Annotated in this window: 104 protein-coding genes, 1 tRNA gene and 2 pseudogenes (2 of these 107 only partly in view); 55 read left to right on the top strand and 52 right to left on the bottom strand. The window is 60.0% G+C overall.

Features of this window, described 5'->3' with window-relative positions:
• A protein-coding gene (locus tag AACU78_RS24980) for an MGMT family protein (protein WP_106578326.1) crosses the window boundary here: on the bottom strand, positions 1–138 show its start. 225 nt of this gene lie to the left of the window's left edge; 138 of the gene's 363 nt are visible here — the first part of the coding sequence; it begins with the start codon at positions 136–138; its stop codon lies off the left edge, out of view.
• A 133-nt stretch (positions 139–271) separates the two neighbouring features.
• Here AACU78_RS24980 and AACU78_RS24985 point away from each other — a divergent pair, with 133 nt between their 5' ends.
• From AACU78_RS24985 to groL, 5 genes are all read left to right on the top strand, one after another.
• Positions 272–1279, top strand: a complete 1008-nt coding sequence (locus AACU78_RS24985) for a DUF481 domain-containing protein (protein WP_106578327.1) — start codon at positions 272–274, stop codon at positions 1277–1279.
• 93 nt (positions 1280–1372) lie between these two features.
• Positions 1373–2104, top strand: coding sequence for a HugZ family pyridoxamine 5'-phosphate oxidase (locus AACU78_RS24990; RefSeq protein WP_106578328.1), 732 nt, complete (start codon positions 1373–1375; stop codon positions 2102–2104).
• A gap of 66 nt (positions 2105–2170) precedes the next feature.
• The gene (locus tag AACU78_RS24995) at positions 2171–2647 is read left to right on the top strand and encodes an FxsA family protein (RefSeq protein WP_016971150.1); all 477 of its coding nucleotides are present in this window, start codon (positions 2171–2173) and stop codon (positions 2645–2647) included.
• A 247-nt stretch (positions 2648–2894) separates the two neighbouring features.
• Positions 2895–3191: a co-chaperone GroES gene (locus tag AACU78_RS25000; RefSeq protein ID WP_017846112.1), complete on the top strand. Its 297-nt coding sequence runs from the start codon at positions 2895–2897 to the stop codon at positions 3189–3191.
• A 50-nt stretch (positions 3192–3241) separates the two neighbouring features.
• Entirely contained in the window at positions 3242–4888 is a 1647-nt protein-coding gene (gene groL, locus AACU78_RS25005) for a chaperonin GroEL (protein ID WP_106578329.1), read from the top strand.
• An 88-nt stretch (positions 4889–4976) separates the two neighbouring features.
• Here the strand turns inward: groL and AACU78_RS25010 are convergent, their stop codons facing one another.
• Entirely contained in the window at positions 4977–6926 is a 1950-nt protein-coding gene (locus AACU78_RS25010; RefSeq protein ID WP_106578330.1) for an LTA synthase family protein, read from the bottom strand.
• Positions 6927–7127: 201 nt separating this feature from the next.
• Between AACU78_RS25010 and colR the strand changes: the two genes are divergently transcribed.
• The 5 genes from colR (at position 7128) to AACU78_RS25035 (ending at position 10898) form a co-directional block, all read left to right on the top strand.
• Entirely contained in the window at positions 7128–7811 is a 684-nt protein-coding gene (gene colR / locus AACU78_RS25015) for a two-component system response regulator ColR (RefSeq protein ID WP_003175870.1), read from the top strand.
• The gene (locus AACU78_RS25020; protein WP_106578331.1) at positions 7801–9081 is read left to right on the top strand and encodes a sensor histidine kinase; all 1281 of its coding nucleotides are present in this window, start codon (positions 7801–7803) and stop codon (positions 9079–9081) included. Before colR ends, AACU78_RS25020 begins: the two co-directional genes overlap by 11 nt.
• Positions 9082–9269: 188 nt before the next feature.
• A complete protein-coding gene (locus AACU78_RS25025; RefSeq protein WP_106578332.1) occupies positions 9270–9950 on the top strand; it encodes a class I SAM-dependent methyltransferase in 681 nt (226 codons plus the stop codon).
• A 4-nt stretch (positions 9951–9954) separates the two neighbouring features.
• Positions 9955–10674: a lipopolysaccharide kinase InaA family protein gene (locus AACU78_RS25030; RefSeq protein ID WP_106578333.1), complete on the top strand. Its 720-nt coding sequence runs from the start codon at positions 9955–9957 to the stop codon at positions 10672–10674.
• Positions 10671–10898, top strand: coding sequence for a hypothetical protein (locus tag AACU78_RS25035; protein ID WP_106578334.1), 228 nt, complete (start codon positions 10671–10673; stop codon positions 10896–10898). The genes AACU78_RS25030 and AACU78_RS25035 overlap by 4 nt, the downstream gene beginning before the upstream one ends.
• 120 nt (positions 10899–11018) lie before the next feature.
• Here AACU78_RS25035 and AACU78_RS25040 read toward each other — a convergent pair whose 3' ends face one another.
• Genes AACU78_RS25040 through AACU78_RS25050 form a run of 3 tightly spaced genes read right to left on the bottom strand, consistent with a single transcriptional unit; the run spans position 11019 to position 14657 of the window.
• Complete coding sequence (locus AACU78_RS25040; protein ID WP_106578335.1) at positions 11019–12119, bottom strand: DUF1513 domain-containing protein; 1101 nt, start codon at positions 12117–12119, stop codon at positions 11019–11021.
• A gap of 2 nt (positions 12120–12121) precedes the next feature.
• Positions 12122–13186, bottom strand: a complete 1065-nt coding sequence (locus AACU78_RS25045) for an imelysin family protein (RefSeq protein WP_106578336.1) — start codon at positions 13184–13186, stop codon at positions 12122–12124.
• Positions 13187–13217: 31 nt separating this feature from the next.
• Positions 13218–14657 carry a di-heme oxidoreductase family protein gene (locus AACU78_RS25050; protein ID WP_106578337.1) on the bottom strand — a complete coding sequence of 480 codons (1440 nt, stop codon included), beginning with the start codon at positions 14655–14657 and terminating at the stop codon, positions 13218–13220.
• 139 nt (positions 14658–14796) lie between these two features.
• On the opposite strand from AACU78_RS25050, the gene AACU78_RS25055 reads away from it, so the two are divergent.
• Positions 14797–15360 carry an NAD(P)H nitroreductase gene (locus tag AACU78_RS25055; RefSeq protein WP_106578338.1) on the top strand — a complete coding sequence of 188 codons (564 nt, stop codon included), beginning with the start codon at positions 14797–14799 and terminating at the stop codon, positions 15358–15360.
• 136 nt (positions 15361–15496) lie between these two features.
• On the opposite strand, the gene AACU78_RS30155 is transcribed toward AACU78_RS25055, so the two are convergent.
• From AACU78_RS30155 to gap, 8 genes and pseudogenes are all read right to left on the bottom strand, one after another.
• Positions 15497–16252, bottom strand: coding sequence for a methyl-accepting chemotaxis protein (locus tag AACU78_RS30155; RefSeq protein WP_370004810.1), 756 nt, complete (start codon positions 16250–16252; stop codon positions 15497–15499).
• Positions 16253–16354: 102 nt separating this feature from the next.
• A pseudogene (locus tag AACU78_RS30160) lies at positions 16355–17689 on the bottom strand (PDC sensor domain-containing protein); the annotation flags it as partial.
• Between the two features lie 73 nt (positions 17690–17762).
• The gene (locus AACU78_RS25065; RefSeq protein ID WP_106578340.1) at positions 17763–18176 is read right to left on the bottom strand and encodes a YbaN family protein; all 414 of its coding nucleotides are present in this window, start codon (positions 18174–18176) and stop codon (positions 17763–17765) included.
• A 153-nt stretch (positions 18177–18329) separates the two neighbouring features.
• Positions 18330–18938 (bottom strand): biliverdin-producing heme oxygenase, encoded by a 609-nt coding sequence (locus tag AACU78_RS25070; RefSeq protein ID WP_106578341.1) that lies wholly within the window; start codon positions 18936–18938, stop codon positions 18330–18332.
• Between the two features lie 151 nt (positions 18939–19089).
• Positions 19090–21654 (bottom strand): TonB-dependent receptor, encoded by a 2565-nt coding sequence (locus AACU78_RS25075; RefSeq protein WP_106578342.1) that lies wholly within the window; start codon positions 21652–21654, stop codon positions 19090–19092.
• 115 nt (positions 21655–21769) lie between these two features.
• Positions 21770–22738 (bottom strand): FecR family protein, encoded by a 969-nt coding sequence (locus tag AACU78_RS25080; RefSeq protein ID WP_106578343.1) that lies wholly within the window; start codon positions 22736–22738, stop codon positions 21770–21772.
• A 74-nt stretch (positions 22739–22812) separates the two neighbouring features.
• On the bottom strand, positions 22813–23331 hold the full coding sequence (locus AACU78_RS25085; protein ID WP_106578344.1) for an RNA polymerase sigma factor: 519 nt from the start codon (positions 23329–23331) through the stop codon (positions 22813–22815).
• A 230-nt stretch (positions 23332–23561) separates the two neighbouring features.
• The gene (gap, locus tag AACU78_RS25090; protein WP_106578345.1) at positions 23562–24563 is read right to left on the bottom strand and encodes a type I glyceraldehyde-3-phosphate dehydrogenase; all 1002 of its coding nucleotides are present in this window, start codon (positions 24561–24563) and stop codon (positions 23562–23564) included.
• A gap of 221 nt (positions 24564–24784) precedes the next feature.
• On the opposite strand from gap, the gene edd reads away from it, so the two are divergent.
• From edd to AACU78_RS25110, 4 genes are all read left to right on the top strand, one after another.
• Complete coding sequence (edd, locus tag AACU78_RS25095) at positions 24785–26611, top strand: phosphogluconate dehydratase (RefSeq protein ID WP_106578346.1); 1827 nt, start codon at positions 24785–24787, stop codon at positions 26609–26611.
• Entirely contained in the window at positions 26608–27564 is a 957-nt protein-coding gene (locus tag AACU78_RS25100) for a glucokinase (RefSeq protein WP_106578347.1), read from the top strand. Before edd ends, AACU78_RS25100 begins: the two co-directional genes overlap by 4 nt.
• A 153-nt stretch (positions 27565–27717) precedes the next feature.
• Positions 27718–28452, top strand: a complete 735-nt coding sequence (locus tag AACU78_RS25105; protein ID WP_106578348.1) for a response regulator — start codon at positions 27718–27720, stop codon at positions 28450–28452.
• Positions 28453–28483: 31 nt separating this feature from the next.
• Complete coding sequence (locus AACU78_RS25110; RefSeq protein ID WP_371924153.1) at positions 28484–29911, top strand: ATP-binding protein; 1428 nt, start codon at positions 28484–28486, stop codon at positions 29909–29911.
• A gap of 125 nt (positions 29912–30036) precedes the next feature.
• Here AACU78_RS25110 and AACU78_RS25115 read toward each other — a convergent pair whose 3' ends face one another.
• Positions 30037–30966: an AraC family transcriptional regulator gene (locus tag AACU78_RS25115; RefSeq protein ID WP_106578351.1), complete on the bottom strand. Its 930-nt coding sequence runs from the start codon at positions 30964–30966 to the stop codon at positions 30037–30039.
• A 327-nt stretch (positions 30967–31293) separates the two neighbouring features.
• On the opposite strand from AACU78_RS25115, the gene AACU78_RS25120 reads away from it, so the two are divergent.
• Together AACU78_RS25120 and AACU78_RS25125 are read left to right on the top strand one after the other, a co-directional pair.
• A complete protein-coding gene (locus AACU78_RS25120) occupies positions 31294–31635 on the top strand; it encodes an antibiotic biosynthesis monooxygenase family protein (RefSeq protein WP_106578352.1) in 342 nt (113 codons plus the stop codon).
• A gap of 44 nt (positions 31636–31679) precedes the next feature.
• A complete protein-coding gene (locus tag AACU78_RS25125; RefSeq protein WP_106578353.1) occupies positions 31680–31928 on the top strand; it encodes a hypothetical protein in 249 nt (82 codons plus the stop codon).
• Positions 31929–32052: 124 nt separating this feature from the next.
• On the opposite strand, the gene AACU78_RS25130 is transcribed toward AACU78_RS25125, so the two are convergent.
• Positions 32053–32685, bottom strand: coding sequence for a flavin reductase family protein (locus AACU78_RS25130; protein ID WP_106578354.1), 633 nt, complete (start codon positions 32683–32685; stop codon positions 32053–32055).
• 195 nt (positions 32686–32880) lie between these two features.
• Between AACU78_RS25130 and AACU78_RS25135 the strand changes: the two genes are divergently transcribed.
• On the top strand, positions 32881–33636 hold the full coding sequence (locus AACU78_RS25135) for a COG4705 family protein (protein ID WP_106578355.1): 756 nt from the start codon (positions 32881–32883) through the stop codon (positions 33634–33636).
• Positions 33637–33758: 122 nt separating this feature from the next.
• On the opposite strand, the gene AACU78_RS25140 is transcribed toward AACU78_RS25135, so the two are convergent.
• The 4 genes from AACU78_RS25140 to AACU78_RS25155 form a co-directional block, all read right to left on the bottom strand.
• A complete protein-coding gene (locus AACU78_RS25140; protein ID WP_106578356.1) occupies positions 33759–35078 on the bottom strand; it encodes an MFS transporter in 1320 nt (439 codons plus the stop codon).
• A 286-nt stretch (positions 35079–35364) separates the two neighbouring features.
• The gene (locus AACU78_RS25145; RefSeq protein WP_106578357.1) at positions 35365–36690 is read right to left on the bottom strand and encodes a sigma-54-dependent transcriptional regulator; all 1326 of its coding nucleotides are present in this window, start codon (positions 36688–36690) and stop codon (positions 35365–35367) included.
• The gene (locus tag AACU78_RS25150; protein ID WP_106578358.1) at positions 36684–38450 is read right to left on the bottom strand and encodes an ATP-binding protein; all 1767 of its coding nucleotides are present in this window, start codon (positions 38448–38450) and stop codon (positions 36684–36686) included. The genes AACU78_RS25145 and AACU78_RS25150 overlap by 7 nt, the downstream gene beginning before the upstream one ends.
• 250 nt (positions 38451–38700) lie before the next feature.
• Positions 38701–40224: a fumarate hydratase gene (locus AACU78_RS25155; protein ID WP_005790979.1), complete on the bottom strand. Its 1524-nt coding sequence runs from the start codon at positions 40222–40224 to the stop codon at positions 38701–38703.
• A gap of 218 nt (positions 40225–40442) precedes the next feature.
• Here AACU78_RS25155 and AACU78_RS25160 point away from each other — a divergent pair, with 218 nt between their 5' ends.
• Together AACU78_RS25160 and AACU78_RS25165 are read left to right on the top strand one after the other, a co-directional pair.
• The gene (locus AACU78_RS25160; protein ID WP_106578359.1) at positions 40443–41375 is read left to right on the top strand and encodes an iron-sulfur-binding ferredoxin reductase; all 933 of its coding nucleotides are present in this window, start codon (positions 40443–40445) and stop codon (positions 41373–41375) included.
• Positions 41376–41405: 30 nt separating this feature from the next.
• Entirely contained in the window at positions 41406–42155 is a 750-nt protein-coding gene (locus tag AACU78_RS25165) for an enoyl-CoA hydratase-related protein (protein ID WP_106578360.1), read from the top strand.
• A gap of 195 nt (positions 42156–42350) precedes the next feature.
• Here the strand turns inward: AACU78_RS25165 and pyk are convergent, their stop codons facing one another.
• Positions 42351–43802 carry a pyruvate kinase gene (gene pyk / locus AACU78_RS25170; RefSeq protein WP_106578361.1) on the bottom strand — a complete coding sequence of 484 codons (1452 nt, stop codon included), beginning with the start codon at positions 43800–43802 and terminating at the stop codon, positions 42351–42353.
• A gap of 175 nt (positions 43803–43977) precedes the next feature.
• On the opposite strand from pyk, the gene AACU78_RS25175 reads away from it, so the two are divergent.
• Together AACU78_RS25175 and AACU78_RS25180 are read left to right on the top strand one after the other, a co-directional pair.
• Positions 43978–44352 (top strand): tetratricopeptide repeat protein, encoded by a 375-nt coding sequence (locus AACU78_RS25175; RefSeq protein WP_106578362.1) that lies wholly within the window; start codon positions 43978–43980, stop codon positions 44350–44352.
• A gap of 223 nt (positions 44353–44575) precedes the next feature.
• Positions 44576–44935, top strand: coding sequence for a PilZ domain-containing protein (locus AACU78_RS25180; protein WP_106578363.1), 360 nt, complete (start codon positions 44576–44578; stop codon positions 44933–44935).
• A gap of 69 nt (positions 44936–45004) precedes the next feature.
• On the opposite strand, the gene AACU78_RS25185 is transcribed toward AACU78_RS25180, so the two are convergent.
• The 6 genes from AACU78_RS25185 to AACU78_RS25210 are packed head-to-tail and all read right to left on the bottom strand — an operon-like array spanning position 45005 to position 51672.
• On the bottom strand, positions 45005–46336 hold the full coding sequence (locus tag AACU78_RS25185) for a DUF58 domain-containing protein (protein ID WP_106578364.1): 1332 nt from the start codon (positions 46334–46336) through the stop codon (positions 45005–45007).
• A gap of 7 nt (positions 46337–46343) precedes the next feature.
• The gene (locus AACU78_RS25190; RefSeq protein ID WP_106578365.1) at positions 46344–47339 is read right to left on the bottom strand and encodes an AAA family ATPase; all 996 of its coding nucleotides are present in this window, start codon (positions 47337–47339) and stop codon (positions 46344–46346) included.
• Positions 47336–48493 (bottom strand): DUF4350 domain-containing protein, encoded by a 1158-nt coding sequence (locus AACU78_RS25195; protein WP_106578366.1) that lies wholly within the window; start codon positions 48491–48493, stop codon positions 47336–47338. The genes AACU78_RS25190 and AACU78_RS25195 overlap by 4 nt, the downstream gene beginning before the upstream one ends.
• Positions 48490–50016: a DUF4129 domain-containing protein gene (locus AACU78_RS25200; protein WP_106578367.1), complete on the bottom strand. Its 1527-nt coding sequence runs from the start codon at positions 50014–50016 to the stop codon at positions 48490–48492. The genes AACU78_RS25195 and AACU78_RS25200 overlap by 4 nt, the downstream gene beginning before the upstream one ends.
• Positions 50003–50983, bottom strand: a complete 981-nt coding sequence (locus tag AACU78_RS25205) for a stage II sporulation protein M (protein ID WP_106578368.1) — start codon at positions 50981–50983, stop codon at positions 50003–50005. Before AACU78_RS25205 ends, AACU78_RS25200 begins: the two co-directional genes overlap by 14 nt.
• The gene (locus tag AACU78_RS25210) at positions 50980–51672 is read right to left on the bottom strand and encodes an RDD family protein (protein WP_106578369.1); all 693 of its coding nucleotides are present in this window, start codon (positions 51670–51672) and stop codon (positions 50980–50982) included. Before AACU78_RS25210 ends, AACU78_RS25205 begins: the two co-directional genes overlap by 4 nt.
• Before the next feature lie 167 nt (positions 51673–51839).
• Here AACU78_RS25210 and sbcB point away from each other — a divergent pair, with 167 nt between their 5' ends.
• The gene (gene sbcB, locus AACU78_RS25215; RefSeq protein ID WP_106578370.1) at positions 51840–53267 is read left to right on the top strand and encodes an exodeoxyribonuclease I; all 1428 of its coding nucleotides are present in this window, start codon (positions 51840–51842) and stop codon (positions 53265–53267) included.
• A gap of 89 nt (positions 53268–53356) precedes the next feature.
• Here the strand turns inward: sbcB and mvaT are convergent, their stop codons facing one another.
• Entirely contained in the window at positions 53357–53731 is a 375-nt protein-coding gene (gene mvaT, locus AACU78_RS25220) for a histone-like nucleoid-structuring protein MvaT (RefSeq protein WP_005790963.1), read from the bottom strand.
• Between the two features lie 349 nt (positions 53732–54080).
• On the opposite strand from mvaT, the gene purU reads away from it, so the two are divergent.
• Positions 54081–54929 (top strand): formyltetrahydrofolate deformylase, encoded by an 849-nt coding sequence (purU, locus tag AACU78_RS25225; protein ID WP_015885632.1) that lies wholly within the window; start codon positions 54081–54083, stop codon positions 54927–54929.
• A 78-nt stretch (positions 54930–55007) separates the two neighbouring features.
• Complete coding sequence (locus tag AACU78_RS25230; RefSeq protein ID WP_177410098.1) at positions 55008–55178, top strand: hypothetical protein; 171 nt, start codon at positions 55008–55010, stop codon at positions 55176–55178.
• Between the two features lie 35 nt (positions 55179–55213).
• Here AACU78_RS25230 and AACU78_RS30165 read toward each other — a convergent pair whose 3' ends face one another.
• Together AACU78_RS30165 and AACU78_RS30170 are read right to left on the bottom strand one after the other, a co-directional pair.
• Positions 55214–55978, bottom strand: coding sequence for a methyl-accepting chemotaxis protein (locus AACU78_RS30165; protein ID WP_370004806.1), 765 nt, complete (start codon positions 55976–55978; stop codon positions 55214–55216).
• Between the two features lie 93 nt (positions 55979–56071).
• A pseudogene (locus AACU78_RS30170) lies at positions 56072–57106 on the bottom strand (HAMP domain-containing protein); the annotation flags it as partial.
• 204 nt (positions 57107–57310) lie between these two features.
• On the opposite strand from AACU78_RS30170, the gene AACU78_RS25240 reads away from it, so the two are divergent.
• The gene (locus AACU78_RS25240; protein ID WP_106578373.1) at positions 57311–58789 is read left to right on the top strand and encodes a helicase HerA-like domain-containing protein; all 1479 of its coding nucleotides are present in this window, start codon (positions 57311–57313) and stop codon (positions 58787–58789) included.
• Here the strand turns inward: AACU78_RS25240 and AACU78_RS25245 are convergent, their stop codons facing one another.
• Positions 58790–59248: a DUF721 domain-containing protein gene (locus AACU78_RS25245; protein ID WP_106578374.1), complete on the bottom strand. Its 459-nt coding sequence runs from the start codon at positions 59246–59248 to the stop codon at positions 58790–58792. It abuts the gene before it with no gap.
• A 307-nt stretch (positions 59249–59555) separates the two neighbouring features.
• Here AACU78_RS25245 and secA point away from each other — a divergent pair, with 307 nt between their 5' ends.
• The 3 genes from secA to AACU78_RS25260 all read left to right on the top strand — a co-directional run bounded on the left by secA (position 59556) and on the right by AACU78_RS25260 (position 64598).
• The gene (gene secA / locus AACU78_RS25250; protein WP_106578375.1) at positions 59556–62291 is read left to right on the top strand and encodes a preprotein translocase subunit SecA; all 2736 of its coding nucleotides are present in this window, start codon (positions 59556–59558) and stop codon (positions 62289–62291) included.
• Between the two features lie 124 nt (positions 62292–62415).
• Complete coding sequence (gene argJ, locus AACU78_RS25255; protein WP_106578376.1) at positions 62416–63633, top strand: bifunctional glutamate N-acetyltransferase/amino-acid acetyltransferase ArgJ; 1218 nt, start codon at positions 62416–62418, stop codon at positions 63631–63633.
• Between the two features lie 20 nt (positions 63634–63653).
• Entirely contained in the window at positions 63654–64598 is a 945-nt protein-coding gene (locus AACU78_RS25260; RefSeq protein WP_106578377.1) for a Nudix family hydrolase, read from the top strand.
• 127 nt (positions 64599–64725) lie between these two features.
• Here the strand turns inward: AACU78_RS25260 and AACU78_RS25265 are convergent, their stop codons facing one another.
• Genes AACU78_RS25265 through AACU78_RS25275 form a run of 3 tightly spaced genes read right to left on the bottom strand, consistent with a single transcriptional unit; the run spans position 64726 to position 68307 of the window.
• Complete coding sequence (locus tag AACU78_RS25265) at positions 64726–65304, bottom strand: cob(I)yrinic acid a,c-diamide adenosyltransferase (RefSeq protein ID WP_106578378.1); 579 nt, start codon at positions 65302–65304, stop codon at positions 64726–64728.
• 2 nt (positions 65305–65306) lie between these two features.
• Positions 65307–67343 carry a sensor histidine kinase gene (locus AACU78_RS25270; protein ID WP_106578379.1) on the bottom strand — a complete coding sequence of 679 codons (2037 nt, stop codon included), beginning with the start codon at positions 67341–67343 and terminating at the stop codon, positions 65307–65309.
• A 46-nt stretch (positions 67344–67389) separates the two neighbouring features.
• Positions 67390–68307, bottom strand: a complete 918-nt coding sequence (locus tag AACU78_RS25275; protein WP_106578380.1) for a putative 2-dehydropantoate 2-reductase — start codon at positions 68305–68307, stop codon at positions 67390–67392.
• 123 nt (positions 68308–68430) lie between these two features.
• Between AACU78_RS25275 and AACU78_RS25280 the strand changes: the two genes are divergently transcribed.
• Positions 68431–68916, top strand: coding sequence for a YajQ family cyclic di-GMP-binding protein (locus AACU78_RS25280; RefSeq protein WP_003193880.1), 486 nt, complete (start codon positions 68431–68433; stop codon positions 68914–68916).
• Between the two features lie 136 nt (positions 68917–69052).
• Entirely contained in the window at positions 69053–69895 is an 843-nt protein-coding gene (locus AACU78_RS25285; protein WP_106578381.1) for a mechanosensitive ion channel family protein, read from the top strand.
• Between the two features lie 189 nt (positions 69896–70084).
• On the opposite strand, the gene AACU78_RS25290 is transcribed toward AACU78_RS25285, so the two are convergent.
• Positions 70085–71356, bottom strand: coding sequence for an OprD family porin (locus AACU78_RS25290; RefSeq protein ID WP_106578382.1), 1272 nt, complete (start codon positions 71354–71356; stop codon positions 70085–70087).
• A 742-nt stretch (positions 71357–72098) separates the two neighbouring features.
• On the opposite strand from AACU78_RS25290, the gene AACU78_RS25295 reads away from it, so the two are divergent.
• Positions 72099–72524: an HIT domain-containing protein gene (locus AACU78_RS25295; protein ID WP_106578383.1), complete on the top strand. Its 426-nt coding sequence runs from the start codon at positions 72099–72101 to the stop codon at positions 72522–72524.
• A 3-nt stretch (positions 72525–72527) separates the two neighbouring features.
• Positions 72528–72734, top strand: coding sequence for a SlyX family protein (locus AACU78_RS25300; protein ID WP_017847119.1), 207 nt, complete (start codon positions 72528–72530; stop codon positions 72732–72734).
• 66 nt (positions 72735–72800) lie between these two features.
• Here the strand turns inward: AACU78_RS25300 and AACU78_RS25305 are convergent, their stop codons facing one another.
• Positions 72801–73403: a cold-shock protein gene (locus AACU78_RS25305; protein WP_106578384.1), complete on the bottom strand. Its 603-nt coding sequence runs from the start codon at positions 73401–73403 to the stop codon at positions 72801–72803.
• Between the two features lie 455 nt (positions 73404–73858).
• On the opposite strand from AACU78_RS25305, the gene AACU78_RS25310 reads away from it, so the two are divergent.
• The 18 genes from AACU78_RS25310 (at position 73859) to AACU78_RS25395 (ending at position 87624) form a co-directional block, all read left to right on the top strand.
• A complete protein-coding gene (locus AACU78_RS25310; protein WP_003193874.1) occupies positions 73859–74332 on the top strand; it encodes a Dps family protein in 474 nt (157 codons plus the stop codon).
• A 193-nt stretch (positions 74333–74525) separates the two neighbouring features.
• Positions 74526–74867: a ribbon-helix-helix domain-containing protein gene (locus AACU78_RS25315; RefSeq protein ID WP_106578385.1), complete on the top strand. Its 342-nt coding sequence runs from the start codon at positions 74526–74528 to the stop codon at positions 74865–74867.
• A 168-nt stretch (positions 74868–75035) separates the two neighbouring features.
• On the top strand, positions 75036–75257 hold the full coding sequence (locus tag AACU78_RS25320; RefSeq protein WP_017139808.1) for an FmdB family zinc ribbon protein: 222 nt from the start codon (positions 75036–75038) through the stop codon (positions 75255–75257).
• Positions 75258–75364: 107 nt separating this feature from the next.
• Positions 75365–77140, top strand: coding sequence for an aspartate--tRNA ligase (gene aspS / locus AACU78_RS25325; RefSeq protein ID WP_056858570.1), 1776 nt, complete (start codon positions 75365–75367; stop codon positions 77138–77140).
• A 150-nt stretch (positions 77141–77290) separates the two neighbouring features.
• Positions 77291–78037, top strand: coding sequence for a YebC/PmpR family DNA-binding transcriptional regulator (locus tag AACU78_RS25330; RefSeq protein ID WP_106578386.1), 747 nt, complete (start codon positions 77291–77293; stop codon positions 78035–78037).
• Between the two features lie 158 nt (positions 78038–78195).
• A complete protein-coding gene (gene ruvC, locus AACU78_RS25335) occupies positions 78196–78720 on the top strand; it encodes a crossover junction endodeoxyribonuclease RuvC (RefSeq protein ID WP_016975450.1) in 525 nt (174 codons plus the stop codon).
• A gap of 67 nt (positions 78721–78787) precedes the next feature.
• The gene (gene ruvA, locus AACU78_RS25340) at positions 78788–79399 is read left to right on the top strand and encodes a Holliday junction branch migration protein RuvA (protein WP_025854761.1); all 612 of its coding nucleotides are present in this window, start codon (positions 78788–78790) and stop codon (positions 79397–79399) included.
• Entirely contained in the window at positions 79400–80458 is a 1059-nt protein-coding gene (ruvB, locus tag AACU78_RS25345) for a Holliday junction branch migration DNA helicase RuvB (RefSeq protein WP_003193867.1), read from the top strand.
• Positions 80459–80598: 140 nt separating this feature from the next.
• Positions 80599–81054, top strand: a complete 456-nt coding sequence (gene ybgC / locus AACU78_RS25350; protein ID WP_071484353.1) for a tol-pal system-associated acyl-CoA thioesterase — start codon at positions 80599–80601, stop codon at positions 81052–81054.
• 1 nt (position 81055) lies between these two features.
• Positions 81056–81751, top strand: coding sequence for a protein TolQ (gene tolQ, locus AACU78_RS25355; protein ID WP_003209819.1), 696 nt, complete (start codon positions 81056–81058; stop codon positions 81749–81751).
• Positions 81752–81774: 23 nt separating this feature from the next.
• Positions 81775–82227 carry a protein TolR gene (gene tolR, locus AACU78_RS25360; RefSeq protein WP_161630238.1) on the top strand — a complete coding sequence of 151 codons (453 nt, stop codon included), beginning with the start codon at positions 81775–81777 and terminating at the stop codon, positions 82225–82227.
• Complete coding sequence (gene tolA, locus AACU78_RS25365) at positions 82227–83300, top strand: cell envelope integrity protein TolA (protein ID WP_106578387.1); 1074 nt, start codon at positions 82227–82229, stop codon at positions 83298–83300. The genes tolR and tolA overlap by 1 nt, the downstream gene beginning before the upstream one ends.
• 17 nt (positions 83301–83317) lie before the next feature.
• On the top strand, positions 83318–84598 hold the full coding sequence (gene tolB / locus AACU78_RS25370) for a Tol-Pal system beta propeller repeat protein TolB (RefSeq protein WP_043205819.1): 1281 nt from the start codon (positions 83318–83320) through the stop codon (positions 84596–84598).
• A 55-nt stretch (positions 84599–84653) separates the two neighbouring features.
• Positions 84654–85154, top strand: a complete 501-nt coding sequence (gene pal, locus AACU78_RS25375) for a peptidoglycan-associated lipoprotein Pal (RefSeq protein WP_003209827.1) — start codon at positions 84654–84656, stop codon at positions 85152–85154.
• Between the two features lie 6 nt (positions 85155–85160).
• Positions 85161–85994 (top strand): tol-pal system protein YbgF, encoded by an 834-nt coding sequence (gene ybgF, locus AACU78_RS25380; protein ID WP_106578388.1) that lies wholly within the window; start codon positions 85161–85163, stop codon positions 85992–85994.
• A 164-nt stretch (positions 85995–86158) separates the two neighbouring features.
• On the top strand, positions 86159–86806 hold the full coding sequence (queE, locus tag AACU78_RS25385) for a 7-carboxy-7-deazaguanine synthase QueE (protein WP_106578389.1): 648 nt from the start codon (positions 86159–86161) through the stop codon (positions 86804–86806).
• A gap of 1 nt (position 86807) precedes the next feature.
• Entirely contained in the window at positions 86808–87485 is a 678-nt protein-coding gene (gene queC / locus AACU78_RS25390) for a 7-cyano-7-deazaguanine synthase QueC (protein WP_177410099.1), read from the top strand.
• Between the two features lie 63 nt (positions 87486–87548).
• Positions 87549–87624, top strand: a tRNA-Lys gene (locus tag AACU78_RS25395).
• A gap of 209 nt (positions 87625–87833) precedes the next feature.
• Here the strand turns inward: AACU78_RS25395 and pstB are convergent.
• From pstB to AACU78_RS25420, 5 genes are all read right to left on the bottom strand, one after another.
• Positions 87834–88613, bottom strand: coding sequence for a phosphate ABC transporter ATP-binding protein PstB (gene pstB, locus AACU78_RS25400; RefSeq protein ID WP_106578391.1), 780 nt, complete (start codon positions 88611–88613; stop codon positions 87834–87836).
• Positions 88613–89485: a phosphate ABC transporter permease PstA gene (pstA, locus tag AACU78_RS25405; RefSeq protein WP_106578392.1), complete on the bottom strand. Its 873-nt coding sequence runs from the start codon at positions 89483–89485 to the stop codon at positions 88613–88615. The genes pstB and pstA overlap by 1 nt, the downstream gene beginning before the upstream one ends.
• Complete coding sequence (gene pstC / locus AACU78_RS25410; RefSeq protein ID WP_106578393.1) at positions 89482–90477, bottom strand: phosphate ABC transporter permease subunit PstC; 996 nt, start codon at positions 90475–90477, stop codon at positions 89482–89484. The genes pstA and pstC overlap by 4 nt, the downstream gene beginning before the upstream one ends.
• Positions 90478–90532: 55 nt before the next feature.
• On the bottom strand, positions 90533–91549 hold the full coding sequence (pstS, locus tag AACU78_RS25415; RefSeq protein ID WP_106578394.1) for a phosphate ABC transporter substrate-binding protein PstS: 1017 nt from the start codon (positions 91547–91549) through the stop codon (positions 90533–90535).
• A gap of 286 nt (positions 91550–91835) precedes the next feature.
• Positions 91836–93833 carry a hybrid sensor histidine kinase/response regulator gene (locus AACU78_RS25420; RefSeq protein WP_234452525.1) on the bottom strand — a complete coding sequence of 666 codons (1998 nt, stop codon included), beginning with the start codon at positions 93831–93833 and terminating at the stop codon, positions 91836–91838.
• Between the two features lie 413 nt (positions 93834–94246).
• Here AACU78_RS25420 and AACU78_RS25425 point away from each other — a divergent pair, with 413 nt between their 5' ends.
• The 3 genes from AACU78_RS25425 (at position 94247) to nadA (ending at position 98533) form a co-directional block, all read left to right on the top strand.
• Positions 94247–95533, top strand: a complete 1287-nt coding sequence (locus AACU78_RS25425) for an OmpP1/FadL family transporter (RefSeq protein ID WP_106578395.1) — start codon at positions 94247–94249, stop codon at positions 95531–95533.
• 129 nt (positions 95534–95662) lie between these two features.
• A complete protein-coding gene (locus AACU78_RS25430) occupies positions 95663–97240 on the top strand; it encodes a lactate dehydrogenase (RefSeq protein WP_256586978.1) in 1578 nt (525 codons plus the stop codon).
• A 234-nt stretch (positions 97241–97474) separates the two neighbouring features.
• The gene (nadA, locus tag AACU78_RS25435) at positions 97475–98533 is read left to right on the top strand and encodes a quinolinate synthase NadA (RefSeq protein WP_106578396.1); all 1059 of its coding nucleotides are present in this window, start codon (positions 97475–97477) and stop codon (positions 98531–98533) included.
• Between the two features lie 130 nt (positions 98534–98663).
• Here the strand turns inward: nadA and AACU78_RS25440 are convergent, their stop codons facing one another.
• From AACU78_RS25440 to arcD (AACU78_RS25495), 12 genes are all read right to left on the bottom strand, one after another.
• Positions 98664–99152, bottom strand: coding sequence for an RDD family protein (locus tag AACU78_RS25440; protein WP_106578397.1), 489 nt, complete (start codon positions 99150–99152; stop codon positions 98664–98666).
• A gap of 94 nt (positions 99153–99246) precedes the next feature.
• A complete protein-coding gene (locus tag AACU78_RS25445) occupies positions 99247–99459 on the bottom strand; it encodes a cold-shock protein (protein ID WP_014339904.1) in 213 nt (70 codons plus the stop codon).
• A 390-nt stretch (positions 99460–99849) separates the two neighbouring features.
• Entirely contained in the window at positions 99850–100974 is a 1125-nt protein-coding gene (gene gcvT, locus AACU78_RS25450; RefSeq protein ID WP_106578398.1) for a glycine cleavage system aminomethyltransferase GcvT, read from the bottom strand.
• Between the two features lie 39 nt (positions 100975–101013).
• Positions 101014–102390: an L-serine ammonia-lyase gene (locus AACU78_RS25455; RefSeq protein WP_106578399.1), complete on the bottom strand. Its 1377-nt coding sequence runs from the start codon at positions 102388–102390 to the stop codon at positions 101014–101016.
• Positions 102391–102554: 164 nt separating this feature from the next.
• Positions 102555–105395 (bottom strand): aminomethyl-transferring glycine dehydrogenase, encoded by a 2841-nt coding sequence (gene gcvP, locus AACU78_RS25460; RefSeq protein WP_106578400.1) that lies wholly within the window; start codon positions 105393–105395, stop codon positions 102555–102557.
• A gap of 10 nt (positions 105396–105405) precedes the next feature.
• The gene (gene gcvH, locus AACU78_RS25465; protein WP_106578401.1) at positions 105406–105789 is read right to left on the bottom strand and encodes a glycine cleavage system protein GcvH; all 384 of its coding nucleotides are present in this window, start codon (positions 105787–105789) and stop codon (positions 105406–105408) included.
• Between the two features lie 403 nt (positions 105790–106192).
• A complete protein-coding gene (locus AACU78_RS25470) occupies positions 106193–107701 on the bottom strand; it encodes a sigma-54-dependent transcriptional regulator (RefSeq protein ID WP_106578402.1) in 1509 nt (502 codons plus the stop codon).
• 184 nt (positions 107702–107885) lie between these two features.
• Positions 107886–108248: a DUF5064 family protein gene (locus AACU78_RS25475; protein ID WP_106578403.1), complete on the bottom strand. Its 363-nt coding sequence runs from the start codon at positions 108246–108248 to the stop codon at positions 107886–107888.
• 18 nt (positions 108249–108266) lie between these two features.
• Positions 108267–109196, bottom strand: coding sequence for a carbamate kinase (gene arcC, locus AACU78_RS25480; protein WP_106578404.1), 930 nt, complete (start codon positions 109194–109196; stop codon positions 108267–108269).
• Positions 109197–109258: 62 nt separating this feature from the next.
• Positions 109259–110269, bottom strand: a complete 1011-nt coding sequence (locus AACU78_RS25485; RefSeq protein WP_071484378.1) for an ornithine carbamoyltransferase — start codon at positions 110267–110269, stop codon at positions 109259–109261.
• Positions 110270–110338: 69 nt separating this feature from the next.
• Positions 110339–111595, bottom strand: coding sequence for an arginine deiminase (arcA, locus tag AACU78_RS25490; RefSeq protein ID WP_106578405.1), 1257 nt, complete (start codon positions 111593–111595; stop codon positions 110339–110341).
• Between the two features lie 24 nt (positions 111596–111619).
• Positions 111620–113047 (bottom strand): arginine-ornithine antiporter, encoded by a 1428-nt coding sequence (gene arcD, locus AACU78_RS25495; RefSeq protein WP_106578406.1) that lies wholly within the window; start codon positions 113045–113047, stop codon positions 111620–111622.
• Between the two features lie 445 nt (positions 113048–113492).
• Between arcD (AACU78_RS25495) and arcD (AACU78_RS25500) the strand changes: the two genes are divergently transcribed.
• Positions 113493–114397, top strand: the 5' portion of a protein-coding gene (gene arcD, locus AACU78_RS25500; protein ID WP_106578407.1) for an arginine-ornithine antiporter. The gene runs 523 nt beyond the window's last position; the window shows 905 of its 1428 coding nt (coding positions 1–905); its start codon is at positions 113493–113495; the stop codon falls past the right edge of the window.

Genomic DNA, 114397 nt, shown 5'->3' on the forward strand with positions numbered 1-114397 from the left:
CAGCCCGGCCAGCTGCGCCAATTCGCCGTAACTCACCACGCAGCCTTCGGGCACCTGCGCCAACGTCAGGTACAACGCCGTACGGCGCATTTCTGCCGGGCTTTGGGGGGGATCGGCGGGTTCAATCACTGTGGGCATCGTCAGGGTCTTTGTAAGAAACGTCTGTAATCATGGTGTTGAGAATTGAACTCAATATAAATACTTGAGTCAGTCCTAGCTATCTAACACGATAACGCCCCTTTTTCGCCAACCCTGAGCCCCGAATACGCTTATGTTGTCCAGAACCTTGCTGTGCCTCGCTGTTATCAGCGCCTCCACGCCCCTGCTCGCCGACACCGTGTGGTTAAAGAACGGTGACCGCCTGACCGGCAAGATCAAAGTCTTCGACGGTGGCAAGTTGCTGATTCAGACCAGCTACGCAGGGGCCATCCCGGTGGATTGGAAGCAGGTGAAAACCCTGGAAAGTGACCAGGAGTTGCTGGTCAAGCAGGACGCGTACAGCGGTGAGAAGGCCAAATCCCTGAAAGCTGCGGATGACGGCAAGGTGGTGCTGGCCAATGGCGAGGCGCCCAAAACCGTGGAACTGGCCAGCATCCAGCAAATCCTCAAGCCCAAACCGGTCATCGAAGACCTGGTGTGGAAGGGCAACGTCGACCTGGCGCTGGACTACAAGCGCGCCGACAAAGACACCAATGATTACGACGTGGACTTCAAGACCACGGCCCGTCACGGCCAGTGGCGCCATACCGCGCAGGGCGAATACAACCGCGAGTTCCAGGACGACGTCACCACCACCGACAACTGGGCGCTGGAATATGACCTGGACCGTTTCATCACCGAGCATTGGTTCTGGCAAGGCCGCCTGACCTACAAGCGCGACAAGGTGGAAGACTTGTCCCGCCAGCGCACGGTCGGTACCGGCCCTGGCTACCAGTTCTGGGACGATGAGCTGGGCGCGTTCTCCCTCGGTTCGCTGGTGAACCGCACCGATTACGAATATGCCGACGGCGGCAAATCCAATTTCTACTCGCTGGCCATGAAGTGGAACTACAACCGCTACTTGGTGGGCAAGACTGTGGAGTTCTTCACCAACGGCGAAGTGGGCAAGCCGCTCGCCGGGCCGTCCGATTACTCCCTCGATGCGGAAATGGGCCTGCGTTACAAGGTCACCGAATGGGCGTCCCTCAACCTCAAGGCTGAACGCGACATCATCAGTGGCGAATCGCAAAGCAGCTTGAGCAAGACCCGTTACACCGCAGGGTTCGGCGTGGCCTGGTAAGTGCACTCTGGCAACCTGCGCGGATATTGATTACCTTGTGTTGAGATCCATTCCCATATGCTGTGGGCGGCGGAATACCCGAGGAGTCATACGTTGAGCGCGCACGTTGCCAAGAACGCCCGAGAGCTGTTGCTCAAGGAATACCGTGGGGCTCTCTCCACATTGTCCAAAGCCATGCCCGGGTTTCCCTTCGGCTCGGTCGTGCCGTATTGCCTCGACGAGCAGGGCCGCCCGCTGATCCTGATCAGCCGTATCGCCCAGCACACCCATAACCTGCAGAAAGACCCCAAGTGTTCGCTGCTGGTGGGTGAGCGCGAGGCCGATGACGTGCAGGCGGTGGGGCGCCTGACCTACCTGGCTGAAGCCGAGAAACTCGAAGATGCCACTGCCATTGAAGCGGCTGCCGAGCGTTATTACCGTTACTTCCCCGATTCGGCCAACTACCACAAGGCCCACGATTTCGACTTCTGGGTACTCAAGCCGGTGCGGCACCGCTATATAGGCGGGTTTGGCGCGATTCACTGGGTCGACCACCTGACACTGGCCAACCCATTTGCAGGCAAGGCCGAGCGCAGCATGGTCGAGCACATGAACGCCGACCACACCAAGGCCATCGCCCATTACGTCGCATTGACCGGCTTGCCGACCTTTGAACCTGCGCAATTGGCCGGCATCGACAGCGAAGGCATGCACCTGCGCATTGGCCAGTCGCTGCATTGGTTGCCGTTCGCGACGCCTTGCAACACTCCGACACAAGTACGCGAAGCCCTGGTTTCATTGGCCCACGCTGAGGTTTGGCCGAAAAAAGAGCCTGCCAACGCTTGAATTCACGAAATGGCGACGTCATCTAAGGTGGACTGGCAAGGCATTCTTGCGTTGAGGAACCATTTGATGCGCCCTTTTTTATTGCTCTTTCTGCTGTTCCCGGTGCTGGAGCTGTTCGTATTCGTTCAAGTCAGCAGTGCGATCGGGTTTTTCCCGGCCCTGTTATTGATCATTCTCGGCTCGATGCTCGGCGTTCTGGTGCTGCGCGTCGCCGGCTTGGCCACAGCGTTGCGTGCGCGTGAAAGCCTGAACCGCGGCGAGCTGCCCGCGCAAACCATGCTGGAAGGCCTGATGATGGCCCTGGCCGGTGGCCTGTTGATCCTGCCGGGTTTCATCAGCGACGTGGTCGGCCTGGTCATGCTGCTGCCGGTCACTCGCAAGCTGCTGGCCGGCAAGATGCGTCAGCGCGCCGAAGAAGCGGCGATTCGCCAGCGTGCGTTCGCCGATGACCTGCAACCCCGTGGTGGCCCGGCTCCGCGCCAGCCGTTGGGACGCGAGGGCGATGTGATCGAAGGCGAATTCGAACACCGCGACAGCAAATAACCGTTTTATTGGCACGGCACCTTCGGGTGCCGTGTTGCTTTTGTGCGTCGGCAAACATAAAAAATTTCCGCCGCGGCCCCTTGTAATAAGCTTATGCGCCCTTATGTAACGGTCACCGCAAGGTTTCTGGTGGCGACACCAGACAGACTTCCGCGTCTTGCTTGGCGAGGCGCGACCGGCACAGTCGGAATACAACCCGCCGGTAACGATACCGGCCGATGAAAAACACAATTAGGAGAGATCGACAATGAGCAAGCTTCGTCCTCTGCACGACCGCGTCGTTATCCGTCGCAGCGAAGAAGAAAAGAAAACCGCTGGCGGTATCGTTCTGCCAGGTTCGGCTGCTGAAAAAGCCAACCACGGTGTGATCGTCGCTGCAGGCCCAGGCAAGACTCTGGAAAACGGTGAAGTGCGTGCGCTGGCCGTTAAAGTCGGTGACAAGGTTGTTTTCGGCCCTTACTCCGGCAGCAACACTGTGAAAGTTGACGGCGAAGATCTGCTGGTAATGGCTGAGAACGAAATTCTCGCTGTACTGGAAGGCTGATTTTCCCGCTCATTTTTCCGTTACTCCAAAGAATTTAAGGAATATCGATCATGGCTGCTAAAGAAGTTAAATTCGGCGATTCCGCCCGTAAAAAAATGCTCACCGGTGTCAACGTCCTGGCTGACGCAGTAAAAGCGACCCTGGGCCCTAAAGGCCGTAACGTGATCATCGAGAAGAGCTTCGGCGCTCCGACCATCACCAAGGACGGCGTTTCTGTAGCAAAAGAAATCGAACTGGAAGACCGTTTCGAGAACATGGGCGCGCAGCTGGTCAAAGACGTTGCCTCCCGTGCCAACGATGACGCAGGCGACGGCACCACCACCGCTACCGTTCTGGCTCAAGCTATCGTCAACGAAGGCTACAAAGCCGTTGCTGCCGGCATGAACCCGATGGACCTCAAGCGCGGCATCGACAAGGCGACCATCGCTGTTGTTGCTGAGCTGAAAAACCTGTCCAAGCCATGCGCTGACACCAAGGCTATCGCTCAGGTCGGTACCATCTCCGCCAACTCCGACAGCTCCATCGGCGACATCATTGCCGAAGCCATGGAAAAAGTCGGTAAAGAAGGCGTGATCACCGTTGAAGAAGGCACTGGCCTGGAAAACGAACTGTCGGTTGTAGAAGGCATGCAGTTCGACCGTGGCTACCTGTCCCCGTACTTCGTCAACAAGCCAGAAACCATGGTTGCCGAGCTGGACAGCCCGCTGATCCTGCTGGTCGACAAAAAGATCTCCAACATCCGCGAAATGCTGCCAGTGCTGGAAGCCGTTGCCAAAGCCGGCCGCCCACTGCTGATCGTTTCCGAAGACGTTGAAGGCGAAGCCCTGGCGACGCTGGTTGTGAACAACATGCGTGGCATCGTTAAAGTCGCAGCCGTCAAGGCTCCAGGCTTCGGCGACCGTCGCAAGGCCATGCTGCAGGACATCGCTGTGCTGACTGGCGGTACCGTTATCTCCGAAGAGATCGGCCTGAGCCTGGAAAGCGCCACCCTGGAAAACCTGGGCAGCGCCAAGCGTGTGACCATCTCCAAGGAAAACACCATCATCGTTGACGGTGCTGGCGTAGACCAGGACATCCAGGCTCGCATCACTCAGATCCGTGCCCAGGTTGCCGAAACTTCCTCGGACTACGACCGTGAAAAACTGCAAGAGCGTCTGGCCAAGCTGTCCGGCGGCGTTGCAGTGATCAAGGTTGGCGCTGGTTCCGAAGTTGAAATGAAAGAGAAGAAAGCCCGCGTTGAAGACGCCCTGCACGCAACCCGTGCAGCCGTTGAAGAAGGCGTGGTACCTGGCGGTGGCGTTGCGCTGATCCGTGCTCTGGAAGCGCTGGTTGACCTCAAAGGCGACAACGCAGACCAGAACGTGGGTATCGCTGTACTGCGTCGTGCCGTTGAAGCTCCACTGCGTCAGATCGCTGCCAACTCCGGCGACGAGCCGAGCGTTGTGGTCAACGAAGTCAAGAACGGCAAAGGTAACTACGGTTACAACGCTGCAACTGGCGTCTACGGCGACATGATCGAAATGGGCATCCTGGACCCTACCAAGGTGACCCGTTCGGCATTGCAGGCAGCGGCCTCCATCGGCGGTCTGATCCTGACCACCGAAGCTGCAATCGCTGATGCACCGAAGAAAGAAGGCTCGGCTGGCGGCGGTATGCCAGACATGGGCGGCATGGGTGGCATGGGCGGCATGATGTAAGCCAGCCTTACCCGGCACCTGAAAAACCCCGCCTGCAGTGATGCAGGCGGGGTTTTTTTATGCGCGGTATTTGCCGCAGGCACGCGGGTCAGCGCGTGCTCACCTGTGGGATGACTTCCTTGGGTGCCTTCCAGCTCAGCAATTGTTGCTTGAAGCCGTAGCTCGCGCCTTGGTAGTAGGTGATTGCGCGCTGGATCAACGGGTCGTCACTGCCTACACGCAACTCCTGGCTCTCACCCAGCGCCTGATCATGGCGACGCAGGGCCTGGCGCGGGCTGAGGATCGCCAGGTCATTGCCGTCAAACAGCCCAAGGTGCTGGTAGTTGCCGATGACGACGCGTGGCGGCAGCGGATTGTCCTGCAACAGGTTGCGGCCGAAGAAGGTCGACTCGTAGCTCAGGTTGATCAGGCCCAGCAAGGTGGGCGCCAGGTCGATCTGGCTGGCCAGTTGCGCTGTTTCACGCGCTTCAATGAGCTTGGGTGCATGGATGAACAGCGGGATCTGGTAGTTGGCGACAGGCAAGTCCTCTTTGCCTGCGCTGCCGGCGGTGTGGTCGGCGACAAACACAAAGATCGTGTTATCGAACCAGGGTTTCTGGCGTGCCGCATTGAGGAACTCGCCGATGGCGTGGTCGGTGTATTTCACCGCGCCGTCACGGCCATTGCCGGACTTGATATCAATGCGCCCTTCCGGATAGGTGTAGGGGCGATGATTGGAGGTGGTCATCAGTTGCAGCAAGAAGGGTTGCTGTTTGGCGTAATCGGCGTCGGCCAGCTTCAGGGTTTGCCGGTAGAGGTCTTCGTCGGCCATGCCCCACGCGTTTTTGAACGAGATTTCTGATTCGGCCACGCTGCTCTGGTCCACCACCCGGTAACCGTTGCCGCTGAAAAACGCGTTCATATTGTCGAAATAACCGCGCCCGCCGTAGACAAATACGCTGTCGTAGCCGATGGCACCGAGGTGCTGGCCGAGGCTGGCGAAACCGCTTTCACGCCCGATACGTTTGACAATCGATCGGCCTGGCGTGGGGGGAATCGCCAGCGTGATCGCTTCCAGGCCACGGTCCGTACGGGTGCCGGTGGCATAAAAGTTACTGAAGTACAGGCTTTGTTTGCGCAAGGCATCCAGATTGGGCGTGAGGTTGCGCCCATCGCCGTTGCTGCCCATGTACTTGGCACTGAAGCTTTCGATGGTCACCAGCACAATATTGGGTTTGCGCAACGTGCCGGGGTTGGTGATTGCCCGGCGTATGTCCAGCGGGTCAGTGCCGACGAAGCGCGCATTGGGCTCACTGAGCTCGGCTCGCAATTGCCTGGCAACGACGTCGTCAGGCAGGCTTTTGTAGAACTGCGTGTAATCGAGCTCGTTGTTTCGGAACGCGGCGAAAAACTGATACGGGCCATTACTGGCCAATTCATTGTTGTAAGCGTTACCGCCTTGGGCGCGTGGGCTGTCCTGGCTGATCAATTGCAGGCTGAGCCCGGCGACGATCAATAAGCCCAGCGCATTCAGCAGCCGGCCACGCATGGGCGGCAGAGGCGCGCGCATCGCCGCATTGAAGGGCTTGCGCAGGGCCAGGCTCAACACAATCGCCAACATCGCCAGCAAGCTGAGCAGCTTGCCGATCGGGTACGACTCCAACAGGTTGTTCAGTACTTCATTGGAGTACACCAGGTAATCGACGGCGATAAAGTTGAAACGCACGCCAAACTCATCCCAGAACAGCCACTCCGCAACCGAGGTGAACAGCATCGCGAACAGGCTGACCGTCAGCACGGCCTGCAGGAACCAGCGATGGCCGCGGCGACGCCACAGCGCGGGCGGGCACAGCAGCAAGTACAGCCCCAGCGGCAGGGCGGCGTAGGTGAGAAAGCCCAGGTCGTAGAGCAAGCCGACGCCAAACACCGGCAGCAGGTTGCCACCCACTTCGTCCAGGTGCGTGAAGAGCAGCACACTGCGCGTGAGCAGGAAAATAACCAGCCACGTGCCGGTTACGAGCAGCAGAAAGCGCATAGGCGCTGTTTTGAGAAACCCCATGTCTATGTTCCTTATATCGATGGGCGGTGATCTTCGGCCTGACACTGTAGTCAGTTTGTGAAGCTATAGTGAAAAACTTGTTGGTTTATCTTATTGGTTGAAAACCTTTATCGACAAGGCTCTGAGGTCTATCCCTGAGCCACACTTGGCCTTAAGCTGCGCGAGCCAACACGGCCGTTACCGCGTACGGAGACACTGCCCATGCGAATTTTATTGGTTGAAGACAACCGCGATATTCTGGCCAACCTTGCCGATTACCTGGGGCTAAAGGGCTACACCGTGGACTGTGCGCAGGACGGTTTGTCGGGCCTGCACCTGGCCGCTACCGAGCATTACGACCTGATCGTGCTCGACATCATGCTGCCTGGCATCGATGGCTACACCTTGTGCAAACGCCTGCGTGAAGACGCGCGCCGCGACACGCCGGTGATCATGCTCACCGCCCGTGACCAGTTGGATGACCGGCTGCAGGGCTTCAAGTCCGGCGCCGATGATTACTTGCTCAAGCCGTTCGCGCTGTCGGAGTTGGCCGCCCGCATTGAGGCCGTGCTGCGCCGTGCCCAGGGTGGCGGCCGCCGCGCCCTGCAAGTCGGCGACTTGAGCTACGACCTCGATACCCTGGAAGTCACCCGCGAAGGGCGCCTGCTCAAACTCAACCCTGTGGGCCTGAAGTTGCTTGCGGTGTTGATGCAAAAAAGCCCGCATGTGCTGCGTCGCGAAATTCTCGAGGAGGCCTTGTGGGGCGATGACTGCCCCGACAGCGACAGCCTGCGAAGCCACGTCCACCAATTGCGCCAAGTGATCGATAAACCCTTCGCCAAGCCGCTGTTGCAAACCGTGCACGGTGTGGGTTATCGCCTGGCCGAGGGTCGTGATGGAGTTTAAGCAAAGCCTTGCCCAGCGGATCATCATCGCCTTTGCCTTGATGAGTGCGTTGGTGGCGGGGGCGTTCGCCATGGGCATCGTTGCGACTGTGCACCTGGTAGAAGAAAAACTGATTTCGGCAGGCTTGGGCGGCGACTTGCAACGGCTGTTGTTGATGGACAGCGTTGAGGACTGGAGCCACCGACCAGAGCCCGACCAACTGTTCTATTTCAGTGGCGGGCGTGGGGATTTCGAGCTGCCCAAGGATTTGCGGCACCTGGAACCCGGCTTTCATGAGGTGTTCCGCGAGGCGCTGTCTTACCACGCCATGGTCGAAGTGGTGGATGGCCGTCGGTATGTCCTGCTGCAGGACCAAAGCGACTTCGAGGAACGCGAGCGGGTTCTATTTGCCGTGGTGCTGGTGGGCTTCGTGCTCAGCCTGGCGCTGGCGGTGTTCCTCGGTTGGGTGCTGGCGCGCAAAGTGATGGCGCCGGTGGTGCGGCTCGCTCGGCAGGTGCGTCATCGCGACCAGTTGCTGGGCCTGGCGCCACCGCTGGCACCCGATTATGCGGCGGATGAAGTCGGCGAACTGGCCGTGGCCTTCGATGCCACACTGGGGCGTCTGCGACAGGCGTTATCACGCGAGCAATTGTTCACCAGTGACGTCAGCCATGAATTGCGCACGCCTTTGATGGTGCTGGCCAGTTCCTGCGAACTGCTGCTGGAAAATCCGGCGATCGATCAGCGCGGCCGCAATCAGGTTGAGCGCATCGCGCGTGCCTGTGAAGAAATGCGTGAGCTGGTGCAGACCTTCCTGATGCTGGCCCGTGCCGAACACGATGAAGCGGCCATGTCGCCGCAGGTAACGCTGCCGCAGGTGGCGGACGATTTGCTCGGCATCTGGCGCGAGCCGATCGAGCGCAAGGGCCTGGCGTTGATCTACCAGCCAGGCAACCCTTCGGACGCGCGCTACAACACCACTTTTCTCCACGCCGTTATGGGCAACCTGTTGCGCAATGCCCTGCATTACACCGAGCAGGGCTTCATCCGCCTGACCCTCGAACCCAATGGTTTTGTGGTGGAGGACACCGGTGTAGGGATTCCCGAAGACAAGCGTGAGGCGATGTTCGAGCCGTTCGTGCGTGGCAGCGAAAAGCGCGGCGAAGGGCTTGGCCTGGGATTATCGCTGGTGCAGCGTATTTGTGAGAACCAGGGCTGGACGGTCAGTCTCAGCACGATGGAACCCAACGGCTGTCGTTTCCACGTGCAGTTGAGTCAGGTCAATCCCTGACACTCACCCTTGCCGTTATCCTGCCAGACATCACCGTAAATCGGCGAAGATGGCCCCATGCTATTGCTTGTGTCTGTAAAGTCTTGAAATGTATGAGATTGGACAGGACAAGTTTTTCACAACGGGTTGACCTGTTGATCACAGTTCGCTGCATAAGGTTGTAGGCATCAGCTACTGGAGATCCGTTGATGTCTACCCCGATCAAGCTCGATTTTTCTGAAAAGTACGACGATCAGCACGCGCAAAATTATTTGCTCAAGCATCAGGACAATCTGGCTCGCCGGTTGTCCCACAAACGCGACGAGCAATTGGCGCGGGGTGCGCTGGCCATGGCCGGCGAACCTGGCCTGGTGTTGGACCTGCCGTGCGGCGCCGGGCGCTTCTGGCCGCTGTTGGCTGAGAAACCCAACCGTGTGATTATCGGGGCCGATAATTCAGCGTCGATGCTCAAGGTCGCGACCGTTGCTCAGCCAGCGGACGTGGTGAAACGGGTACGACCTTTGCAGACTTCTGCCTTTGATATCGATTTGCCGGATAACTCGGTCGACAGTATTTTCTGCATGCGCTTGATGCACCACATTGGTGATCCGGCGCACAGGATGACAATACTGCGAGAATTTCAGCGGGTTACCCGCGACAGCGTGATTATTTCGCTGTGGGTGGATGGCAATTTCAAGGCCTGGAAACGCAAACGCGCCGAAGTGAAGCGTCGCAACAGAGGTGAGCAGGAAGGTTACCAAAACCGGTTTGTGTTACCGGCTGCTACTGTCGAGGCAGAGTTTGAGCAGGCCGGTTTCCGTGTTCAGGAATCCCTGGACTTCATACCGCTCTACGCCATGTGGCGAGTATATGTATTGCGTAAGAGGTAACAGGATGGCAGTTGAGTGCGTAGTAGGCAGTCATGTAGCTCCCGAGGAACGATTCGATTTTTTCTGGCGCCTGCAGGGCGAGTGGGTTGAAGAACCCAATCGCCGACGTGGCGGTGAAAGTGGTGTGCAACGCGTGATGAGCCCCAACGGCCGCTTGCTTTACAGCAAACGCCAGACCGGCCACATCTACCGCAGCTGGCTTCACCCGTTTGGGCGCCCCACCGTACTGCGTGAGCGTGATGCCCTCAGGGGTTTGCGTTCATTGAACGTACGCGTGCCGGAGCTGGTGTTCTGCGAGGCACGTCGCGACCCTGAGCATCAATGGAAAGCGTTGTTGGTGACGGCGTCCCTCGACGGTTTCGACGAAATCGAAAACTGGTACGCCGCCGGTGGTCGTGAGCAATACGGTGAGGCGGTGCATGAGCGTCTGCTCGAGGAATTGGCGGGCACCCTGGCACGTATGCACAAGGGCCGCTGGCAGCATGGCTGCCTGTACATCAAGCACGTGTTCGTACGCGTAACCGGAGAAGGCGACTCGGCCAAAGTAGAAGTGGCGTTGCTGGATTTTGAAAAATGCCGGCAGCGTTTGACCGCTTATCGGGCGGCGTCCCATGACATGCTGCAACTGCGGCGCCATTCGTCGTGGAACGATACCGACTGGAAAAAACTCAGCTACTTTTACGAGACGGCGTTTGGCAGCGCTATCAAGGGTTTAACCAGATGAAGCTAGAAATGGCACGAGGTTTGTTCCTGGTCGGCGCGTTGGGCATTTCAGCCCTGGCGCTGGCTGCCTGGGAGCTGCCTCGGACACAAGTGCTCAGTGCGGTGCAAGGGGGCGGGCAGTGTCCGTTACCGCGCATCGCCAAGGCGAGTGTGGCGGTCAAGCCTGATCATGAGTTGTTGTTGTTCATGTTCGGGATGTCTCAGGGCATGAGGCCGCAGAGCTGAATAAAGCGTTGAATAGATTCAAACCCCCGAAAAGGGCCTTGCGATGCGAGGCCTTTTCTTTGCCTGTTGATTTGGGCCGCAGCACCTGTCCGTCACCGCAGTCACGCACAGGTGTCGATTTCAAATCACATGCAGATGGTTATCCCAAAATCCTGACGGCAGCTCCAACGGTTTAGCCACCAACTGCTTCTGGCGACAGTCGTAGAAGCGGCAGCGCCCCTGGCCTGAAGTCACCACAAACCCGTCCGCTACCGCACCCACGCCGGCACAGTCGGGCAAAGGCCCATCCAGACGCAGCTCGCCGCTGTCCATGTTCCAGATAAAAAAGCGATTGCCGCGCGGCGCCGTCAGCGCCACCAGGCGTAATTCACTGTGCACGGCGACGCTGGCGGTGTAATGCCCCATCGCCTGCAGCTGCTCATCCGCCACCGGGAACGCCACAAACGGCTGCCCCGGTCGCTTGATCGCCAGCAACTCGGACCGCTCCTGAGACGGCCCCATGAACTGCTGCCCCGTGACAATAGTGCCGTCGTCGGCAATCCCCATATGACGCACGCTGTTCATCTGCTGGCCCAGGGTTTCCTTGCTGATCAACCGGCCATCGCGGTGCATCAATACCAGGCTCGGCTCCATCGCATTGAGGTTCATCTCAACCCGGCTTTCCGCCTCGGTACGGATCCCGCCGTTGGCCACCACCAGGGTTTCCCCGTCGGGCATCCACGACACTTGGTGCGGCCCGATACCGTGGGTCGACATCTCGCCGCTGTGCACCAGCCGTTCGCCCTCGAACTTATACACACCCAGCAACCCACGGCCCGGGTCGGACGTGTCGTTCTCGGTGGCATACAACCAGTCGCCGCTCTTGTGAATCACCGCATGCCCATAGAAATGGCGATTGGCATTCGACGTGATAGTCTGCAGCAACGCGCCATCACGCAGGTTGATCAGGTAACTCTCAGTGCCCGGGCGACGGGCGACAAACAGCGCAATTGGCAGCGTCGGGTGGTTGATGATGTCGTGGCAGCGCTGACCGACCTGGGTGGCAAACACCTGCTTGCCGTCCAGGTGATAGCCCACGGCGTAGTGCTTGCCATCGGCATCATCACGCGCCGAGAGCAGCAACGGGCTTTTTAAGCCCTTCTGCTTGAACAGCGTCCAACCGCCCAACGTGAGTGCGCTGAGCAGCACACTGCCCACCGCCAAAGCCTGTCGCCTGAGCATCATCAGTCACCGTCGTTGGCGTTAAAGCCCAGTTGAATGCCCAGCGCTTTGGCCAACTCGCCTTCGTGCAGGCGGTGGACCACGTTGAGGCTGTCGTAAATGTCGTTGAGTTGCTGGCGGCCGGCGTCGTCGGCCAACAGTTCGTTGAGCGTGCGCTGATTGCTGGCGAACAGCTTCAAAGACGCGGCATAGGCGGCGTCGATCTTGTCGGCCAACGGCTTCTGCTCCGACGGCAACAAGCCACGCAGGCCTTTGTTGTCGACGCCGGTCCACACGGTCTGGGCCGCAGCCAGGCTGGCTTCCAGGCTTTGCAGGGACGACTGGCTGCGCCATGCATCGGCCTGGAACGGTTGCGGGATGCCCTTGGTCTGGCGACCCATCGGCGTGCCGAGTTTTTTCTTCAGCGTGTCCAGCGCAGTGACTTGCACGCGCAGCAGATCAGCGATGGCTTCGTGGGAATCGGCGTAGCGCTGGTTGGGAAACTTGGTCATCTGCGCGAGCATGCCGTCGGTGCTGTTCCAGCTCGCCAGGATCTCTTCAGCCAAGGCTTTCTGACGCTCGCCGATGGCGACCAGCAGCGGGCAGTAGCGGGCTTTCTGGGCCTCGTCGGCGACGTCGGTCTTGGCGTCGTAGAGGATGTATTCGTAGGCCGACAGGCCTTGTACCACCACGCTGGACTTGGCCAGGGCCGCGCCATCGATCTGCGGCTGGGCGGTGACCAGTTGTTCGACTTGGCGGCCGACCAGGTTTTTCTTGTCCGGCCAGAACTGCACTTGCCACGAACGGTTGCCCTCGGCCAGCGGGCCGATCAGCAGCGGTTGCAGCTCGGCCCAGGCTTTTTGCGCGTGGAGGAAGTCGGCGCGGGCGGTCTCCAGGCTTTCTTTGCCCTGGCAGTAGGCGAGGGCGCTGACGGCCAGTTGGCGGTCGGCTTCAACCCAACGGCTGTAGGTCGGCAGGATCACTTGCTTGGCGATAGCCGCCGAGGTCACCGCTTGTGGGTCTTGCGGCGAGCAGGCGCCGAGGGCGAGGGCGGCCAGGCTGGTGAACAACAACTTGGGACGAAACATGTCGAGCTCCCTTCTGTAAGTGCGGCAAAGCTTATAAAGAATTCAGGAACGCCAGCAACGCGGCACGCTGCTCGGCATTAAAGGACAGCACATGCTGCTGCGCCGCTTGTGCTTCACCGCCATGCCACAGCACGGCTTCGAGCAGATTGCGGGCGCGGCCATCATGTAAAAACTGGGTGTGGCCACTGACGGTCTGCGTCAGGCCAATGCCCCACAACGGCGGGGTGCGCCAGTCGCGGCCACCGGCCTTGAATTCGCTGCGGTTGTCGGCCAGGCCTGCGCCCATGTCGTGCAACAGCAGGTCGCTGTAGGGGCGAATCACCTGGTTGGCCAGTTCGGGTTCGGCGGCGCCTGCGGCCGTGGTGAACGTGGGTTTGTGGCAGCCCTGGCATCCGGCCTGGTAGAACAGGTTCTTCCCGGCCAGTACCTGCGGCGTGTTGACGCCACGGCGCACCGGCACGGCGAGGTTGCGGGTGTAGAACAGCACCAGGCGCAGGATGTTATCGCTGACTTCCGGCTCGCCATCGGCGCCATTGCCGTTGGGGGCCTGTTTGCAGGCGACTTGGGCGTCGGTGCAGTCATCAAAGGGTCTCAGGGACGTGGTGAGGCCCATATCACCAGAAAACGCGTGAACATTTTGTTGATTGAGGTTGGGTTGCCCGGCTTTCCAGCCAAAGCGCCCGAGCACGGTTTTTTGCCGGGCGTCATCCCACACCCAATTGGCGCGGCCGACGAGGGCTTCTTTGTCGGCCGTTCTCGGGTCGGTGTTGCGCAACACATCGGCGTCGCTGATGGCTTCGAGCAAGCCCAGGCCGATCATGGGCGGGGCGATGCGCGCCGAGAAAAGTGTATCCGGATGCATTGGGCCGTAGCCGAGCTGGGTGATGTGCAGGTCGGGCTTGCGCAGCTCGACCACGGTGCCGTCCTTGAACGTCACGTTGACCGGTGTGTAATCCACGCGCACTTTGCCTTCCGGGGCAACGCCCGGCACGGCCATGTCCTGCAATTGCCCGCCGTAGACCGGCTCGGGCACTACGCCGAGCTGCTCGATGAGTTTGGCGTAGGGCGCAGGCGCTGTCATCGGCACGGGAATCGACAGGCGCACCAGCATCGACACCGCATTGGGCGCGTCGGGCAGCGGTGGGTGACCCCGGCCGTCCTTGATGTGGCAGTTCTGGCAGGCGTTGGTGTTGAACAGCGGGCCCAAGCCGTCGCGCGCGGTGGTGGTGGACGGCGCGATCACCCACGGGCTGCGGAAAAAGCTGTTGCCGACGCTGAAGTCCAGGCGGCGCGTCGGCGCCAGGTTGGCCGAGGGCAGGGAAAAGGCGTTCTGGTCGCGCTTGTTCACCGTCGTCGCGCCGCCGGCTCGCGCTTCACCAGGCTCGGCCTTGGTGAAACGTGGGGCGTCATCGCAGGCTGTCAGGCTCAAGGCCATCAACGCTGCGGACAGGCGAAAAAGCGAACCGAACATCAAGTTTCCTGAAGCGATGGCCAAAATTAGGCCGCAAAGTCTAACAGGGCGGGGCTCAATGAATAAGAGCAATTATCGTTTGGTCGAATCCGATTCATTCCCGCTAGAATGGCCGCACATTTTTCTCTGGAGGTGGCCAATGCAGGCTCTCGACGCTTTGCTCAACCGTGTTTCCGTGCCGCGTTTGCTGGAACCGGCACCGACCCAGGAGCAGCGCGATGTGCTGTTCGCCGCCGCCATGCGTGCACCGGACCACGGCCAGTTGCGCCCATGGCGTTTTCTCACCGTCGAAGGCGCGGCCCGCGAGCAGATGGGCACGCTGCTGGCCGAAGCGGCGCGCCTGCAAGACGCCGACGCCCCGCAAGCCGCCATCGACAAGGCCCAGAATGGCCCGCTACGCGCGCCGTTGGTGGTGGTGGTGATTGCCCGCCTGCAAGAACACTTCAAGGTGCCAAAGTCCGAGCAACTGCTGGCGGCTGCGTGTGCGGCCCACGGTATTCTGCTGGCAGCTTATGCACAGGGGATCGGCGCGGTGTGGCGCACGGGCGAGCTGTCCTACTCGGCGCACGTGGCCAAAGGCCTGGGGCTGACGGCGGATGAGGAAGTGATTGGCTTCCTTTATCTGGGCACGCCGCAGAACCCGCCGCGCACTGCGCAGAAAGAAGATGTGGCGGCGTTTGTTCAGGCGTGGCCTGGCCTGTAGGCCAACGGTGATCTAAATGTGGGAGCGGGCTTGCTCGCGAATGCGGTGTGACAGTCACTGGATGTATTGACTGATCCATCGCATTCGCGAGCAAGCCCGCTCCCACATTTGCTCTTCATTGGCTTTAGATTCGGTGTTACACCTTGAACTGATCCATCAGCTTCATCTGCTGGCTGGCCAAGGCATTCAGCTGGCTGCTGATGGCCGCCGACTCGGTGGCCTGGCCGGTGAGGGTTTCAGTCACGGTACGAATTGCCGAGACATTGCGATTGACCTCTTCGGCCACGGCGCTCTGCTGCTCGGCGGCGCTGGCGATTTGCAGGTTCATGTCGCTGATGACTGTGACCGCGTCGCTGATCTTGCCCAGCGCTTGCACGGCCTGATGGATCTGCCCGGCATTGCTTTGGGCCTGGTGCTGGCTGGAATGCATGGTGGCCACTACGCCACGGGTGCCGCTCTGGATGCGCTCGATCACCAGGCGAATTTCTTCCACCGAATCCTGTGTGCGTTTGGCCAGGTTGCGCACTTCGTCGGCCACCACCGCAAACCCACGTCCGCTTTCCCCGGCGCGTGCCGCTTCGATGGCGGCGTTGAGGGCCAGCAGATTGGTCTGCTCGGCAATGCTGCGGATCACTTCCAGCACCGAACCGATCTGCTCGCTGTTCACCGCCAAGGCCTCGACCTCGCTCACGGCCTTGCTGACTTCTTCGGCGAGGGTGGTGATGTCGCGGGTGCTCTGCTCAATGATCGACATGCCCTCGCGCGCCGACTGGTCCGCCCCGCGTGCCGCGCTGGCAGCGTTGGACGCGCTGTTGGCCACGTCGTGGGCGGTGGCGCTCATTTCATTGGACGCCGTGGCAACCTGGTCGATTTCGCGGAACTGCACCTGCATGCCTTCGCTGGTCTGGCGCGCGATGGCTGATGACTGATCAGCCGTGCCGCGCGCTTCGGTGATGCTTTGTTTGATCTGCGCGATGGTCGGTTGCAGCTTGTCGAGAAAGCGGTTGAACCAGTTCGCCAGTTCGCCCAGTTCGTCTTTCTTGGCGTAAGTCAGACGCTGGGTAAGATCGCCTTCGCCACTGGCGATGTTCTTGAGCATCGCGGCCACGGTGTTGATCGGGCGGGTTACGCCGGTGGCGGTCAGCCAGATCAGCACCAGGCCCAGCAATGCGGCGGCGGCGCCGACCAGCAAGGCCTTGAGCGTGCCGGCTTGCTGGGCGTTGTCGAGGACGCCTTGCAGTTTCAGGGTGTCCGCCAGCATCACGTTCTTGGGCAGTTTGATCACGATGCCCCAGGACTTGGCGTCGGCAATCGGCTTGACCGGGTACACGGCGCGGATCGTATCGTCTTGCTCGCGGAGAGTGCGCGTGTCGTTGGCCAGCAATTGCACAATCTCTTTGCCCTCGGCGCCCAGGGTGTCGATCAGGTTTTTGCCGACCCGCGCCGGCTCGCCGCTGTAGGCCGCGATCAAGCCGGTGCTGGAGAGAATTTCCAGGTGCGCGGCGCCGTCGAAGAGTTCTTTTTGTGCTGCGTCGGTCACCGCCTGCAGGGTGTTGAGGGCCAGGTCCACGCCAACCACGCCGATGACCTTGCCGTCGACGATCAACGGCAGCGAGAGGGTGGTCATCAGCACCTGCTTGCCGGCCACGTCGTCGGAGTACGGGTCAAGCAGGCAAACAGTGCGCGTGTCCCGTGGGCAGGTGTACCAAATGTTGTAGGGCGTGCCGCTGAGATTCGGGGTGGTCTTGGTCAGATCGTCCTCGACCATCACCGTGTTCAGGCCTTCACCGGCGGCGCGGCTCCAGTAGCTGGAAAAGCGACCTTTTTCATTCGAGACGCGGGCCTTGTCGTCGACAAACTCGCTGTCCTTGCCATCCAGGCCATTGGGTTCGAACGACAGCCAGATTCCCAGCACCTTGGTGTTGCGCTCAAAGGCGGTCTTGAGGCTCTGGTTGAGTTCTTCACGCAGTGCACCCGCTTCCAGCCCGCGCTTGGCGGCGGTGGTGCGCAGGCCCTTGATCTGGTCGGCCAGTGCGGTGACCACCACCAGGCTTTCTCCAAAGGTTTTCTGCAGCTGTACCGCCTGTTCGCCGGCCTTGGCTTGCAACAGGTTCTGCACACTCTGGGTGAGCATTCGCGAGCTTGAATCGCTGACCAGTCGGTTGTTCTGATCGGCCTCGTAAAGGTTGACGCCGACCACCAGTGCAATCACCCCCAACAGGCAGAGGCCGGACAGCAGCACGATTTTCAAGCGGATAGAGAGGGTGTCGAACATAGGTTCACTCGCGATTGGACTTGTTGACCTGCAAGCAGGGCGAGCCAAGTCCATTCGGCGCTATGTCCGAAACATCGGCGTAACGAGTTGTTTCATGAGAGAAAGACGATGAGCGGTAGGAAAAAGACTACACGCCGCGCCCTACGGGCGCTGCAAGCCGTTCCGGGCGTGACCAGATCCACAGGTTGCCCAGGCTCATGCCGGCGATCGCCAGGTAGATCGGCCAGCCATGATCGAGCATCACCAGCATCAAACCGGCGCACAGCAGCATGCTGACAGTGGCGCTGACTTTGGCACGGCGGGCGATGATCTTGCCGTTGCGCCAATTGAACAGGATCGGCCCGAACAGCCGGTGGTTTTCCAGCCAGGCACTCAGGCGCGGCGAGCTTTTGGTCGCGGCCCAGGCGGCGAGCAGGATGAATTCGGTGGTGGGCAAACCCGGTATGACAATCGCCACCAACCCAATGCCCAGGCTGACGTAGGCCAGCAGGCCGAAGAGGATCTGCGCGATTTTTGAGGTGGATTGGGTTTTGCCGGTCATAGGTTGGGTGATCACAAAAAATCAGTTTGAAATGAGATACAACTGTTGGAGCGGGCTTGCTCGCGAAGGCGGTGGTTCAGTCATGTATATGTCGACTGACACACCGCTTTCGCGAGCAAGCCCGCTCCCACATGTTTAATCGCATTCCAGCAGTCAGGCCAATTCAGGGGCGCTAGCGTACGCCTGTTCCAGCAGCACGGTGAAGCGTACAAACGCGTCGATCGCACCTTTTTCTACCGCCGCTTCTTCTTCAGCGCTGAATGCCAGGCCGTCGAGGGTGCGGGTAAAGCGCTTCCAGCCCTCGGCGCGACCACCGGCCGGCTCGCCGAGGTGACGGGCTCCGAAGGTTTCGCTCAGGCCCAGGCCCACGGCGCGTTTGATCAGGAACGCGGCGCCCAGCTTGGAGCCTTCGGAGACGAACAGCCAGCCCAGGGCTTCGGCCTTGCTTGGGTTCTTAACAGCGCCGGCGACCGGTGCAGGCACTTCGGTGTCCAGGTCGCCGAGGTCCAGCTTGGCGGCTTCGGCGCGGCAGCGTTCAGCCAGGTCAGGGACGATCTTGATCAGCTCAGGGTCGTTGTACAGGGCCACCAGTTCCGATTGGAACAGGTACTGCGCGACCACGAAGCGGGCGAAGTTGGCTTGGGTTTCGAATGGGGCGTGGGCTTTGACCAGCGCATCGAGTTTGGTGTGGGGCTCGTTGGTGATCTGGTTCAGGCGCTGGGAGCGCAGGCTTGGGCGTTCTGCGGTAGGGGAAGCGGTCATCGAAAAAAGTCCTTGAGAAGAGTAGCGCCTGGGTGCCCTAAAGAGAGCTGTTATCAACTAGACGAACAAGAAGACGCGGCACAGTAAAAAATCCTCACCTCGCCGGTGAAATTCCGGCGAGGTAAGGAAACGGCATTTGGGTGTGGTGCTGTCAGATGTCCCAGATCAGGTTGATCGCGAAGTTGCGGCCGGGCTGGGTCAGGCGGTCGAGGTTGGCGGGCGCTGTCACGCCGGCTTCGCCGACGCCGTCGTAGCTGCGCACGTCATCCCAGTTCCAGTACTTCTTGTCGGTGAGGTTGTAGAGGCCGCCGTTGATGGTCACATCGTGGGTGACTTTGTAGTAACCGGTCAGGTCGACGATGCCGAAGCCTGGCGTTTTGAACGGGGCACTGGTGCTGCCATCCGGTGCGTGGAAGGTGGTGCTGTCGACGCGGTTCTGTTTCTTCACCAGCGTCCAGCTGACCAGCGCGCCGTATTGCTCTTGCTCGTAGCCCAGGCCGAACAGGCCTTTAAGCGGGTTGACGCTGTTGAGCGGCTCGCCGTTGTCGTCGTTGCGGCCGTAGGTGTAACCGACCGAGCCCTGGGTGTAGAGGCCTTGCGGTGCGCCGAACGCGTCGAGGTTCAGGCGGCCCTTGGCTTCAACCCCTTTGATGGTGGCGTGCTTGATGTTGTTGGCTTCAAAGGTTTGGATATCGCCGCCGGCGACCGAGGCGTCTTCGTCGATAAAGTCACGGTACTTGTTGTAGAACACCGCGATGTCGAAAGAGCCCTCGTCGAAATGACCGCGAATCCCGGTTTCGATGCCCTTGCTGGTTTCCGGCTTGAGGTTTGGGTTTGGCTCGACGGTGTAGCCCAGGTTGAGGTTTTCAAAGCGACCATAGAGCGCCTTGGCCGATGGCGTGCGGAAACCCTCGGCGTATTGACCGAACCAGGTGTATTGATCGGTCAGCGCATAGGTCAGGCCGAACTTGGGCGTTACACGGTGCCAGGTTTTTTCTTTGTCGCTGACCGGGTAGGTGCCGGTCGGGTTTACGGTGTTGAGGAATTCCTGGGTCAGCTTGGGTTTGAGCTGGGTGTAGTCATAGCGCACTGCCGGCAGGAAGGTCCATTTGTCCCAGGTGATCTGGTCCTGGGCGAACAGCGAGTAGGTGTTGATGGTCGGGTCCGGGAAGTCGCTGGATTTTTTTACGCTGTCGCTGGCTTGCGGGCTGGGGGCGCCGATGGCCGTGCAACCCGAGCCGACGGCGAGGCAGGAGGCCGAGCCTTCGCGCGAGCCGGTGACTTTCTGCTGTTTGAGTGTGGTGCCATAGGTCACTTGGTGATCGATTTCACCGATGTTGAAAGCCTTGTCCAGTTGGGCGTCGAAGACCCACTGTTTTTCTTCGTATAGCGTGTCACGGGTGCGTAGTACGCGACGACCCGCCTGGTAGATTTCGGCGGTGGTCTGGTCGGTCTTGGCGATCTGGTAGTTCAGGCTGGTCTTGATGCGATCGGCAATCGGCGACTCCAGGGCAACGGTGTTTTCCAGGCCGAAGCGCTCGCGAGTGATGGTGTCGTTGCCCGAGCGGGCACGGTACAAATTCATTCCTCGACCACCGATGAATGGGCCGCCCACGGCGTTTTTCAGGTTAACGTCGCGGTCATCCTTGAACTTCTCGTAGGTCAGGCCCAGTCGGTTGTCATCGCCATAGTTCCAGCCCAATTTGGCCAGGATATTGGTGGTGCGCGCGTCTTCCGGGTTGGCGCCAGTGCGGGCCAGGCCGGTGGCGTTGTTGCCGTCGTAGGATTCCATTTCATGGCCATTGCGCTGGCTCAAGTGCAGCAAACCGTCGAAGTCCTGCACGCGGCCGGCAACGGTGCCGGAGGTCAGCCAGCTGTCGTCGGCGGAGCTGTAGCCGGTTTTCAGACGGGCGCCGACGTCCTGGCCGGGCTTGATGATGTCGTCCGGGTCGAGGGTGAAGTAGCTCACCGCGCCGCCGATGGCGCTGCTGCCGTACAAGGCCGAGGCCGGGCCACGCAGGATTTCCACGCGCTTGACGATTTCCGGGTCGACGTAGTTGCGGCGCGTCTTGGCGTAGGGGCCGTTGAAGAAGTTGTCCGGCACTTCGACGCCGTCGACTTGAGTGAGGATGCGGTCGCCGTCGATGCCGCGAATGTTGTAGCCCGCGTTGCTGGCGCGGGTGCCTGCGCCACCGACTGACACGTTGGGCTCGTAGCGCACCAGTTCACGGATGGTGTTGACGTTCTGGCGGTCCAGTTCCTGGCGATCATGCACAGTGACCGTGCTGGGCACGCTGGTGACGTCCTGTTCGTTGCGCGTGGCGCTGATGGTCACCTGTTGCAGGTTGAGCACGCTGCCGGCCGTGCGTTTTTCCAGCACGATGTTGTTGGTGCCCAGTTTGCGATAGCTCAGGTTGGTCCCCACCAACAACCGGTCCAGGGCTTTTTCGGGTGACAGCGGGCCGCGTGCGCCAGGGGACGACACACCTTGGCCCAGCTCTGCCGGCAGGCCGACTTGCCAGCCGGTCACGGCGGTAAACGCGTTCAGCGCCGAGACCAACGGCTGCTGCTCGATGCTGAAATTGTAGTTGCCGTGGCTGCGGGCGACCGGCTCGGCGGCAGTGGCGGCCATGACTGGCGCGCTGGCCATCAGAAGGGCAGCGGTCAGCAACGACAGGACGGGCGAAGAAGACCGGCGGTTGAAACGAGAGGACATCGAGAGCGCTCCGGAGTACGAATCTTATAGTTGCGAACCGAATCAAATAGGAATCAGTTGCATTGGCTATAACGAGACGTACCGCCGGCTAACATCGAGTAAAAATAATTCTCATTTAGTTCAGAATGACCAGCGCCGGGTATTCCGAGAGCGTGGCCGAGGTGATGTGCGCCAGCGAGCGCACCACGTCCAGCGGCTGGTCGAGGCGGTAATTGCCGGTGACAGCTTTGCTGGCGAGCTTGTCGTTGGTGTTGACGATCCAGCCCGGGTAATAGCGGCGCAGCTCTGCCAGCACGTCGCTCATCGGGCAGTTTTCAAACACCAGCCGACCCTGGACCCAGGCCAGGTCCTTGCTCACATCCAGCTTGGCGGGCTGGCCAAAGCCTTTGGGGCCGATACGGATACTTTCACCGGCGCGCAGGCGCACGCGGGCGTCGTCGAAGGTGTTGCTCAGGTCGACGTCACCGCGCTGCACCTGCACTTGCGCTTCGCCATTGAGGTAGCGCACGGCGAAGTCGGTGTCGCGCACGCTGGCGCGCACCGGCCCGGCGTCAATCTCCAGGGGCAGGCCACGGTTGGGCGCAACTTCGAAAAACGCCTCGCCTTGGTACAGGCGCGCGATGCGCTGGTGGTCTTTGATGCGGCTTGAAAACGCCGAGTTGGTGTTCAGCAGTACTTTGGAACCGTCGTCCAACTGCACGCGCTGGCGTTCACCGACCACGGTGAGGTGGTCGGCTTGCAGGCGCACGGGCAGGTTGCTGAAGCTGAACAGGCCGATCAACAGCACGGCGGCGGTGGCCAAGGGTTTCCAATGCGGTTTTACCCGGCGCCAGGCGCTCGGTTTGCGCGGCGCTGCCAGGGCCACGGCGGCGCTGTGTACCGGCGCGCCGCCCCAGGCGGTCCGGGCTTTGTTGAACGCGTGTGCGTGTGCCGGGTCACTGGCCAGCCAGGCCTCGAACTGCGCTTGCTGCCCGGGTTGCGGGCACTGCAAGACGATCAGCCAGTCAAGGGCCTGGTCCATAGCAGTGTCTTGCAACACCTCATGAGCCAGCTCATGGGGGCGCAGTTTATTCGGGTCTGTCACGGTGTTCCTCGGGTCTTCGCCACGTTCTATTCATCTTTCCTACAGACTGGATCGCCACATCTGTCGGCTGAAGCTTAAGGCTGATCCAGCCGTTCAGCCACTCCTACACAGATGGCCATGATCAATTTCAGTTCCTTTTGCACGGTGCTCAAGGACACTTGCAACTGATCGGCAATCTCTTGGTAGCTGCAACCGTGCAGGCGGCTGAGGATGAATATCTGCTGTTGCCGAGCGCTCAGCTGGCCGAGGCTGACACTCAGGTGTTCGAGCAATTGCTCGGCCTGGGTCGCGTCTTCGGGCGTGCTGATGGGCGCCGCGACGCTTTGCAGCACGTCCAGCGGGACGTCTTCCTGCAGCGTACGGGCTTGAATGCGGCGCGAACGCAGGTGGTCCAGCGCCAGGTTGCGTGCAGTCTGGTAGACGAAGGGTTCGAGGTGATCGATCGGCCGCTCGCTGAGGGCCCGGGTGACGCGCAGGTAGGTTTCCTGCAACAGGTCCTCGGCGGTGCTGTGGTTGTTCACCATCCGCTGCAAGGTGCGAAGCAGAATCACCCGTTGAGTGATAAAGACTTGGTTGAAGCGGGATTGGCTCACAGTGCTACCAGATCGATTTGCAGTTAATGATAATGCTTATCATCAACGGAAATGGCAAGTGGCTATTGCTGTGGGCCTACCACGGGCTGGTTAGTGCACAAAACTCATGTGGGAGCGGGCTTGCTCGCGAATGCGCAGTGTCAGTCAATGGATCGGGTGACTGATTCACCGCGTTCGCGAGCAAGCCCGCTCCCACACAAGCCCGCTCACACAGAGCGCTTCGTGCCTGCTTACTCGGCGTTGCAGAGCGCCAGGCAGTTATCCAGCATCCGGTTGGAGAAACCCCACTCGTTGTCGTACCAGGCCAGCACTTTGAGCAATTTACCGCTGACCTTGGTGTGATTGGCATCGAAGATCGACGACAGCGGGTTATGGTTGAAGTCACTGGAAACCAGCGGCAGGGAGTTGTAGCCGAGGATTTTCGAGTGCTGGCTGGCTTCTTTGAGCAGCGCGTTGACTTGCTCGGCGGTGGCTTCTTTCTTCAGCTCCACGGTGAGGTCGACCAGCGACACGTTGATCACCGGTACCCGCACCGCCATGCCGGTCAGCTTGCCCGCCAGTTCCGGCAACACCAGGCCCACCGCTTCAGCAGCGCCGGTCTTGCTTGGGATCATGTTCTGGGTAGCCGAGCGCGCGCGGTACGGGTCGGTGTGGTAGACGTCGGTCAGGTTCTGGTCGTTGGTGTAGGCGTGAATGGTGGTCATCAAGCCGTTTTCGATGCCCAGCTCGCGGTGCAGCACCTGAGCCACAGGCGCCAGGCAGTTGGTGGTGCAGGAAGCGTTGGAGATGATCTGGTGGGATTGGCGCAAGATGTCATGGTTCACCCCGTACACCACCGTGGCGTCTGCGCCTTTGGCGGGAGCCGAGATGATTACCTTGCGCGCGCCGGCGGTAATATGAGCGGCCGCCTTGTCACGGTCGGTGAACAGACCGGTGCATTCGAACACCACATCGATCTTGTGCGCCGCCCACGGCAACTCGGCGGGGTTGCGAATGGCACTGACGGCAATCCGGTCACCATTGACGGTCAGGCTTTCCTGATCGTGGGCAACCTCTGCTTCGAAAGTACCGTGTACGGTGTCGTATTTGAGCAGGTGGGCATTGATCGAACTATCGCCCAAATCATTGATGGCGACGATCTGCAAATCCTGGCGGTAGCCTTGGGTATACAGTGCGCGCAGGACATTACGGCCGATACGGCCAAAACCATTGATTGCGATACGAAGAGTCATTGGAAAGTGCCTGTCGTCGATTTGTTGTAAGAATTACAAGATTATTCGCATAAAAATAGAAAACAAGCCTTTTTAGTGGCAATATTTTGTTCAATCTACAACGAGTGACCTGAATCAACTGGTCCGATGATACAAACGACACCCTGCCATCCCATGAGCTGCGGGCGTTTGATCAGCATAGGAACGAGGGTCGCCACATCCGTTAGCCTGGAGTTCTACACATGCATCCCCGCGTTATTGAGGTCACCGAACGGCTTATCGCCCGCAGTCGTGCAACCCGCGAGGCTTACCTTGCGCTCATTCGCGGCGCCGCCAGCGACGGCCCGATGCGCGGTAAGCTGCAATGCGCCAACTTCGCCCACGGCGTGGCGGGCTGCGGCACTGAAGATAAAAATAGCCTGCGCATGATGAACGCCGCCAACGTGGCAATTGTTTCCTCATATAACGACATGCTCTCGGCGCACCAGCCGTACGAACATTTCCCTGAACAGATCAAAAAAGCCCTGCGCGAAGTCGGCTCGGTCGGCCAGTTCGCCGGCGGCACGCCTGCCATGTGCGACGGCGTAACCCAAGGCGAACCCGGCATGGAGCTGAGCCTGCTCAGCCGTGAAGTCATTGCCATGTCCACGGCGGTAGCGCTGTCCCACAACATGTTCGACGCCGCGCTGATGCTGGGCATCTGCGACAAGATCGTCCCCGGCCTGATGATGGGCGCGCTGCGCTACGGCCACCTGCCGATGATCTTTGTGCCGGGCGGCCCGATGCCCTCGGGCATCTCCAACAAGCAGAAGGCCGACGTGCGCCAGCGCTACGCCGAAGGCAAGGCCACCCGCGAAGAGCTGCTGGAATCGGAGATGAAGTCCTACCACAGCCCCGGCACCTGCACCTTCTACGGCACCGCCAACACCAACCAGCTGCTGATGGAAGTGATGGGCCTGCACTTGCCGGGCGCCTCGTTCGTCAACCCGTACACGCCGCTGCGTGATGCGCTGACCCGCGAAGCCGCGCACCAGGTCACGCGCCTGACCAAGGCCAGTGGCGACTTCACGCCGATCGGCGAGATCGTCGACGAAAAATCCATCGTCAACTCCATCGTCGCGCTCAACGCCACCGGCGGTTCCACCAACCACACCCTGCACATGCCGGCCATCGCCATGTCGGCGGGCATCATCCTCACCTGGCAGGACATGGCCGACCTCTCCGAGGTGGTGCCGACCCTGTCCCACGTGTATCCAAACGGCAAGGCCGACATCAACCACTTCCAGGCGGCGGGCGGCATGTCGTTCCTGATCCGCGAACTGCTCGAAGCCGGCCTGCTCCACGAAGACGTCAACACCGTGGCCGGCAAGGGCCTGAGCCGCTACACCCAGGAGCCGTTCCTGGTCGACGGCGAGCTGATCTGGCGCGACGGCCCGATCGAGAGCCTCGACGAAACCATCCTGCGCCCCGTGGCCCGTGCGTTCTCGCCCGAAGGCGGCTTGCGCGTGATGGAAGGCAACCTCGGCCGTGGCGTGATGAAAGTCTCTGCCGTTGCCCCGGAGCACCAGATCGTCGAAGCGCCGGCCGTGGTGTTCCAGGATCAACAGGACCTGGCCGACGCCTTCAAGGCCGGTGAGTTGGAAAAAGACTTTGTCGCGGTGATGCGCTTCCAGGGCCCGCGGTCCAACGGCATGCCGGAATTGCACAAAATGACGCCGTTCCTGGGTGTATTGCAGGACCGTGGCTTCAAAGTGGCGTTGGTGACAGACGGGCGTATGTCCGGCGCGTCGGGTAAGATCCCTGCCGCGATTCACGTCAACCCCGAAGCTCAAAGCGGCGGGCCACTGGCGCGGGTCAAAGATGGCGATATCATTCGCGTGGATGGCGTGAAAGGCACCTTGGAGCTTAAGGTGGACGCCGAAGAATTCGCAGCGCGTACGCCTGCCACGGGCCTGTTGGGCAACAACGTGGGGGCGGGGCGTGAGCTGTTTGCATTTATGCGCTTGGCCGCAAGCTCCGCAGAGCAGGGCGCCAGCGCCTTTACCTCTGCCTTGGAGACGCTTAAGTGAAGCTTGCGCTGGTCGGTGACATCGGTGGTACCAACGCCCGTTTTGCGTTGTGGCGGGATCAGGAGCTGCACTCGATCCGCGTGCATGCCACCGCGGACCACCACAGCCCTGAGGAGGCCATCAAGGTCTACCTCAAGGAAGAAGGCCTGGAAATCGGGGACATCGGCGCGGTATGCCTGTCGGTCGCCGGGCCAGTGAGTGGCGATGAATTTAAATTCACCAACAATCACTGGCGCCTGAGCAAAACTGCATTCTGTAAAACCTTGCAGGTGGATGAGCTGCTGTTGGTCAATGACTTCACGGCCATGGCCCTGGGCATGACTCGCCTCAAGCCCGACGAATTTCGCGTGGTCTGCGAAGGCACGCCGGAACCGCTGCGCCCGGCGGTGGTGATCGGGCCGGGTACCGGCCTTGGCGTCGGCACCTTGCTGGACCTGGGCGAAGGCCGATATGCGGCGCTGCCGGGGGAGGGCGGCCACGTCGACCTGCCGCTGAGCAGCCCGCGTGAAACCCAGCTGTGGCAGCACATCTACACCGAGATCGGGCACGTCAGTGCCGAAACCGCCTTGAGCGGCGGCGGCCTGCCACGGGTGTACCGCGCGATTTGCGCGGTCGACGGGCACACGCCAGTGCTGGACACGCCCGAAGCCATTACGGCAGCCGGCCTGGCAGGAGACCCGGTGGCGATCGAAGTGTTGAACCAGTTCAGCATCTGGCTGGGCCGCGTGGCCGGCAACAACGTGCTGACCACCGGTGGACGCGGTGGCGTGTATATCGTGGGCGGGGTTATTCCACGCTTTGCCGACTTCTTTATCAACAGCGGTTTTGCCAAGAGCTTCAGCGACAAAGGCTGCATGAGCGATTATTTCAAAGGCATTCCGGTGTGGTTGGTGACCGCGCCGTATTCCGGGTTGACCGGGGCGGGTGTGGCACTTGAGCAGGCTTTTGCGTAGGCAGTGATGGCCTCTTCGCGAGCAAGCCCGCTCCCACATTAAACTCATTCCAACTGGATGAATGCGGTTGAATGTGGGAGCGGGCTTGCTCGCGAAGGGGGCCTTGAAAGCAACACATGACTCAGGTTTGGCCATAACAACAAGGAGGACCCCGTGAGCGCAATCAGTAAATCGATTCTCCTCGTCGACGACGACCAGGAAATCCGCGAATTGCTGCAGACCTACCTCAGCCGCGCCGGCTTCCAGGTGCGTGGCGTGCCGGATGGTGCAGGGTTTCGCCAGGCGATGAACGAGGCGCCGTGCGATCTGGTCATCCTCGATGTGATGCTGCCCGACGAAGACGGTTTCAGCCTTTGCCGCTGGATTCGCCAGCACCCGCGCCAGGCGCAGGTGCCGATCATCATGCTCACTGCCAGTTCCGATGAAACCGACCGCGTGATTGGTCTGGAGCTGGGCGCCGACGACTACATCGGCAAGCCTTTCAGCCCGCGCGAGCTGCAAGCGCGCATCAAAGCCTTGCTGCGCCGCGCCCAGTTCGGCCAGGAACGCAGCAGCGGCGGCGATGTGTGGGTGTTTGATGAATGGCGACTGGACATGATCAGCCATCGCCTGTTTCACGTGGACGGCGAAGAGGTGATTCTTTCCGGCGCCGACTTTGCCCTGCTCAAACTGTTTCTCGATCACCCGCAACAAATTCTCGACCGCGACACCATCGGCAACGCCACCCGTGGCCGCGACCTGATGCCGCTGGACCGTATCGTCGACATGGCCGTGAGCCGCTTGCGCCAACGCCTGCGCGATACCGAAAAACCCCCACGGCTGATCCGCACCGTGCGCGGCAGCGGTTATCAACTGGCAGCCAGCGTGGTTGCCGGCAATGCCCACTGAGCATTTAAGCGAACGCCGCCGCCGTTTCCCGGTGCCGCGCTCGCTGCTGGGGCGGATGTTGCTGCTGACCTTGCTCGCAGTGCTGTTCGCCCAGGCGTTGTCCAGCGTGATCTGGGTCTCGCAATTGCGCGCCACTCAGCTTGAAGGCCTGGTCACCAGCGCCCGCAGCCTGGCGCACTCGATGACGGCCAGCGTGAGTTATTTCCGCTCGTTGCCGGTGGCCTATCGCCCGCTGGTGCTGGACCAGTTGCGCAGCATGGGCGGCACACGCTTTGTGGTGACCCTCAACGACCGACCTTTGGATATGCAGATATTGCCGCAGACCCCGCGCAAACAGGCGGTGCTGCAAGCGGTAGACGAAGTCTTGCGCCAGACCCTGGGCGGCGACGTGCACATCTCGGTGGAGTTCGTCAGTGCCGAAGACCTGCGTATTTTCAACGCTGGCCTGAAGCTCGATGAACTGCCGCGGTCCTGGGCGCATTACGCGTTGACCCTGGAGCCGGTGAATCCGCCGGTGCTGGTCACGCAGATCCAGCTGGCGCCGGGCGAATGGCTGTACATCGCTTCGTTGTTGCCCGAGCCCTACACCAGCCTTGAAGAACAGGGGCTGCCGTCGCAGCAGGTGTGGTTTATCGTGCTCACCAGCGGTTTTCTATTGTTGTTTATCGGCCTGTTGGTGCACTGGCAAAGCCGACCGCTCAAGCGTCTGGCGCGGGCGGCGCGTGATATGTCCCTGGGCGCGGATGTCGAACCGGTGGCCGAAGGCGGCGGCAGCGAAGTGGTGGAAGTGGGCCGTGCGTTCAACGCCATGCGCGAACGCATCAGCCGTTACCTGACCGAGCGCAGCCAATTGTTCAGCGCGATTTCCCACGATTTGCGCACGCCGATCACCCGCTTGCGCCTGCGCGTGGAGCTGCTCGAAGACGAAAACCTGCAAGCCAAGTTCGGTCGCGACCTGGATGAATTGGAGTTGCTGGTGAAGGGCGCGCTGCAATGCGTGAAGGACACTGACATCCACGAAAACATCGAGCCGGTCGACCTCAATCACGTCCTCGATTGCCTGGTGGAGCCGTACCTGGCGCCCAACGGCAATGGCCGCATCACCCAGGATGGCCGCGCCCTGGCGCCGTATGCAGGCAAGCCGCTGGCGCTCAAGCGCTGCATCGGTAACCTGATCGACAACGCCTTGAAGTACGGGCAGAACGCGCATTTGCACATCGAAGACGATGGCGCGGAATTTGTCCTGCACGTTGATGACGAAGGCCCTGGCGTGCCGGAGCAGCGGCTGGAGCAAGTGTTTGAACCGCACTTTCGGTTGGCCGGGCAGCAGCAGGGCTATGGATTGGGGTTGGGCATCGCGCGCAACATTGCCCATAGCCATGGCGGTGAAGTGAGTTTGCAGAACCTGCGCGAAGGTGGTTTGCGAGTCACCTTACAGCTCCCGCGAACCCTGGACTAAAGCACACAGAGGATCAAATGTGGGAGCGGGCTTGCTCGCGAACGCAGAGTGTCAGTCACCGAAAATCTTGACTGATCCACCGCTTTCGCGAGCAAGCCCGCTCCCACATTTTGAACGCCTTTGGGTCAGATGCTCTGGCGCAACCGGGCCAAATCTCTCAGCGGCGGCGCCCCAAACAACCGGCTGTATTCCCGGCTAAATTGTGACGGGCTTTCATACCCCACCCGATACCCCGCCGCCGAAGCTTCCAGCCCTTCGGCAATCATCAAACGCCGCGCTTCCTGCAGGCGCAACTGCTTCTGGTATTGCAGCGGGCTCATCGCGGTGATCGCCTTGAAGCGGTGGTGCAACGTCGAGACGCTGAGGTTCACTTCCCGGGCCAGGTCATCAATACGCAGCGGCTGTTCGTAGTTGCCGTTCAGCCACTTGATGGCCTGGCTCACACGATGGCTCTGACTGTTGGCCACGGCGATTTCATACAGCCGGTAACCCTGCGGCCCACGCAGCAAACGGTAAAGAATTTCGCGGTTGATCAACGGCGCCAGCATCGCGATGTCTTTGGGCGTATCCAGCAGGCGCGCCAGGCGCAGCACGGCGTCGAGCAATTGGGTGTCGATGCGGTCGACGTACATGCCGCGCGAAGTCGGACGCGACGGCACGCCCATTGGCCCGGCCTCGGCGATCAGCGCCGTGAGTTGCGCCGGGTCGATATTGATGCGCACCGACAGGTTGGGATCTTCCGGCGTGGCATCGATGATCCGTCCGGCCACCGGCATTGCCACGGAGAACACCAGATAGTTGAGCGGGTCGTAGGCGAAGATCTCGTCAGCCAGGCGTACTTCCTTGCTGCCGCTGGCGAGGATGCACAGCGCAGGTTCCACCAGCACCGGCATGAAGTCGCGCGGCGTGTTGTGGCGGTTGAGGAACAACGAGGTGATCGCCGTGCCGTAGGAGCCATCTTCCCAGGTATGCCGGTGCACGATGCTGGCGAGTTCGGCGCGCTGTTTTTCCGTCTCGGCATCGAGGGGAGTGGACTTATGTTCCGACGACGACATGACGTGTCCTCTACGAGCTTTTTGATGGGATCAGCTTAGCGGCGGCCTTTGAGAAAGTGTTACGTCGATCCTGCACAATCCTTGCCTGATCCTGCGACAAGTCGCGAATCAGGCAAGTGCAGTGCCTGTCATCTGCCTGAAACACTGAACATGGCCATGGAATAAACCCGCGGGGCCAAACGTCTTATCTACGCTTCTGGCAGGATTGTGCAATAAGCCGGCAGGAATTGACTAACCGCGCCCGCACCCGCGCCGTTATCTTTGATCCTGTGGCAGCACGCCCTCACAGTGCTTGCCGAGCATCACTTCTCAACGGGAGAGTCGAACATGTCCACCCCCATTCCCGCGAGCCATATGGCCTTTATCCGTGCCCGTAACGGGTGCAGCACCGAACTCGGTGCACGCTTGAGCAGTTTGATTGAACCGGGCCGTCAGGCTCAGGGTTGCCTGCAATTCTCGTTGCAGCATTCCCAAGTGGATCCCGATGTGTGGCTGATCTGCGGCTTCTGGAGCAGCGAGCAGGCGATGAGCGCCTACTTCAATTCGCCCGCCTTGATGATCTTTACCGAGCTATTGAACGACATGGTGGTGCGCAGCATGGACTTCCAGACCTTTACCGATGCATCCGCTGCGCATGCCTACGGCGAGTACCTGCAACTGGCCGGTTGAGAAGGTTAGAATGGCCGACTTTCCCATTGGCCAGGACCTGCAACATGGCACGTAAAGAGTTTGCCCACCACGAAGCCGTTTCCGCCTTGGTGCGTGAAGAAGAGGGTGGCTACAGCGCTGCCATTGCCGTCAAGGCACTGGATGGCATGGGCGCCCCCAGGTTTCACAAGATCCTTGAAGGACACACGTTCAAGACCGCTGACGACGCCGACGATGCGGCTGCCGCGCAATTGCAGCGGTTGGTCGACGTGGACGAAGAAGGGCAATTGACCTGGTCACCTGCCGCTGACTAAGCAACCCCACCGATGCAAAGGTGGGAGTGGGCTTGCTCGCGAATGCACCGTGTCAGTCACTGAAACATTGACTGATCCACCGCCTTCGCGAGCAAGCCTGCTCCCACATTTTTTTGCCTTTCGCTCAGCGCTGAGTGGCGCCTGGGCGATACATCTTGAACAACGCCTGCGGCCCTATCTGGAAGTAATCCGCCGGGCCCCCACCGCGCAAGATCGGCTCGGCGGCGGCCGTGTCGTAGATCCCATCCTTGAGCAGCCACTTGGCAATGTGCACCGCGACCACCTCGCCAAGCACCAGCCAGCTCGGCACCAACTCTTTGTCGGCGCGCTGCAGCTGAATAATCTGCGTCACCTTGCATTCGAACGACACCGGACTTTCGCCCACGCGCGGCACGCCGACGATTTTCGAGGCGACCGGCGTCAGGCCGGACAGCTCGAACTCGTTGACCTCTGGCGATACCGCCGCGCAACTCTGGTTCATCTGTTCGGCCAACGGGCGAGTGGCCAGGTTCCACACGAATTCGCCGGTCTGTTCGATGTTGTTCAGGCTGTCTTTGCGCCCGACGCTGGAAAACCCAATGACCGGCGGAATGTAATTGAACGCATTGAAGAAGCTGTAGGGCGCGAGATTCAGGCGGCCCTCGCGGTCGTGGGAGGAAATCCAGCCAATCGGCCGTGGCCCGACGATGGCATTGAATGGGTCATGAGGCAGGCCGTGGCCATTGGCGGGTTCGTAGAAATGGATATCGTCAGACATGGGCCGGGGTTCCTGCTGCGGGGGGGCTGTGAGGTAGCCATAGTGCAATCCATGACGGCGAATTTCCATTGGCCGGATGGAATTTTCATTGATTGCCCACCTATTTTTCACAGCGTGCCGTTCAGTCTGCGCGCCAGGTCGACACTCCCCATGATTCGGCCCCCTGCATGACTGAGCTTCGGAGCCCTGCGCACAATGAACAAACTTCCTCAGATAACCCTGGCGTTCTGGGTCATGAAAATCTGCGCAACCACCCTGGGCGAAACCGCCGGGGATTTGTTGTCGATGACCCTGAATGTCGGCTACGCCATCAGTTCGATGATCTTGATCAGCGTATTTCTCGTCACCCTGATGACGCAGCTCTGGTCGAAAACCTACAACCCGGTGTTGTACTGGATCGTGATTCTGTCCACGAGTACCGCCGGCACCACGATGTCGGATTTCATGGACCGCACCTTGGGCCTCGGGTACGCCACCGGCTCGATGATCCTGATCGTGATCCTGATGATCATCTTCGCGTTGTGGCACCTCAGCGGCGATTCGCTGAACGTGAACAAGGTCCAGACCTTTCGAGGCGAGCTGTTTTACTGGATGGCGATCCTGTTCTCCAACACCTTGGGCACCGCGTTGGGCGACTTCCTGGCGGACGACTCCGGGTTGGGTTTTGCCGGTGGCGCCTTGCTGATCGGCTCGGCCATTGCGGTGGTGGTAGCACTTAAATACTTCACCCAGATCTCTTCGGTGCTGTTGTTCTGGGTGGCGTTTGTGCTGACTCGGCCGTTTGGCGCGACCCTGGGCGACTTCCTCACCAAGCCCCATGAAAAGGGCGGGCTGGATTTCGGCACCATGGGTTCATCGGCGGTGTTGGCGGCGGTGCTGGTGGTGATGATTGCCGGGGCGTCGTATGCGCAGCGCCGGTATGGGCGCCGGCAGCCCGTAGAGCTGACCTGACGCTGTTTATGAAACGCTGAAGAACAATATGTGGGAGCGGGCTTGCTCGCGAATGCGCCGTGTCAGTCGATGTTGCTCTGACTGATCCACCGCGTTCGCGAGCAGGCCCGCTCCCACACTGTTCAGTCCGTGGTAATGCGCGAATGCTTGCGGGTGTCTTTCATGGTCACGTAGACCACCAGCGACACTGCAATACAGGCCGTCACATACCAGTAGTAACCGGTTTCCATGCCAATGCTCTTGAACCACAGCGCGATGTATTCAGCCGTACCGCCGAAGATCGACACGGTCAGCGCATACGGCAGGCCCACGCCCAAGGCACGAATTTCCGTAGGGAACAGCTCGGCCTTCACCACCGCGTTGATCGAGGTATAGCCGCTGACGATGATCAGTGCCGCCATGATCAGGAAAAACGCGCCCCACCAGGTCTGGATGGTGTGCAGGGTGGTGAGGATCGGCACGGTAAACAAGGTGCCGAGGATGCCGAAGGCGATCAGGATCGGCCGGCGGCCAACCTTGTCCGACAGCCCGCCGACAATGGGTTGCAGGCACATGAACAGAAACAGCGTGGCCGCCGAAATGGTAGTGGAGTCGGAAATGCTCATGCCCACCGTGTTCACCAGGTATTTCTGCATGTAGGTGGTGTAGGTGTAGAACGCCAGGGTGCCGCCCATGGTCAGGCCGACCACGGTCATCAGTTCCTTGGGGTGGCGCATCAAGGTGCGCATGGCGCTTTCCTTGGCCTTTGCCTTTTTGGTGAACGACTCGGTTTCTTCCATGCCACGACGCAGGTACAGCGCGACCACTGCGCACAGGGCGCCGATGGCGAACGGGATGCGCCAGCCCCAGTCGTACAGTTGTTCGGTGGTGAGCACCTGTTGCAGCACAATCAATACTGCCAGCGCGATGAGTTGGCCGGAAATCAGCGTCACGTATTGGAAGCTGGAGAAGAAACCGCGACGTTCCTTGGTCGCCATTTCACTCAAGTAAGTGGCCGAGGTACCGTACTCGCCACCCACCGACAGACCTTGCAGCAGGCGGGCGAACACCAGCAGGATCGGTGCGCCGACGCCGATGGTTTCATAACCCGGGCTCAGGGCGATGATCAGTGAGCCAAAGCACATCAATAGTACCGAAGCCATCAAGGCCGCTTTGCGACCGGCACGGTCGGCGTACAGCCCCATCAGCCAGCCACCAATCGGGCGCATCAGGAAGCCCACGGCGAAGATCGCGGCGGTGTTCAGCAGTTGGGCGGTCGTGTCGCCTTTCGGAAAGAAGGCTTTGGCGAAGTACAGCGAGAAGGCGGCGTAGACGTACCAGTCGTACCACTCGACCATGTTGCCGACCGAGCCGCTGAAAATCGATTTGATCCGGCTGGAAGTACTGCGTTCTTTTGCCGGCGCAGCCGCCGACCCCAGAGGCAGGGAGTTGGAGTTATCCATTGAAGGATCCTTCATCTAGTTGTTTTTATGGAGCGTGCTTGAGCACTGCCTGGCTGGGGCTATAGCAGGAGCTGTGCCAGGTGGGTGAAGGCCCGGAATAGAAGGGTTACAAGATTTTATTGAGCGGAAATTTGCTGATGATTTTCAGGTGATGAGCGGAAATCCGCTTATGGCTGCTGTCCTTATCGGGGGCAAGCCCCCTCCCACATTTTGATTTGTGAACACGCTCAAGTGTGGGAGGGGGCTTGCCCCCGATAGCGGCCTGCCGGTCAACACAACGATTGGCCTAGAGAAACATCTCCCGCACCAACCCATGCCGCTGCATCTTTTCATTGAAGGTGCGACGCGGCAGCTGCAGCTCCGCCAATACTGCCTTGATATCGCCCTTGTGCCGCACCAGCGCTGCTTTCAGGCAATGCGCTTCGAAGGCTTCCTGTTGCGCCGCCAGGGATTGCCCGGCCTCGATACCTTCCGGCTCCGGTTCACCCAGGCCCAGCACTTGGCGCTCGGCGACGTTGGCCAGTTCACGCACATTACCCGGCCAATCATGGCTGAGCAGGCGCCCCAGTTGCGCGCCGCTCAAGGGTTCGGCGCTGCGGCCCAAGCGCTCGGCGGCGCTGTGGGCAAAGTGGTCGAACAGTAGCGGAATGTCTTCACGGCGCTCGCGCAGAGGTGGCAGGCGCAGCTGTGCGACGTTCAGTCGGTAGGCCAAATCTTCGCGAAAACGCCCTGCGCGCGCCTCTTCCAGCAGGTCCGGCTTGGTGGCGGCAATGATGCGCAAGTCCACGTGAATGCTTTGGTTGGAGCCCAGTCGCTCAAGCTTTTGTTCCTGCAATACGCGCAGCAACTTCACCTGTTGGGCCAGCGGCATGCTTTCGATTTCATCCAGGAACAGCGTGCCGCCATGGGCATATTCCAGCTTGCCGATACGCTTGCCTTGGGCGCCGGTGAACGCGCCACTTTCGTGGCCGAACAATTCGGCCTCAAACAGCTGCTCGGGGATGGCGGCGCAGTTGAGCGCTACAAACGGTTTTTTTGCACGCGGGCCAAAATCGTGCAAGCAGCGCGCGACCAGCTCTTTACCGCTGCCGGTCTCGCCACGGATCAACACATTGACCGGCAGGTTCGCCAGGTCGAGCACCTGGCGTCGCAGGTTCTGCAAGCCTCGGGACACGCCCAGCAGGCTCGATTCGAGCTGCGCGCGGTGATCGGCCTGTTGATGCAGACGTCGGTTCTCCAGGATCAGTCCGCGTTTGTCCAGGGCGCGGCGCAGGCTGTTGAGCAAGGCGTCGGGGCTGAAGGGCTTTTCCAGAAAGTCATAGGCACCGTCGCGCATCGCTTCCACCGCCATCGGCACATCGCCGTGGCCGGTGAGCAGAATCACCGGCAAATCGGCATCCCGGCGTTGCACTTCGGCCAGCAGTTCCAGGCCGCTGAGCCCGGGCATGCGCACATCGCTCAGGATCACCCCGGCAAAGTCCCTGGGCAGGTGCGCCAGGCATTCCTCGGCGCGGCTGAACAACTGCACATCAAACCCTGACAGGCTCAACCATTGTTCGACGGCCGTGCGAATGCTGGCTTCGTCATCGACCACAATCACGGCGTTCAACATAGGTCGGGCGTCTCCAGCGCAATCGGTAAGGTCAAAGTGAAAACCGCGCCGTCGCCACGGTTGCCGGCGAGCAGGCGCCCGCCCAGTTCATGCACGATAGCGTAGGACACCGCCAGCCCGAGGCCGAGGCCGTCTCCTACGGGTTTGGTGGTAAAGAACGGGTCGAACACGCTGTTCAAGTGTTCTTCTGCAATGCCGCCGCCGCTGTCGCTGACGGTCAGTCGCCACAACTGCTGGTCGGCGTGCAGGCGGATCTCCAGGCGTTTGCGTGGCGTGTCGGCCATCGCATCCAAGGCGTTGCGCAGCAGGTTGATCAACACCTGTTCCAGGCGGATGGCATCACCGCGCACCCACGCGGGTCGGGTCAGGTCCAGCACCACGCCGATGGCTTCGTCGCGCAGGCGCGCGTCGAGCAAGTGCAGGGATTGGTCGACGACGGTGGCCAGGTCGAGCTTTTCGCGCAAGCCGCTGGGGCTTTTGCGCGCGAAGGTCTTGAGGTGGCCGGTGAGTGCGGCCATGCGCGTGAGCATGTCGTCCAGCGGTGTGAGCGCCTGGTAGGCATCGTCCACGCGGCCGTGGTCCAGCAGCAGGCGCAGGGTCGCCAACTGCATGCGTTGGGCGGTCAGCGGCTGGTTGATTTCATGGGCGAGTGCGGCGGACATCTGGCCCAGTGCCGCCAGTTTGGCCGATTGCACCAAGCCATCCTGGGCCGTGCGCAGCGCCTGGGTGCGCTCCTCCACAAGCTGTTCCAACTCTTCGCGGCTGCGCTGGCGCAGGCGGGCCAGGCGCCAGCGCTGGGTCAGGAACAGCACCAGAAACACCAGCGCCAGCCACGAGCCTGCAGCGGCGAGGCCGGCGTTGCGCTGATCCTCAAAGGCGAACTGCGGTGTGCGCAGCAGGTGCAGGGTCCAGCCTTCGGCCTTCAGTGGCAGGGATTCCCAGATGTAGTTGGCATTGCCGTCAGGGCCATTGACGCGCATCAAGTGGCTGTTTTCGTCGAAGCGCTGCAGCGTCTGGGTTTGCAGCGGCTGCAATTGCTTTTTATCGTATTGGCGCGTGGCCTTGAGTTCGGCAAGGTCGCTGGCCGACAGCGGCCGCAGGTTGCGGTAACGCCAGCCCGGCTGGTTGGCGATAAACACGATGCCGCGCGCGTCGCTGACCAGCAGCAGGTCATTGCCCTGGGCCCACTCACGTTCAAGTTCGGGGAATTCGAGCTTCACGACCATGGCGCCGAGAAACTGCTCATGTTCATCGACCACCGCGCTGGAGAGGAAGTAACCCGGAATGCCGGTGGTGACTCCGACCGCATAAAAACGCCCGGTGCCTTGGCTCAAGGTCTGGCTGAAGTAGGGGCGAAACGCGTAGTTGTGGCCGACATAACTGCTCGGCAAGTTCCAGTTACTGGCGGCCACGGCCAAGCCGTTGCGATCCATCAGTTCCAGGGTTGAGGACTGTGCTGCGCCGTTGATGCGCTCCAGTTTGCGGTTGAGCAGGTCCTGGGTGGTGGCGTCGAGCGGGCCTTTCAAGGCGCTGATCATTTCCGAATCCAGCGCCAGTACGGCGGGCAGGGCGCGGTAGCGTTCGATCAGGGTGTGCAGGGAATTGCCATAGAGCGTGAGCTGTTGATGGGCGCGGGCGGCGTCATCCACCAAGGCTTGGCGTTCGGCATGGCGAGTGGCCAAGGCAGCGGCCAGCACCGCACCGGCGATGATCAACAGGGAATAGAAGGTCAGGCGCAGGGGGCGTGGGATCGCGATCATACGGTGATGAACAGGCACGGTAAGGGGTGAGCACCATAGCATGGGCTGCTTGGATCTTGTGGCATGCAGGCTTGTGTGGGAGCTGGCTTGCCTGCGATGGCATCACCTCGGGGTCACTGAAAAACCGATGTGCCTGCATCGCAGGCAAGCCAGCTCCCACATGATCGTGTTTGTCATTGCAACATTGCCAGTCATAAAAAAGGCGACTGGGCCATGGGCCGCAGTCGCCTTTATCCGTGCAGTGAAGCGCTTACTGCACTTCTACCGCCAGGCTTTCACTGATCTTTTTCTGCCAGATGGCAGGACCGGTGATGTGGACGGATTCACCCTTGCTGTCCACCGCAACGGTGACCGGCATGTCCTTCACGTCGAACTCGTAGATCGCTTCCATCCCCAGTTCGGCGAACGCGACTACGCGCGACTTCTTGATGGCTTGCGCCACCAGGTACGCCGCACCGCCCACAGCCATCAAGTACACGGCTTTGTGGTCCTTGATCGCTTCGATGGCGGTTGGGCCGCGCTCGGATTTGCCGATCATGCCCAGCAGGCCGGTCTGCTCGAGGATCTGACGGGTGAACTTGTCCATCCGCGTGGCGGTGGTCGGGCCAGCCGGGCCAACCACTTCTTCGCGCACCGGATCAACCGGGCCGACGTAGTAGATGAAGCGACCCTTGAGGTCTACCGGCAGGGTTTCGCCCTTGTTCAGCATCTCGACCATGCGCTTGTGCGCCGCGTCGCGACCGGTGAGCATCTTGCCGTTGAGCAATACGGTTTCACCCGGCTTCCAGCTTTGCACTTCTTCCGGGGTCAGCGTGTCGAGGTTGACACGGCGGGCCGATGGGCCGGCTTCCCAGACGATTTCCGGGTAGGCGTCCAGCGATGGCGCTTCCAGCGACGCCGGGCCCGAACCGTCGAGCACGAAGTGCGCGTGACGGGTGGCGGCGCAGTTGGGGATCATGCACACCGGCAGCGAGGCGGCGTGGGTCGGGTAGTCCATGATTTTCACGTCGAGCACGGTGGTCAGGCCACCCAGGCCCTGGGCGCCGATGCCCAGTTGGTTGACCTTCTCGAACAGCTCCAGGCGCATCTCTTCGATACGGTTCTGCGGGCCGCGCTTTTTCAGCTCGTGGATGTCGATGGACTCCATCAACACTTCCTTGGCCATTACCGCAGCTTTCTCGGCGGTGCCGCCGATGCCGATGCCCAGCATGCCCGGTGGGCACCAGCCGGCGCCCATGGTCGGAACGGTCTTGAGCACCCAGTCGACGATCGAGTCGGACGGGTTGAGCATGGCCATTTTCGACTTGTTCTCGGAGCCACCGCCTTTGGCGGCCACGTCCACTTCCACGGTGTTACCCGGGACGATGGAGTAGTGGATCACGGCCGGGGTGTTGTCCTTGGTGTTTTTACGCGCACCTGCCGGGTCGGCGAGGATCGAAGCACGCAGGACGTTTTCCGGCAGGTTGTAGGCGCGACGCACGCCCTCGTTGATCATGTCGTCCAGGCCCATGGTGGCGCCATCCCAACGTACGTCCATGCCCACGCGCACGAACACGGTAACGATACCGGTGTCCTGGCAGATCGGGCGATGGCCGGTGGCGCACATGCGCGAGTTGATCAGGATCTGCGCGATGGAGTCACGGGCTGCCGGCGATTCTTCGCGCAGGTAGGCTTCGTGCATCGCCTGGATGAAGTCAACGGGGTGGTAGTAGGAAATGAATTGCAGGGCGTCGGCAACGCTCTGAATCAGGTCGTCTTGCTTGATCACGGTCATGAGTCGCGCTCCTCTATAAGACGGGAACATTCAATAAAGGTGGCTCAGTTGGGTGCATCGGTCGGCTGAGTCCACCTTTCCAAGGCACGCCGTAGGTGCAGGCGCGACGCTAAAAAGGCGCGGCAGTATAACCCGGCGCGGTGGCCGATACACCCGACTATGGTCAAACTCTGTCGGGCATGATTCCCTGTACGCAGCCCTTCTGATTGAGACCTTATATGCCTGAACTGCACGTCGGCGAACGCCACTGGTCGGTAGCCACCGGCAGCAACTTGCTGGATGCCCTGAATCTGGCGGGTGTGGCCGTGCCTTACAGTTGCCGGGCGGGCAGTTGCCATGCGTGCCTGGTGCGCTGCCAGGGTGAGGTCGAGGACAAACAACCCGATGCCTTGAGCCCGGCGCAACGTCAGGACGGGTGGCGCCTGGCGTGCCAATGCCAGGTTGTCGGGGACGTGCAAGTTGAAACGTTCGACCCGCTGCGTGACGGTTTGCCCGCCCGGGTGGTGGGCGTCGACTGGTTGAGTGCGAGTGTGCTGCGCCTGCGCTTGCAACCGGAACGTGGCCTGCGTTATCGCGCCGGGCAGCATCTGGTGGTGTGGGCCGGACAGGTGGCGCGGCCCTATTCCCTGGCGAGCTTGCCCCAGGAGGATCCGTTCCTGGAGTTTCACCTCGATTGCCGTCAGCCCGGTGAATTCATAAACATCGCCCGCCAGTTGCAACTGGGAGACGACCTGCGCCTGGGCGAGTTGAGAGGCGGGGCGCTGCAATACGACCCTGACTGGCATTCGCGGCCGCTATGGCTGCTGGCCGCCGGCACGGGGCTTGGGCCGTTATGGGGCGTGCTGCGCGAGGCGTTGCGCCAGGATCATCACGGCGCCATCCGTGTGATTCACCTGGCTCATGATGCCGACGCGCATTACCTGGCCGAGCCCCTGGCGCAGTTGGCTTTGCAGCATCCAAACGTCACCGTGGAGCTGTGGACTGCGGCTGAGTTGACCCAGGCATTGGCGCAACTGCGGCTTGTTTCGCGGCAAACTCTGGCCTTACTCTGCGGGCATCCTGTCAGCGTCGAGGCGTTTTCCAAGCGCTTGTTCCTGGCCGGTCTGCCGCGCAATCAACTGCTGGCCGATGTGTTTTTGCCCCGTGGTTGAGCGCTGACTTCTACAGCCGCGAGATCCACCATGACCGACGCCATCCTGCTGCAACGCGAACGCGGGCTGCTGACCTTGCAGCTCAACCGCCCGGACAAGAAAAACGCCCTGACCCGCGCCATGTACACGCAATTGGCCCACGCGTTGGAGCAGGCCGATGCGGACCCAGACATCCGTGCCGTGCTGATTCAGGGCAGCCGTGAGTGTTTTACCGCCGGTAATGACATCGGCGATTTCCTCGAACAGCCGCCCAGCGACCTCGACAGCCCGCCGTTTCACTTTATGAAAAGCCTGCTCAATTGCCGCAAACCAGTGATTGCCGCTGTGGCCGGCGCGGCGGTGGGCATTGGTACGACTCTGTTGCTGCATTGCGACCTGGTGTACATCAGCCGCGATGCGCGCTTGCGCATGCCGTTCGTCAACCTTGGGTTGTGTCCGGAGTTTGGCTCAAGCCTGATCCTGCCGCGATTGCTCGGGCATGCCAAGGCGGCTGAGCTGTTGCTGCTGGGCGAGGGATTCACCGGTGAGCAGGCGGCAGCGTGGGGCATTGCCACGCAGGCGTTGAGCAGCGGTGAAGCGGCGCTGGCCAAAGCGCGGGAAGTGGCTGAACGCTTTGAGACGCTGGCGCCGGGTGCGGTGCAGGTCAGCAAACACTTGATGAAAAGTGTGGATCGCGAGCAGTTGCGTCACGTGATTGAAGAGGAGGGGGCGTTGTTTACGCAGCGATTGAAATCGCCGGAGGCGATTGCGGCGTTGTCGGCTTTTGTCACCAGGCGGTGAATTGGCGTCAAGTGGTCGGACGTCTTCGCGAGCAAGCCCGCTCCCACATCGAGCGTGTTTCTTCAGGGTGTGTGCGGTCAAATGTGGGAGCGGGCTTGCTCGCGAAGAGGCCAGTGACGCCAACACCATCACCAGCCTGAAATGCAAAAAGCCCCGCCATTCACATGGCGGGGCTTTTGTTTTTCAGCCTGTCACTCAGACCATTGGATCGCCAACGTGCAGGATCTTCATGCCGTTGGTGCCACCGATGGTGTGGTAGCTGTCGCCCTTGGTCAGGATGACCCAGTCGCCTTTCTCCACAACGCCGCGCTTGATCAACTCGTCGATGGCAGCCTGGCTGACTTCATGCGGCGGCAACGAGGCCGGGTCGAACGGCACGGTGTACACGCCACGGAACATGGCCGCGCGAGCCTGGGTTTCGCGGTGCGGGGAGAACGCGTAGATCGGCACCGAGGAACGGATGCGCGACATGATCAACGGCGTGTAGCCACTTTCGGTCAAGGCGATGATCGCTTTAACGCCCGGGAAGTGGTTGGCGGTGTACATGGCTGCCAGGGCAATGCTCTGGTCGCAGCTTTCGAACACTTTGCCGATGCGGTGGCTGGAGGTCTTGCTGGTCGGGTGCTTTTCGGCGCCGACGCAGATCCGCGCCATGGCCTGTACGGCTTCCAGCGGGTACGGGCCGGCAGCACTTTCAGCCGAGAGCATCACGGCGTCGGTGTAGTCGAGCACGGCGTTGGCTACGTCGGACACTTCGGCGCGGGTTGGCATCGGGTTCTGGATCATCGACTCCATCATCTGGGTCGCCACGATCACCGCTTTGTTATGGCGGCGTGCGTGCAGGATGATCTTTTTCTGGATACCGATCAGCTCGGCGTCACCGATTTCCACGCCCAGGTCGCCACGCGCAACCATCACAGCGTCGGAAGCCTTGATCAGGCCGTCGAGGGTTTCGTCATCGGCAACGGCTTCGGCGCGTTCGATCTTCGCTACCAGCCAGGCAGTACCGCCGGCTTCGTCGCGCAGTTTACGCGCGTATTCCATGTCGGCAGCGTCGCGCGGGAAGGACACGGCGAGGTAGTCCACTTCCATTTCGGCGGCGAGCTTGATGTCGGCCTTGTCTTTTTCAGTCAGGGCCGGCGCCGTCAGGCCACCGCCGCGACGGTTGATGCCTTTGTGGTCGGACAGCGGGCCACCGATGATCACGGTGCAGTGCAGTTCGGTCGGGGTCGCGGTGTCGACGCGCATGACCACGCGGCCATCGTCCAGCAGCAGCTCGTCACCGACGCCGCAGTCCTTGACCAGATCCGGGTAGTCGATACCCACGACTTGCTGGTTGCCTTCGGTCAGCGGATGGCTGGTGGAGAAGGTGAACTTGTCACCGATCTTCAGCTCGATACGCTTGTTGGCGAATTTGGCGATACGAATTTTCGGGCCTTGCAGGTCACCCAGCAGCGCCACGAAGCGGCCGTGCTTGGCGGCCAGGTCACGCACCAGCTTGGCGCGAGCCTTGTGCTCGTCCGGGGTGCCGTGGGAGAAGTTCAGACGGGCAACGTCCAAACCAGCCAGAATCAGCTGTTCGAGGACTTCCGGCGAGTTACTGGCCGGGCCAAGGGTGGCGACGATTTTGGTACGACGGACGGACATGCACAGACTCCTGAGTTCAAGCGCTGGAGAAGGCTACTATGCTCTTTCGTTGTAGTCATTGTTCGTTTGCACTACTTATCGACGATTGGCTTGTTTTTGCAGCGGTTGAATAGACGAACATCCTTGAAGATTTTCGACGAGGGGTCGATACACTGCTCAAGACAGGAGAACCCCCATGCGAATTTTGCTCGTTGCTGCCCTGGCCGTCAGTGTTGTCGGCTGTACCCGCTGGTCGATGGACCACCATTTGAACAACGCTTACCGTGCCTATGGGGTGGGTGATTGCGAGCGCGTCACGCTGGAATTGTCCCAGGTTGACCGCGAGAGCCGCACCCGTCGCTACGTGCAACCGGAGGTCTCGATGTTGCGCGGCCAATGCCTGGAGCGACAGAAATTGTTCGTGGATGCAGTCCAGACCTATCAATTCATCATCAGCCAGTACCCGACAAGTGAATACGCCTACCGTGCGCGAGCCAGGCTCGACACGCTGCAGCAGTTGGGGCATTACCCCGGCGCCAGTGCTGCACAGACGCGGCCGGCGTCTTTGTAATGATATTTGTCATTCTATAGCTGGCCCGTCGCCAGTCTTGAGCTATCCTTTGGGTGTTCGTTTGTACAAGTTTCTATTCGAACGAATGCGAGGCCCGGATTCGGCAGTTGTTTAGTGACCATAGCGACGTCTGTTGGCACACCGAGATCCAGGGAGAGCGAGCCATTGGCTCGTTCCGAATCACTGGACCGGCCAGGGCATGGCCATTGGATGGCGATCTCACATGTTTACCCACCGACGGATCGAGCGGCACCAGTTACATTGCTTCCTGCAGGTATTCAACCGAGTTACCGATAAACCTATCGGTTTTCTGGGCAACGTTTCTGAAAGTGGGCTGATGTTGATCAGCCAGTTGCCCATGATGGTCGATGTGGATTTCGAGTTGCGTCTGAAAATTCCTGGCCCGACCGGCGAGTGCCAGGCAATCGACCTGACCGCGACCTGCCTGTGGAGCCATGAAGACATCAACCCGCAGCATTACGACTCGGGGTTCAGCGTGATTGAAGCGGGCGAAGAGTACAGCCAGTTGATCAGCGCCTTGTTGAATTACTTCAGCTTCGATCCGCTTCAGGCATCCGCTTAGGCATTGAATGTGTTGACCCGGGTTGGGATGGTTATCCGGCCTTGGCAACGTGTCTGTGTCAGCGCGCTTTCAGAACACTCCGGCTTTTTTCCAACCCAGATAACGCGTCACGAGCGCGGCTCCCAACCCTGATGGGGGGGTGTCCAGTACGGATAACCCATGGGCGCTCAACCGGTCATGGAGTTCGTTGCGTGTATTGAGGTAGTCGACCGTCCCGCAGTAAGCCAATGCTTCGGGCAGGGTTTGCACGGGGGCCTGGCGCAAATCATCGAGTACTTCCTCCCTCAGACTGGCCACCAGTACCCGATGTTGTCGGCTGATACGCTTGACCGCTGTCAGCAATGCTTCATCGTCCTCATCGCGCAGATTGGTGACCACGATCACCAGCGCCCGGCGTTTTTGCCGAGCCAGCAGTTGGCTGGCCGCAGCTTGATAGTCGGCCGTCCGGCGGGTGGTATCCAGGTCGTATACCGCATTGAGCAGCAGGTTCAGTTGGCCGCTGCCCTTGACCGGCGCCAGGTAACGCGGCTGGTCACTGGCAAAGGTGCTCAGCCCCACGGCATCGCCCTGACGCAGCGCAACATAACTGAGCAACAGGCAAGCGTTGAGTGCATGGTCGAAATGTGACAACTCGCCGTCCTGACTGCGCATGCGTCGACCGCAATCGAGCATGAACACAATCTGCTGGTCGCGCTCATCCTGGTATTCACGGGCGATGGGTGTGCGTTGTCGTGCGGTAGCCTTCCAATCGATCTGGCGCAGGCTGTCGCCCTCGCGAAATTCGCGCAGTTGGTGAAACTCCAGGCCCAAGCCCCTTCGCTGGCGTTGGCGTACGCCGAGTTGGCTGAGCCAGTTATCCACACCGAGCAACTGTGCGCCGTATAAATGGGCGAAATCCGGGTAGACGCGAGTGGCATCGCTGACCTCGGCAAATTGCCGTGCCGACCATAGCCCAATGGGGCTGGGCAGGTGAATTCCACAGCGGCTGAAGGTGAAGTGTCCACGGCGCAGAGGCCGCAGTCGGTAGCCCAGTTCGCTGCGTTCACCGGGGCGCAGTTCGATGCTTTGGGGCAGGTTTTCCATGCTCAAGCCGTCAGGAACATGATCGAACACCTTCACTGTGATTGGTCGCGAGTAATCGTGCGCCAGGGTCAGGCGCACTTCACCCCAGCGTCCGAGTGCCAGGCTGCCCGGCATTTGCCGCTGTATTTGCACACCGGGGCGCCGCCGCAGGCGCACGGCATCCAGCAGCGCCAGCAGCAACAGCGCCAGTAACAAGCCCCAGGCTATCGAGTGCAGCGTGTCGGGCACCTTGAATTGCAGTGCCGCTGCGGCGCCGAGCAGGATGTTCAGGCCCAGCAACACACTCAGCCAGCTCAGCAACAGGCGGGTCGGCTTCATGGGCGAGTCACTGCCGGGGCGCCGGGATCTGGTCCAGCAGTTGCTTGAGCACTTGGTCTACCTCCAGCCCGTCGATGTCCAGTTCCGGCGCAATGCGCACCCGATGACGCAATACCGCCAGCGCGCACCCCTTGATATCGTCAGGGGTGACGAATTCACCGCCACGCAACAACGCGCGTGCCCGGGCTCCGCGAACCAGGGCGATGGAGGCCCGAGGGCCGGCGCCGATGGCCAGCCCAGGCCACGTGCGGGTGGCTCGCGCCAGGCGCACGGCGTAGTCGAGGACTTGCTCATCCAGCGCCAGTTCGCTCGCGACCTGCTGTAGGTTCAACACATCATGGGCCTGCAGCACCGTACGTAGCGGGTGCACATCGAGCATGTCTGCCCGGGACGAGCGAGTGACTTCGCGCACCATCTCCAGTTCTTGCTGAGCATCGGGGTAATCCATGCGCACCTTGAGCATGAAACGGTCGAGTTCGGCTTCGGGCAGGGGGTAAGTACCTTCCTGTTCAATAGGGTTCTGGGTCGCCAGTACCATGAAGGGCTGACCGATAGGCAGCGCCTCGCCTTCGAGAGTGACTTGGCGCTCCTGCATGGCTTCAAGCAAGGCGGCTTGAGTCTTGGCCGGAGCGCGGTTGATTTCATCGGCCAGCAGCAAGTGAGTGAACAGCGGGCCCTTGCGCAGTTTGAACTGCTCGGTATGCAGGTCATACACAGCGTGGCCGGTGACATCGCTGGGCATCAGGTCCGGTGTGAACTGGATTCGCGCGAAATCGCCACCAAAGCAACGCGCCAGGGCACGCACCAGCAACGTCTTGCCCAGGCCGGGGACGCCTTCGAGCAGTACATGACCGCCAGCGATCAGCGCGGTAAGTACGTCGTCGATCACCTGATGCTGGCCAATCACCGCCTTGCGCAATTCAACGCGCAGGGCCTGTGCCTGCTGGCTGGCGTGTTGAAGGCTTCCGGCGGTAGGGGCAGTGGCTGCTGGGAGTTCGCTCATAGGGCATTCCTGAGAGTTTGCAGGCATGCCACCTGACGGCTGAAATCGGCGCTGGTGAGCCGCTTTGCCGGGAGTGGGCCAAGGGCCTGACTGATGATGTGGGAGGGTTGGCGCGTCAGGCGTTCAAGTACCTGCCACTGTTCAGCGGTGTCGAGGTGTTCAAAGCCAGGGTGACGTCGGCGGGCAGCGTGCTGGATGTCGCGCTGCAGGGCGTGCAAGAGAGTGCCCTGGCCGGTGCGACGCAGCAGGAAATCGGCGCTGGCCTTCAAGTGTTCCTGCAACTGCCGACGTGCCCTGGGCGCAGGCGCCTGGATCGGGCCCTGGCGCATGCCGGTCCGCCAGAGTGCCAGAGCAATAAACGCCAGGAGTGCCACCAAGGCTTGGGGGAAATAGCGCATCAACAGGGTCAACAGACTGTCTACATCGCTGTTGAACAACAAGGTCACGCCAGTGCCTTGGTTGAGGTACCACAGCAGCCAGGCGTTATCGTGTTGGCCGATGCCCGGGGTTTTCCACAGCTCGCTGTCGGTTACCACGGTGACGGTGCCATGCCCGAGATTGCGTTGCATGAGATGGCTGGATTTGGCGCTGTTGGCTGAAAACTGTGCCAGGTGTTTGGGATCGGTGAGGTTGAAGTCGGTATCGAAACTGAAGTACGCCGGGGCGGTTTCATTGTCGACATAGAGTTTGGTCAGATCCGGCGTTTTCTTTTTGCGCGCCGAGGCTGGCTCATCGAAGGTTTCGCTCAAGGTCTGGTGGATGTCCAACCGATCAAGCAGCAGGTCGCCGCTTTTACCTGTCTCTTCATCCCACAGCGCTTCGGCGACCACCAGCAAATGGCCACCGGACTTTGCCCAATCGAGCAGTTCATCCACCTGGCGTGGTGTCATGTTGCCGCGATCACCCAACAGCAGAAGGCTGTTGCCTTTCGGCTGGAGGTTAGCGAGGCGTTCGAGGCTCTTGGCATGCTCGACGCTCAGACCTTGCTGGCGCAGAAAGTACTCGGCCGCCAGATAGGGATTTTCCCGTGCTTGGGGCGATGGGCCGCGATCAACCACTTCGTCATAAGGGATCGCTTTGTGCCAGGCATAAAATGCACCAGCCCCCAGCAGGCACGCCAGCAGTAGACCTGCACACAATAATGGGCGGTTCATTGCGCGGCGTCCGAATTGAACAACGCGCGCCATTCGCTGCAGAGCTTTTGCTGGGCGGCGAGCGGAGGCAGTCGATGGCCGTAGGCCAGGTTTTGCCAGTGGCGTGTCAGCTCATTACTGAACACCAGCAGCTGCGGTTGTTGTAATTGGTGAACACGCTCCAAGACCTGGCCTTCGGTGTCGGCGGTTTTCAGTGCAATGTTGTAGTCGTGCAACAGGTGGCTGAGCAGGCCTCGGTACAAAAGGCTGAGGGCTTGCCGTGGTTGTGTGGGCCATAATTGTTCGGCAGCACTGGCGATGTCTTCGGGCAAGGTTTCTATGCCCAACTCCAGGCCGAATAACTGCGTCGGAGCGGGTTTGGTGACCCTGGATTGACTGATTGCGCGCCGACTGACAAAAGCGTGCAAACCGTCGCGGTAGTGCCAGCCGAGCAATGCGAGGCCTCCAATCAACAGGCTCCACAGGAGTATTTCCAATCCCTGGCCTACGTGTTTGAAAGTGTTGCTGTTGAGGTGATCGAGCAGTGCCTGTAACCATCCGGGTAATTTGCCGTCACCGTGCGCGGTGCCTTTGGCCGCAGGCTGGTCTTCGCCAAAGCGATAGCGGGTGACGGTTTCCGGGTTTTTGAACGGGGGGAGGGCCAGCAGAGTCTTGATGGATTGACTCGCAGCCGGGGTGCTCAGTTGCGATTGGCTACTGGACTCATCCGCCATGACCTGTGGACTGGCCTGCAGCATCAGCCCGACCGCCAACAGCAGTAGCGTTGCCACGCTGCCCAGGCGCTGGCGTAAACGCCGGAATACCAGTTCCAGGTCCCAGGCTTCCAGTACGGTACGGCGGTTGAGGTACAGGCTGAAACCGCAGGCGACGTAGATAGGCTCCCAGAACACCAATATCAACGCATAGAACGCGTTGCCCAGATGCCCCAGCCATAGCCATTGCGAACTGGTGGCGAGCGCCAACCGTTGCCAGTCCCAATCGCGTTCAACCTGCTCAGGAATGAAGAGATAGAACAGCGCCATGCAGCCAAGCCACAGGCCGATTTCCAGGTGCATGCCAATGATTGTCAGCCAGCGCGCGGCCCCTGCGTTGCGTTGTAACAGCACGCCGAGGCGGTGTTGGCGCGCCTGGCCACCCAGGCCTTCGAGTTGGCTCACTGGCAGCACGAAACTGCGGCTCAGGCTGAGACGCCGCCAGGTCAGGCTGACCAGCAACTGGCTTTTTAACAGTCGCGGCCAATGGCGCACGGCTTGTTTGACGCTGGGTGTTTCACCAAACAGTGCCTTGGAGAGGATGTACAACGGCAACCGATCGAACGCCGGCTTGAGCCACCAGAACAGCAAAACAGCTGCTAGGGGAGACTCCCATAACAACACGGTGAGCAAGGCAAATACTGGCAAGCTCACCAGCGCCCAACTGCTCATCAACAGCCAGCGATGCTCCCTGGCCATCAACACACCAAGGTCCATGGCTTCCCAGGCAGTACGGGGGCGAATTGCCACGCTGGCGTCACTCAGGCGCATGGTGAACCCGCCCGGCGAGAATCAAGTAAGCGGCCACCAGTAGCCAAAGCGCGGCGCCCACGAGGTATTTGATCCAAGGCGTGATAGTTGTGGTGGAAGACCAATAGGCCTCAATCAACGCAGCGATCAGCAGGAACACCATCACCCCGCAGAGCATCTGCACGCTTTTGCGCGCCGCCAAACGCAAGGATTCGCTGCGAGCGAGCGACCCCGGAGCGATCAGTGACCACCCCAGTTGCAAACCCGCTGCGCCGGCCAGGGCGATAGCGGTCAGTTCGAATGCACCGTGGCCGATGACAAACGACCAGAAGGTCTGGCCATAGCCAATTTCGGTCAGATGGCCGCAGATTGCGCCGATGATCAAGCCGTTGAAGATCAGAAAGAACACGCTACCCAGGCCAAACAGCAACCCGGCTGCAAAGGTCTGGAAGGCGATGCCGATGTTGTGCATCACGTAGTAGCCGAACATCATCCAGTTTTCGCTGGAGGCTCGCTCGGCGGCGCGCCCAAGGCGGCTGGCATCGGGGTCGTACATGCTTTGCATGTCGGCGACCTGCTGGGCGCTGACGATGCTGTAGATCAGGTCGGGAAACAGGTAAACCAGCAGGGCTATTCCCAGCAGGCTGCCGAAAAACAACAGGCTGGCGATTAACACGAAGCGCCATTGCTCACGTACCAGGCGTGGGAAGTCGGCCAGGACGAAACTCAGGACCTTTGCTCCCAATTGACTGCGATGGCGATAGAGCTGCTGGTGGCCGCGCAGGGCCAATTGCTGCAGCGGATCTACCAGATAACTGCTGTAGCCACGCTCCTGTGCCAGCGCGAGGTGCTGGCACAGGCGTCGATAGTGATGGGGGAAGTCCGCCACGTCGCGGGCCTTGGCCTTGCCTTGCTCCAACTGTGTGAGTTGCGCTGCAAAGGCTTGCCATTGGGGCTGGTGACGGCTTTCGAACAGGCTCTGCTTCATGTCGGCCCCAACAAACCACGGGCCACACCATTGAGTTGCTCTACGGCGCGTGCAGGAGACACTTGCAGAGGAACCGCGAGGATGGACGCAAGTTCATGCACCCGTTCGGCAGAGAGGTCGCCCTGGCGTTCGGCGAAGGCGAGAATGGCGCGCTGTTCGCTCAGGTCAAGGGCGAAGGGCAGGCGCAACGCAGCCGCTTGAGGTATCCGGGGGCGGGCCAGTGATTGTTCGCGGTAGATCACCAGGGTACCGGCGGCGAGGTCGCCGAGCCGTTTGAAATGAGGATGTTGCAGGCAACTGATGGCACCGAGGAAGTAGCCGAAGGGCAGCATGTCGACAAAGCGCAGCAGGTTGCGGATCAACGAGGCGGACCAGCCGACAGGCGTGCCATCGTCCTGTACGACCCGCAGGCCCATGACCTGCTTGCCTGGAGAGCAGCCTTGATTGAGCACTTCGAACAAGACCATGTACCACCAGCTGACCAGAAACAGCAGCAGTGCACCCAGGCCAATACCAATATTGCCCAACAGGGCCAGGGGCACGAGCAGGATGCCCATGACCAAGCCACGCAAGCCCAGGTCGAAAGCAAAGGCCAGTACCCGCGGCAGCAGGCCTGCCGGGCGCAAGGGCAGATCTATCCCTTCAGGGGTCTCGATCTGGTAGCGGGTATCCAAAGGGTTTTTCGGCATTGCGATCCCTGGCAGTGCGAAGCGGCTAAGAGACACGGATGCTAGCAGTGTCGACGGTGGAAGCAACCATTCAAGGTTTTGCTGGATATTTGTACAGCCAAGGTATCGCTGGCCCCGGGCGGCCAACAGCGCCTAGACTTTGCCGGTCTTCAGCACAGGAATAGCCCGTGACCTCCATTTTTTGGTACGACTATGAAACCACCGGCATCAACCCGCGCAGCGATCGCCCGCTTCAGGTTGCCGGTATTCGTACCGACCTCGAACTCAACGAGATCGGCCCGCCGGTCAACCTTTATTGCCAGCTCAGCGACGATATCCTGCCTCATCCGGCCGCCTGCGCGATCACCGGCATCACCCCTGACGTCCTGGCGGAAAAAGGCCTGGCCGAAGCCGACTTCATGACCCGAGTGCATGCCGAACTGGCCGCACCGGGCACCTGCGGCGCCGGTTACAACACTTTGCGTTTTGACGATGAAATGACGCGCTACAGTTTGTATCGCAACTTTTTCGACCCTTACGCCCGTGAATGGCAGGGCGGCAACAGTCGCTGGGATTTGATCGATGTGGTGCGCACGGCCTACGCACTTCGCCCGGAAGGGATTGTCTGGCCAGAGCAGGATGGGCGCGTCACCCTCAAGCTTGAGCGTTTGACCGCAGCCAACGGAATCGATCATGGCCAGGCCCACGACGCCTTGTCGGACGTGCGAGCCACGATCGCCCTGGCGCGCCTGGTCCGCGAGAAACAGCCCAAGTTGTATGAGTGGCTGTTTCAATTGCGCAGCAAGCAGCGGGTGATGGATCAGGTACGCCTGTTGCAACCGATGGTACATATATCCGGACGCTTTTCCGCCGAGCGTCACTATTTGGGCGTGGTGCTGCCGCTGGCCTGGCACCCGCGCAATCGCAATGCATTAATCGTCTGTGACCTTGGGCTGGACCCGCAGGGGTTGCTGGATCTGGACGCCGATACCTTGCGCCAGCGCCTCTACACGCGCCGTGGCGACCTGGCGGAAGGCGAACTGCCCGTGCCGCTCAAGTTAGTGCATATCAACCGCTGCCCGGTCGTTGCCCCGTTGAATGTGCTGCGGGCGCAGGATCGCGAGCGACTTCAATTGGATATGGACACGTACCAGGCACGTGCGCTGCGACTAACTGACGCACACGAAGTTTGGCGCGATAAGTTGGCGGCTATTTATGCCGAGGAAGATTTTGCGCCGAGTGCGGATCCCGAGCAGCAGCTCTATGACGGTTTTATTGGTGATCGCGATCGTCGTTTATGTGAACAAGTCCGGGCTGCCGAGCCTTTACATCTGGCGCATCAGCAGTGGCCATTTGATGATCATCGTTTGCCGGAATTATTATTCCGCTACCGCGCGCGTAACTTTCCTGACACCTTGAACAACGAGGAGCAACAGCGCTGGAAACTTTTCTGTCAGCAACGGTTGTCGAGTTCGGAGTGGGGCGCGCCGACTACCCTGTTGGCATTTAAGCAGGCGCGCGAGGAGTTGGCCGTTAGTGCTACATCGTTTCAGTGTCAGGTGCTGGATCAATGGCAGGAGTATGCCGACTCTTTAGCCGCCCGGCTGAATCTGTAGTCAGGCATTGGAGAATATTCTGACAATAAAAAACGCCAGCAAGCTGGCGTTTTTATTTTGTTGCTTATCAGGCGAAAGCCCGACCAGGCTTAGCCCAGCAGGGTAGCCCAGCCTTCAACCACGTCGCCGCCCCACTTGGCTTTCCACTCTTTCAGCGTCTTGTGGTTGCCACCTTTGGTTTCAATCACTTCACCGTTGTGTGGGTTCTTGTATTGCTTGACCTTGCGAGCACGCTTGGTGCCGGTAGTTTTCACAGCACCGCGGGGTGCCTTAACTTTCGACTCTGGATCCAGCAGCGCGATGATGTCACGCAGGGATTTGGAGTATTCACCCATCAGGGTGCGCAGTTTGCCTTCGAATTCCAGCTCGGTTTGCAGCTTGTCGTCTTGGGACAGGTTCTTCAAACGGGCTTGCAGCTCTTTGATAGCTTCTTCGGTGGCACGGTATTCGTTGATCAGAGACATGTGGACTACCTTATGTAGAGCGCTGATTGGCAGGAGAGTGGCCTAATAATAGTCAGGCACTAACCCCAAGTAAACATTTAAGGATGCATTTATGTGAATTACGTTGAATGTTTGTAGCCCTGCTACGCAATCGAGTTAATTAGTAGGTGGTAGACGTAAAGATAATCTCGTTTATTTTCCGACAATTGCCCGTGCATCACGTTGTACACGCATATAGCGTTGGTAAAACCTTACGCTATTAAGGGCTGTAGGCAGAGGTTGGGGGCAGAATAAGCCGTAAGGAATACTGCAGTTTTTCTGCGCAATCGCTAGAATAGCCGCCTTTGCGAAGTTCTGGAGTTTCCCCCTAATGCGCACTTTTCGGCTGGTGATTGCTTGCCCGGACCGGGTTGGCATCGTTGCCAAAGTCAGTAACTTTCTGGCCTCCCACAACGGCTGGATCACCGAGGCGAGCCATCACTCGGACAATCTCAGCGGTTGGTTTTTCATGCGTCACGAAATTCGTGCCGACACGCTGCCCTTTGGTCTTGAGGCTTTTCGTGAGGCGTTTGCGCCGATCGCCGAAGAGTTTTCGATGACCTGGCATATCACCGACACCGAGCAGAAAAAACGTGTCGTGCTGATGGCCAGCCGCGAGTCCCATTGCCTGGCCGACCTGCTGCACCGCTGGCACAGCGATGAGCTGGACTGCGAGATCGCTTGCGTAATCTCCAACCATGACGACCTGCGCAGCATGGTCGAATGGCATGGCATCCCGTATTACCACGTGCCGGTCAACCCGCAGGACAAGGAGCCGGCCTTTGCCGAAGTCTCCCGCCTGGTTAAGCAGCACGAAGCGGATGTGGTGGTGCTGGCGCGCTACATGCAGATTCTGCCGCCGGAACTGTGCCGCGAATATGCTGGCAAGGTCATCAACATTCACCACAGCTTCCTGCCGTCGTTTGTGGGTGCCAAACCGTACCATCAGGCCTCCCTGCGTGGCGTGAAGCTGATTGGCGCAACGTGCCACTACGTCACCGAGGAGCTGGACGCCGGCCCGATCATCGAGCAGGACGTGGTGCGCGTCAGCCACAGCGACAGCATTGAAGACATGGTGCGTTTCGGCCGTGACGTCGAGAAGATGGTGCTGGCCCGTGGCCTGCGTTATCACTTGGAAGATCGCGTGCTCGTGCATGGCAACAAGACTGTAGTGTTCTGATACAGGTCTTGAAGAAGCACAGGCCTGGGCGTTAAATCGTCCCAGGCCTTTTTTTTTCCTGCTGTTGGGGATTGATCAATGAGCGATCCACTGGACAAAGCCACTTCCCAAGCCCCGGCGACGCTGGGGGAGGGGTGTTTAAGTCGATATGACCCGGATGACCTGGACGCTGAGGACGGCACCGAGTTTCCCGGTGCCGCTGAGTTGTGGGAGCGCGAACAGGCCAAATCCGAGCGCTCGGACAAATAACGGCCCGCCGCTCTGAAAAGCGGCGGGCACGGGGCTCAGATGCGGAAACTGCCCACCAACTGTTTCAAGCGTGCGGCCTGTTGTTCCAGGTCGGTGCAGGCGCGCAGGGTGGATTGCAGGTTTTCCACGCCTTCCTGGTTGAGGGTATTGATCTCGGTAATGTCCATGTTGATCGACTCCACCACCGAGGTTTGCTCCTCGGTAGCGGTGGCCACTGACTGGTTCATGCCGTCGATCTCACCAATGCGCTGGGTCACGCTGTTCAAGCGCTCGCCGGCCAGGTTGGCGATTTCCACGCTGTCCTGGCTGTGGCGCTGGCTTTCACTCATGGTGCTGACCGAGTCGCGCGCACCGACTTGCAGCTCCTCAATCATCTTCTGCACTTGCTGCGCCGACTCTTGAGTGCGATGCGCCAGGTTGCGCACCTCATCGGCCACGACCGCAAACCCGCGCCCGGCTTCCCCGGCACGCGCCGCTTCGATGGCGGCGTTCAGTGCCAGCAGGTTGGTTTGCTGGGAGATGCTGGTGATCACCTCCAGAATTTGCCCGATGTTCACAGTCTTGCTGTTCAGCGCTTCTATATTGCTGCTGGACGCACTGATCATCGCTGACAGTTGGGTCATTGCCTTGATATTGCGATCTACCACCTGCTGGCCGTCTTCGGCCAAGTGCCGCGCATCGCTGGCCTGGCTGGAGGCTTGTGCGGCGTTGCGCGCGATTTCCTGGGCGGCGGCGCCCAGTTCGTTGATGGCGGCGGCGACGCTGTTGGTGCGGTTGGCCTGCTCGTCGGAGTTGACCATCGAGGAATTGGAGGCACTGACCACGCGCAACGCCACTTCGTTGACCTGTTCGGTGGCCGAGGACACCTCGCGGATCGAGGTATGAATCCGCTCCACGAAGCGGTTGAAGGCATTGCCCAGCGTGCCGAACTCATCGTTGTTCTGGATGGTCAGGCGGCGGGTCAAGTCGCCCTCGCCATCGGCGATGTCCTGCATTGCGCGGGTCATTACGTGCAGCGGTTGCAGCAGCACGCGGATGAGCATGCCCAGCAGCGCAATGATGATCACCACAGCGATGATCGTGGCGATGACCGCCGAATTGCGGAACTCGCTGAGCATGGCGAACGACTTGTCTTTATCCACCGAAATGCCCAGGTACCAGTTCACCGAGGGCAAGCCCTTGATCGGTGTAAAGGTCACGATGTTGTCTTTACCGTTGGCTTGAACTTCACTGAAGTCAGCACTGATCTTGGGCGTGTGATTGGGGTACACGTCGGCCAGGGTCTTCATCACCAGGTTTTTGTCCGGGTGCACGAGCACTTTGCCATCGGCACTGACCAGGAAGGCATAACCCATGCCGCCGAAGTTCAGCGCGCCAATGTTATCCACCAGCGTTTGCAGGCTCAGGTCGCCGCCTACCACGCCGATGCTCTGGCCAGTTGTGGTGGTGCTGGGGGTGGCGACCGAAATAATCAATTTCCCGGTGGCGGCGTCAATGTAGGGTTCAGTCAGGGTTGAGCCATTGCTGGACTGGGCGCCCTTGTACCAGGGGCGAACCCTAGGGTCGAAGCCATCGGGCATCTTGGTGTCGGGGCGGATGGTGAAGGCGCCTTTGCTGTCGCCCACGTAGGTGGCCATGAACGAGGACGTCAGGGCTTTCTGTTCCAGCAGGCCGGCGACGGCGGCGGGTTCAGGGTTGATGGCAATGTTCTGTGCTGCGTTTTCCACCAGCGCTATGCGCCCGGTGAGCCAGGTCTGAATATTGCTGGCGGTGACGTCGCCCATTTCATGCAGGTAATTATTGAGGTCGTCGCGAATCGCGTTGCGTTGCAGGTAGTCGTTGTAGAGGGTAAACAATGCGAAGGCGGCGATGACGATAAGAGCGGCTGCAAGCAGGATTTTGTGGCTGAAGCGCAGGTTTTTATTCATGGCTTGAAGGGTCCGCTAAGGTCTTGATATCCGAAGCGCGTCCTCATGGGATGCGCAAAATGGCAGCGTCAAAAAAGGTGTGGTACTTCTGGTGATAGCTCTGTAAGTCCCTTTAGGAGCCATCCGATCTGTTTTTAGACTTTGTGGGTCTTACAATTATCTGTATCGACCTGGCGGCACTAAAGATTAACCAAAGGTGACGAAATGCCTGACTCCTCGCAACTCCTTATTGGCGCCGGTCCGGACGGCCAACCTGTCGCCCAGGCCATGCGCCTGGCCAACCGTCACGGCCTGATTGCTGGCGCCACGGGCACCGGCAAGACCGTCACCCTGCAGCGCCTGGCAGAAGCGTTCAGTGATGCGGGTGTGGCCGTGTTCGCCGCTGATATCAAAGGCGATCTGTGTGGTCTGGGGGCTGCCGCGAACCCTCAAGGAAAAGTGGCTGAGCGCATCGCCGGCATGCCCTTCCTTAATTACACGGCGAAGGCTTATCCGGTAACGCTGTGGGATATCCACGGGCAGTCGGGTCATCCACTTCGCACGACCATCAGCGAAATGGGACCTCTATTGCTCGGCAGCCTGTTGGAACTCACCGACAGCCAGCAGTCGGCACTCTATGCCACCTTCAAAGTGGCGGACCGCGAAGGCCTGCTGCTGCTCGACCTCAAAGACCTCAAGGCATTGCTCAACCATCTGCGCTATCACCCGCAACTGCTGGGTGACGATGCCGCGTTGATGACCACCGGCTCCAGCCAGGCGCTGTTGCGGCGCTTGGCGGTGCTTGAACAACAGGGCGCAGAAGCCTTGTTTGGTGAGCCGGCCCTGCAGCTTGAAGATATTTTGCAGCCGGCCAGCGACGGCCGCGGGCGTATCCATTTGCTCGACGCCAGCCGGCTGGTGCACGAGGCGCCCAAGGTGTACGCGACTTTCCTGCTGTGGCTGCTGGCCGAACTGTTCGAGCAGTTGCCGGAGCGCGGGGATGCCGACAAACCGTTGCTCGCGCTGTTTTTCGATGAGGCGCATTTATTGTTTGCCGACACGCCCAAGGCTTTGCAGGATCGACTGGAGCAAGTGGTGCGTCTGATCCGCTCCAAAGGTGTCGGCGTGTACTTTGTCACTCAATCCCCCGGTGATTTGCCTGACACGGTCTTGGCGCAACTCGGTCTGCGTATTCAGCACGGCTTGCGGGCGTTCACCACAAAAGAGCAGAAATCCCTGCGCGCGGTGGCGGATGGCTTTCGGGCCAATCCGGCGTTCGACACCTTGTCGGTGCTCACAGAGCTGGGCACCGGTGAGGCACTGGTGGGCACCTTGCAGGAAAAGGGCACGCCGCAAGTGGTCCAACGCGTGCTGGTCGCGCCGCCGCAATCGCGCATCGGGCCGCTCAGCGAAGCCGAACGCGCCGCGCTGATTGCCAGCTCGCCGTTGCTGGGGCGGTATGACAAGCCGATTGACCGGGAGTCGGCCTATGAAGTGTTGATGGCGCGCAAGGAACTCGGGCCGACTGAGGCAGCCACGCCTGCTGCCGAAGAACCAAGCTTTACCGACAAGGCCGGAGCATTTTTGGGCACCACGGCCGGCAAGGCACTCAAATCAGCCATGCAACAGGCCGCCAATCAGATGGGCCGGCAGTTGGTGCGGGGTTTGTTGGGCTCGTTGCTGGGCGGCAGCAAGCGTAAGTAGCTATTCAGATTTGGGCTTGGCGTGCGCGGCCAATCGTTCCAGTGCCGCGCGCAAGCCCGGATCGCTGATCCCGTCGGCCGTCGCCTGAATGGTTTCGGCCGCATTCACCGAAAGGTTGATGGTGTGCCCCACCGCGCCTTGCTGCACGGTAGGCGGCTGCACCTTGAACTGGATACGGGTCAAACTGGCAAATTCGTCAAAGGCCATCAATTGTCGCTGCAGGCGTTTTTGCTGATAGCGCAAACGGGTCGCCCAATGACCGTCGGTGACAATTAACAGCAAATTTCCTTCGCGCCAGGACGCCACATGGCAATGTTCACGTGCGGCAGGTTGTAGCTGGCTTTCTACCAGGCGTTGCAAATGGCCCAAGCGTTGCGCATGGCCGAAGATGGCTTTCAACGGCTTGGCTTCGCGGAGCAACACGCTGGGCGCGCGGGCTGTAAGAGGGCGAAATGCCATGTTTAGACACCTTAAGTAACAGAGCCGCCATCTTAGCAGAAAGCGCCTGTGTGCCCCCCAGCCAATGCGTCACCCAGCGCTTTGCTCGTAAAATCAATAGGTAACTTCTGCGCCTGATGGGTTGAAGTTCCAGCAAAAGCCCTTATTTTAAACAGGCCCTCTCACAGCGCCATGCCAGCATCGGGGAATAACGCCACTTTCCTCACCCACGATTCCGGGTAGAATGCGCGTTCGCATGCGGCCGTGAGGGCTGCTCGGGCCACTCACGGTGCGCCCTCCATCCCTATGTGTGGAAGAACCTGCCGATATGTTTGCGCCTTTGTTAAAGAAACTTTTTGGAAGCAAGAATGAGCGCGAAGTTAAACGCATGCTCAAGACGGTGCAGCTGGTCAATGCCTTCGAAGAGCAGATGGTTGCCCTTTCGGACGAGCAATTGCGCGCCAAGACCCAAGAGTTCAAGGCCCGCATAGCCAAAGGTGAAACCCTCGACAAGCTGCTTCCCGAAGCCTTTGCGGTCGCCCGTGAAGCCGGTAAGCGTGTCATGGGCATGCGCCACTTCGACGTGCAGTTGATCGGCGGCATGACCTTGCATGAAGGCATGATTGCCGAAATGCGCACCGGTGAAGGCAAGACCCTGGTGGCAACCCTGGGTGTTTACCTCAACGCACTGTCCGGCAAGGGCGTGCACGTTGTGACGGTGAACGACTACCTGGCTCGCCGGGACGCCAACTGGATGCGCCCGCTGTATGAATTCCTCGGCCTGACCGTCGGCGTGGTAACGCCGTTCCAGCCGCCGGAAGAGAAACGCGCCGCTTACGCTGCCGACATTACGTACGGCACCAACAACGAATTCGGTTTCGACTACCTGCGCGACAACATGGCGTTCAGCATGGAAGAAAAATTCCAGCGCGAACTCAACTTTGCCGTGATCGACGAAGTCGACTCCATCCTCATCGACGAAGCCCGTACCCCGCTGATCATCTCCGGCCAGGCCGAAGACAGCTCGCGCCTGTACACCGAGATCAACAAGTTGATCCCGCGTCTGGAGCAGCACATCGAAGAAGTGGAAGGCGTGGTGACCAAAGAAGGTCACTTCTCCATCGATGAGAAGACCCGTCAGGTCGAGCTCAACGAAGCCGGTCACCAGTTTGTCGAAGAGATGCTGACCCAGATCGGCGAACTGGCCGAGGGCGAAAGCCTGTACTCGGCCCACAACCTGGGCCTGTTGACCCACGTGTATGCCGGCCTGCGCGCCCACAAGCTGTTCCATCGCAACGTCGAATACATCGTCCAGGACGGCCAGGTCGTGCTGGTTGACGAACACACCGGCCGTACCATGCCGGGTCGTCGTCTGTCCGAAGGCCTGCACCAGGCCATCGAAGCCAAGGAAGGGCTCAACATCCAGGCTGAAAGCCAGACGTTGGCGTCTACCACTTTCCAGAACTACTTCCGTCTGTACAACAAGCTGTCCGGCATGACCGGTACGGCCGACACCGAAGCGTTCGAGTTCCACCAGATCTACAACCTGGCCGTGATGGTGATTCCACCGAACAAGCCGCTGGCGCGTAAAGACTACAACGACCTGGTGTTCCTGACGGCCGAAGAGAAATACGCGGCAATCATCAACGACATCAAGGACGGCATGGCCCAGGGCCGTCCGATCCTGGTGGGTACTGCCACCATCGAGACTTCCGAGCACGTGTCCAACCTGCTCAACAAGGAAGGCATCGAGCACAAGGTTCTCAACGCCAAGTTCCACGAAAAAGAAGCCGAAATCATCGCTCAGGCCGGTCGCCCAGGCGCACTGACCATTGCCACCAACATGGCCGGTCGTGGTACCGACATCCTGTTGGGTGGTAACTGGGAAGTGGAAGTCGCGGCGCTGGAAAACCCGAGCCCTGAGCAGATCGCTCAGATCAAGGCCGACTGGCAAAAACGTCACCAGGCCGTGCTGGAATCCGGCGGCCTGCAGGTGATCGCCTCCGAGCGTCACGAATCGCGCCGTATCGACAACCAGCTGCGTGGTCGTGCCGGTCGTCAGGGTGACGCCGGTTCGAGCCGTTTCTACCTGTCGCTGGAAGACAGCCTGATGCGCATCTTCGCCTCGGATCGGGTGAAGAACTTCATGAAGGCCCTGGGCATGCAGTCCGGTGAAGCGATCGAGCACCGCATGGTGACCAACGCCATCGAGAAGGCCCAGCGCAAGGTAGAAGGCCGTAACTTCGACATTCGCAAGCAACTGCTCGAGTTCGATGACGTCAACAACGAACAGCGTAAAGTGATTTATCACATGCGTAACACGTTGCTGGCCGCCGACAACATTGGCGAGACCATTGCCGATTTCCGTCAGGACGTGCTCAACGCCACCGTCAGCGCGCATATCCCGCCACAGTCCCTGCCTGAGCAGTGGGATGTTGCCGGTCTGGAAGCGGCGTTGAAAAGCGACTTCGGTGTCGACTTGCCGGTTCAGCAGTGGCTGGACGAAGACGACCACCTGTATGAAGAAACCCTGCGCGAGAAGCTGATGACCGAGCTGCTGGCCGCGTACAACGAGAAAGAAGAGCAAGCGAGCGCCGAAGCGCTGCGCACCTTCGAGAAACAAATCGTACTGCGTGTGCTGGACGACCTGTGGAAAGACCACCTGTCGACCATGGACCACTTGCGTCACGGTATCCACTTGCGTGGTTATGCCCAGAAGAACCCGAAGCAAGAGTACAAGCGCGAGTCGTTCACGCTGTTCTCCGAGCTGCTGGATTCGATCAAGCGCGATTCGATTCGCGTGCTGTCCCACGTTCAGGTGCGTCGCGAAGACCCGATCGAGGAAGAAGCTCGCCTGCGCCAGGAAGCCGAAGCATTGGCTGCGCGCATGCAGTTCCAGCACGACGAAGCACCGGGTCTGGAAGCGCCTGAGGTGTTGGGCGAAGAGGTCGATGTGGCCTTGGCGCAAACCCCGGTTCGCAATGATCAGAAGCTGGGCCGTAACGAACTGTGCTGGTGTGGTTCGGGCAAGAAGTTCAAACACTGCCACGGCGAAATCAACTAAGATTTTTGCCTGACGCTGCAACACCCCGCGCCGCGACCGGCATCAGCCGTCGCGGCGTTTTGCCATTAATTCCCACCGTCGATAGCGACGGCACAGACATCACCTATTTTTAAGGAGCGCATTCATGGCTGTTGGTCTTGGTCCTTTGCCCACATTGCACCCGGTTGCCGGTTTTGAACTCGGTATCGCTTCGGCCGGCATCAAGCGCCCCGGGCGCAAGGATGTGGTGGTGATGCGCTGTGCCGAAGGTTCGACCGTCGCCGGTGTGTTCACCCTTAATGCCTTCTGCGCCGCGCCGGTAATCCTGGCCAAACAACGCGTGGCCGGTTCGATTCGCTACCTGCTGACCAACACCGGTAACGCCAACGCCGGTACAGGCGAGCCTGGCCTGGTCGCCGCCGCCCGCACCTGCGCCAAGCTGGCCCAGTTGACTGGCGTGGACGCCAGCCAAGTGCTGCCTTACTCCACCGGCGTAATCGGTGAGCCATTGCCGGTAGAAAAAATCGAAGGCGCCCTGCAAGCCGCGCTGGATGACTTGTCTGTGGATAACTGGGCTGCCGCTGCCACAGGCATCATGACCACCGACACACTGCCAAAAGGCGCGAGCCGTCAGTTCGTGCACGACGGCGTGACCATCACCGTGACCGGCATCAGCAAAGGCGCGGGCATGATCCGCCCGAACATGGCCACCATGCTCGGCTACATCGCCACCGACGCCAAAGTCTCTCGCGACGTGCTGCAACGCTTGATGCTGGACGGTGCCAACAAGTCGTTCAACCGCATCACCATCGATGGCGATACCTCGACCAACGACTGCTGCATGTTGATCGCCACCGGCCAGGCCAACCTGCCGGAAATCACCTCCACTGAAGGCCCGCTGTTCGCCGCGTTGAAGCAGGCGGTGTTCGAGGTGTGCATGGACGTGGCCCAGGCCATCGTGCGTGACGGCGAAGGCGCGACCAAGTTCGTGACCGTTGAAGTCAACGGCGGCGGCAACCACCAGGAATGCCTGGATGTTGGCTACACCGTGGCGCATTCGCCGCTGATCAAGACTGCCTTGTTTGCCTCTGACCCGAACTGGGGCCGCATCCTCGCCGCCGTTGGCCGTGCCGGCGTGCCTGACCTGGACGTGAGCAAGATCGACGTGTTCCTTGGCGAGGTGTGCATTGCCAGCCGTGGCGCCCGCGCCGAAACCTACACCGAAGCCCAGGGCTCGGCAGTGATGCAGCAGGAAGAAATCACCATCCGCATCGAACTGGGTCGCGGTGAGTGCAGCGAAACGATCTGGACCACTGACCTGTCCCACGAGTACGTGAAGATCAATGCGGAATACCGCACCTGACAGCCAAGAGGATAAGCGCGGTGAAACGAGTGCATGTAGCAGCAGCGGTGATCCGCGGTGTCGATGGCAGGATCCTGCTGGCGCGCCGTGCCGATACTCAGCATCAAGGCGGCCTCTGGGAATTTCCCGGTGGCAAGGTGGAGGCCGATGAGTCGGTTTCTGCCGCCTTGTCCCGCGAATTGCAGGAAGAACTGGGCATCCAGGTCACCACGGCACGCCCGCTGATCAAGGTGCAGCATGACTACCCGGACAAGCAGGTGTTGCTGGATGTCTGGGAAGTCTCGGCCTTTACCGGCGAGCCCCATGGTGCCGAAGGGCAGCCGTTGGAATGGGTGGCCCCGCGAGACTTGATCAACTATGCGTTCCCCGCAGCGAATGCCCCGATCGTGGCGGCGGCGCGGCTGCCGGCTGAGTACCTGATTACCCCGGGCGAGCTGGAAACCCCGACGTTGCTGCGCGGTATTCAGAAGGCGATTGCCGGGGGCATCAAGCTGGTTCAGCTGCGTGCGCCCAATGGTTACGACCCTAAGTACCGTGACCTGGCGGTGGACGCCGTTGGCCTGTGTGCCGGCAAGGCGCAATTGATGCTCAAGGGCCCGTTTGAGTGGTTGGGAGATTTCCCGGCGGCCGGCTGGCACATGACGTCGGCGCAGTTGCGTAAATACGCGAGCAAGGGACGCCCGCTGCCGAAGGATCGCTGGTTGGCGGCTTCCTGCCATAACGCTGAAGAACTGGCGCTGGCGCAAATGATGGACGTGGATTTTGTCACGCTGTCACCGGTGCAGCCGACACAGACGCATCCGGATGCTCAGCCATTGGGTTGGGAGCAGGCGGCCGAGTTGATCCGTGGGTTCAGCAAGCCGGTGTTTTTGCTCGGCGGCGTAGGGCCGGCTGAGCGGGAACAGGCTTGGGCCGCTGGGGCTCAGGGTGTGGCAGGTATTCGGGCGTTTTGGCCGCAGGTTTGATGTTTTTCTGACGGGCCTGTTCGCGGGCAAGCCCGCTCCCACAGTCGACCGGGTTCCAGCGTTGGAAAGCAGTCAAATGTGGGAGCGGGCTTGCTCGCGAAGGGGGCCAGATCAGTCACCCCAAAACTCAGTGTGGCTTAGCCGCCGCCTGCCACAACACCTCCGCAACTCCCTGGCGCTTGGCAATCACCCGTGCCGCCACAAACAACAAGTCCGACAACCGATTGATGTACGCCAACCCCACGCCTTCCAATGGTTCAATCGCATTCAACTGCTGACACCGCCGCTCCGCACTGCGCGCCAGGCTGCGGCACACGTGAGCTTGGGCGATCAGCGCTGAACCACCGGGCAAGATGAAGTTTTCCAGTGGCCCGACTTCCTCGTTCCAGCGATCAATCGCCGCTTCCAGCCGATCAACTTCGGCCGCATTCAATGCCTTGTACACCGGCATCGCCAGCTCACCGCCCAAATCGAACAACCGATGCTGGCAAGGGGTAAGCACCTCAATCACATCGTCCAGTTGCGGATGCTTGCCGCTCTGCTCTTCAAGGCTGGCCAGCAGTAAACCCAACTGGCTGTTGAGCGTGTCCACCTCGCCGATGGCTTCCACGCGCGGGTGGTCCTTGGGCACGCGGCGGCCGTCGCCCAGGCCGGTCTCGCCTGTGTCGCCGGTACGGGTGTAGATCTTCGACAGGCGAAAGCCCATGGTTATTGCTCCAGTTGAGTCAGGTCAAAGGTTGGCATTTGGCTGCCGGCCAACGGCAGGCGCAGGGTGAAGCAGGTACCTTGGCCGAGGGTGGAATGCACTTCCATCTGGCCCTTGTGGTTATTGGTGATGATGAAATACGACACCGACAGCCCCAGCCCGGTGCCTTGGCCGATTTCCTTGGTGGTGAAGAACGGCTCGAAAGTGCGTTTGCGCACGTTTTCGCTCATGCCGATGCCATTGTCTTCCACCTGGATCTCCGCCCAGGGCGGGTTGAGGCGGGTACGCAAAATAATGCGCCCGGGCTCGCGGTCGTCTTCACGCAGGTGAATGGCCTGGGCGGCGTTTTTCAACAGGTTGAGCAGTACCTGTTCCAGTTCGTTGGCGGTGCCGGGCACCGGGCCTAGCTGCGGGTCGAACTGGCGGATGATTGCCTGACCCTTGAAGTCGAAGCCGATCGTCAGGTCGAAGTCATTACCGGCAATTTCCACTGCCTGGTCGATCAGCGCCGGCAAATCGCAAGGCGCCATTTGGCGATTGCTGCGGCGGCTGAAGCTGAGCATATGCGTGACGATCTTCGCCGCGCGTGCGCCGGCTTGCTGGATGCCATCGAGCAATTGCGGGACTTCGCGGCCCTGCAGGTAGCGGTTGACCACCTCCAGTTCGATGCCCGCCTGTTCCGCGTGTTCCAGGTTTTTCGGCAGGTCGGGAGACAGGCGGCGGCGGATGTTCTGCACGTTGTGCAGGATTGCCCCGAGCGGGTTGTTGATTTCGTGGGCCATGCCCGCGGCCAGGCCGCCGACGGAGAGCATTTTTTCCGACTGCACCATCATTTCTTCCAACGACAAGCGCTGGGTGATGTCGTCGATACGGATCACCACCCCGCGCCCGGCGCCGCCCATCAAGGGGTAGAAGGTCAGGGCGTAATGCTTGGCCTCGTCATCCTTTATCCAGGTGACGCGCTCAATGCGTTCAACCGTGTGTTGCTCAACCGTGGCCTTGATTTGCGGCAGGTAGGGCTTGAGTGGCTGGAACGCGAGGAAGATCGGCTGGTTCAGCGCTTCGTCCAGGCGCGTGCCGGAAAGCGCAGTGGCTTCCTGATTCCACTGGGTGACGTAGAGTTGTTCGTCCAGGGCGATCAGCGCAGAAGGCATCGAGTCGATAATGCTGTTGAGGTAATTCTGGAAGCCCGTAAGTTTTTTCTCGATCTTGCTGCGAACCTGCACCTCGAGTTCCAGCTTGCGGTTGGTATGACGCGTCTCTTCGGCCAGGCCCTGGGCTTGGGCGTAGGCGGCCTGGGAGTCGTCCCGCGCTCGCTTGAGCTGATGCTCGCGGGCTTCGATACGCGACAGCATGGTGTTGAACGCTTCGGCCAGGCTGCCGATTTCATCATGGTTGCCGCGCCCGGCACGCAGGGCGTAGTTTTCTTCGCGGGTCACCTGGCGCGACAGTTCTTCGAGTTCGTGAATCGGGCGGGTGATCAAGCGTTTGATCTGCCGGGCGATGACCAGCCAGAGCAATACGCTGAAAATCAGGATGCCGAGGCTGGCTGTCAGCGTGCCGGTATAAAACGCCACGGGTAGCTCGCTGCTGGCGACCAACAGTAAATGCCCCGGAGGCTGGCCGGCGCGGGGCAGGGTGATGACCTGGTTGCTGCGAAATTCGGTGACGCGCCAGGCCTCGATATGCCGGTAGTTGTCCGGCAGGTGCAGGCGGTTGCCATGTTGCATTTGGGCCAGGCGGGTGCCTTCGCCGTCATACAACGCGGCGGCGCGTAGTGGCGAGTAACTGGTCAACTCGCTGAGCAGGGCGTCGGCCTTGGCCGGGGATTCGAGGGCTTCGGCGGCCAGGGCGGGGTTGGACACCAGGCGACCGATGGCCTGCAACGCCTGCGGGGCCATGCTTTCCTGGGAGATCCAGTAGGCGGCGCTGATAAACGTCAGGTTGGCCACCAACAATACGGTGGTCAACAACACCAGCAGGGCGGCCAGCAGTTTCTGCCCTACCGGTAGATTTTCAAGACGCTGGCGCAATGGCATCAGGGTTTTCCCAGGTGATAGACAGGTAGGCAGGGTAGCGCGTGCCTCAGTCGGTGGCTAATCCGCGTGCGCGTAAGTGGTCGATCAGCCGCGCTTGCACCTGTTGCAGATGCGGCAGGACCAACTGATGGCGGGCCGCCGCCTGGCAAGCGTAGCCCAGCAGGTAGCTGATTTCGGTGCGCCGGGCGTTGGCCACGTCTTGATACATGGAGGAGTAGTTGGCCGCCGTCGCGTGGATGACCCGCTCTACTTCGCTGTGTAACGCCTCGGCGGCGGCCGGTTGACCGCAGCATTCGAGCAACTCGGTCAATTCGGCGCACAAGGTCGCCACTTCGCATTGGTGGTCGTGCAGGCCGCCGTTGCGGCACTGGTAGAGCACGGTCAACGGGTTGATCGCGCAATTGAGCGCCAGCTTGCGCCACAGGCGGGTGAGAATATCGGTGCTCCATTCGTGGGGAATGCCGGCGGCGTGCAGGTCGTCCAGCCACAGCGGTGGCGTCGGGTGGCCCGCGTCCCCCAGCCAGGTGTAGCCATGGCCGGCAAAGACCACGCGCCAATCGCCGTCGCGGAATGCGCCCTCGGTGCTGGAGGCGAAGATGCAGCGGGCCTGCGGCAGCTGCGCGGCCACGCCATCCTGGCTGCCCAGGCCGTTTTGCAACAGGATCAGTTCGGCGTCCGGTACCAGCCGGTGTTGCAGCTGTGCGATGGCGGTTTCGGCGTCGTAGGCTTTGCACGCCACCAGCAGACGATGAATGGGTTCTTGGCTGTGGGGCGTTTCGCCGATCACTGGGTAGGTGTGTGCTACGCCATGCTCTACCAGCGTCAGGCCTTTTGCCTGCCGGTAGCTGGATAGGCGGGCCTCATCCCGCAGGATCAGCCGCACGGGTACGCCCGCGCGCGACAGGCGTGTGGCCCACAGTGTGCCCAGGCTGCCGGCGCCGAGAATGTGCCAGGTAGTCGACATGAGTTTTTGCTCCATAGGGTCGCTCACAGTGAACAGCGCGAAAGAACCGCTATAATGCCTCGGCATTTTAGCTTGGGCGCGCTCCATCTCTACTGAGCCCGCCCCTTATATTGGAGAAATGACATGCCTTCGTTCGACGTGGTATCCGAACTGGACAAACACGAAGTCACCAACGCCGTCGAGAACGCCGTCAAGGAATTGGACCGCCGCTATGACTTGAAAGGCAAGGGCAGCTTCGAGTTCAAGGAAAAGGAACTGACCGTCAACCTGACCGCTGAAGCCGATTTCCAGCTGGAAGCGATGATCGAGATTCTCAAGCTGGCGCTGGTCAAGCGCAAGATCGACGTGCAGTGCCTTGAAGTCAAGGACGCCTACGCCTCCGGCAAGCTGATGAAGCAGGAAGCCGTGCTCAAGGAAGGCATCGACAAAGAGCTGGCGAAGAAGATCGTCGCCCACATCAAGGATGCCAAGCTGAAAGTCCAGGCCGCCATCCAGGGTGAACAGGTTCGCGTGACCGGCAAGAAGCGTGACGATCTGCAAGAGGCAATCGCTGCCCTGCGCGCCAAGACTTTCGACATGCCGCTGCAGTTCAATAACTTCCGCGACTGATGGCACTTTGCGGAACCTGCGGGTGTTTTTGACGTCCCACGCCCCAGAGTCTGTGCCTACACTTGAGCCCCACGGGGCTCATTTGCGTTTTATGGCAGTCAATCAAGCCGCACATCCGCGCAACAGGAGAAGATAGATGGATTTGAACGCTGAAGTGGATCACCTGATCAAGACCTCGCAGTCCTGGATCCCGATGATTATGGAATACGGCAGCCGGGTGTTGCTGGCAGTGATAACCCTGGCCATCGGCTGGTGGCTGATCAACGTATTTACCCACCGCGTAGGGCGCTTGCTGGCCATTCGCAATGCGGACCTGGCGCTGCAGCACTTCATCACCAGCCTTGCCAACATCGCATTGAAAGTGATGCTGATTGTGAGCGTGGCTTCGATGATCGGCGTGGCAACCACCTCGTTCGTCGCTGCCATCGGTGCGGCTACCCTGGCCATCGGCCTGGCGTTGCAAGGCAGCCTGGCCAACTTCGCCGGCGGCGTGCTGATTCTGCTGTTCCGCCCGTTTCGCATCGGCGACTGGATCGAGGCTCAAGGCACGTCCGGGACGGTCGACAGTATTCAGATCTTCCACACCGTGCTGCGTACCGGCGACAACAAAACCGTGATTGTGCCTAACGGCATCCTGTCCAACGGCATCATCACCAACACCAACCGCCAGCCTACCCGCAAGGTAGTGTTCGACGTGGGTGTCGACTACGAAGCCGACTTGCAGAAAGCCCGTGAAGTGCTGCTGGAACTGGCGAAAGACCCGCGCGTGCTGACAGACCCAGCAGCGGTGGCGGTGGTGTCGACGTTGGGCGACAGTTCGATCACGGTGTCTTTGCGTTGCTGGACCAAGACTTCCGATTACTGGGACGTGGTGTTCATGCTTAATGAACTGTCGCGTGATCGCTTGAAAGGCGCGGGCATTGATATTCCGTTTCCACAGCGCGTTATCCGCGTGATGCAGGAACCGGCTGCGAAATAACTAAGCGCAGTGTATCGAACTTGGCCGAATGGTCAGGTTCGATGCGCGCCGTTAACCTCGTTAGTTAGCTTGCTAGTTATTTTTTCAGCGAAATAAAACTGCAATAAAAAAGCCGCTCCCTTGCAAACAGGGGAGCGGCTTTTTATTTAAGGCCGAGGCCTTAAGCCATCGTTGTAATCAAACTGGCAATTACAAGATGTTCAACGGGTATTGCGCGATCAGACGCAGTTCGTCGATAGACGCCGAACCGTAGTACACGCCATCAGACGAACGATAGGTCGCTTGACGCACGCGCAGGCTCAGGTCTTTTGCTGGACCGCTCTGAATCACGTACTTGGCTTCGATGTCACGTTCCCACTCTTTGCCGTTGGAGGTCTCTGCGGTATTAGCGCCGGTACCTTTGACGTAACGAGTCATGAAGCTCAAGCCTGGCACGCCGAAGGTGGCCATGTTCAGGTCATAACGAGCCTGGAACGATTTTTCGTCTTCTGCGTTGAAGTCGGAACGGGCGATGGAGTTGGCCAGGAAAATCGTGCCGCCGCCGTCTACGCCGTAGCCGTAGTCACCGTCACCGCTGACTTTCTGGTAGGCCAGGGTGAACGTGTGAGCCTGGATGGTGTACGCGCCTTGCAAGCTGTAGGCACGGTTGTCCAGTTTGGTGGTGCCGTCTTTTTCTGCGCGTTGCAGGCCGGCGCCGTCGCTCTTGGTGCTGTAGATGTTGAAGTCAACGGCCAGGGACTGTTCGTTGCTCAGCGCGTGAGTCCAGTTCAGGTTGGCGTAGGTTTTCTTCCAGTAGTCTTCAGTCTTCGCGTAGTAGAGGCTGGCGCTGACTTCTGGAGTCAGGGCGTAGACACCGCCGATGAAGTCGGTTTTGGTCAGGCCCAGGCTGTCACGGTAAGTCTGTGCTTGTGCCACGCTCGAGGTGAAGTGACCACCTTCAAGTTTCAGGCCCTTGATCTCGTTGCTGGTGATCGAGATACCTTGCGGCAGCTCTGGCAGCAAGCGGCTGTCATCGGAGGCGAATACCGGCGCGGTGGTGTACTGGTCGCCGACTTTGAGCACGGTGTCGGAGATGCGGAACTTAACAGCGCCGCCGCCTTTGGAGTAGTCGTCTTGCGCGCGGCCGTCTGCACCGGTAGGGAACAGGCCAGTGCCCGAACGACCCTTGCCGCTGTCGAGTTTCACGCCCAGCAGGCCGATGACATCAACACCGACGCCGATGGTGCCTTGGGTATAGCCCGACTGGAACAGGCCGTTGAAGCCCAGGCCGGTTTCGTCTACACGGCTTTTGCCGGTGTCGTTGTTACGGAAGTCGCGGCTGAAGTTCAGCAAACGAGTGTTGATGCTGAAAGTACTGTCTTCAACAAAGCCCTTGGAATCGTCCTGGGCGGACGCCATTGCGAACTGCGAGGTGCCTGCTGAAACAGCCAGGGCGATCATGCTCCACTTCATCACGCGCATCGTGATTTGCTCCTTTGGTTTTAGGAAGAGTACTGCCGTCCCACCTGTATTTTTATCTGGGCGGCTCTTTCTTTTTTGTGTCGGCGCAAAGTTATATCACGCGGACCCTATTGACGATACTTACCCATCTATCCTTTCAGCTTCTTTACGAGGCTGTCGTAAATTGCTATTTCCATGTCGCAAATTCACAGCCCGATTGTCACCAGGCTGACAACTTAAGTGCTGTTTTCAGACCGCTTTCGAAGTTTGAAATCTTCCGTGATACGCACTGAATCGCTTGTGTTTTTATCGCGAAACACCTGCTTCCAAACGGGTGTCGTTGCCGACGATAGTGGGGTGAATGCAACAAGCGTGCACAAAGCGGTAACCGAATGTCATTTTTTCGTGAAAAACGTTACGGGAGTGTAAAAACCGCATAAGCACGGGCTTTTTACGCCGTTTGGTTTGGGCTTGACGTCCAGGTGTTACACCTGTGAAGGGGTACCTAAATCCTGTGCCAGAGAAAAACGTTACCGGTTGACCCCCATGAGTGGGTAATCGGCGGATCCCTTTGAAGCACAGGTGGGTCATTTTGGTGCATCCCGTCGAGGCCCGATTTAGCGTAGCTCAAATATTCGCCTGCCTCTAAAGGGTGCAAGTTTTTTATCCGCATGCATCCAGGCTTTCCGCATTCGCCGTGAAGCGTTGCGCATTCAAAGGTATGCTGGGCACCTGAAATTGACCTGCCAAACGGAGTGCCCGCGTGTTCGCCTTAGACCAACGCCTGCAACAAGACACACTGGCTATTGGGGACTTCCCGCTCTGCCGCCTGCTGCTGTCCAATGACTCGAATTACCCATGGTTCATCCTGGTGCCGCGCATTGACGGTATCAGTGAAGTGTTTCAGCTGGATGTCGCCGATCAGCACACCTTGTGGCAGGAAACCACGGCCCTGGCGGCGTTGTTGAACGAAGGGTTGGCAGCCGACAAGATGAACATTGGTGCGCTGGGTAACGTTGTCAGCCAGTTGCACGTGCATGTGATCGTGCGCAAGCGTGATGACGCCGCCTGGCCTGCACCGGTGTGGGGCAAACATCCGGCCCGACCGTACACCGAGGAGCAAGTAACGGCGATACGCACCCGACTGCGCGCTTTATTGCCTGCCGGCTTCATCTTTAGCCAGGACTGAATTATGGATCTGCAAGACCGCGTCACCGACCTGGAAAGCCGCCTGGCCTTTCAGGACGACACCATCGAGACCCTCAATGACATTCTGGTCACCCAGCAGCGGGCGGTAGAGCGCCTGCAGCTGCAGATGACGGCGCTGCTCAAGCGTCAGGAAGAAATGGGTGGCCAGTTCGAATCATCCGAAGAAGAAGCGCCGCCGCCACATTATTAAGGCGCGCCATAAAAAAACCGCGACCCAGCCAGGCTGGATCGCGGTTTTTTTTGCGCCGAGAAAGTATCAGCGACGCGGCAATGCCGCGATCACGTCTTCGGCTTGCAGGCCTTTGTCACGGTTCATGACGGAGAACTCCACGCGCTGGCCTTCGACCAGAACGCGGTGACCTTCGCCACGGATGGCCCGGAAGTGGACGAAGATATCGTCGCCCGAATCGCGGGAAATAAAGCCGAAGCCCTTGGAGGTGTTGAACCACTTCACGGTACCGGTATCCCGGTTGGTCATGTCGTAGTTTTGCGTGGCTGCCGCTGGGGACGAACGGTAGAAGCTGATGGCCAGGTGAAGAACGATAGCGACCACAGCAATCACCAGGCTGAGCAGGATAGCCGGGTGGCCGCCGACTTCAGGCATAGGTGCCAGGAGGGTGAGGGTTTGAACGACAACGGTCAGTACCAGCAGCGCGCTGACCAGGTTTTGCAGTTGATGACGTGTGCCTTTGTTCCAGTACGGGATCACCGGTGCCAGCGTCAGGTTAAGAAGGCCGAACAAGGCCAGGTACAGAGCGTCGTGTTGTTCCAGGTAGGGAGGGCTTCCCTGTTGCAAGCTCGGTATAAAGGACAGCAGCAACGCTGCAACGCCCGTTAGCAGGTGGACGATTTTCAACATTTTGATTAACTCACGTTAAGAAGGATCACAAGGAAGAGCTGACGGGCACGGTTCGCTTCTGAACAATGGGAGGCGTTGGGCACGTGCACGGGTATCAGCCTATGTGGTGCGCCGCGCAAATTAACGGCAACCACACGCCGTCTATTTAACAGCAAAGGCTGTGCCTACTCAAATCAAGCATTTCGGGGTGTTGCAGGCGCGATGGCATTTCTGCTTCAAACACTTGTCCTAGACAGGTGCGGACTTTTTCGGCGGCATTTCGGGCGTTTTCCTACTCAAGGGTGAGGCCTGCGCGCCGCCGATTGAGCGGGGACCGCTGGGTGTTGCAAGCCTGTCATGCAGCGGGGCGATTTGCCGCACGCCAGTTGCGTGTGTCGGGCTGCACACCGCCTGCACTCTTGCTAGAGTGGTCCTGCACCTGATCAATGAATGCTCGTCAATTGAAGGGGAAAAACATGGCAATCGATATTGGTATCAGTGAAGAAGATCGTAAATCCATCGTCGATGGGCTTTCACGGCTGCTGTCCGATACCTATGTACTGTATTTGAAGACCCACAACTTCCATTGGAACGTCACGGGCCCCATGTTTCGTACGCTGCACTTGATGTTTGAAGAGCAGTACAACGAACTGGCGTTGGCAGTGGACTCCATTGCCGAGCGTATCCGTGCCCTGGGTTTCCCGGCGCCGGGTGCCTATTCGATCTACGCCCGTCTGTCTTCGATCAAGGAAGAAGAGGGTGTGCCCAGCGCAGAAGAGATGATCAAGCAATTGGTGGCGGGCCAGGAAGCCGTGACCCGCACGGCGCGCGGTATCTTCCCGTTGCTCGATAAGGTCAGCGATGAGCCGACCGCCGATCTGCTGACCCAGCGTATGCAAGTCCACGAAAAAACGGCGTGGATGCTGCGTTCCCTGCTCGAAAACCAGTAACGCTCCAGCCCCAAAAGCAAACCGAGCGGTGCCGTCCTGGCGCCGCTCGCTTGTTTCTCTGCGCTTCCTGGCGTTGTCCTACGACTATCGACTCCGCGTCTTCTGGCTGCCTGGCACGTCCTGCTGTTTTATAGGGCCACTGTCCGATGGGAGAAACCCATGGGCTGCTGTTTGGCAATGGAGTGTCAGGTGTATGTCACGCGGAGTGGGTAGTGGAGTGATGGAAACCTGTGGTTTTCATAAGATAAAAGTCGATCCTTTCGCTAAAGGCTTCGATATGGGACTGGCCAAGCCATTGTCCCGGTCGGTCAGGCTCAACGGGTTTTCCACGTGCCTGCGGCTTGAGCAGATCTATTGGAATATCCTCACGGAGATAGCCAGGCTCAATGCCTGCTCAGTCAGCGCATTGCTGTCTTATGTCGATCGGGAAGTGCATTTGCGGTACGGAGGAGTGAAGAACTTCAGTGGCTTGGTCAGGGTGGTGTGCGTGGTTCACGTATTAAAAGGCAATACGGCGTCGCACCGCCCTGACTAGTCAGGTGGCACCGGGCCGGCCCGCTACCTGGCGGGCAAGGCCTGGGGCAGAAAGCCGGCTGCGCTGCTTCGATTTACCAGATATAATCCCGCGCTTTGCTGCGCGTGCCGGGTCTTTACCCACAGGGCGGGTGCAGCGCAGTAATGATCTGATCGCCGAGACATCTCCATGCCCATGTACGATTATCAATGTGCTTCCTGTGGTCATCAGTTGGAAGCCATTCAGAAAATCAGCGCAGCGCCGCTGGTCGATTGCCCTGCCTGCCAGGCACCTGAGCTGAAGAAGATGTTGTCCATGCCGGGCTTTCGCCTGAGCGGCGGTGGCTGGTACGAGACCGACTTCAAGACCGGCGCCAAGAAGAATCTGGCGGGCGGCGACAAAGCAGACTGAGTTGAACTCTACGCGCAGGCTCCTGCATTATCCGTCCCCTGCTTAACTGTACGGTGACGAGGCGAGCCTCCACCGAAATTCGAATTACGAGAAGTGAAACCACTATCATGATGCGCAGCCACTATTGCGGCCAACTGAACGAGACCCTGGATGGTCAGGAAATCACCCTGTGCGGATGGGTTCACCGTCGCCGTGACCACGGCGGGGTGATCTTCCTCGATATCCGTGATCGTGATGGTCTGGCCCAGGTGGTGTTCGATCCGGACCGCGCTGAAAGCTTCGCCGCCGCCGACCGCGTGCGCAGCGAATATGTTGTGAAAATTACCGGTAAGGTTCGCCTGCGTCCGGCCGGTGCCGTGAACGCGAACATGGCGTCCGGCGCGATTGAAGTGCTGGGCTACGAGCTCGAAGTGCTGAACGAGTCGGAAACCCCGCCGTTCCCGCTCAACGAATACTCCGACGTCGGCGAAGAAACTCGCCTGCGCTACCGCTTCCTGGACCTGCGTCGTCCGGAAATGGCCGAGAAGCTGCGCCTGCGTTCGCGCATGACCACCAGCATCCGCCGCTTCCTCGACGAAAACGGCTTCCTCGACGTCGAAACGCCGATCCTCACCCGGGCCACCCCGGAAGGCGCGCGTGACTACCTGGTGCCGAGCCGTACCCACGCCGGTTCCTTCTTCGCCTTGCCGCAATCGCCGCAACTGTTCAAGCAACTGCTGATGGTGGCCGGCTTCGACCGTTACTACCAGATCGCCAAGTGCTTTCGCGACGAAGACCTGCGCGCCGACCGCCAACCGGAATTCACCCAGATCGACATCGAAACCAGCTTCCTCGATGAAAAAGAGATCATGGGCCTGACCGAACAAATGATCCGCAACCTGTTCAAGGAAGTGCTGGACCTGGAATTCGGCGAGTTCCCGCACATGACCTTCGAAGAGGCCATGCGCCGCTACGGTTCCGACAAGCCAGACCTGCGTATCCCGCTGGAACTGGTGGACGTGGCCGACCAGCTCAAGGAAGTCGACTTCAAGGTGTTCAGCGGCCCGGCCAACGACCCTAAATGCCGCATCGCCGCCCTGCGCGTGCCTGGCGGCGCGAGCATGCCGCGCAAGCAGATCGACGACTACACCAAGTTCGTCGGCATCTACGGTGCCAAGGGCCTGGCGTACATCAAAGTCAACGAGCGCGCCAATGGCGTTGACGGTCTGCAATCGCCGATCGTGAAGAACATTCCGCTGGACAACTTGAACGCGATCCTCGATCGCGTTGGTGCGGTCGACGGCGACATCGTGTTCTTCGGCGCCGACAAAGCCAAGATCGTCAGCGAAGCCCTGGGCGCGCTGCGGATCAAGCTGGGCCACGACCTGGACCTGCTGACCTGCAAGTGGGCACCGATGTGGGTCGTCGACTTCCCGATGTTCGAAGAGAACGACGACGGCAGCTTCAGCGCCTTGCACCACCCGTTCACTGCGCCGAAGTGCTCGCCTGAAGAGTTGGAAGCCAACCCGGCAGGCGCGCTGTCGCGTGCTTACGACATGGTCTTGAACGGCACCGAGCTGGGTGGCGGTTCGATCCGTATCCACCGCAAAGAAATGCAACAAGCGGTGTTCCGCCTGTTGGGCATCAACGAAGCCGAACAGGAAGAGAAATTCGGCTTCCTGCTCGATGCCCTGAAGTACGGCGCGCCGCCGCATGGTGGCCTGGCATTCGGCCTGGACCGTCTGGTGATGCTGATGACCGGCGCCCAGTCGATCCGTGAAGTGATCGCCTTCCCGAAAACCCAGAGTGCTGCGGACGTAATGACCCAGGCTCCGGGCGTGGTGGATGCCAAGGCGCTTCGCGAGTTGCACATCCGTCTGCGCGAGACGCCAAAGGCTGAGTAAGGCTGCTGCGTGAAAGCGCACTGAGGTTTACGCAGTCTAAAAAGGCGCATCTTCGGATGCGCCTTTGCGTTACAAGGGTTGTGCTTTCAAGAGGAAAATCCTGCCTGGGGCGGGATTGATAAGGTTTCTAGAGAATTTCGGAGTTGTGTTATGGCTGGCCATTCCAAGTGGGCGAACATCAAGCACCGCAAAGAGCGTCAGGATGCCAAGAAAGGCAAGATCTTCACCAAGTGGATTCGCGAGCTGACCGTCGCTGCCCGCCAAGGCGGTGGTGACCCGGGCTCCAACCCGCGTCTGCGCCTGGCGCTGGACAAGGCTCTGGGCGCGAACATGAGCCGCGACATCATCGACCGCGCCGTGGCCCGTGGTGCCGGCGCCGCCGACACCGACGATATGGTCGAACTGAGCTACGAAGGCTACGGCCCGGGCGGCGTGGCGGTGATGGTCGAGTGCATGACCGACAACCGCAACCGTACTGCGGCAGCCGTGCGCCATGCGTTCAGCAAATGCGGCGGCAACCTGGGCACCGACGGTTCGGTGGCCTACCTGTTCGAGCGCAAAGGGCAGATTACCTTTGCGCCGGGCACGGATGAAGACGCGCTGATGGAAGCTGCGATGGAGGCTGACGCCGACGACGTGGTGACCAACGAAGACGGTTCTATCGACGTGTTCACCTCGTTTGCCGGCTTCTATGCGGTGCGCAACGCGCTGGAAGCGGCAGGTTTCAAAGGCACTGACGCGGAAATCGTGATGCTGCCGACCACCAGCGCCGAACTGGACCTGGACGGCGCGCAGAAAGTGCTGAAGATGCTGGATATGCTTGAAGACCTGGATGACGTGCAGAACGTGTACTCGAACGCCGACATCCCGGAGTCTGTGGCCGAACAGCTAGGCTGAAGGGCGATGTAGATCAAAATGTGGGAGCGGGCTTGCTCGCGAAAGCGGTGTATCAGTCAGCATATGAGTTGACTGACACATCGCTTTCGCGAGCAAGCCCGCTCCCACATTAGAGCTTCTCTGTATCAAAAATTGTTTTTACCCAACCCGCAGGCGTTATGACTTTAATCCTAGGTATCGACCCCGGTTCGCGCATCACCGGTTTTGGCGTGGTGCAACAGACCCCGCGCGGCTGCGTCTACGTTGCCTCGGGCTGCATCCGCACCGGCGCGGGCGAGTTGGCCGAGCGCCTGCAGATTGTCTACCGCGGCGTGCGTGAAGTGATCCAGACCTACGGCCCGGTGACCATGGGCATCGAAAAGGTGTTCATGGCCAAAAACGCCGACTCCGCGCTCAAGCTTGGCCAGGCCCGTGGCGCCGCGATTGTTGCCGGCGCGGAGGAGGGCATGGAAATCGCCGAGTACACAGCGACCCAGGTCAAACAGGCTGTGGTCGGCACCGGTGCGGCGAATAAGGAGCAGGTGCAAATGATGGTCATGCACATGCTCAAGCTCACCTCAAAACCGCAAATCGACGCCTCCGACGCCCTGGCCATTGCCATTTGCCATGCGCACACGCGCTCAAGCTTGCTGCCGCACGGACTGGGCACGGCACGCAGTCGTGGCGGCCGGCTGCGTCTCTGATAGCATCAGCGCAATCGTTATTTCCGGTCAGGCCTCGATCTGACCCCAAGCTTTAAGGATCTGAACCGTGATTGGACGCTTGCGCGGCACCCTGGCTGAGAAACAGCCGCCGCACCTGATTCTGGATGTGAATGGGTTGGGGTATGAGCTGGAAGTGCCCATGACCACCCTGTACCGCCTACCGTCGGTCGGCGAGCCGCTGACCCTGCACACCCATCTGGTGGTACGGGAAGACGCGCAACTGCTCTACGGTTTCATTGGCAAGCGCGACCGCGACTTTTTCCGCGAGTTGATTCGCCTGAATGGCGTAGGGCCAAAGCTCGCGCTGGCATTGATGTCGAGCCTGGAAGTCGATGAGCTGGTGCGCGCGGTGTCGGCCCAGGACACTTCGGCGTTGACCAAGGTGCCGGGCGTCGGCAAGAAAACCGCCGAGCGCCTGCTGGTAGAACTCAAGGACCGCTTCAAGGCCTGGGAAGTGGTGCCGAGCATGTTTGCCCTGGTGCCGAACCAGCCGGACATGCCGGCAGGCCAGGTCGCCAGCGCCGAGAGCGATGCGGTCAGCGCGTTGATCTCCCTGGGCTACAAGCCTCAGGAAGCGAGCAAAGCCGTATCGGCTATCAAGGACAAGAACCTGAGCAGCGAAGACATGATCCGCCGAGCCCTGAAGGGAATGATTTAAGTGATTGAAGCTGATCGTCTGATCGCGGCCACTGGCCCGCGCGACCGTGAAGAAGTCCAGGATCGGGCCATCCGCCCGCTGAGCCTGGCCGAATACATCGGCCAGCCCACCGTGCGCGAGCAGATGGAGTTGTTCATCCAGGCCGCGCGCGGGCGCAGCGAGTCTCTGGACCACACCTTGATCTTCGGCCCGCCGGGGCTGGGTAAAACCACGCTGGCGAACATCATCGCCCAGGAAATGGGCGTGTCGATCAAGTCCACCTCCGGCCCGGTGCTGGAGCGTCCGGGTGATCTGGCGGCCCTGCTGACCAACCTTGAACCGCACGATGTGCTGTTTATCGACGAGATTCACCGGTTGTCGCCCATCGTCGAAGAAGTGCTGTACCCGGCCATGGAAGACTTCCAGCTCGACATCATGATCGGCGAAGGCCCGGCGGCCCGCTCGATCAAGCTCGACCTGCCGCCGTTCACCCTGGTGGGCGCGACCACCCGCGCGGGCATGCTGACCAACCCGCTGCGAGACCGTTTCGGCATTGTTCAACGTCTAGAGTTCTATAGCACCGCAGACCTGGCGACGATTGTCAGTCGTTCGGCGAGTATTCTTGGCTTGCCGCTCGACCCGGAAGGCGCCTTTGAAATCGCCCGTCGAGCGCGGGGCACGCCGCGGATTGCCAACCGTTTATTGCGACGTGTGCGCGATTTTGCTGAAGTGCGCGCCAAGGGGCATATCACCAAGGCCGTGGCCGATTTGGCGTTGAACCTGCTGGATGTGGACGAACATGGCTTCGACCACCAGGATCGACGTCTACTCTTGACCATGATCGAGAAGTTCGACGGCGGCCCGGTGGGTGTGGACAGCCTGGCGGCGGCGATCAGCGAGGAGCGTCATACCATTGAGGATGTGCTGGAACCGTACCTGATCCAGCAGGGGTACATCATGCGCACGCCAAGGGGGCGGGTGGTGACGCGTCATGCTTATCTGCACTTCGGGTTAAACATTCCGTCACGATTGGGCGAGATGCCTGTAGTAGACGAATTCCTGGATGCAGTGGACGATTAAAAAGCTCACGTCAGTCGATTTATCTGATGTTTGTGCTGTCCTAGTGGCTGGTAGCGTCATTCAGTTGCTGCAAATGTTTCAGAGAATGGAAAAAACAGTTGCCCAGCCGGATTGGCAACCTGAGGAGTAAGCACTAGAGTATGCGCGCGCAAAACGGGGATCAGTCGTTCGCACATCGCTGTCGCGTTTATTACGAGGACACCGATGCCGGCGGCATCGTTTATTACGTCAACTACCTCAAGTTCATGGAGCGGGCTCGAACCGAGCGGCTACGGGAGCTGGGCTTTGCCCAATCCCAGCTGGCAGGGGAGGACCTGTTATTCGTCGTGCATTCCAGCGAGGCGCGTTATCACGCACCGGCGCGATTGGACGACGAGTTGCTGGTCAGCGCTGAAGTAATCGAATTGAACCGTGTCAGCCTGCGCTTTAAACAGCAAGTCAGGCGGGCAACGGATGCAACGCTGCTCTGTGAGGGGCAGTTCCTGGTGGCCTGTGTGCGCACCAATAGTTTGAAACCCCGGGCCATTCCCGAAGCTCTACGTGCGGCCTTTGCCGGCGTAAGCGGCGCGGGTAAACAATCAAAGCAGGAGATTTAGCGTGGAACCTACCGTCGTCGACCATTCCTCCATGTGGAGCCTGGTCAGCAATGCCAGTGTCGTGGTTCAACTGGTGATGCTGGTCCTGGTAGCCGCATCGGTTACCTCTTGGGTCATGATTTTTCAGCGCAGCAATTTGCTGCGTGCCGGTCGACGTGCCCTGGAGAGCTTCGAAGAGCGCTTCTGGTCGGGTATCGACCTGTCCAAGCTGTACCGCCAGGCCGGCAGCAACCCGGACCCGGATTCGGGCGTCGAGCAGATCTTCCGCGCTGGCTTCAAGGAGTTTTCCCGCCTGCGTCAGCAACCGGGCGTTGACCCGGAAGCAGTCATGGAAGGCGTGGCCCGTGCCATGCGCGTCGCGATTTCCCGCGAAGAAGAGAAGCTGGAGCAGAGCCTGCCGTTTCTTGCCACCGTCGGTTCCGTGAGCCCGTATATCGGCCTGTTCGGTACGGTGTGGGGCATCATGAACTCCTTCCGTGGCCTGGCTCAGGCCCAGCAAGCGACCCTGGCCACCGTGGCCCCGGGTATCGCCGAAGCCCTGATCGCTACCGCGATCGGCTTGTTCGCTGCTATCCCCGCAGTAATTGCCTACAACCGTTTTGCCGCGCGCGGCGAGACCTTGATCAGCCGTTACTACACCTTCGCCGATGAATTCCAGGCGATCCTGCACCGTAAAGTGCACACCAGCGAAGAATAAGCAGGTAATTCCCAATGGCTTTAATCGCTCGAGCTCGCAAAAAGCGCAAGCCGGTCGCCGAGATGAACGTAGTGCCTTACATCGACGTGATGTTGGTGCTGCTGGTCATCTTCATGGTGACCGCGCCGATGCTCAATCAGGGCGTGAAGGTTGATCTGCCCAAGGTTTCCAGCGAAGCCTTGCCGCAAGACAACAACACTCAGGTCCTGACCATTTCGATCAAGGCTGACAAGACCTATTACTGGAACCTTGGCAGCGAAGTCGACACCCAGAAACAGCAGGACAAGGCCATGACCTTGCCGCAGATGACCGATGCCGTGACCAAGATCATCCGGTCCGGCAACGAAGGCGGCAAGCACACGCAAGTGTTCATTCGCGGCGACAAAGTGGTCGACTATGGTTCCGTCATGGGCGCCATGGGCGGGCTGCAGAAGGCCGGCGTGGGTAACGTTGGCTTGATTACCGAGGCGCCCTGATGCAGCAACAGCGAGAGCCGTCCGCCTCGGAAAGCTACTTCTGGCCTAGCGTTTGGGCAATTGCCCTGCACGTCCTGGTGTTTGGCATGCTGTTCGTCAGCTTTGCCATGACCCCGGACTTGCCGCCAGCCAAGCCGATCGTGCAGGCGACCCTGTATCAGCTGAAATCGAAAAGTCAGGCCACCACCCAGACCAATCAGAAGATTGCGGGTGAGGCCCAGAAGTCGGCTGCGCGCCAGACTGAAGTCGAGCAGATGGAACAGAAGAAGGTCGAGCAGGAAGCGGTGAAGGCTGCTGCGGAACAAAAGAAAGAAGAGGCGGCTCAAAAGGCCGAGGAATCGAAAAAGGCTGACGAAGCCAAGAAAGCTGACGAGGCGAAAAAGGCTGATGAAGCCAAAAAAGCCGATAAAGCTGCCGAAGCCAAAAAAGCCGAAGAGAAACAATTGGCTGATATAGCTAAGAAGAAGTCTGAAGAAGAAGCCAAAAAAGCTGCCGAAGAAGAGGCCAAGAAAAAGGCCGCTGAAGACGCCAAGAAAAAGATAGTCGAAGACGCGAAGAAGAAAGCCGCCGAAGACGCCAAGAAAAAAGCTGAAGCAGACGAGGCGAAGAAGAAAGTCGCCGACGACGCGAAGAAGAAAGCTGCCGCCGACGCCAGCAAGAAAAAGGCCCAGGAAGCAGCACGTAAATCCGCCGAAGAGAAAAAGGCCCAGGCCTTGGCAGATTTGCTTTCCGACACGCCGCAGCGTCAGCAAGCCTTGGCCGATGAACGTGGTGATGAAGTCGCGGGCAGTTTCGACGACCTGATTCGGGCACGGGCAGCGGAAGGCTGGACACGTCCACCTTCGGCACGCAAAGGCATGACAGTAGTGCTGCAGATCGGCATGTTGCCGGACGGTACGGTGACTTCGGTCAGCGTGGCCAAGTCCAGTGGTGACGGTTCGTTCGACAGTTCGGCGGTTGCCGCGGTCAAGAACATTGGCCGGTTGACCGAGATGCAGGGAATGAAACCAAGCGACTTCGCTCCCTATCGTTCATTCAAGATGACATTCACACCTGAGGATCTAGCCTTGTGAGAAACCTTCTTCGAGGAATGCTTGTCGTTATTTGCTGTATGGCAGGGATAGCGGCGGCGGATGAAAAGAACATCCTGGTTACCAGCGGTAGCGATCGGGCCACCCCGATTGCCGTAGTACCGTTTGGCTGGCAGGGCGGCAGCGTGCTGCCGGACGACATGGCCCAGATCGTCAGTGACGACCTGCGCAACTCCGGTTACTACGCGCCGATTCCGAAAGGCAACATGATCAGCCAGCCTAACCAGGCCAGCGAAGTTGTGTTCCGTGACTGGAAGGCGGTGGGCGCCCAGTACCTGATGGTCGGCAACATCACGCCGGCCGGCGGTCGCCTGCAGATCCAGTACACGTTGTTCAACGTGGCCACCGAGCAGCAGGTCTTGACCGGCAGCGTATCGGGCACCGCCGAACAACTGCGGGACATGGCGCACTACATCTCGGACCAGTCGTTTGAAAAGCTGACCGGTATCAAGGGTGCTTTCTCGACACGTCTGCTTTATGTAACGGCTGAGCGTTTCTCTGTAGACAACACTCGTTACACTTTGCAGCGTTCGGACTACGACGGCGCACGTGCTGTGACCTTGCTGCAATCGCGTGAGCCAATCCTGTCGCCGCGCTTTGCGCCGGATGGCAAGCGTATTGCCTACGTATCGTTCGAGCAGCGCCGTCCACGTATCTTTGTTCAGCACATCGATACAGGTCGTCGCGAGCAGATCACCAACTTCGAAGGCCTCAACGGTGCACCAGCCTGGTCGCCGGATGGTTCGCGCCTGGCGTTCGTGCTCTCCAAGGACGGCAACCCGGACATCTACGTGATGAACATGGCTTCGCGCCAGATCAGCCGTGTTACCAGCGGCCCGGGCATCAACACCGAACCGTTCTGGGGTAAGGATGGCTCGACCATCTACTTCACCTCCGACCGTGGCGGCAAGCCACAAGTTTATAAAGCGAACGTGAATGGCGGTGGCGCAGAACGCGTGACCTTTATTGGTAACTACAATGCCAATCCTAAGCTTTCGGCCGATGAAAAGACGTTGGTGATGATTCACCGTCAGGATGGTTTCACTAATTTCCGGGTTGCGGCCCAGGATTTGCAGCGCGGAACCGTAAAAATCCTCACAGATACCAACCTTGATGAGTCAGCTACTGTTGCGCCCAACGGCACCATGGTAATCTACGCCACCCGCCAGCAGGGCCGGGGAGTCTTGATGCTCGTGTCCATTAATGGACGCGTAAGGCTCCCGCTTCCTACCGCTCAAGGCGAAGTCAGAGAACCGTCCTGGTCCCCTTACCTGAACTGACGCGGCGCTACAAAAAGAAGTACTTAACACACTGGGGTTCATTAGGAGTTTCACGATGGAAATGCTGAAGTTTGGTAAGTTTGCTGCTCTGGCTCTGGCTCTGTCCGTAGCCGTTGGTTGCTCGTCTAAAGGCGGCGACAATGCCGGTGAAGGCGCAGCTGTTGATCCAAACGCTGGTTACGGCGCTAACACTGGTGCAGTTGACGGCTCCCTGAGCGAAGAAGCTGCTCTGCGCGCTATCACCACTTTCTACTTCGAATACGACAGTTCGGACCTGAAGCCAGAAGCCATGCGCGCTCTGGACGTTCACGCGAAGGACCTGAAAGCTAACGGCGCTCGCGTTGTTCTGGAAGGTAACACTGACGAACGTGGTACTCGTGAGTACAACATGGCACTGGGCGAGCGTCGTGCGAAAGCCGTTCAGCGCTACCTGGTACTGCAAGGTGTTGCTCCAGGCCAACTGGAACTGGTTTCCTACGGTAAAGAGCGTCCAGTTGCTACTGGCCACGACGAGCAGTCCTGGGCTCAAAACCGTCGCGTCGAACTGCGTAAGTAATTCGTCATGCGAACGTGCCGTCGTGCTCTAACTGTATTGGCTCTCAGCCTCGCACCGCTTGCGGTGTGGGCTGCGGTTCCTGTGGAAGATAGCAACTCTGGCTATAACAATAGCGGGAGCAGTTATCCGCCAGCGGGTTATGGCACGAACGGCGCCTATGCTGGGGGAGCGGCTACGTCCGCTCCCTCGGCACAGGGCGAACTGTTCAACCAGCTGCAACGCATGCAGGATCAATTGTCGCAGCAACAAGGCACGATTGAAGTTCTGCAGAATCAAGTGAACCAGCTTAAGCAAGAAGGCCTGGAGCGTTACCAGGATCTTGACCGACGCATTGGAGCCGGCGTTACACCTGCCGCCACTCCTGATAATTCTTCTGCCGGTGGCGCACAAAGCGCCGCCGGTGGTGCAGCAGCAGGGGCCGCGGCGGCAAGCCAAGCCCCTGCCGCCAGCAGCGAACCGGGTGATCCGGCGAAGGAAAAGCTGTATTACGATGCAGCCTTCGACCTGATCAAAGCCAAGGATTTCGATAAGGCCAGCCAGGCCTTTACCGCATTCCTGCGCAAATACCCGAACAGCCAATACGCGGGCAATGCCCAGTACTGGTTGGGCGAGGTCAACTTGGCCAAGGGTGATTTGCAAGGTGCAGGCCAGGCTTTTGCCAAGGTCAGCCAGCTTTACCCAAAGCACGCCAAGGTGCCTGATTCGTTGTACAAACTCGCTGACGTAGAACGCCGCCTGGGTCACACCGACAAGGTCAAAGGCATTCTGCAGCAGGTGGTTGCCCAGTATCCGGGTACCTCCGCTGCCCAGTTGGCACAGCGGGATCTGCAGCGCTTGTAAGCGATGCTTCCCGTTTAGAAGAAACCCGCGCCTGGCGCGGGTTTTTTCGTTAGAATCCACGCCCTTTTATGAAACACGCTTCCTGGGGTTTACGCGTTTGCGCAATTCCTTGAAGTGCCTGACGGAGGCGGACAGCCTGTTTAGCTGTTACGCCCGTGGCGACTATGCAAGACACATTACGTATTACCGAAGTTTTTTACTCGTTACAGGGTGAAACGCGCACTGCTGGCCTGCCGACTGTATTTGTACGGCTGACCGGCTGCCCCTTGCGTTGCCAATACTGTGACAGCGCCTACGCCTTCAGCGGCGGCACCGTGCGCACCCTGGACGACATCATCGAGCAGGTTGCCGGTTTCAAGCCACGCTACGTCTGCGTGACGGGCGGCGAACCCCTGGCCCAGCCCAATGCCATCGCGCTGCTCAAGCGGCTGTGTGACGCTGGTTACGAGGTTTCCCTCGAAACCAGCGGCGCCCTGGACATCTCGGCCGTGGATCCGCGCGTCAGCCGTGTGGTCGACCTCAAGACCCCTGGCTCCAAAGAAGCGCATCGCAACCTGTACGCCAACATGGACCTGCTGACCGCCAACGATCAGGTCAAGTTCGTGATCTGTTCCCGCGACGATTATGACTGGGCGGCTTCCAAGCTGATCCAGTACGGGCTGGACCGTCGTGCGGGCGAGGTGCTGTTCTCTCCCAGCCATCACGACCTGAACGCTCGCGACCTGGCTGACTGGGTGGTGGCGGACAACCTGCCGGTGCGCCTGCAGTTGCAGCTGCACAAATACCTGTGGAATGACGAGCCGGGGCGCTGATATGGCTGATCAAAAGCGCGCAGTCATCCTGCTTTCCGGCGGTCTGGACTCGGCCACCCTGGTGGCCATGGTCCGCGCCCAAGGCTTCAACTGCTACACCCTGAGCTTCGACTACGGCCAGCGCCACCGCGCCGAGCTGAACGCCGCCGCGCGCGTGGCCCGTGACATGGGCGTGGCGGAGCATAAGGTGATCGGTCTCAACCTCAATGGCATCGGCGGGTCCGCGCTCACCGACAGCACCATTGACGTGCCCGAGGCGCCCAGTGAAGGTATTCCGCTGACCTACGTGCCAGCGCGCAACACTGTATTTCTGTCTCTTGCGCTTGGTTGGGCTGAAGTATTGAATGCGCGCGACATCTTCATCGGTGTCAACGCGCTGGACTACAACGGCTATCCAGACTGCCGACCAGCGTACGTCGAGTCGTTCGAGCGCATGGCCAACCTGGCCACCAAGGCCGGCGTAGAGGGGCAGGGCTTCCATATTCAGGCGCCGCTGCAGAACATGACCAAGGCGGACATTGTGAAGACTGGTGTAGCACTTGGCGTCGATTACACGCTGACTGTTTCCTGCTACCAGGCAGACGATGACGGCCGTGCATGTGGGAAATGCGACGCCTGCCGACTGCGCGCAGAAGGCTTCCAGGCGGCCGGAATTACTGACCCCACGCGTTATTTCTGATTTATTTAAAATAAGGTGTTGAATAATCCTTAGAAATCAGTATTATACGCGCCACCACACAGCGGGTCGTTAGCTCAGTTGGTAGAGCAGTTGGCTTTTAACCAATTGGTCGTAGGTTCGAATCCCACACGACCCACCATTTTTGGCGGTTTAGAAAATCCGGAAGGCCCACGCAAGTGAGGATTTCCGGGTTTTTTTTTGCCTGTGATTTGGGCCTTGCTGGCCGGGCTCTGTAGCGAGCCCTTGGCGTACAGACTTATCTCAGCTTGTGCATCGATCAATACGTAAACTCAGCCCGCTCGGGCTGAGCCTGCCACCAAGCCCCCAATGCTTTGCCACGCCAAGCGGTTAGCCAAACCGCCCGGTAATGTAGTCCTCAGTCTGCTTCATCTTCGGCGTGGTAAAGATCTGGTCGGTCTTGCCGTACTCAATCAATTCCCCCATGAACATGAACGCGGTGTTGTCCGACACCCGTGCGGCCTGCTGCATGTTGTGGGTCACGATGATCACCGTGTACTGCGTCTTCAATTCCGTAATCAATTGCTCGATGCGCCCGGTGGAAATGGGGTCGAGCGCTGAGGTCGGCTCGTCCAGCAGCAACACTTGCGGGCGCAGCGCGATGGTGCGTGCGATGCACAGTCGCTGTTGCTGGCCACCGGAGAGGCTCTGTGCGCTCTGGTTGAGTTTGTCTTTCACCTCATCCCACAGGGCGCCGCCGCGCAGGGCTTGCTCGACGCGATCGTTCATTTCGCGGCGGGAAAGCTTTTCATGGTGGCGCACGGCGTAGGCGATGTTGTCGTAGATCGACATCGGAAACGGCACCGGCTTTTGGAACACCATGCCCACGTGGCTGCGCAGGCGATTCATCGAGTAGCCGGGAGCGAGGATGTTTTCGCCGTTGAGCAGCACTTCGCCACGGGCTTCCTGCTTGGGGTACATCGAGTAGATGCGGTTGAACACGCGCAGCAAGGTGGATTTGCCGCAGCCTGAAGGGCCGATGATGGCGGTGATACGTTTTTCCGGGATATCAATGTCGATGGCGTTCAGCGAGCGCTGGTTGTTGTAGAAAAACTCCAACCCGCGCACCTGGATTTTGGTTTTTTCGTGAGCAATGCCGGTGGCGTCCATCAGTGAGACCTATTGCGTAAAAGAATCAGGCGGGATGTCAGGCTCAGCACCAGCACGAACAGCGTCAGCACCAGTGCACCTGCCCAGGCGAGCGCGTGCCAGTCATCGAACGGGCTCATGGCGTACTGGAAAATAACCACGGGTACGCTGGCAATCGGCTTGAGCAGGTTGCTGCTCCAGAACTGATTGCCGAAGGCGGTGAACAGCAAGGGCGCGGTTTCCCCGGTGATCCGCGCCAGGGCGAGCAGGATGCCGGTGACGACGCCGGCCTTGGCCGCTCTCAACACAATCTGCAGCGTCAGCTTCCATTGCGGTACACCCAATGCCAGGGCTGCTTCGCGCATGGTCGAAGGTTGCAGCTGGAGCATTTCATCGGTGGTGCGCACCACTACCGGGATCACCAATAACGCCAGGGCCAGGGCACCGGCGATGGCGGAAAACCCGACCTGATGGTTGGTCAGCAGGTTCAGCGGCAGGATGACGCCGGTGTAGATAAACAGGCCCAGCACAATCGACGGCGCCGACAGCAGGATGTCGTTGATAAACCGCACCGTGGTGCCCAGACGCGAGTGGCGGGCGAACTCCGCCAGCCAGATTCCCGCCATCAGCCCGATGGGCGTGCCGATCAACAGCGCGATGCCGGACATCAGCGCGCTGCCGTAAAACGCATTGGCCAGTCCGCCCTCGGTGCCGGGTGGCGGAGTCATCTGGGTAAACAGGCGCAGGTTGAGCGCCTGGAACCCATTGATGAGGGTGGTCAGCAGTATCCACGCCAGCCACAGCAAGCCAAAGGCGGTGGCGCCGCAACTGAAGAACATGGCCACGGCGTTTTTAAGCGCGCGTTTGCGGTACAGGCGTTCGTGAGTGTTCATAACCCTTCCTTACGCGACAGGCGCATCAGCATCAGGCGCGCCAGTGCCAGCACCACGAATGTCACGATAAACAGCAAGAAGCCCAAGGCGATCAGCGCGGAGCGATGCAGGTCGGTGTAGGCCTCGCTGAATTCGTTGGCGATGACCGAGGCAATCGAGCTGCTGGGCATCAACAGGGACGCGGAAAACTGTTGCGCGTTACCCAGTACGAAGGTCACGGCCATGGTCTCGCCAAGGGCGCGGCCCAAGCCGAGAAAAATCCCGCCTACGACGGCCGAGCGGGTGTAGGGCAAGACGATGTCCCACACCACTTCCCAGGTAGTGCTGCCAAGCGCGTAGGCCGATTCTTTCAACGGCGTGGGCACACTACGAAACACCTCATGCATCACCGAGGTGATAAACGGCATGATCATCACCGCCAGCACGATGCCAGCAGTGAGCATGCCAATTCCCAACGGCGGGCCCTGGAACAGCGAGCCAACAAAGGGCAGGGCACCCAGGTAGTCATTGATCAAGGGCGAGAGGTGTTCGGCCATGAACGGCCCGAACACGAACAGGCCCCACATGCCATAGATGATCGAGGGGATACCGGCGAGCAGTTCAATGGCCGACGCGACCGGCATCTTCAGCCAGGGTGGCGCGACTTCGGTGAGAAAAATCGCAATGCCGAAACTCACCGGCACCGCGATCAGCAAGGCCAGAAACGAGGTGACCAAGGTGCCGTAAATCGGCACCACAGCACCAAAGTGGTTGTTCACCGCATCCCATTCGGTGCTGGTGATAAAGCTCCAACCAAAGGTCTTGAACGCCAGGCCGCCGCCCCACAGGGTCGAGGCCGCAATGGCACCCAGCAGCACCAACACCAGCATGGCTGCGCCGAACATCGAGCGTTTGAACCACAAGTCGTGGCGTTGATCGCGGGTGGCACGACGGTCGCCCGCGGTGTCGCCTGCGTGAGTAGTCATAACCAGCGGGTGGACGGTGTCGTTCATATCAGATGGGCTCACCGCCTCCCGCAATCAATGAGGAAGGCGGTTGTAGGGCGAATCAGTTGGCGAAGTCAGACTTCCAGTAACCTTCGATGCGCGACACCAGGGAGTCCGGCAGGGCTACGTAGTCCAGCGCTGCTGCCTGTTGTTGGCCTTTTTCCAGCGACCATTTGAAGAAGCTGAACGCTGCCTGGCTTTGCTCGGCATTCTTGGGCTGCTTGTACATGATGATCCAGGTGGTCGCCGTGATCGGCCACGCGCCTTCGCCTGGGGCATTGGTCATGATCAGGTTGAAGTCTTGGGCATTGGCCCAGTCGGCGGTGTCCGCGGCTGCCTGGAAGGCCTTGGCGTCAGGTTTGACGAATTTGCCCGACGCATTCTTCAGCTGGGTGTAGGTCATCTTGTTCTGCAGCGCGTAGGCGTATTCCACAAAGCCGATAGAGTTCTTGATCTGCTTCACGTAGGCCGAAACGCCTTCGTTGCCTTTGCCGCCCACACCCACCGGCCACGGCACAGTGGTGCCGAAACCGATCTTGGTTTTCCAGCTGTCACTGACTTTGGCCAGGTAGTTGGTGAAGTTGTAAGAGGTGCCCGAACCGTCGGAGCGGTGCACCACGGTGATGTTTGCCACCGGCAGGTTCAAGCCAGGGTTGAGCGCGGCGATGGCCGGGTCGTTCCAGGCCTTGATGTCACCGAGAAAGATCTTCGCCAGCACGTCGCCGTCGAGCTTCAACTGGCCCGGCGCAATACCTTCGACGTTCATCACCGGCACGATGCCGCCGATCACGCTGGGGAACTGGCCCAGGCCGCCGGCCTTGAGCTCGTCGGCCGACAGCGGGGCGTCGGAGGCGCCGAAGTCCACGGTGGCGGCCTTGATTTGGGCAATACCGCCGCCGGAGCCGATCGACTGATAGTTGATGCGGTTGCTGGAGTTCTTGCTGTAGTCCTGCGACCACTTGGACAGCACCGGGTAGACGAAGCTGGAACCGGCGCCGGTAACGTCAGTGGCGTGGGCCACGCCGCTCAGGCACAGGGCGGCGAACAGAACAGACAGACTTTTTTTAGTCGGCAACATCACGACAACACCTCAAGGGAAGGGGTAAGTGGATAGGTCCACCTGTCTAAGACGTGACGATTTAATTCCTGAGATATGTCTGTTTAATGACGGTTTGGCTTTATGAAGAAACATTTAGAAATGTTTGCGCCGATGAACGCGGGCTTGCCCACGTCCAGCTTCAATGTCGGGGTGTAGGCACGGGTTAAGGGTTGGTTTTGCGGGTTTTGGTCGCAGTGCAGGGGGGCGGGAAGGTTTTTTATTGTTGCAGAGGAAAAGACGGGGTCGGTGCAGCCCCGTCTCAGGCTTAGCTTTGTGCGGTGAGGTTCAGGCGACTCTTGACGACTTTTTGCAGGAGTACAGCCAATGCTTCGGTGGAGTAGGGCTTTTGCAACAGCACAAAACGCTGGGCTTCTTCCTGGGCGATACGTGCGTATTCGTCGTTGTAACCCGTGGTGAGCACCACCGGCAGCCACGGGTAGAGGGCTTCAAGCGCGTCGAGCAATTCCAGTCCGCTCATGCCCGGCATGGAAATGTCGGAGAACACCACCTGGAAGCTTTCCGGGTTTGGCGCGAGGGCCTCGAGCGCACTGTTGGCGTCCGCGACCCAAAGCACTTTGAAACCCATTTGCTCCAGGGTCTGCGAGGTGTAGAGGCCGACGTCGGGGTTGTCCTCAACCATCAGCACGCACAGGTCCGTGGCGATGGGGACGTCGTAACTGTCCTGGATGACGGGCATCAAGCCGGCCTCGACCTTGGGCAGGTACAACATAAACTGGCTGCCTTTGCCGCATTCGCTTCGCACCAGGATTTCACCGCCCGACTGCTTGGCAAAGCCGTACACCTGCGACAACCCCAGCCCGGTGCCCTGGCCAATGCCCTTGGTGGTGTAGAAGGGTTCGAAGATGGCGTCGAGCTTTTCCGGAGGAATGCCCGAACCGGTGTCGCTCAACTCAATGGTCACGTATTCGGCGACTCGCACCGGATGGGCGCGCACTGAAGGCAGCCACGTAGCGGTTGCCACCCGGATCGCCAATTGGCCATTGCCGGCCATGGCATCCCGGGCATTGACCACCATATTCACCAGGGCAGTGTCGAATTGGCTTTCATCGGCGTTGATAAAGCAGGGTTCCTGCGGCACCTCGATGGTGACCTTGACGCGTGAGCCGGTCAGGCTGTCCATCATTTCGCCCACGCGCAGTACGCTGTTGCCGACGTTGAAAACCTCCGGACGCAGCGCCTGGCGGCGCGCGAAGGTCAGCAGTTGGGCGGTCAGGCGCGCGGCGCGGTCCACGGTGCTGGCGATGGCTTCCACGTACTTGATGCGCCGCTCTTCGCTCAAAGAAGGCGTCTTGAGCAAGTCAGCGCAAGACTTGATGACCGTCAGCAGGTTATTGAAATCGTGTGCGACGCCGCCGGTGAGTTGGCCGATCGCTTCAAGCTTCTGCGATTGACGCAGGGCGTCTTCCGACAAGCGCAGGGCTTCCTTGGCTTCTTCTTCGGCCTGGATATCCCGGCCCACCGCGTGGATGTAGTCGCTGTCGGGCACGGCGGTCCAGGCGATCATGCGGTAGCTGCCATCCTGGTGGCGGTAACGGTTCTTGAAGTTGGGAAAATTCTTGCCGTCCCCCAGGCGGCTGACCGCCGAGGAGGAGACCGCGAGGTCTTCCGGGTGCACCAGGGCCAGCAGCTGGCTGCCCACCAAATCATGTTCGGTGTGGCCGAGCATGCGTGTCCAGGCCGGGTTCACCGCAGAGATGACGCCGTCGAGCTGGGCGACCAGCATCAGGTCCGGCGACAGGCGCCAGATACGATCGCGATCGCGGGTGCGCTCCATCACCCTTTGCTCAAGGGATTCGTTGAGTGTGCGCAGGGACTCTTCGGCTTCACGCAGGGCGGTGATATCACGCGAGACACACAGGATCTGTTCCGGCCGGCCGTCGCTGTCGAGGATCGGGCTGACCTGCACATGCCACCATTTCAGGTTGCCGGCCAGCGTCTCGGCGGGGCCGATGAAACTTGCGCTTTCGCCGTTTTTGGCGGCTTCTACGGCAGCCTTGGCATCCGTGTTTCCCTTGGCCTGCCAGAAGTCGGGCCAGGGGCAACCGCGGATCGCGTTGAAGTCACTGACTTCCATGATTTTCATGCCGCCTTCGCTCATGAAGGTGAGGCGGGCATCGAGGTCCAGAACCTTGATGCAATCGTTGATGCTGGCCAGAACGCGCTCGGTAAACGCTTCGCTTCTGCCCAAGCCGGTGGCGGCCAGCTCGCTTGGCTCTGAGCCGATCCCGACAGTGGTATTCATTTGAGTTTGGCCGAATGGGTTAAATGGGCCTTATCATGTCATTACGATATCTATCCCACCAGCGACTTCCGCACGTACGGTGCTGACTGGCGCCGGCAAAGCGTTGGGGTTGACGCTCAGGCATCGGGTACTCGCGACGCGTCAGCCAGATACCCTCAATGCAATCGCGCGCACCCCGTGCACACGTGTGACTGGGTTCAGCTTTCAAGGGCGGGCCGCCCAGGCGTGACGGGCAGATAAAACCGGGCGGTCACGATCAGGTTAAAAGGTCATAAAAAGACGCTTAAAAACGAGCAAAGTCTTTGAAAAATCTAGAATTGTCCGACAATCCCGTGCATGAAAAACTCTTCATAAACGCCGCGCTCGAACGTTGGTAGTTTTCCCGGCGCTGACCAATAATTCGAGTCCTAATAATGAATAACAAAACTCTTAAAGGCGCCCTGGCGCTTTGCGTTTCGCTTGCCTCTACACAACTGCTGGCCGGTGGCTTCGCCCTCAATGAACAAAGCATCAGTTCAATGGGCACCGGTTACGCCGGGCGTTCTTCCTCGGCCGACGACGCCAGCACGGTGTTTGGCAACCCGGCCGGCATGTCGCGCCTCAAGCACAATGAAGTCAGCATCGGGGCGACCTACCTGGATGCCAAAACCAACATCAAGGACGCCAGCTCCAGCCAGGGCGGCGTCGATAATCCCGGCACCAACAAGGGCGACATGGTCCCCGGCATTGCCGTGCCGATGGGTTACCTGGTCACGCCGATCGATGAGCACTGGGCGTTTGGCCTGGGGGTCTACGCACCGTTTGGCCTGGTGACCGACTATGAACACAGCTTCCAGGGCAATGGCTTTGGGAATAAGAGCAAGATTCAAGTCCTCACCGTGCAGCCGACCGTCAGCTACGCGTTCAACGACAAGGTGTCGGTAGGTTTCGGCCCGACCTTCAACAAAATCAGCGGCGAGCTTGACTCCAAGGTACCGGCGTTCGGGCTGGGGACGGAAACGGCCAAGATCAAGGGCGACGACACCGCGATGGGCCTCAACGCCGGTATCCTGGTGCAGGCGCTGGACAGTACCCGCGTCGGCCTCACCTACCATTCGCAAGTGGTGTATCACTTGAGTGGCCATACCGACGCCTCGGGCGTGCTCTCCGACCTGTTGGATGGCGGGGCACAGAAGTACGACGCCAAGCTGAATGTGACCACGCCGTCTTCCGTGGACTTTTCCGTCACTCACCAGCTGACCGATGCCTTGACCCTTTACGTGGGCAGCACCTATACCCGCTGGAGCCAGTTGAAGAAGATCACGGTGAACAATTCCGGCGTGTCCGAACTGACGGCTGAGCTGGCAGGCCTGGATTCCATCACCGAGCAGGAGCACTGGCACGACACGTGGTCCCATGCGATCGGCCTGTCGTATCAGCTCAACAAACAACTGGTGCTGCGCACCGGCTTCTCGGTGGACCAGACGCCGACCAACAACACCGACCGTTCCGTACGTATTCCTACAGGCGACCGTACCGTGTTCAGCCTCGGTGCCGGCTGGACGCCAGTGGATAACCTGACCTTTGACGTGGCCTATTCCTACCTGAAGGAAGAGCCGATCAAGATTCGCGACAACAACCCTCAGTTGGCACTGACCTACGATGCCAAGTATGAGAACAGCGCCAATGGTTTCGGGGGCTCGGTGACTTACCGCTTCTGATCGATGCAATCCGGCGGAGAGCCAGTTTTTTGGCATGGCTCTTTGCCGGTTTTGTTGACATCAATGCTGTCATTTACGGCGCGTGTTGATTAGATTGAAAGCTACTCAGCTTTTAAGACATGGACTGTCATGACTACGTTAACGCCTGTTATCGCGACCAATCCCCTTATTGTTCGGGCTGCGACCACCGCGCCTCCAGCCACCCTGGCGAACACTGTCGACGTCTCACCGACGCGGCCTTCCGCAGTGGTCAGCCTTGGCAATCCGGCAGCCGATGTCGTCGATACCTACTCTCGAAACGGTTTGTTGCCCGGCCAGGAAAGCGTGCGGACCTGGGAAAACAACAGCGATGATTCGATCACCTGGGTCATCAACTCCAGCTTCCACTCGGTCACTACGGCCAGCCGCTACAGTGGGCTGGGCGCTGCGTTGGTGGACCAATTCACCAAAGGTGGCGGTGCCGCTATTTCCCAGTCGCTGCTCAACACCACCGCTGACCGCGCCGGCGACACCGATGCAATCAAGGCGGACCAGACGCTGCTGCACAGCAAGGCCGACAACCAGGTCAGCCTCAGCATCAAGACTGCCAGCGGCAAGACGGTGACGTTCAGCCTGTCCAGCCAGAAAGATGGCCTGGGCGTACAGGCCACTGTAGAAGGCGGGGAGTTGAGCGCCGATGAACTCAAGGCCGTCGGCCAGTTGGGCAGCGCATTCCAGGCCTCGGTCGACGGGCTGACCGCCGTGCCGCCGAAACTCGACTTGAGCAAGCTGACTCAGTTCGACGCCAAGCTGCTGTCGTCGGTGGACCTCAATGCCAAGGTGAAGGCCTCGAACGGTGAGGACATTACTCTGGCCTTTCATGCCGACAGCGAGAGCCGTACCACGCGCATGAGTGGCCCGGCGGGTCAGATTGACCTCACGGTGGACCTGAGAAACGCGGCGATCCTCGGCAATGCCAAGCAGCAGGCCAAGGCGCTGCAAACCTACCTAGCGCAGTTCGACCGCGTCGAGCAGCGCGGCAGTGCCAACGCGGACCTGATGACCATGTTCAAGGACGCGTTCAGCGCCATGAACAGCAACTATCCGCCCGGGGCTGGCGCTGCGAACCCGCTGACTCATAACCCGACCGACAAAGGCTTGCTGACGGGCCTGGCTGACTTCAAGGCCTCGATCAAACAGGCGGCGGCCGCGCCCAATTCGATGCGTCGGTCGGAAGTTGAGGGCTTTTCCTACAGCGTGTCGCAGCAGACCCAGGTCAATGGCCGCAGCACGGGCGACCGCAGCGTCACCCAAAACCAGCAATCGCTGCTGTCGGCCAGCTTCCATAAAGGCCTCGACGGTGGCAAACCGCCGGTTTTTGACGGCTCTCGCGAATCGCAGAATTACCTGTATGTGCAAGTGCAGGACAAGGCCAGTAGCACCGCAACCTTCGCCTATAAAGACGGCCGACTGACGAATGCGTCCGTTACCCAATCGGCTTCCCAGAACACCCACACGCAGAAATACGTGATGGGCAACCGGGTGCAAGACAGCGTGGTGCCGAAGGAAGCCTCAACCAGGCGCGACTACCTGGCGCTGCTTGAGCACGCCGCCCAGGCGAGCAAAAAGTACAAGGATGCCTTGGAGCAGTCACCCTTGAAGGATGCCTTGGCCAACATGCATGACTCGATCCTGTTGCAGAACGATCCGGATGTGCTGATGCGCTGACGTTCGGCGTGGTCAAAGCGGGAAGGCCCAGTCATGAGCCTTCCCGTTTTTTTGCCCGACCAGCGCGCCTGTGCAGGCCAGATTAGGCTTTTGAATCGATTCGATATTCTGTAGCCTTGCGCAGCTTCACCCGTGCTTGATGAACACAATCACTTCGTCCGGCGGCGCCCGAAAGGCTCCAGAGCCGGTGGTACACTCGACTTTCGCGCAACTGCGCCTGCAGGTCTTGCGAACATGACGCAAATTTCCGAACGCCTACTGGTTCAAGCTCACCTCGACGCCAAGCAGCCCAAGGCGCTCAGCGCCGAAGAAGAGGCAAGCCTGCGTACCGCCATCGCCGCCGAGCTTAAGGCTCAGGACGCGGTGCTGGTCGCCCACTTCTACTGCGACCCGGTGATTCAGGCCCTGGCCGAAGAAACCGGCGGCTGTGTCTCCGACTCCCTGGAAATGGCCCGCTTCGGCGCAGCCCACCCGGCCAAGACCGTACTGGTCGCCGGTGTGCGTTTCATGGGCGAGACCGCCAAAATCCTCACGCCCGAAAAACGCATCCTCATGCCCACCCTGGAAGCCACCTGCTCTTTGGATCTTGGCTGCCCGGTGGAGGAATTTTCGGCGTTCTGTGATCAGCATCCCGAGCGCACGGTGGTGGTGTATGCCAACACCTCGGCGGCGGTGAAGGCGCGGGCCGATTGGGTCGTTACCTCAAGCTGCGCACTGGAAATCGTCGAAAGCCTGATGGACAACGGCGAGACGATTATCTGGGGGCCGGACAAGCACCTGGGCACCTACATTCAGCGCCAGACCGGCGCAGACATGCTGCTGTGGGACGGCGCGTGCATCGTCCACGAAGAGTTCAAGTCCAAGCAGCTCGAGGACATGAAGGCGCTGTACCCGGATGCCGCGATTCTGGTGCACCCGGAGTCGCCGACGTCGGTGATTGAATTGGCCGATGCCGTGGGTTCCACCAGCCAATTGATTGCAGCGGCCCAGCGCCTGCCGAACAAGACGTTTATCGTCGCGACCGACCGCGGCATTTTCTACAAGATGCAGCAGCTGTGCCCGGACAAGGTCTTCATCGAGGCACCGACTGCCGGCAACGGCGCGGCCTGCCGCAGTTGCGCGCATTGTCCGTGGATGGCGATGAATACACTGGAACGCACGCTGCAGTGCCTGCGCGAGGGCAGCAACGAGATCTTCGTCGAGCCGTCGGTGATTCCGCACGCGGTACGGCCGTTAAAGCGCATGCTGGACTTCACCCAGGCGGCGCGCCTCAAGCTTGCCGGCAACGCTTAATTTAATTGTAAACACGGTCAAAATGTGGGAGCTGGCTTGCCTGCGATAGCATCACCCTGGTCTGCCTGATAGACCGAGGTGCTGCATGGCAGGCAAGCCAGCTCCCACAGTTGTTTTGTGTCGCTTGGAATTACCTTTTTTGCTTCGGAATCCGCACCAGCTGCGTATCCGAATAGATGTCATGCCAGCTGCGTTTTTGCTTATCAAACAGCGACCAGATAAAACCCAGCCCTACGCACAACCACGACGCAATCGACACCACAAACCGCAACAGCGCCTGCCATAGGCTGATCCGCGAGCCGTCGGCGTTCTGCACGCGCACGCCCCACACCTGCATGCCCAGGGTCTGGCCGGAATAGGTCCAGAACTTGGCGAAAAAACCAAATAACACAAAAAACAGAATCGTCGACAGCAACGGGTCACCGTCCAGTGCGCCGGACTCGGTGAGTGCGCGCATCTTCGCCTCGCCGATAAAGGCCATCCACACCAGCTTGTAGATAAACGCCGTGACGATCAGCAAGGCAGTGCACAGGAGAAAGTCATAAAACATCGCTGCCAGGCGACGGCCCAGGCCAACGGCGGGAAACTCGCCTTGGGGGCTCAGCAGGGGTTTGGACATGGCAGTCTCTCTAGAGGAAAAAGCCATTTTACGAGCAAACGCTTATAAAAAAGCCCCTGATGTCACCATCAGGGGCTTTTTGTCGCAGCAAGGATCAGCCTTCTGCTTGTACTTCGTCAGCCTGCATGCCTTTCTGGCCTTGCACGGCGACGAACGTCACTTTCTGGCCTTCTTTGAGGCTCTTGAAGCCGTTGCCCTGAATAGCGCGGAAGTGCACGAACAGATCCGGACCGCTTTCTGGAGTGATAAAACCAAACCCTTTCTCGTCGTTAAACCACTTGACGGTACCGCTCTGACGATCAGCCATTTTCTTATTTCCTTGACGCAAAAAAATTAATGACAGCCCCTTTCACATGAAAGAGTACTGGGCTGAGTTGCAGGAAAGTAAGAGACGTCGAACGGGTTGTAGCAAACTTTGGCTACTGCCCAGGTCCAGGTTCAAAGCGACCCATGCAAACACAGTGGGCAAACTCTACGCCAACTAACAGAGAAAAAACAAGCCCCGCCAAAAGCCCAGCGTTTGCTTGGCTTCATGACTGTTTGATGGGTAATGTGGATCCCGTTTATTCGATAGAGTTGATCACTTGTTATAGGTTGTCCGCTATTACATTGACTATCGTCAATGCACTGTTTTATGGCGGTTGCGTTACAGTTTAGTGCACGTTAACGCAACCGCGTTACTTATAGGAACAGTCAATCAGCCACGGAAGTAACGTTGTGGCACGAATGGCATTTTACTTACACGTAATGGCACCTTTTTCCCACGTACCAACGCAGACACTTCGGTGTCCAGTGCGATGAATGCGCTGTCCAGGTAACCCATGGCCAGCGGGCCGCCCAAGGTCGGGCCAAAGCCGCCGCTGCACACGCTGCCGATCACGGTGCCCTGCGCATCGACGATCTCTGCACCTTCACGCACCGGGGTGCGTTCCTGTGGCAGCAGGCCGACACGCTTGCGGCTCACACCGGCTTGTTGCTGGGTGAAAATGCGGTCGGCGCCAGGGAAGCCACCGGCACGCGCGCCATCGGCACGGCGAGCCTTGGAGATGGCCCACAACAGGCTGGCCTCAATCGGCGTGGTGTCGGTGTTCATGTCGTGGCCGTAGAGGCACAGACCGGCTTCCAGGCGCAGCGAGTCACGGGCGCCCAGGCCGATGGCCTGCACTTCGGTCTCGGCCAGCAGGCTGCGCGCCAGGCTCTCGGCGTTGGCGGCGGGCACGGAGATTTCAAACCCGTCTTCGCCGGTGTAGCCGGAACGGCTGACATAGCAGTCCACACCCAGCAGGCGCAGGGTGGCGAACTGCATGAAAGTCATCTTGGTCACTTCCGGCGCCAGGCGCGCCAGTACCTTCACCGCCGCCGGGCCTTGCAGGGCCAGCAGGGCGCGCTCTTCAAACAGCGGCTCGATCGTGCACTGCTCGCCAATGTGTTGGCGCAGGTGCGCCAGGTCCTGATCCTTGCAAGCGGCGTTGACCACCAGGAACAGTTCGTCGTTACCCAGGTTGGCCACCATCAGGTCGTCAAGAATGCCGCCCTGATCGTTGGTGAACATCGCGTAGCGCTGCATGCCCACCGGCAGGTCGATGATGTCGACGGGCACGAGGGTTTCCAGGGTCTTGGCGGCATCCGCGCCGGTCAGGCGGATCTGGCCCATGTGCGACACGTCGAACAACCCGGCCTGTTCACGGGTGTGAAGGTGTTCCTTCATCACGCCCAGTGGGTATTGCACCGGCATGTCGTAGCCGGCGAAGGGCACCATGCGCGCGCCCAGCTCAAGGTGCAGCGCATGCAGTGGAGTTTTCAACAGGGTTTGGGTGGACATATTCAGCTCCTGAAAAACGTGCGGACGCGCTGTTAGGCGTCAGCACTCGATAATGTTGACCGCCAAACCGCCACGGGCGGTTTCCTTGTATTTGCTTTTCATGTCGGCGCCGGTCTGGCGCATGGTGCGGATGACTTTATCCAGCGAGACGAAATGCTGCCCGTCACCGCGCAAGGCCATGCGGACCGCATTGATCGCCTTGACCGAGCCCATCGCATTGCGCTCGATGCACGGCACCTGCACCAACCCGCCAATCGGGTCGCAGGTCAGGCCGAGGTTGTGTTCCATGCCGATCTCGGCGGCGTTCTCCACTTGAGACACGCTGCCGCCCAGCACTTCACACAGTGCGCCGGCTGCCATCGAACAGGCCACGCCGACCTCGCCCTGGCAGCCGACTTCGGCGCCTGAGATCGAGGCGTTTTCCTTGTACAAAATCCCGATGGCGGCGGCGGTGAGTAAAAAGCGCACCACGCCGTCTTCATTGGCGCCGGGGATAAAGCGCATGTAGTAATGCAAAACCGCCGGCACAATCCCGGCCGCGCCGTTGGTGGGCGCCGTGACCACGCGGCCGCCGTTGGCGTTTTCTTCGTTGACCGCCAGCGCGTACAGGTTGACCCAGTCGAGCACCGACAACGGGTCGCGCAGCGCCGACTCGGGGTTCTTGCACAGCTGTCGATGCAACGCGGCAGCGCGGCGCTTGACCTTCAAACCGCCGGGCAAGATGCCTTCATTGCGACAACCCGCATCCACACAGTCCTGCATGACCTGCCAGATGTTCAGCAAGCCAGCGCGGGTTTCCGCTTCCGGGCGCCAGGCACTTTCATTGGTCAGCATCACCTGGCTGATCGACAGCCCATAGGTGGCGCAATGCCCAAGCAAGTCCTTGGCGTGTTTGAAGGGGAAGGTCAGCGGCGTGGTGTCTTCGACAATCCGGTCGGCGCCGGCCGCGTCTTCGTCCACCACAAACCCGCCACCGACCGAGTAGTACTCGCGGCTGCGGATCTGGATGCCGGCGGCGTCGAAGGCCCGAAAAATCATGCCGTTGGGATGGTAGGCGAGGGGTTTGCGAATCATCGCCAAATGTTCTTTCTCGTTGAACGCAATGCTGTGTTCACCGAGCAGGTTCAAGCGGCCGTCGCTGCGCATTTGCGCCAGGCGTGCAGCCACGGTTTCAGTGTTCACGGTGTCCGGGTGTTCGCCTTCCAGGCCCAGCAACACGGCCTTGTCGCTGCCATGGCCTTTGCCGGTGGCGCCCAGCGAGCCATAGAGTTCCACCTTGATGCCGGTGGTGGCGCTCAACAGGTTGTCGCGCTTGAGGCCCTCGACGAAGCGAGCGGCGGCGCGCATCGGGCCAACGGTGTGGGAACTGGAGGGGCCGATGCCAATCTTGAACAGGTCGAACACGCTAAGGGACATGGTTGTTCTCCGGTTTCTTATTATTTTTGAAGACTGGCTCGGTTCAAATGTGGGAGCGGGCTTGCTCGCGAAGGCGTTGGTTCAGTCACCAGATGTATCAACTGGTACACCGCATTCGCGAGCAAGCCCGCTCCCACATTTTTGACCGTGTTCCTCCAGTCAGATCAGGCGTAGCTCTCGATCGACGGGCACGCACACACCAGATTGCGGTCGCCAAACACGTTGTCGACTCGGCCAACCGGCGGCCAGTACTTGCCCTCAATCAACGACGCAACCGGGTACACCGCTTGTTCACGGCTGTACGGGTGGCTCCATTCGCCGACGATTTCAGCGGCCGTGTGCGGCGCGTTTTTCAGCGGGTTGTCGTCCTTGTCCAGCGTGCCGTTTTCCACCGCGCGGATTTCTTCGCGGATGGCAATCATCGCGTCACAGAAGCGGTCCAGTTCTTCCTTGGATTCACTTTCGGTCGGCTCGATCATCAACGTGCCGGCCACCGGGAACGACATGGTCGGTGCATGGAAACCAAAATCGATCAGGCGCTTGGCCACGTCGTCCACGCTGATGCCGCTGCTGTCTTTCAACGGGCGCAGGTCCAGGATGCACTCGTGCGCCACCAGGCCATTGCTGCCGGTGTAGAGCACCGGGTAGTGCTCTTCGAGACGACGGGAAATGTAGTTGGCATTCAGGATCGCCAGTTGGGACGCACGCTTGAGGCCCGCGCCGCCCATCATGCTGATGTACATCCAGGTGATCGGCAGGATGCTCGCGCTGCCAAATGGCGCCGCGCACACCGCGCCTTCCTTGCGTTCCATGGCCGCGTGGCCTGGCAGGAACGGGGTCAGGTGCGATTTGACGCCAATCGGGCCAACACCCGGGCCGCCACCGCCGTGCGGGATGCAGAAGGTTTTGTGCAGGTTCAGGTGGGACACGTCGCCGCCGAACTTGCCCGGTGCGCACAGGCCGACCATGGCGTTCATGTTGGCGCCGTCGATGTACACCTGGCCGCCGTTGTCGTGAATGATCCCGCAGATTTCGCGGATGCCTTCTTCGAACACGCCGTGGGTGGACGGGTAGGTGATCATCAGCGCGGCGAGGTGCTCGCGGTGCTCGATGGCCTTGGCGCGCAGGTCTTCGATGTCGACGTTGCCGCGTGCATCGCAGGCGGTTACGACCACGCGCATACCGGCCATGTTGGCGGTCGCGGGGTTGGTGCCGTGGGCCGACGACGGGATCAGGCAGATGTCGCGGCGCGCTTCGCCACGGCTCTGGTGATAGGCACGAATCGCCAGCAGGCCGGCGTACTCGCCCTGGGAGCCGGCGTTCGGCTGCAGCGAGATGGCGTCGTAACCGGTGGCCGCGCACAGCATGGCTTCCAGCTCGGACGTCAGTTGCAGGTAGCCAGCGCTTTGCTCGGCCGGGGCGAAGGGGTGCAGGGCACCGAACTCGGCCCAGGTCACCGGGATCATTTCGCTGGCGGCGTTGAGCTTCATGGTGCACGAGCCCAGCGGGATCATGGTGCGGTCCAGCGCCAGGTCCTTGTCGGCCAGCTTGCGCAGGTAGCGCATCAGCTCGGTTTCGGAGTGATAACGGTTGAACACCGGGTGGCTGAGGATCGGCGACTGGCGCAGCAGCGCGGCCGGCAGGGTGCTTTGAACGTTGGCGTCGAATTCCGGCAGGGCTTTGCCGTCCGCGAAGATCGACCACAAGGCTTCGATATCCGCCTGGGTGGTGGTTTCGTCAACCGACAGGCCCAGGCGCTCAGCATCCACCACACGCAGGTTGATGCGCTGGGCGCGCGCCTTGTCGTGCAGGGCCGCGGTGTTGGCGCCGGTGTTGAGGGTCAGGGTGTCGAAGAAGTGTGTTTGCTCAACCTTCAGGCCCAGCGCGCTCAGGCCTTTGGCGAGAATCGCGGTCAGGTGATGAATGCGGTTGGCGATCTGGGTCAGGCCTTTGGGGCCGTGGTACACGGCGTACATGCTGGCGATGTTGGCGAGCAGCACTTGCGCGGTACAGATGTTGCTGGTGGCCTTCTCGCGGCGGATATGTTGCTCGCGGGTCTGCATGGCCAGGCGCAGGGCCGGCTTGCCGAAACGGTCGACGGACACGCCGACCAGACGGCCCGGCATGTCGCGCTTGAACGCATCCTTGGTGGAGAAATACGCCGCGTGCGGGCCACCAAAGCCCAGCGGTACGCCGAAGCGTTGTGCGCTGCCGATGGCCACGTCGGCACCGAATTCACCCGGCGGGGTCAGCAGGGTCAGGGCCAGCAGGTCGGCGGCGACCGCGACCAGGGCATTGGCAGCGTGGAAACGTTCGGTCAGTTCACGGTAATCAAACACGTCACCGTTGCTGGCCGGGTATTGCAGCAGGGCGCCGAAGAATGCGCTGACGTCGGTCAGTTCACGCTCGTCGCCCACGACCACGTCGATACCCAGCGGCTCGGCACGGGTGCGCAGCACGTCGAGGGTTTGCGGGTGGCTGTGGATCGAGGCGAAGAAGGCGTTGCTGCCCTTGTTCTTGCTCAGGCGCTTGCAGAAGGTCATGGCTTCGGCGGCGGCGGTGGCTTCGTCGAGCAAGGACGCGTTGGCGATCGGCAGGCCGGTGAGGTCGCTGATCAGGGTCTGGAAGTTCAGCAGCGCTTCCAGGCGGCCTTGGGAAATCTCGGGTTGGTACGGGGTGTAGGCGGTGTACCAGGCCGGGTTTTCCAGCAGGTTGCGCAGGATCGGCGACGGCGTGTGGCAGTTGTAGTAGCCCTGGCCGATGTAGGTCTTGAACAGTTGGTTCTGGCTGGCGATGGCCTTGATCTTGGCCAGGGCCTGAGCTTCGCTCAAGCCGTCTTCCAGTCCGAGCACGCTGGTGCCCTTGATGCTTTCCGGGATCACGCTGGCGCTCAGAGCTTCGAGAGAGTCAAAGCCCAGCTTTGCGAGCATTTGCTGCTCGTCTTCCTGGCGTGGGCCGATATGACGGGCGATGAATTCGTTGGCGGTGCTGAGATTGATCGTCATGGCGCGCTCCTCAGGCTTGGGCGTTGGCTTTGATCAGGCGGTCGTACGCATCCTGATCCAACAGCTTAGCCACTGCGTCGGCATCGGCGGGTTTAAAGCGGAAGAACCAGCCTTCGCCCATCGGGTCTTCGTTGACCAGTTCCGGGCTGTCGCTGAGTTTGTCGTTTACGTCGAGAACTTCGCCGTCCAGCGGCATGTACACGCCGCTCGCTGCCTTGACCGACTCAACGGTGGAGGCTTCTGCGCCCTTGGCGTAAACCTGCAACTCCGGCAGTTGCACGAAAACCACATCACCCAGCGCGTTTTGCGCAAAAGCGGTGATGCCCACGGTGACGCTGCCATCGGCTTCGGCGCGCAGCCATTCGTGATCTTCAGTGAAACGCAACTCGCTCATGGAAACTCCTCGGGGCCAGATTCGTCTGGTGGACGGGATTGGAATAATGAGGAGTTACTTAGCAATATCGCGGCCAATGTTATTAATTCGTTATAAATCAACGATTTAATAAAATCGGTGAGGAGTTGGAAAGATTGGCCTGTAGCGATTTCGCTACAGCTGGGCCGCTGAAAAAAAGCCTATGTGGATCAAAGCCTTGCATGGCGCGCAAAAAACAGGGTTGTAGCGATATCGTTACGCTGTAGCGCTTTCAGTACACTGGATGTCGTTCTCAGACTAGATTTGGCATGCAATCCATTGTGGGAGCGGGCTTGCTCGCGAAAGCAGTGTGTCAGTCAGCACATCTGTTACTGACCCACCGCTTTCGCGAGCAAGCCCGCTCCCACCTATAGATCGAGTGCGTTCAGGGCTTGTTGGGAATGCCGTACTTGCGCAGGCGGTGGGCAATCGCGGTGTGCGAAGTCTGCAGGCGGCTCGCCAGTTGGCGGGTCGAGGGGTAACTGGCGTAGAGCTTTTCCAGCAGGCTGCGCTCGAAGTCTTCCACTGCTTGTTCGAGGCTGTCGACTTCACCGTCGCTTTGGCGCGCCACTGACGTGCCGGCGATGTCCAGGTCGCCGATGTCCACCAAACTGCTTTCGCAAATCGCGGCGGCGCGGAAGATCACGTTTTGCAGCTGCCGAACGTTGCCCGGCCAGCGGTTTCCCAACAGCGCCGGATAAGTGCCCGGCGCCAGGCGGCACACCGGGCGCTGGATCTGCGCGCAGGCCTGCTGCATGAAGTAGCGGGCGAGCAGCAAGATGTCCTGGCCGCGCTCGCGCAACGGCGGCACTTCGACGTTGAGCACATTGAGGCGGTAGAACAGGTCTTCACGAAAGGTGCCTTCGCTGACCATCTTTTCCAGGTCGCGGTGGGTGGCGCTGAGGATGCGCACATTGACCTTTACTTCGCGGTCGCCGCCGACGCGCCGGAAGCTGCCGTCGTTGAGAAAACGCAGCAGCTTGGCCTGCAAATACGGTGACATCTCGCCGATTTCATCCAGAAACACCGTGCCTTGGTTGGCCAGCTCCATCAGCCCCGGCTTGCCGCCGCGCTGCGCGCCGGTAAAGGCGCCGGGGGCGTAGCCGAACAGTTCACTCTCGGCGAGGTTTTCCGGCAGCGCCGCGCAGTTCAAGGCCAGAAACGGCGCACTGTGGCGCGCGCTGATGGCGTGACAGGCCCGCGCGACCAGCTCTTTGCCGGTGCCGGTTTCGCCTTGGATCAACAGCGGCGCATCGAGTGCGGCGACGCGCTGCGCACGCGCCTTGAGGGTGCGGATCACCGGTGACTCGCCCAACAACGCATCAAAGCCTTCGGCATGGTCATGGTGCAGCGCCGACAGTTGCTCGCCGATGCGGTTGGGCTGGTACAGCGTCAGCAGGGCGCCGGCGTCGGTGATCGGCGTGGCGTCCAGTAAAAAGGTCTGGCCGTTGACGCTGATTTCGCGCAGCGGCAGGCGAAAGCCGTGTTCCAGCAAGGTCTCCAGCAGCGCCGCGTCGTTGAACAGCTCGCTGATGCTTTCCCCCGCCGGCTCACGGCCGTACAGGGCGATCAGCGCCGGGTTGGCCAGCAGGATCTTGCCGGCACTGTCCAGCGCCAGCACCGGGTCGGTCATGGCCGCCAGCAGGGCATCGAGTTGCAGGTGGCGGCGTTGGCCGGGGAGGATGTCCACCACCGTGACCGCCTGTACACCGTGCACGCTGAACAGCGCGTCGCGCAGTTCTTCGAGTACCTCGGCGCTCAGCGTCGGCGCATCGATGTAGACGTTGGGCGGCACCATCTCCACCGCATCCAGGTTGAGATTGCGCCCACCGAGCAGGGCCAGGACTTCCTGGGTAATGCCGACGCGGTCGATGAAGCTGACGTGGATACGCATGGGGCGGTTAACGATTCTGGGGAGCGTGAGGCGGCAAGTATGCCTTGGCGCTGAGGGAGATCAAAATGTGGGAGCGGGCTTGCTCGCGAATGCGGTGCACCAGTCGCTTGATTCATTGACTGAAAGACCACATTCGCGAGCAAGCCCGCTCCCACATGGAGGGTGTTGTGTCAGTGCGAACGTGTTATCCCAAGTGCTCGGGCTTGACCGGATCCCCGGCCTTCACATCCAGCTGATGCCGTACGTCCTCAAACATCAAGTCGTACTGCTTGTGCATCTGGCCGTTAAGCGTCGCGATCTTGGGCATGCCATATTTCTGCGCGATGTTCATCGCATGGCGCGCAAAATCAAAGGCCTGGTCCTTGGGCAAAAAGAATTCCTCCTTGAGGTCCTTGCCCTGCACCGAACCGTGCAGCTTGAAGAGCATTCCCTTGCCTTCCTTTGGGTCCTGGCTGACCTCGTAGTCGATACACAGGTTGTAGCTGTAGTCATCCTTGTTGAGCGCGTGACGTTCGACGTGCAAGTGACCGGGTTCAAAGGTGGCCATAGGCGTATCTCCTTTACTTCACAGATAGGTGATGCCAGGTTTTGCCGTGCTGATGCGTGTGCCGGCACTGCCCTGGACGATGGCTTCGATGTCCGAGAGTGAACCGATGACGGCGGTTTTTCCAGTCTGGCGGGCGAACTCGCAGGCGGCTTGTACCTTGGGGCCCATGGAGCCGGCGGCGAAGCCGAGTTTTTCCATGTCGTCGGGGTGGGCCTGGCCGATGGCTTTCTGGGTCGGCTTGCCGAAGTCGATAAAGGCCGCATTAACGTCGGTGGCGATCACCAGCAAATCGGCGTCCAGTTGCGCGGCCAGCAGGGATGAGCACAGGTCTTTGTCGATCACCGCTTCAATGCCGCGCAGCTTGCCGTCCTCGCCGTACATGGTCGGGATGCCGCCGCCACCGGCGCAGATCACGATGGCGCTTTTTTCCAGCAGCCACTTGATCGGGCGGATTTCAAAGATGCGTTTGGGGCGTGGGCTGGCAACCACACGACGATACTTATCGCCGTCCGGGGCGATGGCCCAGCCTTTTTCGGCGGCGAGTTTCTCGGCTTCGGCTTTGGCGTACACCGGGCCGATGGGTTTGGTCGGGTTTTTGAAGGCCGGGTCGTTGGCGTCCACTTCCACCTGGGTCAGCAAGGTTGCGAACGGCACTTCGAAGTCCAGCAGGTTGCCCAATTCCTGTTCGATGATGTAGCCGATCATGCCTTCGGTTTCGGCGCCCAGCACGTCCAGCGGGTAGGGCGACACGCTGGTATAGGCCGCCGCCTGCAACGACAGCAGGCCGACTTGCGGGCCATTGCCGTGGGCGATCACCAACTCGTTGCCGGGATGGATCTTGGCGATCTGTTCGGTGGCGATTCGGATATTGGCGCGTTGGTTATCCGCGGTCATGGGTTCACCACGGCGGAGCAGGGCGTTACCGCCCAGTGCAACGACGATACGCATAATGCAATCCTTCTAGAATTCAACTTTGTGAACACAGGACAAATTGTGGGAGCGATGTTGGGTTAGATATCCGCCAGCGCCGACACCAGAATCGCCTTGATGGTGTGCATGCGGTTTTCCGCTTGCTCAAAGGCGATGTTGGCCGGCGACTCGAACACCTCTTCGGTCACTTCCACACCATTGGCCAGGTTCGGGTAACGTGCGGCAATGTCCTTGCCCACCTTGGTTTCGCTGTTATGAAACGCCGGCAGGCAGTGCATGAACTTCACGCGTGGGTTGCCCGAGGCCTTCATCATTTTGGCGTTGACCTGGTACGGCAGCAGTTGCTCGATACGCTCGTCCCACGCTTCCACCGGCTCGCCCATCGACACCCAGATATCGGTGTGGATGAAGTCCACGCCTTTGACCGCCTCTTTCGGGTCTTCAGTGATGGTGATGCGCGCGCCGCTTTCTTCGGCAAACGCCTGGCACTGCTTGATGAAGTCCTCGTGTGGCCACAGGGCTTTCGGCGCGCCGATGCGCACGTCCATGCCCAGCTTGGCGCCGATCATCAGCAGCGAATTGCCCATGTTGTAACGCGCATCGCCGAGGTAGGCGTAGCTGATGTCATGCAGCGGCTTGTCGCTGTGTTCGCGCATGGTCAGGGTGTCGGCGATCATTTGGGTGGGGTGGAATTCGGCGGTCAGGCCGTTGAACACCGGCACACCGGCGAACTTGGCCAGCTCTTCGACGATTTCCTGTTCAAAGCCACGGTACTCGATGGCATCGAACATCCGGCCCAATACGCGGGCGGTGTCTTTCATGCTTTCTTTGTGGCCGATCTGCGACGACACCGGGTCGATGTAGGTGACGTGGGCGCCCTGGTCGTGGGCCGCCACTTCGAACGCGCAACGGGTGCGGGTCGAGGTTTTTTCGAAGATCAGCGCGATGTTTTTGCCCTTCAGGTGTGGACGCTCGGTGCCGGTGTATTTGGCGCGCTTGAGGTCGCGGGACAGGTCCAGCAGGTAGTGCAGCTCGCGGGTGGTGTGGTGCATCAGCGAGAGCAGGCTGCGGTTGCGCATATTAAAAGCCATGGTGGATCTCCTTCTGTTTAGGTTATCCCCTTGGCCGGCGCCTCATGAGCGGCGGCCAAGGTTTGAAAGTTAGTAGTCGATTGGGTCGCGGATGATCGGGCAGGTCATGCAGTGGCCGCCGCCACGGCCGCGACCGAGTTCACCGGCGCTGATGGTGATGACTTCCACGCCGGCCTTGCGCAGCAGGGTGTTGGTGTAGGTGTTGCGGTCGTAGCCGATCACCACGCCAGGCTCCACGGCCACCACGTTGTTGCCGTCGTCCCACTGCTCGCGCTCGGCGGCGAAGCTGTTGCCGCCGGTCTCGACCACGCGCAGCGCTTTGAGGTTGAGTGCTGCGGCCACGGTTTCGAGGAAGTTGGTTTTCTCCCGCTGGATATCGATGCCGTGTGGCTTGCTTTCATCCGGGCGCAGGGTGAAGGGGATGATCTGGTTGACCACTTCCGGGAAGACGGTGACCAGGTCGCGGTCGCAGAAGCTGAACACGGTGTCCAGGTGCATCGCCGCGCGGGATTTGGGCAGGCCGGCAACGATCACGCGTTCCACGGCTTTGTTTTTGAACAGGTTGCGCGCCAGTTGGCCAATGGCCTGGTGAGAAGAGCGCTCGCCCATGCCGATCAACACCACGCCATTGCCAATCGGCATGACGTCGCCGCCTTCCAGCGTGGCGGCCCCATGCTCCTGGTCGGGGTCGCCGTACCAGATCTGGAAGTCGGCGTTGGTGAACTCGGGATGGAATTTGTAGATGGCCGAGGCCAGCAGGGTTTCCTGGCGTCGCGCCGGCCAGTACATCGGGTTCAGCGTCACGCCGCCGTAGATCCAGCAGGTGGTGTCGCGGGTGAACTGGGTGTTGGGCAGCGGCGGCAGAATGAAGCTTGCGTGGCCGAGAAAGTCGCGGAACATCTCGATGGTCTTGCCACCGAAGCTGCTCGGCAGGTCCTCGGCCGACACGCCACCGATCAGGAACTCGCTGATTTTGCGCGGCTCAAGGCTGCGCAGCCAGGAACTGACTTCATCGACCAGGCCAAGGCCCACGGTGTTTGGGGTGATCTTGCGTTCCAGAATCCAGTCCAGCGCTTCGGGGATGGCAACGATGTCGGTCAGCAGGTTGTGCATTTCCAGCACATCGATATCCCGCTCGCGCATCTTGGTGACGAAGTCGAAGTGGTCGCGCTTGGCCTGGGCCACCCACAGCACGTCATCGAACAGCAGTTCATCGCAGTTGTTGGGGGTCAGCCGCTGGTGGGCCAAACCTGGGGAGCACACCATGACTTTGCGCAGTTTGCCGGCTTCGGAATGTACGCCGTACTTCACTTTTTCCGTGGTCATTACAGATCCTCCAGTAGAAAACACTTACAGAGTCAAGAAGCCGTCGTAGAGGCCATAGGCAGCCACCAGGGCGCCAATGACGACGGCGGCGAAAATCAGCTTCTCGACGTTGGTGAAAATCGGTTTGCCCAATTCATGCTTGGCTTTGGCGAACAGGATTACGCCAGGTGCATACAGCAGGGCGGACAGCAGCAGGTATTTCACGCCGCCGGCGTAGAGCAGCCAGACCGCGTAGATCAACGCGATGGCGCCGATGAACAGGTCTTTCTTGCGTTCGCGCAGGGCGTTTTCGTAGGTCTCGCCGCGCACCGCCAGCAGCAACGCGTAAGCGGCCGACCACAGGTAAGGCACCAGGATCATCGAGGTGGCGAGGTAGATCAGCGACAGGTAGGTGCTGGCGGAAAACAGCGTGATCACCAGGAAAATCTGCACCATGGCGTTGGTCAGCCACAGGGCGTTGGCCGGCACGTGGTTGGCGTTTTCCTTGCGCAGGAACTCCGGCATGGTGTGGTCCTTGGCGGCGGCGAACATGATCTCCGCACACAACAGCACCCACGACAGCAGCGCGCCCAGCAAGGAAATGATCAAGCCGACGCTGATCAGCACTGCGCCCCAGTGACCGACCACATGCTCCAGCACGGCGGCCATCGACGGGTTCTGCAACTTGGCCAGTTCCGGCTGGGTCATGATCCCCAAAGACAGCACGTTCACCAGCATCAGGAACAGCAGCACGGTGATAAAGCCAATCACCGTGGCCTTGCCCACGTCGCTGCGTTTTTCCGCCCGCGACGAGAAGATGCTCGCGCCTTCGATGCCGATGAACACCCACACGGTGACCAGCATCATGTTGCGCACCTGGTTCATCACACTGCCCAGGTCCGGGTTTTTAACGCCCCAGATGTCAGCGGTGAAGATGTCCAGCTTGAACGCGAACAGCGCGATCAACACGAACAGCACCAGCGGCACGACCTTGGCGACGGTGGTCACCAGGTTGATGAACGCCGCTTCCTTGATCCCGCGCAGTACCAGAAAGTGCACGGCCCACAGCAACACCGACGCGCCAATCACCGCTGCCGGGGTGTTGCCTTCGCCAAAGATCGGAAAGAAGTAACCGAGGGTGCTGAACAGCAACACGAAGTAACCGACGTTGCCCAGCCAGGCGCTGATCCAGTAACCCCAGGCTGACGAGAAGCCCATGTAGTCGCCGAAACCGGCCTTGGCGTAGGCGTACACGCCGCCGTCGAGGTCGGGTTTGCGGTTGGCCAGGGTCTGGAACACAAAGGCGAGGGTCAGCATGCCGATGGCGGTAATCACCCAACCAATCAACACCGCACCCACATCGGCGCTGGCGGCCATGTTTTGCGGCAGTGAGAAGATCCCGCCACCAATCATTGAGCCCACGACCAGCGCAACCAGCGCGCCTAATCGAAGTTTTCCGGGAGATTCAGACATTGCGTGACTCCAATGCAGGAGAAGAGAGACCACAGAATAATTCCGTGCGCTAATCAAACAGCTGACTCAGATCACTTCATTGGCACATTCCATTGTGAATTAATGACTTAGGGGTAAGAACCCTGGGCAATAGTATTCCTCGCAAAGTCGCGTCCCAGAGCGGCTCTGCGTTGTGATTAATCATTTAGTGCGTTTATGTGGACTTTTGAAGCTAGCCCCTTTTGCTGAATGTGCAAACTTTTTCGGGACGGACTGCCAAATAGCCGGAAGCTGGCAAAGTGCCTGCCTATTTAAATTCTAAATAAACCCAAACTATATAAACTGTCATGCCATTACGTTATGAGCTTGACGGTTTTATCGCTGTCTTTAATAAACGCTACACTCGCTGAACTAATTAGTTGAGTGCACGGTCGTCAGCTCAATTGTTAGTTATTCAGGAGTGTCCATGTCGCAACCGGCCCAAAAACTCAAACTCAGTGCGCTGATCGCCCTGGTGGTGGGCTCAATGATTGGCGGGGGGATTTTCTCCTTGCCGCAGAACATGGCTGCACGCGCTGAAGTGGGCGCCATATTGATCGGCTGGGCGATCACCGCCGTGGGCATGCTGACGTTGGCCTTCGTGTTTCAGACCCTGGCCAACCGCAAGCCCGAACTGGACTCCGGGGTGTATGCCTACGCCAAGGCCGGCTTTGGCGACTACATGGGGTTTTCGTCGGCCTGGGGTTACTGGATCAGCGCCTGGATGGGCAATGTCGGTTACTTCGTGTTGCTGTTCAGCACCCTCGGCTACTTTTTCCCGGTGTTCGGCCAGGGCAACACGCCGATTGCCATCGCCTGCGCCTCGCTGTTGTTGTGGGCCGTGCATTTTCTGGTGATGCGCGGGATCAAGGAGGCAGCGTTCATCAACCAGATCACCACCGTGGCGAAGATCGTGCCGCTGCTGATGTTTATCGTGATCGCCGGTGTGGCGTTCAAGGCGGATATCTTCACCCGTGACATCTGGGGCCTGGGCAACCCGCAAGTCGGCAGCGTGGTTGATCAAGTGCGCAACATGATGCTGGTCACCGTGTTTGTGTTCATCGGCATCGAAGGCGCCAGCGTGTATTCGGCGCGGGCCGAGAAGCGTTCGGACGTCGGCCGGGCCACGGTAATCGGGTTTCTTGGGGTCCTGGCGCTGCTGGTGCTGGTGAATGTGTTGTCCTTGGGAATCATGAGCCAGCCAGAGTTGGCGCAGTTGCAAAACCCGTCCCTGGCGGGCGTGCTGGAACATATCGTCGGCCCTTGGGGCGCAATGGCGATCAGCATTGGCCTGGCCGTGTCCTTGCTTGGCGCCTTGCTGTCCTGGGCGCT

This window comes from Pseudomonas sp. R9.37, from assembly GCF_963878885.1.
Classification (GTDB): Bacteria; Pseudomonadota; Gammaproteobacteria; order Pseudomonadales; family Pseudomonadaceae; genus Aquipseudomonas.

What these genes read in the sequence shown, in the direction of transcription:
- queC (WP_177410099.1), top strand. Translation starts at nt 86,808, where the DNA reads ATGGCTGATCAAAAGCGCGCAGTCATCCTGCTTTCCGGCGGTCTGGAC.
- AACU78_RS24995 (WP_016971150.1), top strand. Translation starts at nt 2,171, where the DNA reads ATGCGCCCTTTTTTATTGCTCTTTCTGCTGTTCCCGGTGCTGGAGCTG.
- AACU78_RS25140 (WP_106578356.1), bottom strand. Translation starts at nt 35,078, where the DNA reads ATGGATAACTCCAACTCCCTGCCTCTGGGGTCGGCGGCTGCGCCGGCA.
- secA (WP_106578375.1), top strand. Translation starts at nt 59,556, where the DNA reads ATGTTTGCGCCTTTGTTAAAGAAACTTTTTGGAAGCAAGAATGAGCGC.
- arcD (WP_106578406.1), bottom strand. Translation starts at nt 113,047, where the DNA reads ATGTCTGAATCTCCCGGAAAACTTCGATTAGGCGCGCTGGTTGCGCTG.
- AACU78_RS25320 (WP_017139808.1), top strand. Translation starts at nt 75,036, where the DNA reads ATGCCCATGTACGATTATCAATGTGCTTCCTGTGGTCATCAGTTGGAA.
- gcvH (WP_106578401.1), bottom strand. Translation starts at nt 105,789, where the DNA reads ATGAGCGAGTTGCGTTTCACTGAAGATCACGAATGGCTGCGCGCCGAA.
- AACU78_RS25430 (WP_256586978.1), top strand. Translation starts at nt 95,663, where the DNA reads ATGACTACGTTAACGCCTGTTATCGCGACCAATCCCCTTATTGTTCGG.
- AACU78_RS25165 (WP_106578360.1), top strand. Translation starts at nt 41,406, where the DNA reads ATGACCGACGCCATCCTGCTGCAACGCGAACGCGGGCTGCTGACCTTG.
- AACU78_RS25445 (WP_014339904.1), bottom strand. Translation starts at nt 99,459, where the DNA reads ATGGCTGATCGTCAGAGCGGTACCGTCAAGTGGTTTAACGACGAGAAA.
- AACU78_RS25125 (WP_106578353.1), top strand. Translation starts at nt 31,680, where the DNA reads ATGGCACGTAAAGAGTTTGCCCACCACGAAGCCGTTTCCGCCTTGGTG.
- AACU78_RS25155 (WP_005790979.1), bottom strand. Translation starts at nt 40,224, where the DNA reads ATGACCGTGATCAAGCAAGACGACCTGATTCAGAGCGTTGCCGACGCC.
- AACU78_RS25240 (WP_106578373.1), top strand. Translation starts at nt 57,311, where the DNA reads ATGCCTGACTCCTCGCAACTCCTTATTGGCGCCGGTCCGGACGGCCAA.
- AACU78_RS25420 (WP_234452525.1), bottom strand. Translation starts at nt 93,833, where the DNA reads ATGAATACCACTGTCGGGATCGGCTCAGAGCCAAGCGAGCTGGCCGCC.
- AACU78_RS25300 (WP_017847119.1), top strand. Translation starts at nt 72,528, where the DNA reads ATGGATCTGCAAGACCGCGTCACCGACCTGGAAAGCCGCCTGGCCTTT.
- AACU78_RS25070 (WP_106578341.1), bottom strand. Translation starts at nt 18,938, where the DNA reads ATGACCGCTTCCCCTACCGCAGAACGCCCAAGCCTGCGCTCCCAGCGC.
- AACU78_RS25045 (WP_106578336.1), bottom strand. Translation starts at nt 13,186, where the DNA reads ATGTTTCGTCCCAAGTTGTTGTTCACCAGCCTGGCCGCCCTCGCCCTC.
- AACU78_RS25195 (WP_106578366.1), bottom strand. Translation starts at nt 48,493, where the DNA reads ATGAACCGCCCATTATTGTGTGCAGGTCTACTGCTGGCGTGCCTGCTG.
- AACU78_RS25185 (WP_106578364.1), bottom strand. Translation starts at nt 46,336, where the DNA reads ATGAAGCCGACCCGCCTGTTGCTGAGCTGGCTGAGTGTGTTGCTGGGC.
- AACU78_RS25305 (WP_106578384.1), bottom strand. Translation starts at nt 73,403, where the DNA reads ATGTTGAAAATCGTCCACCTGCTAACGGGCGTTGCAGCGTTGCTGCTG.
- aspS (WP_056858570.1), top strand. Translation starts at nt 75,365, where the DNA reads ATGATGCGCAGCCACTATTGCGGCCAACTGAACGAGACCCTGGATGGT.
- AACU78_RS25010 (WP_106578330.1), bottom strand. Translation starts at nt 6,926, where the DNA reads ATGGGGTTTCTCAAAACAGCGCCTATGCGCTTTCTGCTGCTCGTAACC.
- AACU78_RS25205 (WP_106578368.1), bottom strand. Translation starts at nt 50,983, where the DNA reads ATGAAGCAGAGCCTGTTCGAAAGCCGTCACCAGCCCCAATGGCAAGCC.
- AACU78_RS25275 (WP_106578380.1), bottom strand. Translation starts at nt 68,307, where the DNA reads ATGTCGACTACCTGGCACATTCTCGGCGCCGGCAGCCTGGGCACACTG.
- AACU78_RS25050 (WP_106578337.1), bottom strand. Translation starts at nt 14,657, where the DNA reads ATGTTCGGTTCGCTTTTTCGCCTGTCCGCAGCGTTGATGGCCTTGAGC.
- AACU78_RS25280 (WP_003193880.1), top strand. Translation starts at nt 68,431, where the DNA reads ATGCCTTCGTTCGACGTGGTATCCGAACTGGACAAACACGAAGTCACC.
- argJ (WP_106578376.1), top strand. Translation starts at nt 62,416, where the DNA reads ATGGCTGTTGGTCTTGGTCCTTTGCCCACATTGCACCCGGTTGCCGGT.
- nadA (WP_106578396.1), top strand. Translation starts at nt 97,475, where the DNA reads ATGACGCAAATTTCCGAACGCCTACTGGTTCAAGCTCACCTCGACGCC.
- AACU78_RS25440 (WP_106578397.1), bottom strand. Translation starts at nt 99,152, where the DNA reads ATGTCCAAACCCCTGCTGAGCCCCCAAGGCGAGTTTCCCGCCGTTGGC.
- AACU78_RS25475 (WP_106578403.1), bottom strand. Translation starts at nt 108,248, where the DNA reads ATGGCCACCTTTGAACCCGGTCACTTGCACGTCGAACGTCACGCGCTC.
- ybgF (WP_106578388.1), top strand. Translation starts at nt 85,161, where the DNA reads ATGCGAACGTGCCGTCGTGCTCTAACTGTATTGGCTCTCAGCCTCGCA.
- edd (WP_106578346.1), top strand. Translation starts at nt 24,785, where the DNA reads ATGCATCCCCGCGTTATTGAGGTCACCGAACGGCTTATCGCCCGCAGT.
- AACU78_RS25310 (WP_003193874.1), top strand. Translation starts at nt 73,859, where the DNA reads ATGGCAATCGATATTGGTATCAGTGAAGAAGATCGTAAATCCATCGTC.
- AACU78_RS25290 (WP_106578382.1), bottom strand. Translation starts at nt 71,356, where the DNA reads ATGCGCGTGATGAAGTGGAGCATGATCGCCCTGGCTGTTTCAGCAGGC.
- AACU78_RS25455 (WP_106578399.1), bottom strand. Translation starts at nt 102,390, where the DNA reads ATGTCCCTTAGCGTGTTCGACCTGTTCAAGATTGGCATCGGCCCCTCC.
- AACU78_RS25120 (WP_106578352.1), top strand. Translation starts at nt 31,294, where the DNA reads ATGTCCACCCCCATTCCCGCGAGCCATATGGCCTTTATCCGTGCCCGT.
- colR (WP_003175870.1), top strand. Translation starts at nt 7,128, where the DNA reads ATGCGAATTTTATTGGTTGAAGACAACCGCGATATTCTGGCCAACCTT.
- AACU78_RS25075 (WP_106578342.1), bottom strand. Translation starts at nt 21,654, where the DNA reads ATGTCCTCTCGTTTCAACCGCCGGTCTTCTTCGCCCGTCCTGTCGTTG.
- queE (WP_106578389.1), top strand. Translation starts at nt 86,159, where the DNA reads ATGCAAGACACATTACGTATTACCGAAGTTTTTTACTCGTTACAGGGT.
- AACU78_RS25130 (WP_106578354.1), bottom strand. Translation starts at nt 32,685, where the DNA reads ATGTCTGACGATATCCATTTCTACGAACCCGCCAATGGCCACGGCCTG.
- AACU78_RS25245 (WP_106578374.1), bottom strand. Translation starts at nt 59,248, where the DNA reads ATGGCATTTCGCCCTCTTACAGCCCGCGCGCCCAGCGTGTTGCTCCGC.
- AACU78_RS25035 (WP_106578334.1), top strand. Translation starts at nt 10,671, where the DNA reads ATGAAGCTAGAAATGGCACGAGGTTTGTTCCTGGTCGGCGCGTTGGGC.
- tolB (WP_043205819.1), top strand. Translation starts at nt 83,318, where the DNA reads ATGCTTGTCGTTATTTGCTGTATGGCAGGGATAGCGGCGGCGGATGAA.
- AACU78_RS25135 (WP_106578355.1), top strand. Translation starts at nt 32,881, where the DNA reads ATGAACAAACTTCCTCAGATAACCCTGGCGTTCTGGGTCATGAAAATC.
- AACU78_RS25285 (WP_106578381.1), top strand. Translation starts at nt 69,053, where the DNA reads ATGGATTTGAACGCTGAAGTGGATCACCTGATCAAGACCTCGCAGTCC.
- AACU78_RS25065 (WP_106578340.1), bottom strand. Translation starts at nt 18,176, where the DNA reads ATGACCGGCAAAACCCAATCCACCTCAAAAATCGCGCAGATCCTCTTC.
- AACU78_RS25030 (WP_106578333.1), top strand. Translation starts at nt 9,955, where the DNA reads ATGGCAGTTGAGTGCGTAGTAGGCAGTCATGTAGCTCCCGAGGAACGA.
- purU (WP_015885632.1), top strand. Translation starts at nt 54,081, where the DNA reads ATGCGCACTTTTCGGCTGGTGATTGCTTGCCCGGACCGGGTTGGCATC.
- arcA (WP_106578405.1), bottom strand. Translation starts at nt 111,595, where the DNA reads ATGACCACGGAAAAAGTGAAGTACGGCGTACATTCCGAAGCCGGCAAA.
- AACU78_RS25025 (WP_106578332.1), top strand. Translation starts at nt 9,270, where the DNA reads ATGTCTACCCCGATCAAGCTCGATTTTTCTGAAAAGTACGACGATCAG.
- ruvC (WP_016975450.1), top strand. Translation starts at nt 78,196, where the DNA reads ATGACTTTAATCCTAGGTATCGACCCCGGTTCGCGCATCACCGGTTTT.
- AACU78_RS25200 (WP_106578367.1), bottom strand. Translation starts at nt 50,016, where the DNA reads ATGCGCCTGAGTGACGCCAGCGTGGCAATTCGCCCCCGTACTGCCTGG.
- tolA (WP_106578387.1), top strand. Translation starts at nt 82,227, where the DNA reads ATGCAGCAACAGCGAGAGCCGTCCGCCTCGGAAAGCTACTTCTGGCCT.
- AACU78_RS25230 (WP_177410098.1), top strand. Translation starts at nt 55,008, where the DNA reads ATGAGCGATCCACTGGACAAAGCCACTTCCCAAGCCCCGGCGACGCTG.
- gcvP (WP_106578400.1), bottom strand. Translation starts at nt 105,395, where the DNA reads ATGACGATCAATCTCAGCACCGCCAACGAATTCATCGCCCGTCATATC.
- groL (WP_106578329.1), top strand. Translation starts at nt 3,242, where the DNA reads ATGGCTGCTAAAGAAGTTAAATTCGGCGATTCCGCCCGTAAAAAAATG.
- AACU78_RS25160 (WP_106578359.1), top strand. Translation starts at nt 40,443, where the DNA reads ATGCCTGAACTGCACGTCGGCGAACGCCACTGGTCGGTAGCCACCGGC.
- AACU78_RS25270 (WP_106578379.1), bottom strand. Translation starts at nt 67,343, where the DNA reads ATGCCATTGCGCCAGCGTCTTGAAAATCTACCGGTAGGGCAGAAACTG.
- gcvT (WP_106578398.1), bottom strand. Translation starts at nt 100,974, where the DNA reads ATGTCCACCCAAACCCTGTTGAAAACTCCACTGCATGCGCTGCACCTT.
- AACU78_RS30165 (WP_370004806.1), bottom strand. Translation starts at nt 55,978, where the DNA reads ATGGTCAACTCCGACGAGCAGGCCAACCGCACCAACAGCGTCGCCGCC.
- AACU78_RS25020 (WP_106578331.1), top strand. Translation starts at nt 7,801, where the DNA reads ATGGAGTTTAAGCAAAGCCTTGCCCAGCGGATCATCATCGCCTTTGCC.
- AACU78_RS25040 (WP_106578335.1), bottom strand. Translation starts at nt 12,119, where the DNA reads ATGCTCAGGCGACAGGCTTTGGCGGTGGGCAGTGTGCTGCTCAGCGCA.
- AACU78_RS25175 (WP_106578362.1), top strand. Translation starts at nt 43,978, where the DNA reads ATGCGAATTTTGCTCGTTGCTGCCCTGGCCGTCAGTGTTGTCGGCTGT.
- AACU78_RS24985 (WP_106578327.1), top strand. Translation starts at nt 272, where the DNA reads ATGTTGTCCAGAACCTTGCTGTGCCTCGCTGTTATCAGCGCCTCCACG.
- pstC (WP_106578393.1), bottom strand. Translation starts at nt 90,477, where the DNA reads ATGAACGACACCGTCCACCCGCTGGTTATGACTACTCACGCAGGCGAC.
- AACU78_RS25055 (WP_106578338.1), top strand. Translation starts at nt 14,797, where the DNA reads ATGCAGGCTCTCGACGCTTTGCTCAACCGTGTTTCCGTGCCGCGTTTG.
- AACU78_RS25330 (WP_106578386.1), top strand. Translation starts at nt 77,291, where the DNA reads ATGGCTGGCCATTCCAAGTGGGCGAACATCAAGCACCGCAAAGAGCGT.
- AACU78_RS25190 (WP_106578365.1), bottom strand. Translation starts at nt 47,339, where the DNA reads ATGAGCGAACTCCCAGCAGCCACTGCCCCTACCGCCGGAAGCCTTCAA.
- gap (WP_106578345.1), bottom strand. Translation starts at nt 24,563, where the DNA reads ATGACTCTTCGTATCGCAATCAATGGTTTTGGCCGTATCGGCCGTAAT.
- AACU78_RS25115 (WP_106578351.1), bottom strand. Translation starts at nt 30,966, where the DNA reads ATGTCGTCGTCGGAACATAAGTCCACTCCCCTCGATGCCGAGACGGAA.
- pstS (WP_106578394.1), bottom strand. Translation starts at nt 91,549, where the DNA reads ATGTTGCCGACTAAAAAAAGTCTGTCTGTTCTGTTCGCCGCCCTGTGC.
- pyk (WP_106578361.1), bottom strand. Translation starts at nt 43,802, where the DNA reads ATGTCCGTCCGTCGTACCAAAATCGTCGCCACCCTTGGCCCGGCCAGT.
- AACU78_RS25315 (WP_106578385.1), top strand. Translation starts at nt 74,526, where the DNA reads ATGTCACGCGGAGTGGGTAGTGGAGTGATGGAAACCTGTGGTTTTCAT.
- pstA (WP_106578392.1), bottom strand. Translation starts at nt 89,485, where the DNA reads ATGAACACTCACGAACGCCTGTACCGCAAACGCGCGCTTAAAAACGCC.
- pstB (WP_106578391.1), bottom strand. Translation starts at nt 88,613, where the DNA reads ATGGACGCCACCGGCATTGCTCACGAAAAAACCAAAATCCAGGTGCGC.
- AACU78_RS25425 (WP_106578395.1), top strand. Translation starts at nt 94,247, where the DNA reads ATGAATAACAAAACTCTTAAAGGCGCCCTGGCGCTTTGCGTTTCGCTT.
- AACU78_RS25145 (WP_106578357.1), bottom strand. Translation starts at nt 36,690, where the DNA reads ATGTTGAACGCCGTGATTGTGGTCGATGACGAAGCCAGCATTCGCACG.
- AACU78_RS25470 (WP_106578402.1), bottom strand. Translation starts at nt 107,701, where the DNA reads ATGCGTATCCACGTCAGCTTCATCGACCGCGTCGGCATTACCCAGGAA.
- AACU78_RS25485 (WP_071484378.1), bottom strand. Translation starts at nt 110,269, where the DNA reads ATGGCTTTTAATATGCGCAACCGCAGCCTGCTCTCGCTGATGCACCAC.
- AACU78_RS25265 (WP_106578378.1), bottom strand. Translation starts at nt 65,304, where the DNA reads ATGGGCTTTCGCCTGTCGAAGATCTACACCCGTACCGGCGACACAGGC.
- AACU78_RS25180 (WP_106578363.1), top strand. Translation starts at nt 44,576, where the DNA reads ATGTTTACCCACCGACGGATCGAGCGGCACCAGTTACATTGCTTCCTG.
- AACU78_RS25150 (WP_106578358.1), bottom strand. Translation starts at nt 38,450, where the DNA reads ATGATCGCGATCCCACGCCCCCTGCGCCTGACCTTCTATTCCCTGTTG.
- ybgC (WP_071484353.1), top strand. Translation starts at nt 80,599, where the DNA reads ATGCGCGCGCAAAACGGGGATCAGTCGTTCGCACATCGCTGTCGCGTT.
- pal (WP_003209827.1), top strand. Translation starts at nt 84,654, where the DNA reads ATGGAAATGCTGAAGTTTGGTAAGTTTGCTGCTCTGGCTCTGGCTCTG.
- AACU78_RS25000 (WP_017846112.1), top strand. Translation starts at nt 2,895, where the DNA reads ATGAGCAAGCTTCGTCCTCTGCACGACCGCGTCGTTATCCGTCGCAGC.
- mvaT (WP_005790963.1), bottom strand. Translation starts at nt 53,731, where the DNA reads ATGTCTCTGATCAACGAATACCGTGCCACCGAAGAAGCTATCAAAGAG.
- AACU78_RS30155 (WP_370004810.1), bottom strand. Translation starts at nt 16,252, where the DNA reads ATGCAGGTGCAGTTCCGCGAAATCGACCAGGTTGCCACGGCGTCCAAT.
- AACU78_RS25210 (WP_106578369.1), bottom strand. Translation starts at nt 51,672, where the DNA reads ATGCCGAAAAACCCTTTGGATACCCGCTACCAGATCGAGACCCCTGAA.
- arcC (WP_106578404.1), bottom strand. Translation starts at nt 109,196, where the DNA reads ATGCGTATCGTCGTTGCACTGGGCGGTAACGCCCTGCTCCGCCGTGGT.